Consider the following 112,019-nt stretch of genomic DNA (forward strand, 5'->3'; position numbering starts at 1 on the left):
TGATTCTCGTGTGCGTCGAAACGGGAGCGAGAAACGAGAGCCTCCGCTTACTGAGTATCAATGATATCGATCTAAATGAAAATAAGGTTGAGTTACATAATACTAAGACAGGTGGCACCTATACGGCGCCTATCAGTAACGAATTAGGACTGGAACTTGAACGATGGATATACGTTGAGCGAGGAGGCTGTGCTCCTAGCGCAGATGATGGATACCTCTTCCCAAGTTCACAACAAGAGAAGATCTCAGGCAACGAGTTAAATACAATAGTAAAGTCAGCAGCAAAGAGAGCCGGGATTCAAGAGGTTCTCGTGGAGCGGGAACCAACGCCAGCCGAAAAAGAGAACGGCGTCTCCGCTGAGTCTGTGAAACAGCGCCGTGTCACGACTCATACCCTGCGACACACGTTCAGTTATATGCTAGAAAAAGCAGGAGCCCCGACAGAAGTCCGATCTGCTGCACTTGACCATGATTCAATCAAGACGACAAAACAGAGCTACTCGTACGAGGGGGTTGATTACGAAGATTTTGTCCGCCAATTTGTCCATGGTAATGCCGATGCTGATAGCGATAAGTGGAATACGTAAGGGTGTATTGAATATTAGATGGCTTTGCACCCCAAATCAGTGGGCACTCAGTTCCCATCTTGGTTGCAAGACACCGACTTCTTGCATCTGGAATGGGTACTCAGTGACCACTATGCCATTTTAAATCTCGATATAGGGATGCTGTTGGGAGTTGTTGCTGGGGAAGGAGCGAGAATTATCGAGGTGGTTCGAACTGATCGCGCACAGCAGCGAACTCCTCTTCTTGCCCATGTGAATAGCTCTGAGTTGTCGATGGGTCAGTATGATTAGCGACTAATTGCCGATACTGGAGCGGGACCCCGTCTTGTTTCATCAACGTTAGGCACGAATGCCTTAACGTGTGCACGGTCACGCGATGCCACTGACGACGCTCTTGGTTTGTGTTGAGTGCTTCTTGTTGTGCTGGAGTTAATTCCGACTCATCAATGACTGCTTGAATTCCAGCATCGTCAGCTGCCGATTTGATGATCTGATTAAGGCCACCATTTGTTTTGAGTTTCGGCGCTGTCTGTCCAGGGAATAAATACTCGCTTTCGTAGCCCCCACCATATGCGGGCTGATATTCGTCACACCAGATTTCAAGCTCAAGTCCTAATGCACGACTGATCGGGACATCATATGGCTTGGTGTTTTTGGGATCACGGACGTGAATCAGGAGAGTATCAAACGCCACGTCCTGCATACGTAATTCACGCAGGTCGGAATTCCGTAGTCCAGTCTCAACGGCGACAACTGCCAGCAATCGATTTCGGTAACTGTCCATTGCGTCATACAACCGGCGGACTTCTTCACGACTAAGAGGCTCCCGCTGGATTTTTGGCGGCGTGTTGTACTTGCTAAGGTCGATTGTTTCGAGTTCTAATGGGTCTAAGACAAGGGCTTCGTCGGCTTCTGTGCGGAGGTGGATGAACTTGTAGAATTCCGTGATCGTAGTGAGTTTCCCTTCAATTGTAGACCGTCGATTACCACGTTCAACACACCATTCAATATACTCAATGATATCCGTCAGTTCAGCGGTGAGAACCGTAACTGAGTGCCCTTCAAGGTACACTATGAATTCGCGCAAGTGATGCTGATACGTATCCACAGACGATAAACAGAGTCGTATCTCAGCGTGAGTATCCAAGTATGCACTTGCTAGCGGGCTTGAGAGATCGAAGCGGTCAGCATTCGCCCGCGGTGGAACAAAGTCCGCTTCATCGGGATCTGCAAAGCGTTCAACCAGCGGTTGTAAGCGCTTCGTGAGACCAGTGAATGGAATCTTCGACATTCTCGTGTTACCTCTTTGTTTGGGTCTTGTCGGAGCTGTTAGGGGCCGTCATACAGGCGCGGTAATACCGTGATGGGTCGTCATTGGTAGAGAATACTTGGCCTTGGTCAATGAGATCACCGAGTGATTGCCGGACGACTATTGGTCTCAGGTTAGCGCGCTCGTTTATATCTGCAACTCGGAGGGGTCTGTCTGCGTTCTTGAGGATGCCGAGAATTTGACCGGTATCAGGGGCAATCTGCTGACCCTGTGCTGTCGCGGACGCAGACCCAGATTGGCAGGGTGCCTGGGACTGCCTTTGATCTATCAGGGTTTCGACTTCCTTCGATAGGTCGGCTACGTCATCCTGCACTTGCTGAAGAGCCTGTAAGAGTTGTTTCAGCGTCAGGCGCCCGTTACCATTGAGCGTCTCTCTATGATCGGTGATTGCTTGTCGAAGGCATAGACTCACGTTGCCCTGATAGTGGTCATCCGCAATTCGCTTGAGGTCGTCGTCAAGGGTATCGGTAATCGTGAACTTGCGACGCGTGAAATCGTGGTCGGAATCAGAATTAGTTCCCATGCGTATCACCTATAATTGAGAGCCGTAGAGAGCATCTTCCGGGACCAGCGGACCTAATTCGGCACGCAATTCCCAGAGGCTCTTTACGACAGACTCCCCATCGACTCTATTTTCGTCCGTCTGCCAGTCGAACCCATCTTCAGCGAAGTCTACCTTGTGGTCGTTTATTGCTGAGGTTTCAACGTACTCAGAAAGTAACTCGTCAAGTGCAATATGCCGGAATCCCCGAAAAGTCGGCTGGGAGATCGCGTCCGTGGTTAGAAACCGGGCTCGGAGAAAGGAGAGCGTTTTCTGAGTCGGTGTGATGAGCGTGCTGTCTTGATATCGGCGCGTATCCAATGCCTTACCTAATCCCACCAACAACTCCTCCTCACCGTCAACGTCAGTAACCTCGTATTGGTTACTGCCGAGGAAGTGATCGGCGTTCCCGTCACCAAGTGCCCATGCTGCGGCGTACAATCTGCCCCCCTCTTTTTCAACTTCATCAACTACGAGAAAACTCCACGCTCTGCGGGACGTCTCCAATTCGTTCCATCTATTCATCGTGTTCACCTCCCGTGAGATTATGCTGTTCCGCGGGTGGGGGGCCACTCAACGGGGCCGGTGTGTCTTCTGACAGGCAGGAAGGACAGAGTGGTGTGTCGCAATCATCTGTGACTTCAATTTTGGCCCACTGATATGTCGTCTCACATCTTGCACACTGCCAGTCGTAGACTTCAAAAGTACCCGCTAACTTGGGATAACAGTGTGCTAAAGTCGGCGTGAGCTCCGCATCTTCATGACTGTTCAGGTATTCTTCGACTTTTTCCCGCGGGTACTCCGCGTACCCCGGAATGAATCCGACTGGCCCAATGTCCTCGTGCGCTGTATCAGCTTTCCCGCATCGGGTCCTGAACGAGCAGAAGTCACACTCCCACTCGGCTTCTGGATCAGCTGGCGGAAGCGTCTCATTCAGTCGATATTTATTGTGTGTCGCCGCCCACTTGGCGATTACGTCACGCCAGAAGAACGGATCAAATTCAATATGAAATGCGCGAATATCCAGTGTTGTCCGACTTCCGTACAGGATAATCGCGTCGGTGATATTCCGCTCGTATTTCTCTGACAAGCCTTTCAGATACGCGTGTGCTTGGGCTTTGTGGTGCCTGCTTGATGACTCGACAGACTCGATTGACCGCTTGGTTTTGATCTCTGTCAGGAGTAGGGGCCTTGCGTCAGCGTCAACAACGACCGGGTCTGTCTCACCCTTAATGCATAGTTCACCTTCATCGGTCTCAACGGTGAAATCCACCCAGATAGAGTTCGTAATGTACTCGTCATCTCCAACCACTGCGTCCCGTAAAAACGGTACAGCGATGTCTGTTTCAAACTTTGACCCAACCCAGAAGATACCCTCTGGGTCCGCCGACTCTTCAGGTGCGTTCAGTTGCTTGTATGCTATCTTTCGATGACATTGGAGAAGACTACTCGGGCTGAGTCGTTGAGGTGACTTGACCGATGCTGGCCCATTAAAATACGGCGTTCCCTCCCTGATATTCCGTGCAAACTCGCGCTCACAATGCCATGTTTCGAAAGTCTCTGCCGACACCGTTTCTATGAGCTCGTCAACTAGCGAGCCAGAGTTATTGTGATCAGTAGTCTCAATTGGATTCGCTAGCGCTTGGTCTCTTGTCTCGTCAGACATCACCGCCACCCCCAAGCCCGTATCCGGCTATGTGCCGAGACGACGTATTGAACAACTGAGAGTAACGCTCTTCGGGTACGCTGTGAATGTTTGACTGCCATCGTTTACCCACAGAATGGCGAACTATATCGTCAATCGTTGATTGAGTCTGAGCGTGAACGGGTGCCATTAACGTGTAATCTAGCCACAGCATCATGGAACAGTAGTTGCGCCACTGGGGACGTGATTGCAGCAACTATAGACAAGGCAGGGAGATTCTGATCTGGTGTGATTGTCTTCCGGTTAGAATTATACTCAATAGCACCTACGTCATCTAGCTTTGGTAAATGGGTCTGGATTAGTGCCGTGTAGACATTATGGTAGGGTTCGCCCGTCGCCTTCTCAACAGACACTTCCTCCTCAACCGAGACGATCTCTCTTGCGAGTTGCCGGACTGATACAAGAACCTCCTCATTCTGGGATTGGGACTTAGTTGGTGTTTCAGTTGTTTCTATTGGAGTTGAGGAAATTGCCTCGTGAGCGATGAACCCAATTGCCAATCTCCGTCGAGAAGCCTGCAACGTATGATGTATCGTAGAAATAGAACAATCAGTATAGGACGCGACTGAATCTGGAATCTCAACCATAGTACCCCTGCCTGAGGTTCCGCCCCGTAGCTGACTCCCTAACCGGCATGCCTTTGCATTGAGTCGAACCTGATTCTCGGACTGACATATGTTAACAATCAACTTTTTCCGTATTAATTCTTCTGGAAGAACTAGTTCTTCTCAACGAGTGAATTTCTATCCCGCTGGCTCTGTCATTCCCGATAGATGGGTGGTCCCGGTCGCAAACCGCGAGTCTCCGATGACGATATCCTTGAAGTCTTCCGACAAGCATCTGATCCAGTGCTAACGACAGCAGAAGTAGCCGATGGAGTCGATATCGGCCATCGAGGAACCTACGACCGACTACAAAAACTCGCCGATAAAGGGGTCATAGAGATGAAAAAAGTCGGAGACAGCGGCGCTGTGTGGTGGTATCCAAATAAACTCAGAAGTTGATCTATTCTGATAACAAGTTTCTATGAACTAGAACAGGGTTCCAGCTAATCGCTGGCAACAATGTTGCTCGTCTGACTTTTCTCATTACGCTCCAACTTGAATTGTGGGGAGATATCCAGACCGTCGAGTTCAGGTTCGATAGCGAACAGGAGAACCTGCCGGTCAGCCTGTTGGATCACCTCAAACACTTTTTCTCTAATTTCGACATCAACCCGGGCGAACATCGAGTCCCCAATCAGCGGTGGGGAAGCAGGCATCAGTTCACCTGCGACAACGGCTGCAGCCTGAGAGATGAGATTCTTCTCTCCCGCAGCAAGGCTCTGGATTTCTCCACCGGATTCCGATTCAGCTGGACGGCCTACTAAGCTGTCCTGCCTTTCTTCGACCACGTATCGACCGTCGATACTGGCCAGTAGGTCGTTGATCCGGCTGAGCATTTCATCGCCAAGTTCGTAGTCGTTGGCGAAGTACTCCGGCAGATCAATACCTCGGGCGGAGGATTGCCGGGCTGCGGCGTCTCCCAGATCGGCTACGAGTTCGCTCCAACTAGTTCCTCCCCAGGCATCCTCTATCCCCAGAGAGGATTCGGCGTCCAGCTTGCAGAAAGTGAATGCTGGAAGTGGAAAGGCGGTATTAACGGCGTCAGCTGACCCTGTGTCGACCCATTGACCATCTTTTTCTTTCTGGACTTGGAGCGAGTCTACCGAGTTAACGGGTCCTCGGCGCGTTTCCGAGGTCTGGAATTTGCGCGAGAATCGGTATCGTTGGCCCAGATTGTTGTTCGAGATCGTCATCGATACTTTCGCGGATACTTCGTCGCCGGGCGACAGTTCGTCAACTAACTCGTAGGCGACAAGAGGTGCTTCGTCTTCAAACTCGCCTGTAAGACAGAGACCGATTGAGTCGGCTAAGGTGGTCTTCCCTGAACCGTTGGCTCCGCAGACGACGTCGATGCTGGCTTCCTCGTTTTTTCCGAAGTCCAGCTTGTGCTCGCCACGGAAGCGTCGGAGGTTCTCTACGCTGAGAGACTCGATACGAATAGCCACTATTGTAACAGTTGAGTTGAAGTATTATCAAGCTTTCTGGGCCATGCTATACCTTTCCAGGGGGTTCGGAGGCGGAGATTATTGGGTGATTGCGTCCAGCATGTTCTGGTATCGGCTGAGTTGTTTTTCGACGACAGGGCTTCGGCATCTGACTGCTAGGGTGTCTGATTCCCATTCGTCCGGTTCCTTTCTCGGCCAGACTCCGTAGAGATCAACTTTTGGCAGCTCCAGTATGCCGAACTGGACGGCGTGAAGGTAGAGGGCTGTCGCTGCGTCCTGCCATGTGACATCTTTCCTCCGTGGCAGTGTTTCAGGGAAATCGACAAGGACGGACGGTAATCCGCGATCTCGTCCTGCGGAGATGAATCCGGAGTCGTTGCTGAATAGTATGAGGTCAAATCCGCTGTTCTCACAGGCCGCGGTGATGGCGTTGTCGCCGGTGTCTGAGGGTATTTTCTCAGTGTAGAGCTCTTTCTGAAGCCGTGACCAGTACTGTCTTCCGAGACGGAGCTGCCTTGGTGTTCCTTTGGGCTGATTAAATAGTTCGCCAAATTCGCCGCCGAAGGCGTCTTCGAGGGCTCTCGTGTTGTTGATTTTCTCGTCGCCTTCGTAGTCCATCAGTTCGTCTCTGACTCCGGTGATGACGGCGTACCCGTTCAAGCCTTGTTCGAGTTCAGGGGCTACTCCAAGTTGTCGTGCAGGCCAGTACTGTATCAGATTAGTGTCGAAGACGGCGAGTGCAGCGGTGTTACTGTGTTGGATACGGCGGTTTCGGAATGGATCGATTTGGTCGGAGATTTCGTCTTGGTTTTCGAACTCCAAGATGCTGGATGTCATTGCTCCAATAAAAGATCGGGCGCTAGGTAGTTCTGAACGAGGCTGCTTTCCGTACTGTCTTCGAACTTCGTCTCTTTCCTGCTTGTATTGGTCGAAGTCAGTTGTGAATCGGATGGAAGCAGGGTTGCCGCGGTCCAGCTCTATTTTGTAGAGTGTAGAGACGAGGGGAGATTTGTGGTCGACTGAGATCGTCTTGTTTCCGGTGCTGTAGAGAGCGTTGAACAGGAGCGGTAGCTGCTGGCGGGTTATCTTGTAGGCTTTGTCGGAGGATTGCTTGTCTCCGGGACTGGTTAGATCTAGATCTGAGTTCTCTTGGAAGTCTATCAGACTCATTTGGGGACGTGGAATCATGGGATAAAAAGTGGATTCCAGTTCGGCCTGGTCGGGGCCTTCTAACGTGTAGAGGTGATCGAGCTTTTCGCTGGCTGCGATCAGACAGGCGTTGATGAGTCTGGATCCGCTGGAGATGCTAACAGCTTTCGTGTCTTCGTCACTTCTGTCCCGGAGTTCTTCCACTACGTGTTGGGAGGCTTCCTGGGGTTTGAATATCGACGGAGTCGCTGTAAACTCAATATCCGAGTCTATCTCGTACTCCTGACAGACCTTCTCGACTAGTTCCTTGATGGAGTTGACTACCTCTCCGTCATTCTTCGGTACGAATACGAGAATGTTGTCGGGAGTCGAGCCGCTTTCAATCGATGCTATGAGGGAGTTCAGTAGGGGGGTGGGTCGGCTATCTGTAACACCGATCCAAGTATCAGCCATTGTATAGCAAGATGTAGCGGTACCAAATATAATTGATTGAGTCCAGACTGTAGCTGCTGCTCGGTCAGGTCATGTTGATATTTTAAACATAGCCCGACACACACTTTGAAATACTATGTGGAAAACTGGGCGATGCGGACTACAGTTTTGATTTCGACGGCCTCGTGAACTTTGACTACGACTCTCTGGATGCTGAGGAGTTTGTGGATACGGAGTACAGGACGTGGATCAACGTGTTCGAAGAGGAGTTCCTTGACTCGGATCTGTACTATCCGGAGCCGGGCGAGTATCATATGTGGTGTTTCTTCAGTCCGATATCAATTATCCGACCGCTACCGGGGATTTATACAGACCTCGGTTCAAGATTACTAGTACCAGAGGTATCACAAGTGACTGTATCAGGGAACACCGTAGGGTCTAGATTGGATGAGCTTGACCTTCCACCGGTTATTGAGACTTCTGAGACAGATTTCATACACGATTTCTATAATCCTATTCTGTCGCGGGCGATTGAATACAAAAGGGGTGTAGGTTACTTTACCAGTGGGTGGTTGAAGAACGCTGCCAGGGGTATAGCTGGTCTGGCCTCTAATGGCGGAAAAGCGAAGTGGATTATCAGTCCGATCTTGGAGGAAGATGACTGGGAGGCATTCAAGAAAGGTGAGGAAGGCCGTAGGAACGAAGTCATCTACGAATCGCTTGAGCGAGGTATTGATGAGTTAGAGGAGGGGCTGGAGGAGGATACTTTGAATACTGTTGCTTGGATGATTGCTGATGGTCTCCTGGAGATCAAATTTGCAGTTCCGGATGGCCGCAATATCTATGGTGACTTTCACGATAAGTGGGGTATTGTCACAGGCATCTACGGCGGTAAAATGGCGTTTCACGGGTCTCAAAATGATAGCCAGAAAGGGTTCTACAATTACGAGTCGTACGATGTTTTTTGTGATTGGGCGTGTGATCGGGATGCTGAAAGAATAAAGAAACACGAGGAGCGGTTTGATGATCTGTGGAATGATAGGAAAGAGGATATCTCTGTGTATTCTCTTCCTGAAGGAGTAAGCGAAGATATAGCTGAATTGAGAGAGACGGACGACGCCCCTTATGACAGTGATCGGTCAGGTGGTAGTCCGATGAGTGCGAGAGATCATGAGATCACGCTGCGTGATTATCAGCAGGAGGCGGTGAACCAGTGGCGGTATAATGGTCGGCACGGCCTTTTTGAGATGGCTACGGGCACTGGGAAAACCTACACGGCTATCGGTGCTATGGATCAGACCTTTGCGAAGCAGGGGCATCCGATGGTTGTGGTTATTGCTGTACCTAACACTCACTTGGCTTTTCAGTGGAGAGATGACTTGGAGGACTGGGGGTATTATGAAGAAGTCTACATGATATTCGGCAGTGTCAACACTAACTGGAAGTCGGATATGGGAAGAGTTCTTGACGATATCCGGATTGAGATGCAGGATATAGCGATTTTGCTTACTACTCACGATACTCTTTCAGATGAGCACTTCAGATCGGAGATTGAGCAGCTAAACTGTGACAGGTTGTTGATTGCTGATGAAGTTCACGGATCTGGGTCTGAAGAAAGAAAGAAGGGCTTGCTGGAAGATTACAATTACAGGATCGGGCTTTCTGCTACGCCTCAGAGATACTTTGATGAGGAAGGTACTGACTTCTTGATGGATTATTTCAACGGGGTTGTTTACGAGCTCACGTTGGGTGAGGCGATTCCTGAACACTTGACGCCGTACGAGTACAAGCCGTACTTTGTGGAGATGACGCCAGACGAGCTTCACGACTACGAAGAGATAAGCAGTGATTTGGGATGGATGGCTGCGAGTGATGATGTTGAGGACGAAATTGTAAAGAATATGAGGATGGAGCGGGCTGATTTGATCAAGAAGGCGGAGAACAAGTACAGCAAGCTTCATGAGATTTTGGAGGGGATTGATGAGCCGGATCATCTCTTAGTCTATACTAACGATGAGCAGATTGATCAAGCACAGCAGATTTTGGATGAGCACGGTATTTTCCATCACAAGTTCACTCAGGCAGAGAAAGCAAGTGAACGTCCAGAATTGCTGGAGCAATTTGACAGAGGGAATTACGATGCTTTGGTTGCGATGAAGTGTTTGGATGAAGGGGTGGACGTGCCGTCAACTCGGGAAGCCATTTTAATGTCAAGTACTGGTAACCCCAAGCAGTTTATTCAGCGGAGAGGGCGTGTTCTCCGGCATTATGAGGGGAAAGAGAAAGCTACAATACATGACATTATTGTGGTACCATCTCTATCAGACGACTTGAATCCTGAGATCAAAGAAATTGAAAAAAGGATCTTATTGAAGGAACTGGACAGGTTTGATGAGTTCGCATCAAATGCTGACAACGAAATTGAGGCGAGGAACGCCATTGAAACAGTCCGAACAATATATGAGGTGTAGCGCGTGATCATTACTCTATCCGCAGAACTAGCAGTTGAATGGAATATTTCAGGCAACAAAAAGAGGACTTACCATGGATAAACCAGAAGTCAACCGTCTAATCACGGACAAAGTCGATGAAATAGATGATGAGGACCAGAAAGCGTTCATCAAGCAAATTTTGAAATTCGAGAGGGATAATCTTGACCAGCCTATGCCTCGGTACAGTGACGACTACAAAGACATGCTTGACGATATTGTCTTAGAAGATGAGTAGAATACAGATTCACTCTGTGGAGGTAAAAGACTACAGGCAGTTTCACGGAAAGCAACGTATTGAGCTTGAAACCGACGATAAGAAGAATATCAATGTTATAGAGGGAGAAAACGGCTCTGGGAAGTCGAATCTTCTGAATGCCATCACTTTCTGTCTTTACGATACCGAAGAACATCTTGAGGAGTCGAAAGAAGAAGGATTGAGCGTATATCCGTACGGTAACCGGGACAAGTTGGAAGATTTAGATGAAGGCGAGGAACTGAATGGGTACGTGGAGGTCCGGTTTGGTCGAGACAGGCCGGAGTACAGGTTCAAACGGTCTTTTACGACGGTTAAGAAAGGAGAAAACCAATTTAGCGACGCTTCTGAGGATCTGACACTGCAGCGGAAGGAGAGAACTGATTGGGATATCAAGGACGACCCTATCGCCCATCTAAATCAGATTATGCCTGTTGATGTCCGTGATTACTATCTTTTTGACGGTGAACGGCTTGACACGTTTTTTGAAGAGGAGTATTCGGAGAATGTGAAGAAAGGTATTGTCGACGTTTCTCATATTGATCTTCTGGAGAGATCGAAGAAGCACCTGAAGAGGGTTCGTGACCAGATACAGGACAAGGATGATTTCTCCGGGAAGGAAGATGAAATCCGGGAAGAGTTGAATAAGAGGAAAGACGAACTGGATGATTTGAAAGAGGAAAAGAAAAAAATCGTCTCTAACCTCAACGAGACCAGGCGACTGATCAAAGAAAAGGAATCGAAGCTTGAGGATAGTGATGACAAATACATCCGGAGCAAGCAGGAGCAACGTAGTAAGGCGAAGGATCGTTTAAAGAGCCTCCGGAGTCGGAAGGAAGATCTTCAGAACAGGTCTGGGGATGTCCTAGCTGAGGCAGCTCCTATTGTGTACTGTTACGATGCTCTTGATTTCACTTTAGAGCAGATCAACGAGCTTCATGAAAAAGGGAAACTGCCTCCGAGGATTCAGGACTACTTTATCCGAGATCTCTTGGATGAGGGTGAGTGTATCTGTGGAGAGCCGATAGACGAGGAACACGAGCACGAGCTCAACGAACTTCTTGAGGAGGTGGAGCAGGGTCTTGATGAAGATGAAAACTTGGAGGGGAAAAGTGAGATTCCGCGTATCCAGGATGTTGGTACTGAGAAGGTAAGCCAGCTTCTGGATTTGAGGCAGCAGATCCGTGATGTCGAGGAAGAAATTGATGACACAGAGACTGAGATCAACGAAATTAAAGAGAAGTTGAAGCAGTTCGATACCTCGGACGAAGATATCGACGTTGATGCCATAGAAGATCAGCTTGATGAGTTAGAAGATCGTGAGGAGACGTTGGAAGACAATAAAGAGAATATTGTGAAGGATATCGCGTTGAAGCAGGATGAGGTCGATGAGAAAGATAAGGAGTTGACTGAGGAATTAAAAAAGAAGGAGAAGCACCAGGACCTCGTGAAGAAACTGGAGTTCTTGGAACAGTCGATTGAACACGTTAATGATATTCAACAGACAGTCCTTGCTGAGATCCGTAGTCAGGCTCAGGAGAAAATAGAGGAGTACTTCAACCAGCTGATCTGGAAAGATGAAGAGTACGAGATTGTCTTGGAGGAGGATTATACTATCCGAGTTCTAGACGAGTTCGGAATGGACAAGATTGGTTCTCTCTCTGCTGGGGAAAAGCAGGTCTTGGCGTTGTCGTTCATGTCAGCACTCACCAGTATAAGCGGATTCGAGGCTCCAATCGTTATTGACACTCCTTTGGGCAGGATATCCAGTGAACCACGGAAAAGAATTGCCGAAAATATCCCGGACTATATAGAGGGTACGCAACTGACTTTCCTGATGACAGACTCAGAGTACACTACGCAGGTTGAAAGTAGAATGAAGGATAGTATATCTAATGAGTACCTGTTGAACAATAGCGGGTTAAAAACTGAGGTGGTTGAAAGATGATCGACGAGATTGAGGAGACAGAGATCCCACGCGACCTTGTTATTGAGAAAGATAAGCGTGACCGCTACAAAGAATTGATTGACGAGGACAGTGGGTCGCCTTTTGCAGGTCAGCAGATGAGCAAGGTGTTCATGGTGTCGCTGGGTATCGGGTATGATCAGGGGCTTCAGAAATCTCTTGACTCAAGGAAGGGGACCATTCCTTGGAGTGCCTTGACTAAAAACGAGCAGTGGATCGTCAAGTCTGTTGCAGCGAAGGAAGCTGATGATGCTGAGATTCTGAAGGATGGCAGTCAGGTAGCACAAATAGTTCAGGAATATGCAAATGGTGGTTTTGAGTACATCGACGACCTAGTCCGTGGGCCAAAAGATACTCTCTCAACACTCCGGACTGAAGTGGTTACGATGCACCAGAACCATCGACCGGATGCTGAAGTAACGGATGATGACGACTGAAGCCTGATTGGATTCACTGGATGTCGGCTTTGACGAGGTACTTGTGATCGTGTTCCTCCAGCATTTCTAATTCTCTGTCAAGAGTGTTTTCGGCGTCCTCCAGTTTATTGGGTGGGAGGTAGAACGTCATTGTGTCTTCGTCTCTGGTGACGTGGATGTCGTCTTCCATTACACCGAGTTCGTCAACGATCTTGCCTTGGAGCTGTTGTATCTGGGTCATGGGTTTAGAAGGTGAGGTTGCGGAGCCTGTTGACTATATTAATGATTTCGTCGGTAGCGTACTCGATTTCCTCTTTGGTGTTGTCTTTGCCGAGGCCGATGCGGATGGTGTTGTGCCACCTGTCTTTGTCGTCGGTAATGGCCTGGAGGACGTGGGAGGCTTCGACCTGTCCGGTGGTGCAGGCTGATCCCGCTGAGACTGCTATATCGGGTTGCAGATTTTTTACGAGAGCCTTGTTCTCGACGCCAGTGAAGCTGATGTTCAGGTTGTTGGGTATCCGCTCGTCGGGATGGCCGTTCAGGATGATATCATCCAGCTCGTCGTCGAGACGTTCCCACATATAGGAAGAGAGTTCGTCGACGTGGCTGGTGCGTTCCTCCATGTTTTTGTCAGCTAGTTCTACGGCTTTTGAGAAGCCCATGATGGAGGGGACATTGAGGGTGCCGGAGCGCCATCCTCGTTCGTGGCCGCCGCCGTGAAGCAGTGGTTCAAGCTTGACTTTCGGGTTTCTGCGGCGTACGTAGAGTGCTCCGATACCTTTCGGCCCATAGATTTTGTGGCCTGAGATAGACATGAGGTCAATCCCCATTTCTTCGACGTTGATAGAGAGGTAGCCGAGGGCCTGTACTGCGTCTGTGTGGAAGAAGACATCGTTGTCCTTGGCTACTTTTCCGATTTCCTTGAGTGGTGCTGTGGTGCCGATCTCGTTGTTGGCGGCCATGATAGAGATCAGCACGGTATCGTCTCGAATGGCGTCTTCTACGTCACTGGGGTCGACTGTGCCCTGTTCGTCTACGGGTAGGTACGTAGCGTCGAACCCTTTCTCTTCCAGTGCTTCGCAGGCTTCAAGTACAGCTTCGTGTTCGGTAACAACTGTAATAAGGTGGCTGCCTTCGTCGTGTTTCGCTGCGTACTCTGCTGCTCCCTTGATGGCCAGGTTATCTGACTCGGTGGCTCCGCTGGTGAAGATGATTTCTTCAGGACGGCAGTTTACCGTCTCTGAAATCCGTTCTCTGGCTTCATTGACCGCTTTCTTGGCCTTGGCCCCGTAGATGTGATCCTCACTCGCAGGATTCCCGTAGTTCTCCGTGAAGTATGGTTTCATCTCCTTGACAACGTCTTCGTCTACGGGAGTGGTAGCGTGATGGTCAAGATAGATTGGCGTTTCCACGTCAGAAGTCATGTTATCTTTTCTGTTGGGCGGCCTTCCCTTTCACTTCTCCGGGTACCAGATCTTCGAGATCGGTTAGGTCTCTGACGTTCCCGTGGACTCTGATTACTCCTCTGTTGAGGTGTGCGACGAACTCGTCGTACAGGTCTTCTTCAGGATCTTTGTTTTCCTGGATCAGTCGTTCCTTGAGGAGAGCCATATAGAGGGCGTCGTGTTCCCCAAGGAGTGTGTACCGGTTAAAGGTCTGGCCGTCGTTGTCGTATTGCTCTGGATTAGGTGGGCGAGGTTCGCTCAGGGAGTAGCAGAACCCGATGCGGCACAGGTAGTTCGGGGTCATACCGGTGTTGGCTTGCAGCATTTTCAACCGGTTGGTTGCGTCTTCTCCAATTGTGATGCGGTTAAAATTCTGGCTCATGAAGTGATTTCCTCCAGGGATTTTTGATCTTCGTCATCGTTCTCCCAAAAGTAGCCTTCTGAGGCTACTGTCTTGCCTTCTGTTTCGTCGTATTCGAGGTGGTAAGCGTTGGAGATGTAGCCTTCGAGTTTCTGGTACTGGCTGTCGTCGATCTCGGTGTCGGTGGACAGGATAATGACTTGGTGCGCTGCTTCTGGGAAGAAGTGGGTGATGAGGTTGTCCCGGTGATCGTTGTCGAGGCGTCCGAGAGGAGTGTCGACAATGAACGGGAGCGGACGGTCGGAGATCTCTGCCAGTGCCCAGAGTAGGGAGGTTGCGAAAATCTGTCGCTCACCGGCTGAAAGCTCGGTGTGCGGCTTCTTGTTACCGTGAATAGTTTTAATAGAGATATCGAGCGTTTCTTCGTCTATCTCAATCTTGTCGTAGAACTCGCCTTTGTTGGAGAGTGTGATATAGCGTTCACTAAGTTTGGTTTCAAGCTTCCGGAGTTTCCTTTTAGCGATTTCTTCCCGGAAGTCTTGAACCGCGTCACGTACGTCTGTAGCTAGGTTTGCCCGTTCCGAGACATCTTCCACACGTGCTTTCTTTTCCAGCTTATTCTCGATCTCGTTTTCCTTGCGTTCGAGCTTGGTCTGGGCCTTGCTGATTTCCTCTTCGAGCTCTTCCAGCCGGGACTTGATCGCACCTCTTTCTTCAGTCAGCTCGTTCAGATCCTCGATAAGTGGGGAGATCAGTTCTTTATCAGGTGCTTTGCCGAGACCAGCTTCCACCTCTTGAAGTTCCCGAGTCTCCTCTTCCAGTTGTTCGCTTGCCTCTGACAGCTGCTCTGGGACTTCGTTCAAGGCCTTGTCGACGAGTGAGTATATTTCCTGTTGTTGTGCTTCGGAGAACTGGTGGGCAAGCTCTGGTTTTTCCTCGTCGATTTCGAGACGGCCTTGGAGCTTTTGTTGGATGCGTTCAGTGACTTCCCCGACCTGGTCATTAGGGACATCGGTTTCCTGCCAGACTTCGTCATCATCAAGAACGTCGTTGAGTTCGTCAGTGAGTTCGTCCCTGGCGGTTACCTTGTTCTGCCTTTCTGTCTCGGTTTTAAGCCTGTCGACGACTGCTTCACACAGATCCGGTGCCAGAGTGAACGGGTACGCGCCCATAGCGATTTCCCGGATCTGGTCTTTGTGTTGTTCGATGCTGGCGTTGAGTTCTGCCCGACGCTCCTTCAGTTCTTCTCGCTTGTCAGCGTATGAACCGCCTTCTTGAGCTAGTTCGGACTCCTTGCTGTCGATTTGGGAATCCAGTTCCTGTAGTCTTTCTTCCTTCTCCTCCTTTTCCTGTTTTAGATCCTTGAGTTCCTGATTGAACTCGTCTCGTTCATCTCGGAGTTCCTCAATTTCCTTTTTGATTCCTTCGACTCCGCTTTCATCCAGTTTGCGCGATATGTAGATGGAAAGGTCGGTGTCAAGTCGTTCGATTAGATCTAATCCAAGGAGGGAGTACATAGAGTCCTCGAAGTCGGCATCGGATTCAACTGCGGATGCCAGTTCCTGGATTTTCTCGCCGTCGAAGAAGAACAGCTGTGAGACTCCAGGTGGGACGAGTTCTTTTAGGAAGTCCTGCCACTGATCTTCGTTTAGTTCGGAGGGGACCTGTCCATTTCTCCGAACCTCCAATTCTTCTGCGATGCTCTTGCCTCTGTCCCGCCATGAGCGTTCGACTGAGTAGTGGTCGACTTCGCCCATGTGGGCATACTCGAACTCCAGGCGGACTGATGCTTCGTCTGCCTTGCCGTCCGGGTATTCGTGTAGTTTGCTTCGGATGGCTTGTTCGTACTCCTTTCTGGCAGTTCGGCGGCCAAGAGCGGACTTTCCGTGTAAGCAGAATCCTATGGCCTCGAACAGTGTGGTCTTCCCTGCACCGTTTTTTCCACCGAATAGGACGATGGGGGAGTCGTCACTTGATGTAAGCGTGATTTTGTTGCTTCGACGATAAGGTCCAAAGTCGGTGATTACCAGCTTGTTTATTTTCATAGAGTCTCGTTATGTTCCGCCAATACCGTCGTACTGCCAGTCTTCTATCCGATCCTCTCCTTCGATTTCTGCTACGATTTCTTCCATGTTACGCCAGTCCTCTTTCATGACTTTGTCTATCTCGCTGTAGATGGAGGCCCGGCGTTTCATGCCGTGGTGTTGGAACTCGGTGTCGAGCAGGCGTTTGATGAGTTCTGGCTGTACGTCGTGGTCTTCACAGACCTCTTTGAGAACTTCTGCCTCAAACTCTCCGAAGGAGCCGAGGTCGTCAGTGACCCAGTCCAGGTCGTCATCCATTACCTCGCTGTAGATCTTAGGGACAGAGTCAGCCCAGTCTGCACGTTCTTCACGCCAGAGCCTCCTTATTTCTCGAAGTTCTTCCTCTCGGATCAGATCCATCTCCTCATCTTCAGGGAGGCTTTCGTTGACTTTTTTCTGAGTTTCCAGCAGCTTCCGAAGCAGGTCTTTGCAGAACTCGAACTTGTGGGCACGGGGGATGATGCCGTCACTGCCGTTGGTCTTTTCTTTTACGTAGCCGTGTTGACGGCCTTTCACCATCCGGAAGCTCGGTTTCTTTTCCGGGTCTTGGGTTTCTTTGAGGAAGTCCCGGAACTCCAGCAAGGGTTCCATCCAGTCCTCGCCTTCGTCGATCATGTTTTGCATCGCCTTGTCCTCGGAAACGACGGTGCAGGTCCAGCAACCGAACCGGCTGTTCCCACAGGATGGTGTCTTCGTGTCAATCACCATTGGGCACTCATCGTCAGCTTCCTGATAGAGAGCGGCGAGATCTCGGTTGTTCTTGCCCCACGGGTTTTCGACGGCCTGGATAAGGTATGTCCAGACGTCGTCGACGATCCAGTCCTCGATAGGGGTATAGACGAAGGCGTTAGCGAACTTGTTGTGGCGGGAGAGCACGCTGCCGTCGATGCTGTGCATCTCCATTACCTGTTCACGGGTGGCGGATTCCGCTTTCCGTGCCCCGAGTACGACAACCACTTCACCGTGTTCAGAGACCTGTTCTTCGATGAAACGGTCAGCGGGATCGATTTTGAGACGTTCAGTACACCAGCGGAAGTTCTGGTTCGGTGCTGGGTAGCCTCTGCCGATTAGGTTCACCCAGAATGAGTCGTCAAACTTGGGAGTGACTTTGTGAGCGGTGAAAGGTAGGTTTTTCTTTTCTGCGTATTCGTTGATATTTTCGAGAGTAGAGACGATATGGTTGACAATCTTCGGAGTCTCGACTAAAGTATCACTTGAGATAACATGGATCGGCTTGTCTCGTTTTTCTTCTGGAAGATCCTCAATAGCGTACCAAATTAGCTGGAGGGCAGTGGTAGAATCTTTACCACCGCTGTATCCGATGACCCAGGGACGGTCGTCTGCAAGATAGGTTTCCTGTATTTCTCCGTAGATATCGTCAAGTGAGCGACTGTCGAAAACGGATTCTCCTTTTTCTTGTCCAGTTTTCGCAACTTTTAGGTTATCTGTACTCATTCTATAGTCTCTTATTAGTGTTACCAAGTGGAAGCCACTTGTAATTTCCTCTATTAGCTGGTTTTTCTCCCCCGGACTCCGCCACGGTCACCGAGGTTTCCATGCCAACTCCTCCTCTGTGACCTCCGATTTTTCAATACTGACAGCGCCTTGCTCTATGGCCTGCTTTTTCGATAGTTTGTTTTTTATGACAATAACTTCGTGTTGTCTTTTTTCTTTTCTCATAACTGAGTTTCTTAGTATGTTGCTTGAGTCTGATTTCTTATCTACGACAACGCAGTATGCATCAACGCTGTCCGCCACTTCCAGCTTGTAGTAGTACTTTTCAAGTACCTGTCTTACTTGTTCGAGGTCGTCTTCTGGTATCTCGAACCGGTATTTGTCCTCGTTGTAGTATTTCTCCAGTTGTTTGAACAGCTGGTTTTCGTCGAAATACTGCTTGAAGATGTATGTGCCTCCTATCTCGAATACTGTTATCTCCTCCGTTTCGATATCGAAGGTGGGCATGTATTTTTTGCCTCACTGTTGTTGCTCTACTATGCTATTTTTCAGCGATCGACAAAAACCCGACCCATCCAGGGTGAAAGTATAAACCGGGGACGGCTGCCGTACGATCATTCCGACGGCGGTTAGGGGGGAATCCGGCTCAGTCATTGTTTTATCTTAATATTGAAATAGCTACCTGAGAGTGTAACTCCGGTGATGGATGCGAAGGTGAAAACGTAACTGAGTTTTGACACTATCCGGTCGATTCCGGTTCTCGACGGGTTGAACTGGTAGTATATCCAGAAGAGAATGAATGGTCCGCCCCAGAAGATGAACTTGAAGACAGCTTGTTTGAGGCACTTCGTATGCCGTGGATCTTGTGATCTCAATTTCTGTATTAAAATGGGTTAGAGATATTTAGAGCTCCAGTAATCGGTATGTTGGTGAATTCGGGGGAAGAAGTTTTGTCGAACTGGCGTGACGGTCAGGACTTGCTGGAGAGAAAGAGGTATCTGGAAAGAGGAATTGACAAGATAGAATTAGTACTGGATCTTGATCTCAATGAATGAATATGCAAAGAGAATCTGATTCTCCGGTAGTTTCAAGAAACAGATCCACCAACGAGAAAAATAATGCCTCATGTCCAATCAGAATATCTAGACAGATTAGGCCAAGATGAGACTATTTATCGCTACATGGACTTCGCTAAGTTTACTAATCTTCTCCAGGCTGGAAAGCTCCATTTTCACCAGGCAGCGGATTTCGGAGATCGGTTTGAGGGGAGCGTTCCGGAGATCATCGAAGAGGCGAGAGAGTTGGAATATCAGAGAGCTGTTGATGCGGGAGAGATGCGGCCTGAAGGACACCAAATACACGCCGAGATCAACAAGTGTCTACGGCGGTTTACTTACCTGAGTTGCTGGCACCTGAAAGACGATGAGTCCGTTGCAATGTGGGACAGATACGGAGGATCTGATCGAGCTGTTGCTATCCGGACAACAGTCGGTGACTTTGCACGGGCGTTGACAGGCGACGAGAATGATTATGACATCTATTTTGCGGAGGTAGATTATCGGCCCTACAGTAGCGAGCATGAGTCTGCACCAGATATAGATGACATTGATATCGAAGATGATCTGGACGACCGGTTTTTTATTACACGAGAGGCACATTCCCTGGTTCCATTTGTTTACAAGAGGAAAGGCTTCGAATACGAAGAGGAGATGAGAGCAATCATTCAGGACCCTCCTATCGATGAAGACTTAGACCATACCTTGGTCGAGATCGGAGAGAAGACCTATGAGATTGATTTCCAGATACATACAGAGGACGGGCCAAAATACCTGGATACAACGAAGGAAAACCCGAATAAGGGAGTTGATGTCCGAGTCTGGCTTGACATGTTAATCGACACTGTTCATGTCGCACCTGACGCCGGAGGTTGGTTCAAACAGACTGTTGAAGGCGTGATTAGACAGTGTGACGAATTGATGGAAGAGAATGATCCAGATGACTTACTCGAGGAATCTATCTTAGATCATAGTCGGGAACCATCGTTTTAATCCCCGGATTGGATACGGCCATCGTCTTCCCTCTGGGGTATTTGAGTGAGGTCATCCGCAATTTGATCAATCTTGTCTTCCCAGAAGTCGTCGAGTTCATCGATCCGATCTCCGACATCAATCTCTTTATCCTGCTTCCATTCCTGGCGGATGATCCCAACACCTTTGTCAGCGTGTGCTACTACGAGATCCCAGACATCTTCAGGAACTGATCCATCATCTTGTTCCAGTTCTGACGCGAGTTCAATGGCGATAACACGGTCAATGAGTTCGATAGTATATGCGTGATCTTCGTTGTTCTTCAGTACCTCTTGAAGATCGAAGAATGGATGATAAGATGTGTCGCCACCCTGATCGTTTTGGTCGTCTTCAGATTCCTCCTCACTGCTCTCTAATCGCTCAGCCTCTTCCTCTATCAACTCACCATCATCGTTGATATATCCAACTGCAAGGCCAGCGGAGAACAATTCAAACCCTGCTTCAAATGGGTATTCATCGGAAGCATCTCGATCACCGATGTTTGGAGTTAGCTCTTCGTAAGCATCGAACTGTTCTGTTTTGAGAGTCCGTGTAGGTCTTCGGATATCAGTCATCGGCGGTCACCGTCCTTTGGAAGTTAGATGGGTCGTGATCAACGATGGTAGAGACTGCAGCGTCATCTGCTTGAATAATGTCGTAATGTCCAGCGATTTCGTCGTCTTCTCTGAGTAGATCTATGTCGTCTTCGGTAAGTTCGTTGGGTTGGTAGAAGACAATCACCTGGTCGACGAAATCAGGCAGGTTTTCGATAAGACTGGCTTTGTGACCCGGATCAAGACGTGCAATAGGCGTGTCTATGAGAATTGGCGCGTCCCTTGACGAGAACTGTGCAAGACCGGCGATGAATGCGTAGGCGATAATCTGCCGAGCACCCCGACTTGGGTCCTGATCTGCGATGGTGAATACACCTTCGTTGGTTTTTATCCGCAGCTGGTAGTCCGTGTGAATACTGAGACCTTCGTAGATATCATTCTTATTCGTCATGTTCCTGAACAGATCTGAGGCCTTAGCCTGGACAGATTCACGTCGCTTCTCAACGTATTCATCTTTCGCGTCTTTAAACGCTGCTTGCGCCTGTTCTGAGACCTCAATTAATTCACTGTACCTCTCTTCTTCATCACTCGCTCCTTCCATCCCGTCAAGTTCTCTCTCAAGTTCTTCAACCAAGTCTTCTTGATCGTCAATCTCCTCTTCCAGACTCTCCAATTCGGCTTCAAGCCTTCCTTCTTGACGTTTGAGTTCGTTCAGCCTATCGCGGATCTCGTCAACCTCGTCCTTTCCGAACTCCGCATTCTCGATGATATCTTCAAGACGTTCGATCCTTCTTTCTCGTTTTGAAATGTCCTGAGCTAAATCGGAAATTTCCTGAGTAAGGTACTGGAATTGGGCTTTTTGATGCCCTGAGTCGTATTCGTCTCCTTCTGTTTCCCCTCTCAGTCCTTCCGCAAGTTGGTCAATGTACCGGGCTTCCTCTGTTGATTCGTTCGTCGCCTCATCCAACCGGTCTACTAATTCGTCTCGTGAGATTCCCTCCAAGCTTTGATCGCAGACATAGCAGTCCTCTGGGCGTTCATCCAGTGTTTGTCGGAGAACTTCTACGAGCCCTCCTGGTGAATCGAGAGCAACAGTAGATCCGATTTTCTCAGCTGCAACAGCCCCGGCTATCGGGCCGAAGTATCGATAGATTTCCTGGCGCTCCTTACGTTTGTTTGCTAATTGCTGTAGCAGACAGGGAGTCAACTCGTCAATTCTATCCTTGTCAAGATATTCTTCGGCCTTTTCGACCTCTTCAGGGCCGTATAGTTCAACTCTTGTTTCAATGAGTTTTTTGTACTTTTCTTCGACCTCGCCCGCGTCCGCCAGACGTTCCTCTTCCTCGCTTTTTTCTTCGCGCTTAGATTCTAACTTTTCCTCCTTTTTTTCGTACCTAGATTCGAGTGACTCAAGTTCCTCACGCGCGGCGTCCACCTGATTTTTCTTTTCTCGGTAGTCTTCTGCGTCCGACTGGGCTTCCTGAAAGAGTTCACGGTAGTGGTCAATACCATGTTCCTGGAGGTCATCAATCGCTTTCCGTAATTCCTCTATTCCAAGAACCAATTCAATGGCTTCTCGAACATCGGTGTCTCGTTTACCGAATTGCTGGGCATATTCATCAATCTGCTCTCCGTCGAAAATGAAGAACTGAGAGGCGTTCTCGGGGAGAATCCCATCTCTGAACTCCCTGTAGTCGGTTATATTGTCTTCTTCGCGGGTATCAATGTAGGGTTCATCATTGTAGTCTACTTCGACTGTCACGTAGTGGTTCTCGGCTTCACGGGCAGTTTGGTTGTCAACTTCGGAAAATTCGAGCACACGTTTGATCGTGTACTCTCCTCCATTGTGGTCGAAATTGAGGGAAACGAAGGTTTCGCCGTCATCCTCGGTGACGGCTTTCCGGTTGATACACTGATCCCTTTTTTGTTCCCGGCTGCCCTCATCGTCGCTCGTAAAATCGTAGAGACAGAATTTTATGGCCTCCAAGAACGCTGTTTTTCCTCGGTCGTTTTTTGCGCCGAAGAGAGTGACTCCTCTCTCGTCTTCAAAACGTATAGGATTCTCCTGGTGGAACGGCTTGAAGTTCTTGAGAGTAACTGAGTTAAGATGCATCGTTCTCGTCCGCGTAATTCTCTAAAATTGATTGGATTCCATCCTGAATACCATGCCGCCGGTCCAAAGTTGATAGTTCGTCCTCCAGATTGTATATTTCCAGAACTAGATCTTCAGTGATAGCATCGCGGTCTTCAGTTTCCTCTCTGAGCAGTGTCCTGATTTGGTCTTCCTCCTCTTCGTCCTCTGTTCCCATAGTGATCGTGAACAAACCAACGGCAGAAAATGATTATGATGAAAGTCACTGAGTGACAAATATCAGCGGTAGTTCGGAGCTCAGCCGCCATACTATTCTTTAATTTTTGGCACCGAAAAACTCACTAGGCGGACGTACGTGTTGCTTTCTGCCTATGCTTGGCACAAAAGGTGTGGCCTCGGCACTCATGGGCCTAGTCATCGCTAGACTACTAGTAGTTTTCAGCTATGGGCGTTCCACAGGCTCCTCTTCCCGACGCGATCAATTGCTGAATCCCACGCTCTGTCTTCAGTACGGATTTGGTGTCTGACTAGATTTAACCATATTTGCCGATATTGTTCCCTTCGATATCGACCGCCTCACGCCCTAAAAATGGATTCGTTCGTCACGCGAGCGAGTGCCTGCAGCGCCCATAGTCGATTCACCTTCCGAAATCTGGGTTTTCAAACCCTGTTTCTGCTTTTAGCTTTCTCCGATTGCAATGTATTTGCTTTCGTTCGATAGTCGGTCGGGTGGTGTCGCTGGAACTTCGCATACGTCGACAACAGTGAGAACGGAGAAAAATCGATGGCTGAGTGCCACGCTGACGACTTATTCGTCTTCGAGGGCGTCGTAGATGTCCCGATTCGCATTCCGGTCTTCAGTCGCAACCCGCCGAACCAACTCCCGACGGATGTCTTCCATCACCTCGTCAAGTGGAGACGCCGTGTCCGTTCCTTCTTCCGTTGCCATATCTGAATTGACGCTCTGAATGATGTTCGTCGTTCGGGTCCGACGATTCGTCGGTCAGTTGCTCTAGACCGTACTGGATCAGGTCGTCTCGTCACTCCTCGATTTCACCAGCTAAATCCAGTTTTTCAGTGTTGGATCGGAGATACTCGACGGTTTCCCCACGATTTCTGTACCAACAGTTCCCGAAGCGTTTTGTTGGTCTCCGAACTACATGGCAGTATGGCGAAAGCTGACGCTGGCGACTCAGACACATCTCGTCGTGAGATTCGTCTTGTCGAAGAGGAAGGCGGCGAGTGGTCAGCAATCGATGAAGAAACCGGTGTGGCGAGTCAGGGAGAAACGCGCTCGGAGGCACTCGTAAATTTAGACGAAGCCGTCGCCCTACACAAAGGAGAGATTGGTGAACCCGTAACTGACGCCGACCTTCGTGACTTAGGGATCGACCCGGATTCTGTTCCGGACGAACCACGCGAACCTGATGCACCTTGGTTTTCGGAGTAACTGTGCCTGCGCCGTATTCATCACGTGAACTGGTGAGTGCCCTTACCGAGATGGGTTACCAGCCCGTTGACCGGGCAGGGAGTCATCTGAAGCTTCGATACGTTCACCCAGAAACCGACGAGATTCGGAACGTAACGGTTCCGATGGGTAAGGAAATTAGCGGTGGTACATTACGCAATATCGCCAAGCAATGTGGAGCGGAGGATTTCCAATCGTGGTGTGACTGGATTGACGAACTGCTGTAATCTCGTTCGACTCTGGATGGGAAATCTCTGTCAAGCACCACCAATCTGAACAGGCCCGTTTCGCCTGCTTCACGCCCTGAAAGTGGATTCGCTCGTCACGCGAGCAAGCGCCCGCAGCGCCCATAGCAGTTCTCTCCAGAAGATAGCAGACTTAGGCCCTGTCATGGTGTCTTAGAGGGTTGGACAGAGAGTTTGCTTTCGTTCGATTGGCGGTCAGGTGGCAGTTACCGGAGTTCGCGTACATCCACATTCGTGCCGACAGTGAAACGCAATGGCCGATTAGCACAATATCGTCACTTTTTGAGAGATTTCGGGTGATGAATACAGAGAATCTACGCAACACAAATTCGCGTGTATGTCGTGTTTCCTTAGTGTATTGTGTTCTCGCGGATAGCGTTCCGTCGTCTCACCGAAGTCAGGAGAAACTCGTCTACCAACACACCTGATTGTAATATCTTCCTTGCTTCTGCTTTCGATACAACGTCTGTGGCCGTAATTCACATTGTATTCATAACCGCAATCGACGTGAACGGGGCCACCGTATATGCCAACATGGACCATATACTCCGCAAGCGACGTGGGGCACAACTCCTCGCAATTGCTGCGCTGCTCGTGATACTCGTGATTGCGTTCAGCGGGCCTGCCCTCGCCCACAGCGGCGACGACGGGTTCCATCATCACGACGACTGGATGGGGTCCCACGGTGGGACCTTCGGATTCCTGTGGATGACGCTCTGGATGGTCGTCCTGATTGGGATTCCGCTCGGTCTCGGGTACCTGTTTCTCACCCGCCGCGACGCCAGTGGTAGGACAACCGACGACGCACTGACCGTCCTGCGGCGTCGCTATGCCGAGGGTGAAATCGACGAGGAGGAGTTCGACGCACGCCGTCGCAAACTGCAAGGCGGTGAGTGACCCGTGGACGACGACCACGCTCACCACGGAGGGCACAGCGGTCACGACGACAGTCACGGAGAGCATGGCGGCGGCCACGAAGGCCACGGCGGTATGCATGCGGGCCACGAGCAGATGTTCCGCCGCAGATTTTTCGTCTCGACGCTGCTCTCGATTCCCGTCCTCCTCTACAGCGAAACCCTCCAGTCGTGGCTGGGCTTTTCTGTGCCCGCGTTCCCCGGCAGCGAGTGGATAACCCCCGTCTTCGCGGTGGTCGTCTTCGCCTACGGTGGCGTGCCGTTCCTCCAGATGGCCGTCCCGGAACTGAAAGACCGGGAACCGGGGATGATGACGCTCATCTCGATGGCCATCAGCGTCGCGTTCGTCTACAGTCTGGCAAGCGTCGTCTTCCCCACTTCCTCAGCCTTTTTCTGGGAACTGGTGACGCTTATCGACATCATGTTACTGGGCCACTGGATAGAGATGCGCTCGGTTCGACGCGCTTCCAGCGCACTCGACGAACTGGCGAAACTCATGCCCGACACCGCCGAGCGCATCACCGACGACGGCAGCGCGGGACAGAGTCCCGCGGGCAACCGGACGCAGTCCGGTGACACCGAAGAAGTCCCGGTCAGCGACCTCACGGAGGGTGACCTCGTGCTGGTTCGACCGGGCGCGAGCGTGCCTGCCGACGGCGTCGTCGAAGAAGGCGACTCGGACGTGAACGAGGCGATGATTACCGGCGAGTCCAAGCCCGTCTCGAAAGAGTCGGGGGACGAGGTCATCGGCGGGACGGTCAACGGCGACGGCAGCCTCCGCGTGCGTATCGGCGCGACTGGTGACGACACCACCCTTGCGGGCATCATGCGGCTGGTCGAACAGGCTCAATCCAGCAAGTCGAAGACGCAAGTGCTGGCCGACCGGGCGGCGGGGTGGCTGTTCTACGTCGCCGTCGGTGCTGCAGTCGTGACTGCCATCGCGTGGACAGTCGCGGTGTCGTTCAACGCAACGGTCATCGAGCGCGTTGTGACGGTCTTGGTCATCGCCTGCCCGCACGCGCTTGGACTCGCCATCCCGCTCGTCGTAGCCATCAACACGTCACTGGCCGCCCGCAACGGGATGCTTGTTCGGGATCGCATCGCCATGGAGCAAGCCCGCAATCTCGACACCATCATCTTCGACAAGACTGGGACGCTCACCGAGGGCGAACACGGCGTCGTCAGGATGGAGACGGTCGAGGGCGTCGACGAAGGCGACGCGCTTGCACTCGCTGCGGCCGTCGAAAGTGACTCCGAACACATGATTGCTCGTGCCATCCGCGAGGCAGCCAGCGAGCGCGGCGTGACCGTCCCCGACGCGAGCGGCTTCGAGGCGATGAAAGGCCGTGGCGTCAGAGCGACAGTGGGCGGTCAGGAAATCTACGTCGGCGGGCCGAACCTGCTGACCCATCTCGATAGTGAAGTGCCCGAGACACTCACCGATTTCGCCGACGAGGCCGGCGAGAACGCACATACCGTCGTCTACCTCGTTCGAGACGGAAATCTCGTTGCTGCCTTCGCCATGGCCGATGTCATCAGAGACGAGAGTTACCGCGTCGTCGAGGCGCTTCACGATCTCGACATCGAGGTGGCGATGCTGACTGGCGATTCGGAGGACGTGGCCAACGCTGTCGCCGAGGAACTGGGCATTGACACCGTCTTCGCCGAAGTACTCCCGGAAGACAAGGATACGAAAGTGCAGGAACTCCAGGACGAGGGCAAACTCGTGGCGATGGTCGGCGACGGTGTCAACGACGCCCCCGCACTCACCCGTGCGGACGTCGGCATTGCCATCGGCAGCGGAACCGACGTAGCCGTCCAGTCGGCGGATGTCATCCTCGTTCAGAACAACCCGATGGACGTGGTTCGATTAGTGAAACTCAGCAAAGCAAGCTACCGGAAGATGCAGGAGAACATCGTCTGGGCGGCAGGGTACAACGTCTTCGCCATCCCTTTGGCTGCGGGCGTCCTCGCCCCCATCGGCATCTTGCTATCACCCGCGGTTGGGGCTCTATTGATGTCGCTCAGTACGGTCATCGTGGCTATCAACGCACAACTGCTACGTCGGGTGGACCTCTCTGTCCCGAGTTTGCCTGGGTTGCAACCCTCAGATGGCGCAGAGCCAGCTGACTGACGGGTACTACCCCTTTCTTCTGCATCCAATAGAGGAGGATTTGCACCACTGGCTCCCCACCACGATGTAGAAATGTGGTGCAATCTCGGTATTCTTCTGCAGACGGCCGGCCTGCTGGATATGCGCTCTGTATTCAGCACGGGCGCAAATTTTATGCCAATCAAAACGTGTGTCTTCCCGGTTCTCAAACACCCGATTTCGGCCGCGTCACGCCCTAAAAGTGGGTTCGTTCGACAGTCGGGCCAGCGCCTGCAGCGCCCATAGCAGTCATTCTCCCGAAATTAGTATACTTAGGCCCTGTTATGGGGTTTTAGGGATCTGGACGAAGAGTTTGCTTTCGTTCGATTGGCGGTCGGGTGGCATCTACGGGAGTTCGCGTACATCCAGACTGGTGGCGAAAGAGAACATCAATCGTCGATTCAGCACTGACGACTTATTCGTCTTCGAGGGCGTCGTAGATGTCCCGATTCGCATTCCGGTCTTCAGTCGCAACCCGCCGAACCAACTCCCGACGGATGTCTTCCATCACCTCGTCAAGTGGAGACGCCGTGTCCGTTCCTTCTTCCGTTGCCATATCTGAATTGACGCTCTGAATGATGTTCGTCGTTCGGGTCCGACGATTCGTCGGTCAGTTGCTCTAGACCGTACTGGATCAGGTCGTCTCGTCACTCCTCGATTTCACCAGCTAAATCCAGTTTTTCAGTGTTGGATCGGAGATACTCGACGGTTTCTTCCGTATCGATGGCCGCCTCATCTGTGCCGAACTGTTTCAATATCGTCCTGATTTCCGCATCGTATTCGAAGCGATAGCCATTGAGAAAGTAGAAGACGACCACTGTGTTGAGAGCAGTACGTTTGTTCGCGTCGACGAAGGGGTGGTTGGCGACGAGGAGTCGGAGAAGGTGATACGACTTCTCGTGAACCGTCTCCGGTGCCGAGTCGAAACTTCCCTCTTCGATGTAGTTCAGCGCGAACTATGTGTTTCCTTGATTCTTGACACCGGAAGGAATATTAGGGTATTCCGAAACGATATCGTCGTGGATAGCGAGAACATCCTCAACGGACGGATACCACAACGATTTCGACATTCGCTCTTATGTCGATGTCGGTCAAGTGTATGTCTGGCTATGGACCAAACGGACGAATCAAGCGTTTTGAATTCAAATACCAGTCGTGATTTTCCACGAATCGACGATCACTCCGTCAGCGCCGATCTCCTGTAATCGGCGGACTTCCGTCGCGGTTGGCACCGTCCACGCGTTGACCGAGAGCCCCGTTCGCTGTGCGCGCTGAATTGCTTCCTCGTCAATGATCGTGTAACGAGGGTGGAGAGATTCACAGCCCAGTTCGAGCGCGGTCTCGACTCCCGCTTCGACGGACTCAGCACAGACCAACGCAGTTGCAACATCAACATCCCGGAATGGATGGAGCGCGGCGGGATCGAACGCCGAGATGAGTACCTCGTGAGAGTGAGACGAGAGGATATCGAGCACCGCTTCGTGCAGTCCGGGCTCTTTGAGTTCGATGTTGAGTCCCAGTTCACTTGGGAGGTCATCGCAGACATCCCCGAGTTTCGGGATCGGTTCGGCGCTGTCGCCGATAGTTAGTCTCGAAAGCTCTTGATACTCGTATTGGCTAACTGCTCCGGTTGCATCGGTCAGCCGGTCGAGGTCGCTGTCGTGGAAGACGACAAGTTCTCCAGATCCACAGCGACGGACGTCTATTTCAACCATATCAACGTGCGGTGCACAACCTCGGACTGCCGCCAGTGTGTTTTCCGGGAACTCCTTCGCACACCCACGGTGTCCAATAACGGTCATCACTGTCTCCGAATAAGGACCAGGCACATAGCTGCGTTTCGCACTGACGTGCCGGCGCGGATTCCCGGCGCGTTTGAACGCCAGCGTCCTGTCGACAGCAGACAACAGCTCACAGACATGTGGGAAGAGTAAAAATTCACTCCGTTAGGTAGCGTTTTCGGAGTTCCGTGCGACTTGTTCGATACCGATCTCCGCGATGTTCGCGCCGTATTCTGCCGTCCGGCGAAGACTGTCGAGTATGAGGCCGACGACGTACGCTTCTGCTGGATCTTCGTGGGTGTACAGTTGCTTATCGAGATCACCACTTTCCGTTTGCAATTTGTCTCGCGCGGTGAGGGCGTCGAGCGCTCCCTCGAAGTCACCATTCGCGAGAATCACATCTGCGGCTGTGTCGATGATGTGTCTCGAACGCGATGCGAGTGCTTCGATCTCCTCTCGAATATCAGTCGGAATCGTCACCTCAGAATCGAGCGTAAACTGTGAAATCTTTTCTGCGTGGTCAGCGATCCGCTCGAACTGTCGACTAATATAGTAGTACTCGAACAGTTCGTCGCGGCTGGATTCGAGTTTTTCGACCTCCTGAAGGTCAGTCAGCGCCCGTCGGAAGTGGCGAGTAACCATCGCGAACAGCTTATCAGCCTCCCGTTCGCGGTCGATAACACGTTTCGCCAGCGTCTCGTCGTCGTTCAGCACTGCTGTCACGGCGTCGCGATGCATCCCGAGGACAACCAGACGCAACCGGAGTGTTGATTTTCGCACATCGACGTTATCGGCATCGATAAGATTTGTTAGCCGAGTCCTGGTGTCCCCAGCTTCCAACATCTCGAATCCGGACAGCCCCGTGAGTGACTCCTCAACGACACTACGCTGTTCGGAGGAGTGCCCTGCCCTGTCCAGCAGTGTTACTTCGTCGAATCCAACAGCGTGGAAGGCACGGATTCGTTGTCGGATTGCATGGTCTGAATCTGTCGAAATATCCACCGTCGTTGTTCGCTGTTCGACTGACCGATCTGTCTGCGTCTCGACCAGCAACGATCCGTCGCCGTTGGGGTACAACCGGAGCGTGGAACCTGCCTCGATACTGTGTTCCTGTGCCCAAGACTTTGGGAGGGAGATCGTATACGTGGTTCCACCGGAGAGTTGAACCTTGCGCGTCTCCATACGCAGGCTCGATGTATCAGTCCGGTATGTTATTTTATATGAATGGTCTGTCCCCGTAGGGAGCAGTTCATATCCGTACGTCGTGGCTTTGCGGTCGGTTTCGTCCGAGAGTAGAGAGGAGCGTCAGAACGCTACATAGCAGTCCGGACAATCTGTGGACCACTGCTATCACGGGGTGGACAGATCACATAATATGTCTCGTCGCACGTGGCAGCGCTCGCTGATCGCGGGCCAGCACGGTCGTGACGCAACCAGGGCACAGGTCGTCGAAGCGATCGACCGGACTGCGCCCAAAACGAAAGCAGAACTGGCACAGACTGTTGGCCTCTCCGAACAGTACCTTTCGGAGCTACTGCAAGAACTCAAAGCGGAGAACGTAATCAAAAAAGGCTACGTTGTCGATGATTCCGTACTGTACGAGAGTTCCGAACGCATCTCGAACCTCTCGACGTCGGAGACAGATACCGAACACCGCGGGACGGCCGTAGTACAGCTTCTCGACCGACTAGAGTCGGTAACGACACAGCAGTACGACGCCGCCCGAGCGGCGTTCATGGGCGAGGATGTCGAGCCATCTGCCGCCACCTTAGAATCGCTCACCAACGAGCGGTACTCGGCGGTACTCACCGAACTCAAATCCTACACGCTGACGACGGACTGGCCAGGGAATCGGATCGCTTCGGATCTCTCGACGATTGCGACGAACCTCGAAATCGTCGGTGATCGCGCCTGTTTCATCGCCGACGTGGTCGAAACCGAAGAGATGACCGCCACCGGTGTCGTCAGCGACCGGATGGCTGACATCTTCGCCTCGGGGGCACAGATCAATACGCACTTCTGTGAAATTATGTTCGACTGTGAGCTGGGCGTTCACGAACAGCTTCGTGAGGAGGAAGAACGGGTCCACCGAGAGTTGAACGAACTATTCGAGCTGGTAACGGCCTACGATCCAGAGATATACGGCTACCTCGCCTCGATCACTCGCGCCCTCGAACGCGCGATCTACTACTGGGTCGACGCCGCTGAACTGGCGGTCCAGCTACACTCGGGCGTCCGACCTGACCACACGACGATCTGACCACGCCGCCGGACGATCTCTTCGAGACAGTGGTCTTGCCGGTCGGTGAAGGACTCGCCGTCTCCGTCCGGACGGACTAACAGTGGTGGTGGAAGCAGTAGCAATACGGGACGTCAGTCGACCGCGGACGGGTCGGCCCGTTCCGGCGCGTACCGATCGAGAAACGTCTTAAGATCTCTGAACGCCTCCAACCGCTCCGTGAGCGTCGCGTGGTCCCAGTGCCACCACTCGGTCGCTTCGATGCGGGCGGCGACAGCTTCGGGAAACCGCCGGCGGATCGGTTCGGCAGGGACTCCGGCGACAATGGTGTAGGGCGGAACGTCCTCGGTGACGACGGCACCGGCACCGACGGCGGCACCGTTGCCGATTGTCACGCCCGGAAGCACGATCGCACCGTGGCCGATCCACACGTCGTGCCCGACCTCGACCGGCTGGTCGGCACGCCACTCGAAGACGGCGTCGTCGTCTGTGCCCAAGTCGTACTGTGCTGCGCGATACGTGAAGTGATGGGCAGTCGGACGCTCGATCGGATGATTCGTCGGGCCGAGTCTGGCAGCAGCGGCAACGCTGCCGAACTTCCCGATTGTAGTGTAATCCAACTGCACACGCTCCATCAGGTAGGTGAAGTCACCGACCGTCGATTCGTTCACTCGCGTGTGGGGACGGAGCTCCGTCCACGCGCCGAGTTCGCTGTCGGTGATCCAGACCGGGTCGTGCAGCGTCGGTTCCGGGGTGAGATCCTGACCCCGATCAGGGCCGTAGTCCTCGTAGTAGGTCATCGTCAGCGCCGACCCATCGTCGAACGAATGATGTTTCCGGGGGCGTTGATGAACGCTTCGAGGATGCCGGATTTCTCGACATTGTCGTCCTCGCGCAGCATCGACCGGACTCGCTGGCTGAGGAGTTCGACGGAGCCGGCAAGCAGGAAGATGAGGATGATACAGGCCATCATCTCCGTGTAGTTGAACGTCTGTCGCTGGACGTACAGTTCGAGTCCGAGTCCGCCGGCACCGATGATTCCCAGACCGATTGCGGCCCGGACGTTGTGTTCGAGGTCGAAGGCGATCCACGCGATGAACTGCCGGAACACCTGACTCAGCATACCGAAAGTGACGATCTGTGAACTGCTCGCGCCGGTCGACCGGATTCCTTCGATTGGTCCGTCTTCGATCTCTTCGAGTTCGTCGGTGAAGAGCCGACCGAGATAGCCGGTCGTGTCGACCATGATCGCTAGAGCACCGGTAAAAGGTGTAACGCCCGCCAGCGGAATGAGGATCAGGAACCAGACGAGCCCCGGAATCGCGCGGATGAGGCTCATCGTCCCTCGGAAGAGGAAGTTGAACGGATACGGAATCACTCGTTCGCTGGACATCACACCGAAAAACAGCGCCAGCGGGAGACCGAGTACCGTTCCGGCGAAGGCGACACCCATCGTGATGAACATCGCACCCCAGACGATCTGGCCGCCCTCAACCGCGAGGATGAGGTTCTCCGCCCTGATGAAACTCCAGTACGCACCGACGTCGACGAAGGGGATTCCGAAGTACGTCGTCGGCGGGAAATACTCTGTCATCGCCTCGACAAACTGATCGAACTGTCCGACGAGTTCGGACAGCCTGAACTCGATAAGGAGGAGACTCCAGTAAAACAGGGCCCACGTGGCGACGAGCCCCAGGAGTGTCCAGAGCCGCCGTTTGGTCTTGCGGCGCTTCATATCCTGCAGCTTCTGTTCGGCCGGCGAATCACCAATTTCGCCGAAGCCGAAATAGGCCGCGAGCGAGTTACCCTTCGATGGCGGCGTACTCATGCTTCGATCTCCTGTTCGATATCGGCAGGCTCGGCTCTCTCTTGCTGGCCGTTCTGTTTGGGGTCGGGTTTGCTCGCCTGCTTGGCGAGGCTGACCGTCTCGACGCTGCCGTAGAGGTCATCGATCAGTTCCGGAGTGAGTTCTCCGCGCCCGACATCGAACAGCTTCTGGCCCTCACGCAGTCCGATAAAGCGGTCACCGAAGTGGGCCGCGACGTTCACCTGATGGAGGCTCACGAGTGCCGTCACGTCGTGTTCCGAGGCAGCCTTCCGGAGATAGCCCATTACCGATTCGGCACTGGAGGGATCCAGACTCGCAACCGGTTCGTCAGCGAGCAACAACCGTGGATCCTGCACGAGTGCTCTCGCAATCCCGACACGCTGTTGTTGGCCACCGGACATCCGGGAGACCTTCTGGTGTGCCTCGTCGAGCAGACCGACCGTCTCGAGCGCTTCGAGCGCGCGGACCTTGTCCTCTTGAGACTGCCACTGGAGCATACTCCGGAGCATCGAGACGCGGTTGAGCGAGCCCGTAAGCGCGTTGAGATACGCCGAGACGCCCTCGACGAGGTTGTGCTGCTGGAAGATCATCCCGATGTCCGTCTGCGAGCCCGAGATATCCTCGCCGTCGAGGGTGATCGATCCCTCGGTCGGTTCGGTGAGGCCGTTGACACACCGCAGCAGCGTCGACTTTCCAGCGCCCGATTCTCCGAGCAGGACGACGAACTCGTCTTCGATCTCGAAGGAAACGTCTTCGAGTGCGACCACGTCCCCGTACTGTTTCGATAGATTCTCGACTTTGAGTGTACTCATTGTCGTAATTAAGCACTGGGGTCGATGCCGACTGCTTTCATCCGTTTGATGATTGGCTGGTAATCGTCAATCGACGTGTCGGTGAGCGTCGTGAACGGGAGTTCGTCTTCGTTGTAATCGTCGGGATAGTGCTGTTCGATCTGGTCTTGCGTGGAGCCTCGAAGCACTTCTCCGACCTCCGTTTTCACGTCAGACTCCCAGGTTTTGCGGGCGTACATCGGCTGTTTCGGAATCGGGAACGACCACCAGACGGCCTTGAACTCCGGCGATTCGGTTCCCATCGTCTCCAAGAAAGAACTATTTTCCTCGACACGGTCAGGAACCTCCGTCCCCTCGGGGAGATGAGGAATCCCGTTGCCGCCCCAGGTCGTCGCCCCGTCGGCTTGGCCTTCTGCAACCCGCTGGAGCGCTTGGTCGTGGTCAGTCCAGCTACCCTCGAAGTCGACCGGGTCCTCCTTCGGCGCACCACCGATGTCGAGTCCGGCTTCTTGGATAGCGTACAGCGCAAAGATAGAACCGCTGGTCGAGAGACGGTCGGCGAACGCCCAGGTCTTCCCCTCGACGTCTGCAGGTCCCTGAATATCATTTGTTTCTGGCGGGACGACCATCAGCGAAAAGTAGAACGCCGAGCCGCCAGTCACGGTCGTGCCGTAGATGTCCATCTTGTCCGGGTTCGCAAGCACTGTCACGTCGTCCATGCCGATTTCGGCCTGCTCGCTGTCGAGGGCCGGAAGGATTGCGGAGTAGTCCGTCGGGACCTGCATCTCGAATTCGGCACCGTCGATTTCTGCGTTGAGGAGGTTCTGAACTGGTTTGTACCGGCGGCGAGCGTCTGCGGGTGTCCCCGGTGTCAACAACATTGTGACGACGTTGCCGTCCTCGCTGCCGCCGAGAACGCCGCCACAGCCCGCGAGACTCACCGACGCGGCGGTCGCTGCGCCGCCAGCGATGAATCCGCGACGACTGACGGAACGAGCCGTCTGGTCAGCGTTCTGTGTCGATACCTCGGAGCGGGCGTCGCTCGTCTTGTCTGACATCAACTGGACTCAATAAAACAGACCAGATAACAATTGAGTGGGGAGAGTCCGAAGGCTTCGTTCGTGCCCGTCGTCGGTTCGGATCACACCAGCGACTGGCAACCGAGGTCCGGACTAGTATGGACTCGAATCTGTAGTGGGTAGGAGAAACCCACACGACAGCCGGCACATAGAGAGTACCGAGTGAAGCCTTATGGAGTCGCTGTCGCGTGTTTCGGCTGCGTGTATGGCTGATCCACACGACAGATCTGACCGGTTCGAATTGATCGCCGCCTGCGAGGAAGCGACACTCGCCAGGTTTGCGAACGACATCCTCGAAGACGACCCACCCTTGTCGATCCGACAGGAACCCAAGCCGCAACTGTTGATGCAGCAGGTGCGGGAACCCGTCGAACACCGCCCGTTCAACCTCGGTGAGGTGCTCGTCACGCCCGCCGAAGTAGAACTGGCAGAGACCCGCGGGTTCGCGATGACTCCTGGCAAGACAGAACGTGCCGCGCTGTCGGGGGCAATCGTCGATGCGGCCGTGGCTGCCGGGCACGAACTGACGCCGGATATCGTCGAGGCACTGGCGGCAACGGAGGCCCGGACGCGCGAACAGCGCCGTCGGGAGTGGGCCGAAAGCAAGCACACCGCCGTGGAATTCGAGACGATGGAGGACCAGCAGTGAGAGCCCTCGGAATCGATCCAGTCCACGACACACGCCGGACCTTCGACGGACTGCTCGATGCGATGAGTCGACCGGGAACGGTCCAGACGGTCCCCGCCCCCGCTGACCACGGAGTGATCGCCACACTCGTCGACCACGAGGTGACAGTTGCCACCGACGACGGGACAGTTCGAGACGCGCTCTCGGGACAGGGTCGCCTCGACCCCGCAGCCCCAGCGGAAGCAGACATCGTCCACGTGCGCGAGCACACGAAGGTAGATGTCCGGGAGTGCAAGCGTGGGACACTCGTCGAACCCAGCGACGGCGCAACGGTCGTCTACCGGGTCGAGCGACTCTTCGAGGGGGAGACCGATGCAACGACGGTAGTGCTGTCGGGTCCCGGGGTCGACGGCACGGCTGTTCTGTCTGTCTCCCTTCCCGAATCGACTCTCTCTGCGCTGTCTGCGGCTCAGTCTGACTACCCCCGCGGCATCGACGCCGTCTTCGCGGCCGAGGATCGTCTCGCCGCCATCCCACGATCAGTGACGATGGAGGTGGTCTAGATGGGGTACGTTGCAGTCACCGCCGGCGAGGAGGTTATCGAACGGGCCGAGCAGTTGTTCGAGAAACAGCGCCTCGCGGGTGATTCCGAAGCGCTGGACGTCGACCAACTTGACGACCAACTCGGACGACTGACCGACCAGGCGATGAGCGAGGGGGGCCTCTACGCACCGCGACTGGCCGCACTGGCAGTCAAACAGGCACAGGGGGACACCGTCGAAGCCGCCTTCTTGCTTCGAGCGTACCGCTCGACACTGGAACGCTTCGACGAGACATCCACCGTCGAACCGGGTGAGATGATCGCGAGTCGGCGTGTCTCGCCGGCATTCAAAGACGTTCCCGGGGGACAGATCCTCGGTGCGACGAAAGACTACACGCAGCGACTGCTCGATTTCGACGATGTCGACGACTCGGGGGATCCGACCGAGGAGTGGGATCTGGAGGACGAAGGCGACCCCGAACGACTCACGAACGTCACGGAACTGCTCCGTGAGGAAGGTCTGTTGCACGAACCCAACGAGCCCGATATCACGGAGCCGTCGGATACGACCCGGCAATCGGTCACCCATCCGCCAGACCGCGACGAAGTGCTTCAGGAACTCGCCCGCGGGGAGACCGGTGCTGTCACGGCGCTCGGGTATTCGGCGTTGCGTGGGTACGGGCAGGTCCACCCGACGCTCGCTGAGGTCCGCGTCGGTCGGCTCCCCGTCCGGATCGAGCACCCATACACTGGTGAGGGGGTGACGGTCACGCACACCGACGTGACCGAGTCCGAAGCCGTCGTGCCGGTCTACGAGAAGCGTGACGATCCGCAGTTCGCCTTCGGCTACGGACTGACCTTCGGCCGTAACGAGCGCAAGGCCATCGGAATGACGGTACTGGACGCGTCGATCCAACTCGACAGCGACGAGGAACCGGCTGAGAACCCCGAGTTCGTTCTCGACACGGTCGACGGAATGGACTCCTTTGGGTTCATCGAGCACCTCAAACTCCCACACTACGTCACGTTCCAGTCGATTCTCGACCGAATCCGGTCGATCCGCGAGCGCCAGGATACGGGCGAGGAGGAACCGAAGGACGCGGACGAACCGGAGACCACGCCCGTCGCGGGGGTGAACGACGATGACTGAGCAACATCGCAACGGGACCGACGGCGGAACGCCCGTCACGACCGAGTCGGTTTCAGCAGCGCTGGCGGATGTCGAGACAGATGGCCTGACAGGGTACAACTACGCCTATCTCGACGAGCATACGAAACGCGAGGTTCGCCGGTCGATGCTGAAGGCCGTTGCGATCCCCGGCCACCAGGTGCCGTACGCTTCGCGGCCGATGCCGCTGGCCCGGGGCTGGGGAACCGGCGGTATCCAGGCCTCACTCTCGATTCTGGGGCCGACAGACACGCTCAAAGTGATCGATCAGGGTGCGGACGAAAGCGTCAACGCCGCGAACATCCGCCGACTCGCCGAGAATACCGCCGACGTACCGACAACGACCGACACGACGGAGGCGGATCTGATCCAGAGCCGCCACCGCATTCCCGAGGAGGTACTGACGGCGGAGCAACGGCTCGTGTTACAGGTTCCGATCACCGACGCGCTCCGGAAGGTCGACCCATCCGACGCGGCCAACCGCCGCCGGCACGCCCACAAGAACTACGGGAAGATGTGGGTCCATCTCTACGAGAACGTCGTCGAATACGGCGAGATCAACATCGCCTCTCGCTATCCAACGATGGTCGCGGGACGGTACCTGATGGATCCATCCCCCATCCCTCGCTGGGACGTGCCGAAACTCGACAATGCGGAACATTTGACGATTCTCGCTGCAGGACGGGAGGCGCGCATCTACGCAGTGCCGCCGCACACCTCGGTCGAACCGCTGGCCTTCGAGGACCGCGAGTTCACAGTCGAGCGATTCCCCGAAAAGGAGTGCCACGCTTGTGGATCGACCGATACGTACCTCGTCGAAGTCTCCGAAGAGTCCGCTCCCGCGTCCGGTGACGACGGCGAGGGATTCGAGACTCGCTACGCCTGCAACGATTCGAGCTTCTGTGCCAAGCGCCGTGAGGATCCGACACTCCCGAAAGACCACCACCTCGACAGGTCGGGCGTCGACTGGGGGCCTGCGATGTCAGAGACCGGGGGTGACGAGGCGTGACGCTGCTCGAAGCCTCCGATATCGAGGTTGTGTACGGTCCGGGCTGTTCGAGATGTCTCGACGCAACCGGCGACCACGTCGGAACGAATCAGTGCCCGCACTGTGGCAGCGTCGTCGCCTGCGCGGAGGCCGATCTCAGCGTCGAATCCGGTGAAGTGCTGGGTATCGTCGGCGAATCTGGTTCGGGCAAATCGAGTCTGGCAGAGGCGCTGGCACTGGAGCGCGATCCCGAAGCCTCGGTCGACGGCGAGGTGAGCTACGCAGATCACGATGGCAACCTCCTCTCGGTCGACTACCAGACCCGCCACGACATCCGGACGGGCGAAATCGCCTTCGTCCACCAGCACATCCGCGACGGACTCGACCTCGACTTTACCGGCGGCGGAAACGTCGCCGAAAAACTCCTCTCGGCTGGCTGGCGTTCCTACGAAGACGTTCGCGACCGTGTTCGAGAGCTGTTCGAAGAGACGGAAGTTCCCGTCTCGCGGATGGACGATCCGACGCGGACCTACTCCGGCGGCATGCAGCGACGAGTCCAGATTGCTCGCGCACTGGCGACCGATCCCGATCTGATCGTCCTCGACGAGCCAACTACCGGGCTAGACGTGAGCGTCCAGGCCCGCGTGCTCGATACCTTCCGGCGCGTCCAGCGCGAGGAGGGGGTCGCTGCCATCGTCGTCTCTCACGATCTCAGCGTCGTCCGCTTGTTGGCCGACCGAACTGTCGTGATGCGTCACGGACGCATCGTCGAATCCGGTCTGACCGACCGCATCATGGAAGATCCACACCACGAATACACGCAAACACTTATCAATTCAGTCATATGACGGTCCTATCAATCGAAGGGCTGAGCAAGACCTTCGACATGCACGTGCTCGGTGACACGGAAGTCGTCGGGCTCGACGACGTATCGTTCGACGTCCACGAGGGGGAGTTCCTCGCCATCGTCGGGGAATCCGGTAGTGGCAAATCCTCGCTGTTGAAATGTCTCTACCGGACGTACGACCCGACCGCGGGCCGTGTCCTCTACCACGACGGCACCAACGAAATCGACCTCGCGTCGTGTGACGACCGCACCGTGATGGCGCTCCGTGAGGACACTGTCGGCTACACCTCGCAGTTCCTCGACGAAATCCCACGAGTACCCGCCGTCGACGTCGTTGCTCGTCCGCTGGTCGAGCAGGGCATGGCCACAGCGGATGCTCGCGAGCAGGCACGAGAGTTGCTCGACGCTCTTCACGTTCCCGAGGAACTCTGGGAGGCCTATCCGGCAACCTTCTCCGGCGGTGAGCGCCAGCGAGTCAATCTCGCGCAGGCGCTGGCTCCGAAGCCCGATCTGCTGTTGCTCGACGAACCGACGAGTGCGCTCGACCCCGAGACACGGCAGGCAGCTATCGAGCTGTTGGACTCGTATCTCGACGACGAAACGACCGTCATCGGTGTCTTCCACAACACCGACGTCGTCGAAACCGTCGCCGACCGCGTGGTTGCACTCGATAACGGACAACTCCAGGCGGTCGTTCCAGTCGCGGAGTACGATGGAGGTGTCGTCTCGTGAGCTCGACGACACAGACTGCGGAGACGACGATTGCAGTCGTCGGTGGCCGTCTCGTCACGCCCGATTCCGTCCTCGAGGGCGGGGTCCGGATCGAAGGGGGACAGATCACCGAGATCGGTGAGATCGACGCCGATGCGGATACCGTTATCGACGCCGATGGACGGCTGGTGTTGCCCGGACTCGTCGACCTCCACGGTGACGATATCGAGCAGCATCTTCAGCCACGGTCGGGGGCGCGAATGGACGCAGCGATGGCGCTGGCGTCGGCCGATCGGGCGAACGTCGCGGCTGGCATCACTACGAAGTTCCATGCAATTTCTTTCGAGTTGGACGAGGAGGCTGACCGCTCGCCCGAACTTGCGGCGACGATGAGTGACGCAATCGTCGACGCGACGGATCTCCTCGTCGACCACCGGCTTCACGCTCGCTGTGAGGTAACACAGAAGCGGTGTGTCGAGGCTGTCCTCGATGTCCTCGACAACGGGGACGCCGATCTGGTGTCGGTGATGAGTCACATCCCCGGGAAAGGCCAGTTCAACGATATCGAGGCTTTCCGGTCGTACTACGAGAATTCGTCCAATCACACTGCCGAGGAAGCTCGGGAAATGATCGAGGAACGCATGTCGATTCCGATGGAGACGATTCGGGATCGGATCGATCGGATCCTCGATCGTGCCCACGAGTGTGGGGCGGTAACCGCTTCACACGACGACGAGAATCCACGGGAAGTCGAACGCCTCGCCGAGTCAGGGGTCGATATTACCGAATACCCCATCACGCTCGAAACCGCGAAACGAGCGACCGAAGTCGGGATGACAACCGCGATGGGCGCGCCGAACCTCGTCCGCGGGGAGAGCCAGTGGGGCAACCTCGCAACTGCCGAGGGGATCGAGGCCGGCGTCATCGATACGCTGGTCGCCGATTATCACCCGCCCTCGCTTCTCGCTGGCGTGTTCGTCGACACCGGAGAACCGCTCCCAGAACGGGTCAAACGCGCGAGCGCTGCGCCGGCCGATGCCGTCGGCGTCACCGACAGAGGCCGAATCGAACCCGGCAAACGCGGGGATCTCATCGTCGTCGACCCCGAGCCCACACCGATGGTGACGAATGCGATCGTCGGCGGCAAGCCGGTTTACCGTGCTGACGCGACGATGGAGGTGTCCCGATGAGTCCCCCACAACTCGGGGCGGCGATGGATATCCGATTCGGCGCGACCGTCGAGGAGTTCATGCGCTACATTACCGAGCTGGGGCTGAACCACGTCGAATTCAAACGCGAGTACCTCGCTGGCCATCCGCAGACACCGGATCCCGAAACGGTCCGCGAACTGTCCGAGGCCTACGACGTCACCGTCACCTATCACGCCCCGTTTCGGGACTGGAACCCGGGGAGCTACGACGAGACCGTCCGTCGGGATTCCGTCGAGCGTGTCAAGCGGACGCTCGACGACGCAGCAGCAGCCGGTGCGACCGGCGTCGTCGTCCACGGCGGGTCCGTCCCGAACCGGTACCCGGACTGGGTGCGCGACAGCGCCCGCGAGAGTGCCGCTCGCTCTCTCGCAGAGTGTGCCGAGTACGCTCAACTTGTCGGCGTCCCGCTGTGCTTGGAGAACCAGCCGATCGACGGGCAGAAGCGCCGATACACGACCACGCCGACAGATCTCGCCGAATTGATCGACACTGTCGACGTCCCACCACAGTACCTCGGCGTCACACTGGATATCGGACACGCGAAGGTCAACGACTACGACTGGCGTGCCTTCGTCGAGGAGTTCGGCCATCGAATCCGCGTCTGTCACCTCCACGACAACGACGGCACCGCTGACCAGCACGAACCGTTCCCGGAGTACGAATCAGTCGTCGACTCGATTCCGGCGGATTACTTCGTCTTCGAGATGAAATCTGTCGACGACGTTGCGGCCTGCCTCGGTGCTCAGAGTACCCCCCCGAAAACGGAGTTGACTACCAGTGAGTAACGAGTACGAAGCCGTCATTCTCGACAACGACGGTGTGTTAGTGGAACCGACCGACACCGACGTGATCGTCGACGCTGTCGTCGAGTCTTTCGAGGCGTTCGATGTAGAAATTGATCGCTCGCTCGCCCGCCAGACAGTCGACGAGGACACCGTTCCGGTCGACCTCGCCCGAGAACACGGCATCGATCCGGAAGCACTCTGGCACTACCGCGAACTGAACGCGAGTCTCGCCCAGCAGACACACGTCCAAGATGGCGGGAAATCGGTGTACGAAGACGTATCCGCACTCCGCAGGCTAGCTGTTCCGCTCGGCATCGTCAGCAACAACCAACACGCGACGATCGAATTCCTGCTCGCTCACCACGACCTCCCCGCTGTGGAGACGGCACGCGGGCGTCGACCGACACTCGCCGGCGCGGCCGACCGCAAGCCCGAACCGACGTATATCGAACAGGCACTGGCTGATCTCGGTGCCGAACGGGCACTGTACGTCGGCGATTCGGAGAAAGACATCGTCGCCGCAGACCGCGCTGGGATCGACTCGGCGTTTCTCCGACGGGATCACGTTGCCGATGTCGAACTCTCGATCGAACCGACGTTCGAGGTGACGGACTTCCGCGAACTGGTCACACGACTGACTGCTGTCGAACAAACGAAGGAGAGATAACTCGGGTGAGTCCGGACTTTCCGGACGATACATCGAGGGAACAGAGACACACAATCGAACTATGTACCGACGGACTGTCCTCGGGACGCTCGCCGTGAGTTTCGGGGTCGTACTTGGCGGCTGTGCCCGCTCGAGCGTCGATGGAACTGTGGCATCGAACGAGACACCACTCGTGTTTTCCCACGAGTCCGCGACGCAGGCGACCTCCGCTGGAGTTCGAATCGTTATTGAGGTGACTATCGAACATGACGGGACCGAGCCGATTACGCTGGAGGAGCGTGTCCCGCGAATCACCTGCGCCTTCCTCAACGACTCGGGTGAGACCCTCTACCAGTCAGGACGAAAACTTGTCGATCCCATCGAGGTAGGTGACACGACCACAATGGAGTTTTCGCTCGCAGTCAACGTCGACGACGTGACGCGATACGAACTCCGGAGCAAGTGGGCCGATGAGTAGCAATCGTCTGCCGCCGCACGTCATAGCCTCCTGTCTCGACTCCGTAATCGGCCGTCCTGCCGTGGAGAGAAATACGGCGTTTTGCAATCGATCAAAATCACGACAATGACACGAACCGAGACGATTCTCGAGACTGCGATTACCGCGGCGACTGCCGGTGGAACAGTGGCACTGGATAATTTCGATACGGACCTTGCAGTGGATAACAAGGGCGACCCGAACGAAGCCATGGGGCCGGCGGATGTGGTGACCGAAGCCGATCGGGAGACACAGCGGCGTGTCGTTTCGGTGCTAACCGAAGCCGATCCAACAGCGACCATCGTCGGCGAGGAGAATGATGCACAGAAGACGGTTCCAGAGACCGGTCGTGCATGGGTGATCGATCCCATCGACGGGACCTTCAACTTCATTCGTGGCGTCCACTACTGGACGACCAGTGTTGCAGCGACTGTCGACGGCGAGCCAGTCGCAGCATGCAATTTTTTACCAGCCCTCGACAGAACGTATACCGCAGACGACAGCGATGCATTCGTCGATGGCACTCCGATCTCAGTTAGCAACCGATCAGCCTGGAAAGCAACGACAGTTGCACCGATTATCCCGCCATCGTACGGAGAACGGTCCGCCTACAGTGGTGGTGTGGGTGAACTCGTCGAGCAGTTCGGATCGACTGTCAGGTACTGCAGCGCACAGGTGACACTAGCCTTGCTCGCCCGCGGAGCACTCGATGGGGCAGTGACACCTCAACGCCCCAACCCGTGGGATAGTCTCGCCGGAGTACAGTTGATCCGACAGGCCGGTGGGGTCGTCACCGATCTCGACGGCGAACGCTGGACCGTGAACAGCGACAGTATGGTCGCATCGAACGGTCAGATTCACGAGCAACTGCTCGAAGCAGCACAGGAACTTCGGTAGTGTGAGTAGTATGGATCGGACAGTGAACGCAGATCATCCGCGAGCGAGTGGGACAGAGAGTATCGAATGACGAGTGGATTCGTGCTGTCGATAGCCGCAGCGCTCGTCCTCGGGAGCTATCTCGTCGGCGTCAAACGGTATTTCAGTCACTATCCACCGACGCTGCTCGTCGCGCTGACCTACAGCGTCGCGGTGGCGTGGTACCTGCCCGCCGTTGCACTTGCTGTTCCGGTGGATCAACTGGTTTTTTGGGTGGGCCTCCGTGGCGGAGCGGTACTCGTCGGAACGGCCGGGTTCACTGCCCTCGCGCTGTTCGCGTTCTACCGCTCGCTGGCTCTGGGCGACGTGTCCTACGTTGCCCCGATAAGCAAGATTGTCCCCGTTTTCGTCCTTCCGCTGGAAGTTCTGCTCCTCGGCCAGCAGTTGTCGGTCCTCCAAGTCGGAGGGGTCTGCGTCGCCACCGTGGCTGTCTACGTCGCGAACTACCAGAACGACTCCTTGCTCGCACCCGTACGGCAGTTGGTCCGGAGCAAAGCGGGGCTGTTTGCGCTTGCCAGCGCGGCCGCGTTCGGTGTCGTCGACGTCGGGAAGCGAATCAGTATGCAAGAGATTGGCGTCTCTCCGGAAGGGTTCGTGGTCACGATGCTCGTCCTCGTGACGCTGTTTTTGGCACCGTCGGCTGTCAGAAACCGCCGCACTGTCGACTGGTGGGGTGATCGTTATTTGTTGGTTGTTGCCGGGCTAGTGCTCGTCGTCGGTCAACACCTCGTCGCAGTCGCCTTCCAGACACTGCCGGCAAGCGTTGTCTCTCCGGTAGTCAATACACAGGGCGTCGTGGCGGTGTTCCTCGGCAGTGTCCTGCTCGGGGAGCCACACGTCCGAGTTCGCCTCACCGCTGCGGGCTTGGCGGTGGTCGGGATCGTTTTAATATCGGTTGGTTAACTATTCTCACGGCGCCCACGAAATCGGACACCTATACAGCGAGACTGTCATCAACCTCGACGAGGAGACCATCGAGGCGTACGTAGACGACTGTTGCATTCGTGTGCCGTTTTCATTTCCATATAGACAAATTATAAGAGTACAAATGATTTTGTGCCCCTTACCTATTCGATGGGTCGAGATACCGTAGAAATCGTCCTGACGAATGACGACGGCATTGATGCCCCCGGACTAAGGGAGGTATACGAGCAGTTGACCGAGGTTGGAGAGGTAACTGCTGTTGCTCCATCGACAGACAACAGCGGGGTCGGGCGTGTCCTTTCGATGGGTCGTTCGAGTCCGCTCACCTTCGGCGATGACTCCCAGTCAATCGATTTCAGCCCACCCGAGTACTCGTGGGAGGTCCCGTTCCGTCCTCACGAACTGGGCTACGAAGTTGTCGGCACCCCCGCAGACTGTGTCATCGCTGCTGTCTCCGCCCTCGATATCGACCCGGATATCGTCGTCTCCGGCTGTAATCCGGGTCCAAACGTCGGGATGGGTGTGCTTGGACGCTCCGGAACAGTCTCCGCAGCAGCGGAGGCGGCCCACCTCGGTGTTCCCGGGATTGCCGTCTCCAGTTCGCGTCTCGAAGCCGACCAGGGCGACTTTTCGGTCGAATCGGATTTCACCGGCCAACTCGTCCAGTACTCGTTGGAGACCGACCTATTCGATACGATCGATTATGTGAACGCGCTGGTGCCGCCGTCCCTTCCCGAGCGGGTCGTCGTGACTGAACCCTCTGAATCGAGCAACGTCACTGCCAATATCGATACGTCGAATAACCAATTCACATTCACCCACACGTACTTCAAAAAATTACAGAACGGACACGAAAATCAGGAGTTACCCGGGACGGACCGTCACGCTGTCGAACAGAACGAAGCGAGTCTCTCCCCGTTGACCATCCGTGATGGGCCAGTCGAAAGCGACCTTCTGCAAACGTTCGCAGATCAGTATCACCCTCAGTCAACGCGATGAGTGGTCTCCGTGAGTTCAGGGAGGCGATTCCCGCTACAGACGATGTCACGTACCTGAGCACCGGGTCGAGCAGCCCGAACAGCCTCGATGTCGTCGAATCGATGCAGGAGTTTTTGAGTATCATGGGTACATGTCGCCCACCGAACAATCGGGTATGTATCCGCCGGTGTACGATGCCTTCGAGAAAACACGGCAAGACGTGGCCGAGTTCCTGAACGCCAGATCTGAGGAGATTGCGCTCACACAGAGTACGGGTGATGGTATGAGTCGAGTCGCAAACGCCATTTCGTGGGATCCCGGTGACACGGTCGTCAGAACCGACCTCGAACATCCTGCGAGTGTCGTTCTGTAGGTTGCCCCGGACCGACGCGATGTGCACACGCCTGTTATCGAGACGACCGACGGCCACGTTGCACTGGGCGATGTGAAGGATGCCGTCAGGGACGCACGACTGGTCTGTGTGAGTTCCATCTCGCGGAACTACGGGACGAAACACTCGGTCGACAAAATCACCGAAATCGCTCACGATGCAGGAGCGTCGATTCTCGTCGATGCCGTCCAGTCGGTCGGCCAGATTCCGATCGACGTGACAGAGTGTGGGGCGGAGTACGTCGCCGCGGCGAGTCACAAGTGGCTCGTCGGACCCTGGGGTGCCGGATTTCTGTACGTCTCCGAGGATGTCGTCTCCGGGTTGGGACCCAGGCACGTGAGCTATCGCGGCGTCGATAGAGACTCACCGACGCTCGAGCCACGTCCCGACGCCCGCCGTTTCGAGGCCGGCACGACATCGGCAGCACCGTACCTGGGCCTCCGAACGGCCCTCGAACAGATATCGTCGGTCGGCGTGGATCATATCGAAGCCCGGATCGACTCACTGACCACGCTTCTCAAAGACGAACTCCCGGCGGCACTGCTCTTGTCGCCGCGAGAAATCGAGTCCGGCCTGATTGCTATCGACGACGATGCCCCCGAACGATCCGTCGAGCAGTTGGCGGCATACGACATCCAGATACGATCGATGGCCGAACCGGATGCGGTCCGCCTCTCGATTCACGCGTTCAATACTGAATCTGATATCCGACGGTTTCTCTCGGTCTACGACGATATCCGAAAGAGTCGGTAGTCACCGGAACGATCGTATCTGAGCTCACACACTTCTTCGGAGACGTAAATTTACAGTCCGATGCCGGCTCCCTCCACGTTGTTTCCGCTAGCGGAGCTAACCCGGTTGCTCGGTTTCAGTTAATCTGCCACGTCAGGCTGCGTTTCGGTCCGTAGTCCGGTTCCGGCGGTCATCCAGAGGAAATATACTCCACACACTCCGAACAGTGCACCAGCCCCGAGTGTCGCCATCGCGAGTGCGTAGCCGCCGGCATCGAGTGCAGCACCGAACAGGACGGGTGAGACGACGCCCGGAAGTGTCCCTAGGAACGCCTGAAGAGAGAGGGCGGTCCCGAGTTGCTCGTCGTCGACGACGAGCGTAATAGCCGTCGAGGTCGGGGCACTGTCCATTGTGAGTACGATCCCGTATCCAAGCACGACGCCTGCAAGTACCACCAGTGACTCCCAGACGAGACCACCGAGCAGGAGAGTAATCGTGCCACTGGCAGCGAGGGCAACGACAATTACCCGGAGGCGACCGACGCGGTCGCTTAGCCAGCTGCCGACAAGGTTTCCGACGCCGCCGACGGCCGTTACCAGACCGGCCAGCAGTCCGGCCGTTGCGACCGGTGTCGCCGTCGCGCTGACGGCCGCTGTCGACACGAGGAAGGCCGGAAGCCAGTTCTGAATCCCGAACAGCTCCCAGTTGTGAGCGCTGTAGACGCCGACGCCGGCGAGAAACGATCGGTTCCGAAGCAGCGACAGATCGAACCCGCCCTCGGTAGACTCCCGGCTGGGGTCGTCACGGCCGAACAGAAGCATAATCGGACCAGCACAGAGTGCGAGCAAACTCGTGACGACGATGCCACTCCGCCAGCCAAATCCAGATGCGACCCACGATGTTAGCGCGAAGGAGAGCCCGCCACTCACCGAGAAGGTGCCGACGTACACACCGATCGCTGTCCCGCGACGTGCCGACTCGAACCACTCGCTGACGAGCTGCATCCCCGGAATGTAGACCGCTGCCATCCCGATACCACCGAGAAAGCGGAGTGCAGTTCCGACGAGCACCCCGTTGGCAACCACGCCGAACGCGAGGCTGGCGGCTGCCGCTCCGGTCGCGCCAATGGCGATGACAAGCCGTGATGTATACCTGCCGGCAAGTACTCCGAACGGGATCACGGCGAGGAGATAACCCGCTTGGAAGGCGCCGTAGACGACACCGGCATGAACGCCGCTCAGGTCCCACCGCTCGACGATCGTGGGCAACACCGCAGAGTAATTGACCCAGAGCAACCCTGACAACAACAGGGTGGCGCTGGCGACTGCCAGCATCCGCACGTTTGACTGTCTACTCCATCCGTCGCCCGACCCGTCTTCGTGTGCCGGCATCGGTCGTGATCGTCAGGGCCGTGTTGTCGGTTTTCGAGCCTCGATGGTCGCGCTAACGATATACTCGCTCAGATCGCGCTGGTCGTCCCACTCGCTAATGAATTCGTCGCTGTCATCTTTCGGCTCGATCTGAATGTCGACGAACCCGGCGTCGTCGAGCATCTGTTCGATCGACTCGACCGTCGACGCACCGGCAACACAGGCCGCAATGGAGTCCGGATCGCCTGCGACGGAGTCGGGCAGTGGCGCAGTCAGCACGACATCCGAGACAGCGAGTCGACCGTCTGGAACGAGGGCACGGAACGCCTCCGCGAAGACCTGCGCCTTCGCCGGCGAGAGGTTGATCACACAGTTGGAGATGATGACATCGACAGACTCGTCGGCTACGGGAAGGTGTTCGATTTCACCGAGGCGAAACTCGACGTTCCCCGCGTCGTTCTTTTCGACGTTCTCGCGGGCCTTCTCGATCATTTCGGGAGTCATGTCCACGCCGATGACCTGGCCATCGTCTCCAACCTCACGCGCAGCGAGGAAACAGTCGAAGCCAGCACCGGAACCTAAATCGAGGACCGACTCGCCCGGGTCGAGATCTGCAATCGCTTTCGGGTTCCCACAGCCGAGGCCGAGATCAGCCCCGTCGGCAACTGCTTCGATGTCGTCCTGGGAGTATCCGAGTTGTTCGCTTTCCGCCCCGGTCGAGTCGTCACAACAACTCGTCTCTTCTCCTAGTGTGCTCTTACAGCAGGAGTGTCGGTCGTCTTCGGTTGCGATCTCAGCATAGCGCTCTCTGACGATTTGGTGCTGGTCGTTCACAGTGCGCGAAGAGTCATCGGTGGGGGATGGTTCACTCATTGTTGGCCCTGATGTCGTCGAGTGTGTCCAGAAGGTGTGCAGCGTCCTCTGTCAGTCCGTAATACCGCCAGGACCCGTCCTTCCGACGAGTGATGAGTCCCGCCGAGTAGAGACGTGATAACGCCTGACTAACGCCGCTTTGACTGATACCGACCGCCGATTCGAGATCACAAACACAGACGTCATCCTCAGCACCGGCGATACGACGAACCAGTTCGTATCGGGTGTCGTTACCGAGCGCCGAAAGTATCTGCACATCGGCGACCACTGCATCTTCGTCGATCTCCGGAATCGCTGTACAGCACACGCTCTCAGCCGACTCGTCCGGTTGATCGGACTGTGACTTCGTTCTGGAGTCGTTTTCAACCATTTTAGCAAATAGTAATATAAGAGTCTACTAATATATCTGTTTCGACGAGAGCCGCTGCAGTGGGAGCAGTCAGGGTGTCATGGGGCCGTTGATCTCCTCGCTCTCTCGGGAACTGATCGATATTCTTGTCGCGCCGCAATCGTCGGGACTCCTGGAATCGCCGTCCTGCCAGCTAGGTGTGGTTCGAGCGTAATTTCGGGGTCGATCGGCTCGAGACTCGTGGCTCCGTCGGTGCGAACTCACCGATCAGAGCCACCGATTTCAGGCTGCCGAATTCGTTTGTTTCAGACCCAGCAAGAGACGTCGTTCACCGGCTGAGCGCAAGCCTGCAGCGCCCATCGCAGATTTCTCTTGTCCAAATCGCAAGATTGCGCTTGGTCTCGACGAACGTGTCCAGATTACGTTCGTTCAATTGCTGAACGATTCTGAATAGCAGCGGTTCTGTCCCGTGCTCTCTCTGAGTCGCTGTCCTGTCGCTCTAATCATTCGTCCATTGAACGTATATCGGTAATTGACATCTCAAATAATTCCAGACCAATTAGATCACCTACAGCAGCGAAATATTTTTCACAATATGCAACTACTTGCACAATATGCAAAAACAGGCAAAAGTGCTCCTCGATTTCCCGTTTCCGGAGGAGCGAATCTTCCGGTACCAGGCGATGCAGGACATTCTCCACCACCTTGCGAACAATCCTCTCGAAGAGTTCACACAGCAGGAACTCGCGTCGATTACGGGCGCGGACGTATCCTCGATTTCACGTTCGGTCGAACTCCTCGAAAAGGTGGGGGTACTCGCAGTGAGTGAACAGCGTCCCGCTCGCATTACGATCGATATGGATCACCTGCAACGACCGGATCCTGTCTTCATGATTTCTCAGTCTGAATTCCGCAAGCCAGTCCAAGCCTATCTCGACAAACTTGAGGCACGCATTCAGAAGAGCGAGGAACTCGACGAACTCGTCGGGGTCGTTCTCTTTGGGAGCGTCGCTCGCGGAACAGCCGACCGCCGCAGTGACATCGACCTCCTCGTCATCGTTGACGGAGACCTCACTCACGGACGGCGTATTTGCACGTCCCTCGCACGTGACATCGAGGAGGAATCGTTCGACGGCCACCGGTACGAGTTCGAGATTCTCGTCGAAACGCCGGACACTGCTGTCTCTCATGGCGGAGATCTGAAAGAGATATTCGACGAAGGGCTAGTACTCGACCGTTCTGACCACCTACAGGAGCTACGTCAGAACATCTACGCGTCGTCAGGAGGCGGTGCGTAGCAATGCCGATCAATCACGACGATATTGAACCGGAACTGTCGAACGCACAGGAATCGTTCCGTCGCGGTGGGCAAACTGCCGAGGAGGGATTAGATGTCTCGAGTGCTGACCTCGTCCAACTTCGGAAGGCGTGTCGGCTTCTCTCCGGGGCAGAACGATTGCTCGAGGACGGCTATTATACACTCACGATCGAAGCTGCCTTCACGTCGATCGAACGAACGTTGCTCTTCTGGTTGATTACAGAGGGGCATCACGATCCATCTCAGCCGCCGAAATCACACACGACCGCGATCAATCGAAGCGCCGAAGTTGGCTTCATCACTGACGAGGTTGCGACGGACTTCGAAGATCTCTGGAACGAAAACCGTGCACAGACGTACTACCAAGATGGGATGGCCACGGACAAACGAGCGAATGCGATGGTCGCGCTCGCCGACGAGATCCATTCACAGATCATCAATCTCGTCGGACAATCTCACGAATGTATCTGTGAGTGATGGCGGCAAAAATACAGTATGGGGAGAATCAGTTACTGACCGATGCGATCAGAGTATCGTATTATAACCTATCTGTGTAATCTCGCCGTTGCTCCATCTTTGCTTTCTCCGAACGCTGGTCGTAGTGCATTTCGAGTACCTGCTCAGAGACGTTAGCCCGATCGCTCACAGCCTTCATCGGCCACTCCTCAGACAGAGCGTGCGTAATTCCACCGCGCCGTAATGCGTGGGGACTCACGCTTGAGGGACACTTCGAGGCATTATCGCGTTCTGTCGCTGAACAGTCCTCAATATCACGTCCGTGTGGACACTGTCCAGTCGAAATACACGGACGGGTGTACCGATAACAATCCCTGCGTAACGTAGATCGGTGGACTCGTCCATGAGAAGTTGAAACCAGCGGCTCACGGCCGTGGCTCGTCGTCTTTTCCGGACGGCGCTGGTCGATCCAGTCGTCCAGCACCATGCACACCTCGTCAGAGAGAGCAACGAACCGTTCGCCGTCGAGGCCGTTCTTGATTCGCGTCCCTGACTCGGGACGATTGACTACCTGTATGGATTGTTCTTCGGAGTTGTAGTCCTCAATATCGAGGGCACGAATCGCGCCAACACGCATCATCGTATGCCACATTAGCGTAAGGACGGCGTGTGGACGAGTCGCATATTCGTACCGGCGGAGGTACTCCAGTAACTCTTCCGCACGGTCTTCCTCCAGCATCACGTCACGCACGTTGTCGCCGCCAGTGAGATTTGGCGAACGGACTTTGACGTGCAGATCCTCAGATGCGCCATCGATGGATTCCACCCAGCGAATGAATACCCGTAGTGTATCCATCTGGGTCTTCTCCGCGGCAGGTGAAAGATCGCCTTCGTCGCGTCGCCACAAGCGGTACTCGTGGAGTTGCCGTCCAGTCAGATTGTTCAGGTTCGAGATTCCCTGTTCGTCGCACCACCGGACGAAATGCCCTAATCGGGAGCGGTGCGAGTAGATCGTCGCCTCTGTTACATTGTTTTCCCTGTCTGCCAGGTATAGTTCGAGCGCAGTGTCGGGGTTGATTGGTTCGAGACTCATGGCTCTGTAGGTGCGAACTCGTAGGTCAGAACCACCGATTTCAGATGCCCGATTTACGCCGGTGTAGGGCCAGCAAGAGACGTCGTTCACCAGCTGAATACAAGCCTGCAGCGCCCATGATTTTGCGACGAACAAAGTGTGGAGTCAAACCTGGGTCGTGAAGGATTTGAAATAGACGACGAGCGAGCGGAGCGGGTGAGTCGGCGTGGTTGATCATCCTCCAGCGCCCATAGTCGAATTATATTCCGAAATCAGGGCTTTCAAGCTTTTTTCGCTGTTTAGGTTTCTTCGATTGCAATGTGTTTGTTTTCGTTCGACGAGTAACTCAGCAAGCGGTGCCCACGGGAGTTTGCGTACGTCCACATGAGTAATAACAGAGAAAATCAATGGCCGGTTGACACACCAGCCTTACTTTTGTAAGAATTCCGTACTGGATACAGAGGATGTATACCCCACAGCGTGGACGGTGACACTAACGGAGGGCCTGTCTGAGTCTATTTATTTGGATACTGATGCCAATAATCGATTGCTCGGTAGAGGACGTACAAGAATACGTTGAACACGCCAGTGAGGGCGATCACTCCCCCAATCTGTGGCCCTAATGTCTCGAAGAGACTGCCTGTTCCGCCGATCTCACTTACACCATACGTAAAAAATGCAGCAATGACTCCCCAAATAAGGAGAATTGCCGCAATTCGTGCACCATCTTCGATGTAGTCTGTTACTGACCGAGGTTCTGGAATAGCGGACACATTAGATGCTTCCACCCGGTTCATATAATCTCCCGGAAGACTGAAAACGGTCTTTTATTTTTCATATCCAGCAGAGACACCATTTGTGAGACTTATTCTCTGCATCTTCCAGAGTCGGGATAATTTTCCGAAGATTTGTCAAATGCCGCGTGATGGATAGAGAGGATCAAGTCAGCACAGCGGTCCTGTTATCAGAGACGCCTACCACCCGCACACGATTCTTGTAGATGGGCGGTACCTCTGACTGAGGCCGATGGACAGACGAGGTGTTCTCTTAGCCGATGAGTGAAAACAAGGCATAGGACCCCACGAGCGACAGCATCGGCGTGATTACCCAGAGTGTTACGACGCGAGCTGCCGCTGCTTGGTGGAACAGACCGTCAGCGGACAGTTCCTCCGGATCTACCTCGCCAACACTAGACACTCCATCCCCGGATGTGTGCTGCCTGTCCGGATCAGGAGTTCTGTCTTCAGCGAGTTCGCCTACAGTCGGGCCCGCAGCGACTTCCTTTTTGCCTTCAATTGGGTGTAGTTTGAGTGCACCAGTTGTAAATTGTGGAGCAGATTCATCCGCAGGAGACCGTGTGACTATCTCGACAAGCGTCCGCGCTCGGCTTGCACGGCCCCATCCGAGGCCAATGATACAACTGGTTGTACTCACGGCGAGACTGGCCGGAATTCCAAGCCACGAGAGGACGGTGATAATCGTCGCACCCACAGTCGAAACAATGAGCGCAGCCAGAATCGGCATCTCAGTAATATCGTTGCCAACGGTCGCCAGCGTCCGCCGGGCAATCGTGAAGCCGCCCACGCTGATGGCCCCGACTGCGAGGAGAATCGCCGGGCTGGGGTCGAGGGAGCCGTTGCCGACAAGCGGGGCGACTGCGTTCGCCGCGTTCGAGGCTCCAGCACTGAACCCCATGTAGCAGGCAATTGCCACCACAAGCGCCGATCCGATTAGATCCCGAGGTGAGACGGTATCGTTGATCGATAGCCGCGGGAGCAGTCCCTGGGTATCGATTGCGATTAACGGGTTCGTGAGGCGACCAAACTCGAATCTGGCGTCAAGATGCGGGTACAGATATCTGCCGATGAACGCACCTGTGAAGACGGCGATCAGCGGGGCGACAATCCATGCCGACAGGATAGTAAACATCAGGCCGGTGTTGAGCGTCCCCGTTGCCAACCCGAGTCCGACAATTGCTGCGACGGCTGTCATCGAGGTCGACGCCGGGACCCCGTAGAGGTTCGATATCAGGAGTGCGAGTCCAGTGAAAAAGAGGACGCCGACGCTCGCTTCGGGTGTAAAGGCTGTTGTATCGACGATTTCGGTACTCATTGTCGTGATGACCTTCCGCCCAATTGTCCACGCTCCGAGGAACGCAAACACGGTAAACAGTGCCCCGGCAGTGACTTTTCTCACAGCTCGGCTGCCAACTGCCGGACCGAAGGCGACACCGGTTGATGACCCGCCGATATTGTACCCGACGAACACCGCCACCAGTAATCCCACGAGAATTAGGATTTCTGCCACGTATGTGTGGTCGGGTCGCACGCGAAAAATAGTGCCGTTTCGCTGCTACATTGTCGGATACGACCGATAGAGGCAGTAAAGCGAATATTTAGCACTTCACAACTGAAGCTCCACTGTTCTCTACAGATTCGTCTCCATACGGACTGCTCAAAGATCAGTGACCGATACGCGCGTTCCATTCAGCACCGTCAAACTCTTTTACCCAGTTGCTGTCACAAACAAGGTGCTGAATATCGGCCGACGAGTGGTCGACGAGGTGTCCTTTCTATCAGGAGTTCATCAGACGTGGCGAACAAGAGACAGAGTGTGTACTCTAGTTGACCATCAGTAATTTACGCCGTTACGGATGAATCACCTGGTCGCAAATATGTCGGTTGATCAAATGGATTTTTAGTCTCCCGATGTGTTGAACACCAGCAGACAGCCAAGGATATGGACCGTCGTACGCTTCTCGGCACACTTCCAACGGCAGCACTGGCCGGGTGTTCCGTTCTCAGCTCAGATTCGTTTCAACGTCGCACTGTACGCATCACTGCGACTGACTCAGTACCAGACGATGTTCCAGTCACACTCGCTGTTCGCACAATCCGGCCAGATGCGATTCCAGCACATCCTGCACGATTTGAACTCACACTCACATATGACGGCTCTGAAACAAGAGAGTTGGTGTGGGGGCCGCTCCCAGTTGCGAATTTTATGGGAATACGGTCAACGCCCGATAGCTACATTCTCTACCACGCGAGCGATTGGGGTGCTGACGACCGACAGTCAAATTGTTGGCGACAAAACGAATATGCCATCGGTGGTGGATACGCATCAGATGAATTGGGGCCTGAGGACACAATCAGTGGTGAAGCTGACCTCTTCGATGAGAGTGAAGAAGGCATCTGTTGGCCAACAGGGACATATCGATTCGAAAGAGCAGACGCTGTCGTTGAATTGGACAACGAGGCCTCCGATACAACCAAGTATCATTTTAATTGGGGATTCGAATTTCGCGTGACTGCACACTCGTAGGCATGCCACCCTGAACGTTGAATTCAGGTGTGGGAGTGGTTGATTTGAGCAGGTATAACTCACAGTAAAGTGACCTCACAGGGCGTATCTCACCCCAAAAGGAACAGTCGGAGTAGCTGTTCTCTCAGGGTGCTCGAATCAAGACAAAGAGAGTACTGTCTGTGAACTCCTCAGTTCTAAAACTAATACTCGACGAAAGGGAGATTAGGAACTATCACGACGCGACGGCGAGTAGAAGCCGTCATAGATAATCCCCATCATAGTCGTGAAAAACAGTATGATCACTGCGATCTTGAGTTGGGGGATCCTCTGCATCCACATTGACCATCGGAGCAGGCCAATCAGCCAGAGCAGTGGCGAAATGACGAAAATAGCAGATCCTGTGAGGAGGACACTCGGAATAATCACGTTCGATTTCATGTAGCTGCCCGCTCCGACGATAGCGAGTGCTACCCCACCGACAATCCGTGAAACAAAGAGAAGGAAACCATCCACAGCCCCACCAAGTGGTCCGGGTCCCATAATTGTCAATCTGTAGAGCTTGTCATCTTTGCAGATATACTGGCCCAGCTCAGGATCTCCCCGCCCCTGATCGCTGGGAGCAACATCCCCGGCGACGACGGAGAATTCCGGTGGCGTCGCTCGCTTGATTGTCGTCTCGCGATACTCGCTCTCTAGCGTTTCTGCAAAGAATGCCCGCCCACGCGGAGAGAGATCGTCGAATTCGTACGCCTCGGTGGGACTGTTTTCACAACTGTTCCCAGCATCGAATACGGAGTAGGTGTACGGCCCGGACGGGTCGGTGGCTCCCGTAACCGCGATCGTACAGAACAACAGCCCGACAACCACTAAACAGAGAGCAGGAAGACGTTTTCGAGGAGGGACAGAAATCATACATCAACGTGCGTAGATCCGAATAAATGTCTCGTGTCGGAAGGTCTGAATCGGTCAATAAGCATCGTTACTTACTGATTCAAGGTTTATCGATGAAGCGATCAATACAGAGGTTGTATACAGCAAACCAACGTGTTTTCTTCTGAGATATTTGGACAGGGACATCTGATCAGTTGTACTGCAGATAGGCCGGTTCCGGGTCCAAAGAGAAGAACACTGCGCCCCAACCAACAAGCACTTTCGAGACAATCGTCTAATAAGATATGACACTCATCGCCGAGTACACGCTGCAGACTCCCCTTCTGCTCGAAGCCTTGGAATCGACCCCGGAGATGATGATACAGATTGAAACACTGCACACGGACTCGGGGGGTGCCTCGAAGGTGATGTTCTGGGCTTGGGGTGATGATTTTCAAACGTTTGAACGGAGTATGGCCGCTGATTCAATCATTAGCGAGTATAATTGTCTGACCGAATTCAACGATCAACGTCTCTACCGTATTATTCCGAGTGAACAGGGAGAAAAAGTGTTCACGTACCGTATCATGGCCGAACACGATATCGTTTCGTTGCACGAGATCGGCAATTACGAAGGGTTAACCATTCGCGCTCGGTTCCCGGGACGCAATGCCTTGACGGCGTATCGTGACTTCTGTCAGGAGCAGGAACTCACATTTCAGCTTCAAAATATCTATCCAGAGGAACAGCACGACGCTGATGGAGAAATCCACGATCTACACGGACTCACACCCTCACAACGCGAGGTGCTTCAGACGTGCCTCAAACAGGGCTACTTTGCCATCCCACGACAGATTACGCTAGAGGAGATCGCCGACGAACTTGACGTCTCAGTCCAAGCCGTCTCAACACGGCTTCGTCGCGCACTCCAAAGACTCCTGCAAAATACAATCGACCAGTAGATGATACTTAAAACATTGATACAGTAAATCCGGGTGGCTTTGCGTATACACCTTAATACAGTGTTAATGTCAACACAAAGTTACCCTGGGTCAGCCTCCTCTGGGTATATCACCAGCAAAGAAGATGGGCAACCGATCAGCCAGACAGTTCTCGAAGCCGTTGCAGAACTGTCGGGTCGAGCCGTTATCCCGGACGCTTCACCCCCCAAAGACGATGAGAGCAGGCCTCTGCCACCGCTATATGAGGCGATCGATCCTGACGCACTGAATACGATTAGTCAGTCAGCTACTGACGAGACAGAGATAACAGTCACGTTCACATATTGTGGATTTGAAGTGACTATCAAAAATGGAGATGAAGTAATAGTTTGTGAGAAGTAATGGGTGACATCCAGGTGAAATTCTATTATGGATCAGTTATCAGAGTCGGTCTGAAAAAAGCCCGGTAGGTGCCATGCAGTACTGATCCGGTAGAGACGAGTATTTAAATAGATTCACTGCCCGCTGAGAGGTCTGTCAGTTTCGGCGGAGGCTCGAACCGCGACTCTCAGTTAACTCTGCACTCCTTTTGAAGCCAACGACAGAGGGAGGCTAATAACGAGGATTGTATACCATGCTTTAGTTTCAATCATGTGGGATAGTCACATATTACTATGATTAGTACACAGGAACGTGCTCCTGATTTCTGCTTACCGGGCACAGAACGAAGGGATCTCTCAAAATATCAGTTGGATGAATACACGAACGAAGGGGCAGTTGTTCTCGTGTTCTACCCATTCGACTTCAGCCCGGTGTGTACCGAGGTGTTGTGTCCATTTTGTGATTCCGAGTTTCTCTCCTTCACCGAGAATATCGATGTGTTCGGGATTTCGCTTGACCGCTGTTATGCCCACCAGAAATTCATTCACGAGTATGATCTCGCATTTCTACTCTTGAGTGATACGAAAGGACACGTCACCGAGCAATGTGACCTCGCATACGATGAGTGGGAACACCACGAAGGCGTTCCAAAACGTGCGCTTGTGACGATCGGTGACTCCAACACGATCCGATATATTTGGCATACCGAAGATGCATATGAGAGTCCAAGTCTGGAAGAACTCCACGAGACCATTCAGCCCCTGACTGCCGAGAATTAGTATGACCCTGTACTGTTTTCCACTGAGAGAGAGCCTAGCTCATACAGTCGCGAACAGTGGTCAGTGTGCCCTTGGTCACGGTGGATCTCCCGCTGGCGCTGCGGTGGCGAAAACCGATGAGCGTATCCTCCAATCATGACTATCGCAGTCGAACTCGTCTACGCACTGGCAGAGGCAAGCGGCGTCGAGCCAGGCGAACTAGAGTATACCGTCCCGGATCATATCGAGACAGATGCAATCGAGGCGCTAGCTCGCCACGAAGCAGAGACATGGAGACTCTCGTTCGAACTGCCAGACCAGATAGTCATCCTCACCGGTGGAGAGAAGACAACTATCGAATGCATCCCGAAAGTCGGCTTGGAAAGCCAGCAACTGGAGGCGGGGGCTGAGATTCTCGGGCTCTGTCCCCGGTGCGGTGAGAAGTTCAAACGCGACAGCGAGAGACACGGATATACTCTTCTGGAAGACGAGGCTGAACTCTCGGTGATTCAGTGTGAGAGGTGTAGTACGGAAGTATCGGCTCCAATGATTGTCCGCGGTTCCCAATCAATCTGTCCGCAGTAGCACCACTACCGAGAGATTAGATGCGAGAATCGAATGGGCGCGTAACGTGGTTCACGCATTCTAAGACAGACGTTCGGCCGAGTATTCTCGAACGCGACGGGAGCGTTCCGGCGACTGTCCGGTTTACGACACGTCCGAAAGACGGGTCCGTCTTCGTCGTACGCAAATACCGACCCGAATCCGAGGACCCGGTACCGATCTCCACCGTGAAAACAGAAGCTGAAGCCGTCGAGGTGGTGTACGAAACGATAGCTGCCGTGACGTCAGAATAGTCGCCCCTGCTGCTACCGATGACGAGTAACTGATCTTCGATTGTAGTGCGTTTCGACCATCAGAACACTCCTCGTTCCGTTTCCATCAGACGATCATCTCCGTCGCGCTCCTTCCGGACAGCCGTGCTCAACTGAGGAACTCGATTCCGGTAATCTCGAACCGCGCCCCGCCAGTTTGTGCGTCAGAGGCACTAATGTCCCAACCGTGAGCGTTGACAATCGTCCGGACGACTGAGAGGCCGTACCCGTGACCATCGTCTCTGGTGGTGAATCCGTGATCGAAGACTTCCGTTTTGTGTCCGTCAGCGATCCCCGATCCGTCGTCTTCGACGTAGAATCCGGTGTCGAGCGGGCCAACCCGAACTGTTACCTCGTTCCCGCCGTGTTCGACGGCATTTCGGAAGAGGTTCTCGAACAACTCACAGAGTCTGTCGGGATCACTGCTCACTGACCCGACGGTTTCGTAGTGGAGGGTCGGGCCGGAGTCGCCGGCCAGGCCCTCCCAGGCTGTTTCGATAACGTCACCGATGTCGGTTGGCTCTGGATCGGTGACCACGTCCCCCTGTCGCGCTACCCGAAGCAGATCCTCGACAAGTCGTGCCATCCGGTCGGTCGTTTCGTCGATCGTTTCGAGGTGATCTCCGTCCCCGGTTTCTTCGTACAGACTCAGGTGGCCATCGATAACGTTCAGTGGATTTCTGAGGTCGTGGGCGAGAATATCGGTGAACTCCTTGAGGCGGTCGTTCTGGCGTTCCAGCATTCGCTCGTACTCTTTGGTCGTCGTCGTATCCTGACTGATCGCCGCGTACCCGTGAAACGTGCCGTTCCACAACGGCGACAGCGTGAGCGTCCCCCAGAAGATTGCCTCGTCCGCACGCCGATGCCAGTGCTCGACTTCGACGGTCTCGGCTTCCGGCTCCTCGAAGAACTCATCAGGCAGCGAATCGGAGTCTGTGCTATCTTTATCGGCAAACAGGACACTCACGTGCTGTCCGAGAATCGATTCGGCGTCGTGTCCATAGAGCGCTTCCGCCGGGGCTGGCCACGTGACAATATCCCCGTCGGAATCGAGCTGGAATAGCGCATGCGTCGAAATGTTCTCGACCAGCCGGTGAGCGACAGTTTCTCTCGATTCAGACCTCTCAGTCGGAGAATCAAAAGTACCGGGAGAATCTGCCATACGAAGTAATCGGCATGCATTGCGCAACACATTTGGGGATGGTCTAACATGGTATTTAAAACGACACCGCCAGTGCGCCCCTTCAGGCGTCACTCAGCCAGTTCGATGACCATGACTTCCGTGTCTGAATTCGCCTCGTCAGTGCGATATTCCCACGTCCCCCACGGATCGATGTCGTTCTGGAGGGCGGTGAGAATCACCTGACCGAGAGCTGCCTCGAAGTCCGCTGTACTCGACATCTCGTCGTCGGAATTGAAATCAGCTGTCATAGTGTGATTTACACTCGACTGCGATACGCCGCTGTGGCAGTGTCTGAATCACCGCCACACCAACAGGAATGGCAACAGTCGCGTGCCTCTGTCTCTATTGCTATGCCTTCCCGGGGGATAACACTACCGAAAAGCATGGTACACCAAGCCTCTCGTTTCGCCGGGAGACTCCCTCTGCCGAGACTTTAGGGCAGTTGGGACACAACGGGTACGTATCTCATGAGTGTTATCGTTGAGTTAACTATCCCATCTGATGCGTTCGAACTCGGGCAGATTCTCCGGGTCGAGGGGACGACGCAAATCTCAGTCGAAACGATGGTGCCACTGGGAGGGAAACCCACACCGTTCATTCGAGTCCGGGACGACGAACGAGAACTGTTCGAACAGGCTGTCCGAGAGCACCCGTCAGTCGATGAAATTTCCCTCGTCAATACGCACGAGGACGAAACACTGTATTCGATGGATTGGGAACTGTCCGAAGGCTCCTTGTTCCAGAGAATTCTCGACTTAGATGCGGTCTTATTAGATGCGAGCGGAACTGCCGACACGTGGGAATTCGAACTCAGATTCCCGACTCACGACGCGCTTTCGACCTTTCAGGACTACTACACCGAGGAGAACATTCAGGTGTCCATCAAGCGGATCTACAACCCCACGCGACCGGACGCGGGGCCGTGGTACGGATTGACGCCCCCACAGCGCGAAATGCTCACGTACGCGGTGGAGTCCGGGTATTATTCGCTGCCGCGGCAAATCTCGACTCAAGAACTCGCGGATACGTTCGACATTTCTGACCAAGCCGTGACCGAACGCCTCCGGCGAGGCATCAACTCTCTGGTGATGAACACACTGTTGGTTGGCGAACAAGAAGACTGATATCGAGTAGCGTCGTTTTCAACTGTCCTCAGTTACCACGCTGACAGTCTGTATTGTGCCGGCAGTCGAACTGAGGCACGACATGGTTATGCCTGTCCAGTGAGAAGTATATAGGATGAAGCCCTCTACTTCTACTACTGAGCGACAGCTGATCGACAAGGCAACGCTCTATTGTCCCGAATGCAGTCACGAGAATCACATCAACGGAGACTGGATTATCCGCGTCCTCGCCGATTCACTCACCTACGAATGTCCACAGTGTGAAGCTGTAATCGATTCCCGCAGAGATCGACAGGAGTTGACCGCCGGGAGCCACGGATCGTTGCAGTTTGCGGGAGGGACTCACCCTTCGTAGGACACGGGTTTCCAGACATTGCGGTGAATTGCTTCATCGAAGCCAGGCGGACTGTGCAGTAACCGACGAGTTAGCGTATCCGCTCACAACTTCAGAGCACCGCCGTCTTTCGCATTCTGTGCATCTACAGTGGCGGTGATTGCACTACATTCCAGCCACGGATGTCTGAAAGTGCACCAGTGACAGCGTGGTCTGAAACACCCGTGGGGAACTCGTCTCGGGAGTATTGAAACTCAGAATGCATCTGTCATATGAGACTGGAGTCGGCTGACTCGATCAGAATCGTACGTCCATAGCCCACGCCAGACGTTGTTGTCAATTTCGACTGCGACCAATGCGACTGGGCCATCCCGAGCGTTATCAGTGTGGTTGCCATCTCGCGGCTGAAAGAGAACAACCCACGATCGGCGATACGCCGTCGATAACCCTTCATGTACTGTGACATCGATATCTTCGATTACAGATGGATCATCTCGAATGCCATAGACATGTGTCTCGACTCCGCTCTCACCGAGGCGTTTATAGATCTGTTGTGTCCCGTATTCATCGTCAAGCCGGGACAACCGCTGGAACGTCGCATGAAAGCCCCCTGCTTCGGATTCGAGCGCCCGATACTCGATGAACCGGGAGATGAGTACTAGCAACAGCTTTTCTTTGTTTGACTGTGGGAAGCCACGAACGGTAAATTCGACCTCATCGAGACCGGTTAGTACAGCCGGAAAGTCATCAACTCCTGACTGATTGGCTCCCGTGCGGTAGAGATCAGAATTGATCATCAAAAAGCTCCGCTCAAGTGCCCGGAACGGTGATATTTCGGTCACCATCCCGTCATCAATGAGACAGACAAGATCCTCGCCACCTTCCGGTATGTGCTGTTCTGCTACTGTGACTGACTGGTTCTCAAACGCTTGTGAGAGGAGATCAGCCATCGGCTCTGGTCTGTTCCGATTATGCAACAGGAGTGTCTTTCCGGAAGAATCCACCTCATCGATGAAATCTGCAAGTGAATCTGGAATCTGAAGAGCCATATGTATTCTATTGATCTCAGATAGGAAACGGATGTTACCTGATACACCAAGCTACCGTTTATTCACCGAAGATGCTGACTCGTTGGCTATCTTGATTCGGCGAGAGAATCGCGCCGTTCCGAGCGTTGAGGATGTTACGCGTCCAAAACTGTCCATGCTGAATAGGCGCGCTCCATCTTGCACAAGGGGCCGGAAGTATAATTAACCCGCCAGGTCTGTCATTTTGAAACCATCGAATTTGGCCGCCAGTCTTCTCGAAGGAGACGATTCAACCCCGGCCAGTCCAAGTCCTGCAACGAGACGGCTCTTGAGGACCGTTCGCCGAGTCGATTGTCCCGCCCGAATAGCCGTACCAATCTCGGGCTGAGAGTCGTCACCCGCTGTGATTTCGTGCTGTCGCGAGCACCAGCGCAAACAGCGGGCAACCTCCGTCGCGTGAGCGTTTGCCGGGAGTGTTGATTCCAAAATATCCCGCTGGGGGCTTCGAACGCTGACCGTCTCACACGATTGACTTCGCGGGGAGATTTCTCGTCTACGCACCAGTCACCGACTGCCACTCGCCGACGGGGGGCCGGCGATTCACCTGAGAAATGAGACGAGCAGCACGCCTAAGCCACACGCTAGCGCGACCGATTCGACGATATGCACCTGCGTGAGGGATAAATCGCTCAGTTGATACAGAAATCCCTCGATGAGCACGCCGAATGTAATGAATCCAAATCCGATCGTGGCATCGCGAAGGTATCGTGTCTGCTGGCGGCGGTAGGCGCGGAAACTGATCGCAGTCGTCGTGAGGCCCAACCCGAGCAGGAGAACGCGTACGCCAATCAAGACAACTTCCCAGTTCCCGATCATGGGTGTTCTTCTTCGTCCATCGTCTGAGACATTGGTCCGTACAGTGAGTACAGAATAACGATCATACCGAGCGCGACGACGCCAGTCTGGATGGTTCCCGCCAGAAAGATCGACAACCCGACGACATCGAAGAGAACGCCCTCGATGACGGCGCCGACGCTGATGAACAGAAATCCGATCGCCACGTAGAGCATCGGTTCGCTGCCGTACGTTCTGTATCCTTTGTACGCCTGATACGTGATCAGGACGCCCAGTCCGACTGTGATGAGTTTGGCTATGACGAGTTCGATGTGCATGGTTAGGTCCCCCGGATGTCGTTCCAGATGCGCGAGAAGCGCTGGGCCGCGTCTTCACGGACGTGAACGCTGACCTCGATCATCCCGTCTTCGATTTCGATATCGAGATGGTCAACGTTTGCTTCGTAGACGCTGTGGTGACTGCCGTCTGATTCGATTTCTGTCTGTTCGACGAGTAGATTCTGTTCGACCATGTCCTCAGTTCGGCGGTAGATCGTCGAGAGAGCGACATCGCATTCGTCGCTCAGCTCCTTTGCTGAGCGTGGCTCCCGACTTGTCGCCGCCAGAATCTGGCGAACCCGCTTCTCACCGAGAAGCTCGAGGAGTTCTTCCGAACTGATGTTGGTGGACACGGCTGTTGCTCGCAGTAACGAGTAGTCTGGACCGATACTTAAGTGTAAGATCGTTTTGCGTCGCGCGCAAAACAGCGCGCTCGTCTATACTCCCTGTTCTCGTAGCTTCGAGTGTGAGGTGACCGATACTATGAACAAACCACAGCCGACACGTCGACAGATACTCCAGTTGTCCGGCAGCGGGGCAATCATGGGACTCGCGGGATGTACGGACCTCCTCTCCGAGGATGAACAGTCGGGCACGGATCCGACCAACACGACTGACGACCACGATGAGGAGGAGGCCAGCCACGACGATGGGCATAATGAGGAGGAGGGCGGTCACGACGATGGACACGATGAGGAGGAGAGTGGCCACGACGATGCCGAGGGAGAAGACGAGCACGGGCACAACCACGACGAAGGGAGCCCAGAAGAACCGTCAGCCACAGCGGAGGTGAGCCTCCAGACAGAGGGCGACCAGCACCACTTCGCGCCACACATGGTCTGGGTCGAACCCGGGGGTACTGTCACCTGGGTGAGCGAGAGCGGCCAACACGACGCGGTCGCGTACCATCCCGACAATGGGGACAAGCCGCTCCGGATACCCGAGGGAGCAGAGTCCTGGGATAGCGGATTACTGACAGAGGCGGGCGAGACGTTCAGTCACACCTTCGAGACTGAGGGTGTCTACGACTACTTCTGTACGCCCCACGAAGCAGTCGGGATGGTCGGTACCGTCATCGTCGGCGAACCTGACGCGCACGGACAGCCGGCGCTCGAAGAGCCCCAAGAGTCTCTGCCCGACGGGGCCAGAACCGAACTCGAAGACCTCGGCCAGAGCGTCAACGAAGCACTCGGCCACACCCACTGACGGCGCAATCTCTGACCGTTCGAGGGAGTCTTCGCGCTCAGATTGCGAGGCCCGCTACGTTTGCGGGATCGTTTGGAGGCGTGCCGGTCCGGGCTCCGTCCGACAGCACACCCCAGTTATCCCGGTCCGAGTTCCGCGATATCGGCCCCGACCGTGGCCCGGGCATCGGCCGGGTTGGGGTCGCTGTCGGCCAGATGGGTCCACTCGTGGGCGGGGAGTGTGGCGAGGTGGGCGGTGATCGCTGGACTGTACGGCGTGATCGACTCCGCACGCTCCTCGACCCCCCAGATGTCCTCGATTACGGTCATCGAGTCGATCCGGATCTCGACCGACGACGGCTCGTATCGGCGAGTGAGTGCGTCGAGACCGAGCTGCAGCGCGGCGTACTCGGCGGTGTTGTTGTCCGTTTGGGCGCCGACTGGCCGCCCGAGTTTCGCGAGTGTCGTCTCCTCCGTCTGGAGCACTGCGCCCGCCCCGGCAGGTCCGGGGTTACCCCGGGAACTGCCGTCGACGTAGAGGACGATGTGCGAGCAGTCGTCGACTGCGGTCGATTCTGACGGTACCGGCGAGCCAGCAGCGAGCACCTCGTCGAGTGCTGTCCGCAGTTCACTGTCGGTCGTCTCCGGATCGAACAATCCACCGTAGCCGGCGACAGCGGTGTCGATTGCATCGATCGCTGGCGTCATCTCGTACCCGTACAGCGCCAGCACCTCGTCGACGCGGGCGGCCAGCGGCGAGAGTGTTTCCGCTGGCAATCGATCCGGGTCACCCACGGAAACCCCTCCGGCGGTGTCGACCTGTCATTGTACTACTTGTTGGCCGGGAGCGAACAAAAAGGGTGTGAGCGGCCGCGCGCGAACAGAGGACATTTGAGCGAAAGTCCGCAAAAGCGGGTATGTCAGAGGACGACGGCGGATTCGAGGATGTCCGGGAAACACTGGACGGACATCCAATCCGGAGTCTGCTCGCGTACGCCCGGCCGTACTGGCTCCGCCTGACGGTCGGCGTTCTCATGTCTTTCTGTACGCGATTTGCACGGCTCGTCCCGCCGATCATCGTCGCGACGGCCATCGATCGCGTCATCCTCCAGTCGGGCAACCCCGGCCTCCTCTCCGAGGCCGGCCTCGTCCCCGCCGGAGCGATCACCGGCGAGGCCGCCCGCATCGCGTTACTCGAACGGCTGGTCGTCATCGCGGTGCTCGCGTACATGATTCGCTCGGTCGCACGCTTTGCCTCCCGATATCTGCTCCAGTCGACCGCTCAGAAGGTTCAGCGAGACCTCCGCAACGACACCTACGATCACCTCCAGCACCTCTCGATGGACTTTTTCGTTTCTCACCAGACCGGCGGCATGATGTCGATTCTCAACAGCGACATCAACCGCCTCGAACAGTTTCTCAACACCGAGTTCCGCCAACTGATCCGCGTCGTCGCCACGGTCGGCGGCATCTCGATCGTGCTGTGGACCTACTCGCCGAAACTGACGCTGATCGCCCTCGCGCCGGTCCCGGTCATCGGCCTGGCGAGCGGGCTCTTTCTCAACTGGATCGAGCCCCGCTACAAGTCGATCCGTGAGACGGTTGCCCGACTGAACACGCGCCTCGAAAACAACCTCGGCGGCACGGCGGTCATCAAGACCTTCAACCGCCACGTCTTCGAGCGCGACCGAGTTGCGGATCAGAGCCAGTCCTATCACGACGAAAAGGTGGCAGCACTGCGGATCCGGCGGGCCTTCTTCGCCGCCCTCCGTCTGACGACCGGCGTCGTCTTCGTGCTCGTCCTCTACGTCGGCGGGACCGACATCATCCTCGACAATGCGGGGGCGCTGTCGGCCGGTGCGTTCGCGCTGTTTTTCCTCTATCTCCGCCGGCTGTACTCCCCGATGCGCCGCGTCGGGAAGTCGGCCAACAAGTACCAACTCGCGAAATCCAGCGCCGAGCGCGTCTTCGGCCTGCTCGGCCGGGAGCCGACGGTCGCCGAACCGGCGGACCCACACACTCCCGAGAGTGTGGACGGCGACGTTGCCTTCGAGAACGTCACGTTCGGCTACGGCGACCGCGAGCCCGTGATTCGGGACATTTCGCTCGACGTACCGGCTGGAACGACTGTCGGCCTCGCGGGTCCGACTGGGGCGGGCAAGTCGACGCTTTTGAAGCTGCTACCGCGGTTTCACGACGTTAATTCGGGATCGGTCACGGTCGACGGTGTCGACGTCGGGGAGTACAGTCTGGAAGCACTGCGCTCTGAAATCGCAATCGTCGAGCAGAATCCCTACCTGTTCTCCGGGACGGTCGCCGAGAACATTGCCTACGGTGATCGGTCGGTGCTGAAAGCCGAGTGGACGGACGACTCCGACGAGGGCGTCGGGCGTACGGAGGTCGTCGAGGCAGCCAAAGCCGCGGAGGCGCACGAGTTCATCGATGACCTCCCGGACGGGTACGATACGCTCGTCGGTGAGCGCGGCGTCAAACTCTCCGGCGGCCAGCGCCAACGACTCGCCATCGCCCGCGCGCTGCTCAACGATCCGTCGATTATCGTCTTCGACGAGGCGACTTCCGACGTAGATACCGAGACGGAGGAACTCATCCAGGAGAGTCTCGACCGACTCATCGAGGACCGGACCGCCTTCGTCATCGCGCACCGACTCTCGACGATCCAGTCGGCCGACCGAATCGTCGTCATGGACGACGGTGAAATCGTCGAGTCGGGCAGCCACGACGAACTGATCGAGGGAGACGGCGAGTACGCCGCCCTCTGGCAGGCACAGGTCGATTCGACGACCGACGCGCCCGTCCGAACCGACTGAGCGAGCACGGACGCCGGCCCCGTGAGATCACTCTGCCGCGTCCCGCCACGACCGCGTCGGCTCCCAGTCCAGCATCTCCGTGGCCTTCGCCGTCGAATACGCCGAGTTGTCGCCCTCGATATTGCACTCGTCCGGCAGGCCGCCGTAATGCTTTTCGAACAACTCGGCGAGCGGTCGGCCGAGGGCGTTGTCCGGGCCGACGCAGTTGAACGCCTCGTGGCCGTCGAAATCGGCGGCCAGTGCCGCCTCCGCGAGATCCACGACATCCCGAACGTCGACGTACGACCAGTAGTTGCCAGCCCCGGCGCTCAGATCCTCGACGTAGCCGGGGTCACGACACAGATACTCCCCAGGGAACTGGATCCACGACGGTCGTAGCGAGGCCACGGAGACACCGGCGCTTCGGGCGACGGCTTTGCCGATCTCCTCGGTGACGACCTTCGAGAGGCCGTAGGGGTCCTCTGGTCGCAGCGCGTGCGATTCGGGAATCGGCAACCTGTCGGGGATGGGCGTCTCGTCGGCAAAAAAGAAGCCGTACGCGCCGTCGGAGGACGCCTGGACGATATCCGCATCCACTCTGCCGGCCGCGGTGAGGACGTTGTAGGCGGCGAGGGTGTTGTTCCGGTACAGGTCGACGCCCGGGTGCTCGCCGGCGACGGGGATCGCCGCCCAGTGGACGACTGCGTCCGGGTCGACTTCGGTCATCACGTCGAAGACGCCGCCGGGATCGGTCAGATCGAGCGTTCGGTAGTCAACGCTCTCGCGGCCGTCGTCGGGGCGGTCACGGTCGAGGCAGACGACATTGTGTGTCCCTGCCAACCGGTCCAGAAGCCACGTGCCGGAGGTGCCTACCCCTCCGGTGAGGACGATATTCACATCACAACGGCGGGCGCCAGCGTGCAAAACGTATCGGTTCGCGCTGGGTTGCTGCGCTCGTTCAATTGATTGTCGTAATAAACTCCGAACAGGCCTCGTTGAACGCTTCAGGATTGTCCTGGTTGACTAGATGGGCGGCGTCGGAAATCTCCAGTCGTTGCCCGTGGGGAGTCTGTTCGGCGAGTTGTCGCCCCTGTCGTTTGATCGAGGGAGCTTCGTGGTCGCCGTAGAGCACGAGCAGCGGCGTCTCGACGTGTGAGAGACTGACCGGTTCGTGCTCGTAAAGCGCCCGAAAGATCTTCGTGTACTCCGCTTTCGGAACTGCGCCGGCGGCGGTGATCGCCTGCGCTCGCACGTCGGAATCGAGGCTCAGCCACGACCCACCGTTGGTCGCCTGCATCGAGTTGACGAGCGTGCGAAAGGTAGCCGCGGAGCCGAGCGTCGAGACCATCTGTGAGACACCCTGCACCGGCGAGAAGAAGGGGTTCAGATCGGTCGCGAAATCGGTCCCCATCATCGACTGGAACGGGCCGCCGATGACCGCGCCACGGACGCTCTCGGGGTGGCGAGCCAGAAAGGCCCTGGTGATCATTCCGCCGACAGACATCCCAGCGAGGATCGGCTGTTCGACCTCGAGGACGGAGAGGAGCGTTTCGAGATCGTCGGCGAACAGATCGATCGAGTACTCCGTCGCACCGGTCGCGCCGGTCCGTCCGTGCCCGCGGATGTCGTAGGTAATCACGCGGTAATCGTCGGCGAAATACTCGATCTGGCGCTTCCAGGAAGCGGAATCCTGCCAGCCGCCGTGGATCAACACGAGCGGCGGGCCGCTTCCCCGTTGTTCGTAGTGGAGGGAGCCGTCTGTGACCGAGACTGTAGGCATCTCCAATAGCCTTGCGCCTCCGGACGTGTAAATCTCTCCGCTTGCGTTACTCGTTACTCGTTTCCGCTCCCCTGCATGAGTTCCTGCACGTCCTGCTGCTGGGAGACGGTTTGCGGATCGCCGGACCTGAAGATCTCGCCGCGCTCGATGACGTACAGTTCGTCGACTATCTCGGGGACGTGCTGAACGTTCGACTCCGCGATGAGGACCGCGATCCCGCGGTCGTTGATCTCCTCGATGTACTCCTTCAGCCGCTCGACGATGATCGGGGCCAGTCCTTCGAGCGGTTCGTCGAGGATGAGCAGGTCCGGCTTGAGCGCGAGCGCGCGCCCGATGGAGACCATCTTCGCCTGGCCACCACTGAGGTTCTCGACGTTCGCGTCCCGGCGGTCGGACAGTTCCTCGAAGATGTCGTAGACGTCCTCGACGGCCTCGTCCTCGTCGTCGATGCCGCGCTCGTCGCCCAGCGTCCAGATCGGCATCCGGAAGTTCTCGTCGATGGTCATGCCGGTGAACAGTTTTCGGTCCTCGGGCTGGTAACCGATGCCGTGTTTTGGGATCTGCTCGGGCCGCAGGTCGGTGAGTTCCGTGCCGCGGAACTCGACCGACCCGCCGAGGATATCGGCCAGCCCCATCACGCTGCGGAATGTCGTCGTCTTGCCCGCGCCGTTGCGGCCGACGTAGCCGACGGCTTTGCCCTCACCGACATCGAAGTCGACGTCGTGAGTGACCTGAAAGCCCTCGACAGCAGCGTCGAGGTCTCGCACCCTGAGGAGTTGCCCGCCGCTCATTCTTCCACCCCCAGGAGGAGTCGACGGAGGTCCTGATCCGTTTCGAGCATCGTCGGCGGCCCCTCGCCGTGAACCGATCCCTGGTGGAGCGCGATCACGCGGTCGGCGTAGTTTTTGACGATGTCCATGTCGTGTTCGATCGTTACCGTCGTAACGTTCTGTTGCTCACTCACGTCGACGATCGTCTCGATGACGTAGTCGGTCTCCTGTGCGGAGACGCCCGAAGTCGGTTCGTCCAGCAGGAGATAGTTCGGGTCCAGCGCGAACGACATCGCCACGTCGAGGAGTTTCCGGTCACCGTGGGGGAGTTTCTCCGCGAGCGTGTGCTCGATGTCTTCGAGCGCGAACTGTTCGAGGAGGTCGTCGATGGTCCGCTCGATCTCCTCGTGTTCGTCGTCCAGCGAGAACAGTCCCTGGAGCATCTTCCGCGGGCGGAGTCCGCCGGTCTTCTTGCGTTTGATGAGCAGCGCCGTCCGGATGTTCTCCCGGACGGTCATCTCCTCGAACACCTTGACGACCTGGAACGAGCGGACCAATCCCTGATGGACGCGCTGGTCCGCACGCATGTCGGTGATCTCCTCGCCGTTCAGCGTCACCGTCCCCTCGTCGGGTTCGAGCAGGCCGGTCAACAGGTTCACGAGCGTCGACTTGCCCGCCCCGTTCGGGCCGACGATGAAGACCATCTCGCCCTCGGTTTTGCCGAACTCGACCGATACGCCGTCCGTCGCGCGGATTTTGCCGAATGATTTCTTGAGTCCGTCTGCTTGCAACATCTCAGTTCACCCCGAAGAGGAGATACCGGACGTTTTCCGCCGACCGCCTCGCTGCCTCGACCGTCCGTCGTCCGAACTTCTTCGTCCACGGACCGACGACGGTGGGATCGTTCTTGAACGTCCGCGCCCCCTCGAAGACGCGTCCGCCGGGCTTCAGTGAGCCGACGATTCCCTCCGGGAAGGCGAAGACGATGATGAGCAGGACGACGCCGGTGATGAGCCGTCCCATCTGGGTCTCGCCGGCCGGTCCAGTGAAGATCACTTCCTGTGCCAGGTTCGACAGCGTCTCGAAGACGACGCCGCCGATGAGCGGTCCGGTGAGCGTCCCAAACCCGCCGAGGATGGCGATATAGAGGATGTCGCCGGAGACGAACACCTGTAGCGTCGCACCGGGATTGACCCCGCGGAAGTACAGCGCGTACAGCGCGCCCGCGATTCCGCCGTAGATTCCCGAGATGATGAAGGCGGCCCAGACGTACCGTCTGACCGGCAGTCCGAGAAAGCGCGCGCGGGTCCGTTCCTGGCCGACGGCGTCAAGCGCCCGACCGAAGGGCGATTTCACGATCCGGTACATGACCAGCATCGAGAGGATGACCAGCGCGAGCGTGAACCACAGCAGGATGGTGTTGGGTAGCTCCTGACCGGTCAACGAGATTCCGAACAGCGTTGGGAACTGTTCGAGGATCGGGACGCCCTGTTCGCCGGTCCGAACGGTCAGTCCGTCTGTCCCGCCGAGGGCGGACTGTCCCTCGACGATCGAGAACAGCAACTGACCGAACGCCAGCGTGATAAGCGCGAAATACAGCCCGGTGTGATGCAGCGTGAAGTAGCCGATCAGCGCCGCCATCAGCGTCGCAGTGACGACGCCGATGACCAGCAAGACGAGTGCGGACTGTATCTGGAACCAGTTGATCGCAATCGCGACAGCGTAGGCGCTCGTCCCGAAGAAGGCCGCGTGGCCGAAAGAGACCAGATCGGAGTGGCGGAGGAGGACATTCAGCCCGACGGCCGCGAGACCCAGCACGAGTCCGCGGTAGACCGGCCGCTGGCGAATCGGAAGGCCGGGGATATTCGTGAGCGTCGGGATGTTGAACAGCAACACCAGCGCGGCGATCAGCGCCAGCAGTTGCCGCGGTGTCAGCTCTAAGCCCTTCATGATGCGGATTCTGAGCGAGCCGTCCTCGCGGCTGATTCCTGGTGTCATGTCCGCTCACCCCACGTCCCGAACAGCCCTTCGGGCTTGACGAGCAGTACGAGCACCATCACCACGAACGGGGCCGCCGTCTCCAGTGACGGCTCGACGACGACCATCCAGTTCTGGAGGACGCCGATGATGAGCGAACCGACGACTGCGCCCCGGAGACTCCCGAGGCCGCCGACGACGATGACGACGAAAGAGAGCACGAGTGCATCCTCGCCCATGCCCGCCTGCGCGCTCGTCCGGACGAGTTCCATCGCGCCGCCGAAGCCGGCCAGAAAGGCACCGAGCGCGAACACGAGCGTGAACGTCCGGTCCGGGCTGACGCCCAGCGCCGTCGCCATCTCGCGGTCGATGGCCGTCGCGCGGATGATCCGGCCAGTCTTGGTCTTGCTGAAAAACCAGAACAGGAGCACGCCGACGGCGAGACTGACGACCATCACCAGCGCCACGAGCGTCGGAACCCCGGAGATGCCGAGCAGGCTGAACGACGGGATGTCGTTGACGGCGGTCTTCGTCGACAGGTCGAGGCTCTGTGGGTTCGGGCCCCAGATGAACTCGATGAGGTTCGCGATGATCAACAGCAGGGCGAAGGTCAATACGAGCTGGTAGACCTGATCGCGCTCGTAGATCGGTCTGACGAACACCGTCTCGATGATCACCCCAATCGGGACGAGTATCAGCGCCGTGATGAGCGCGACGAGCACTAACACCCCGACGAACGCGAAGGAGGTGACGGGATCGAACGAGGTCGGCGGTGCCATGATCGCGCCGGCACCCTCGCCGACGAGAAAGCCGCCGACCGACGCGGCGATGTACGCGCCCAGCGCGTAGAGTTCGCCGTGGGCCAGGTTCAACACGTCGAGGATCCCGAGGATGACCGTCAGCCCGGCGGCGATGAGAAAGAGGATGAACCCGAGGCGCAACCCGTTGATTGTCTGTACTACGAATGTGTCGGGTTGCAGGAGCCGCTGGAACCCGTCGATGACGCCGCCCTGCAACAGGACAGTGCTTAGTTTGAGGAACGTACCGGTTGAGAACATCGTATCTGAGTTGTTGTGTTATTAGATACCGAGTGGGTCGGCTTACAACGAGTTGACCCAGTCCAGTCCGGTCTGCTCGTTCTGTGAGAGTGTCGCCCCGGTCGGTGACGGTGAGATCTCCGTCGCTGCGAAGGTGTTCACGTCCGTGAGAATCGGCGCGTCGAGATCGCTGCTCCACTCCATGACCCCCGCGTAGCCGTTGGACCGGCACTGGTGGTCGACGTTCATGACGTGGTAGCCGGCCGGCGTGTAGAAGCCGTGGCCCTCGAGCGTCGCCGCGATCTGTTCCTGTGAGGGGAACTCACCGAGGATCTCGATGGCCGCCTCGACGGCGGTCGCCCACGCCGCGACGGCACCGAATCCGCTCATGTAGTGAGCGGTCGGGACCGTGATCCCCTCCTGTTCGGTCGCCTCCTGGAACAACTGATCGCTGTCGGGGGAGGTCCCCGGACTCGGCACGCCCCAGTAGTAGTTCCGTGAACCGGCGAGAATCGTGCCCCGGTCGACGCCTTCGACGACATCCTGAGAAATAGCGTCGGCTGAACCGTAGAAAACCGGGCCGACGACCGCCTCGACGTTGTCGAACATATCTCGCTGGAAGGCCTGATCGAGGAACGTGGAAGCGTCACCGCCCCACAGGCTCGAAAAGACCAGGTCCGGCTCCTCGCTGTTGATCGAAGAGATGTGCGAGGCGTAATCGCCCGCGCCCAGGTCCGGGAACCCGGAGTAGACGGTCTCTGCTCCCATGAGCTGTTCGGCCGCGCTCTCGAAGACTTCCATCTCGTCCTGGCCGAAGGAGTAGCCCGGATTGACTCCGGCCACGGTGTCGATGTTGTCGGCGCCGATTCGCTCGATGGCTTCGCGCGTCGAGGCCATCACTTCCATCACGTCGTAGTTCTGGAAGCGGAAGGAGTACTGCGGATCCTCGCCCTCGTACAGCGTCGTCACGGTTCCGTCGGTGCCGACGTTGACGACCTGGTTGGCTTCGATCTCCTGGAACATCGACTCGTGCGTCCCGCTGGAAATCGGGCCGAAAGTCACGTCCTTCCCGTTGTCGATGAACTGGTTGTACTGGTCGATAGGCTCCGAGCCCTCGTCGACGGTCTCGAGGGACATCTCGGCCTGTCCGGCGATTCCGCCGGCCCCGTTGATCCACTCGACGGCCTTCTCTGCGCCGCGCTGGGCCTGCTGACCCAGCACCGCTGCCGCCCCCTCGGTGAACGTCAACAGTCCGGCCTCTACTTCCCCCTGATCGATCGTCGTGCCGTCGTCGCTGTCGGCGCCCTCCAAAAACGACAGGCAGCCGGCGAGTGCGGCCGTCGCGGCACCGACGGCACCCCCTTTGAGTACGTCCCGTCGGGAGGTCCCCTCGTTAATCACGCTCGCGCGCGCCTCTGTTCCCGCGTTATCTTCGGTCGATTCCCCTGTGTGATCTCCGGTCGATTGGTTTGGATCGGTAGTCATTGTTGTAACCTATCTGTTACGTGGTGCTGTTGCACACGACGAGATCAATCTTCCCCGGTCCCGGTGACCGTACGGCTATCTATAACAGTCTCCTGGATCGAATGAATAACCCGTGGTTAATATATCAAGATTACATCCGTGATATCAGTAGAAATCAGCTCGCAGACCTTTATTTCAAAATATATAGTAGTAGAATATATCTCACAAATTACGGCCACTTCGAGAAATCGGCGGATAAGGAGGTAATACCCGTCGAGATGACCGGTCTGAAGAATCAGAGTTCTCCCGTTTGAGCGCGGGCCAGCGGAGATGGGAACGGCCCGCACACTCGCCGTTCTGGCGGCGTTCGGGTTGTCGTTGACGACGGGGTCACGGTCGGCGTGCCCGCGCTGGAGGGGGTGACCCACGCCGATTACTATCATCCTCGCTCTCAGGGCGGCGGCGCTTTTGTATCTCGTGACTGAGGAACTGCTGGTCGAGGCCCAGACAGTGCCCGGGACGCCGGTCTCGACGACGCTGCTTTTCGTTGGCTTCCTCTCGACTTTCCTGCTGGATTTGCCCCGAAAACGACGGCGGAGCCGCTTATTTGTCGGCCCGCTCGGCGGCGGTTTTGGGCGAGAGCTTCGCGACGAGTAGACAGAACACACCGCCAGCGCTGCCGACGATTGCTGCGCCGATACCGGAGAGTCTGAGTGCAGTCCGAAAGCCGACCCGCGGTTCCGCCATTCCGATGGCAGCACCCATCAGTATCGGTGTCAGCGTGGCGACGAGTCGACCGTTGGCCTCTGCCAGACTGACGACACCTGCGCGGAGTTCCTGCGGTGCCAGACTGGTGACGATACTCCGGTACAGCGACAGCGCGGTCCCGAACCCGGCGCCGCTGAGAACGATTCCAGCGCCAGCGATCACGACACCGGGAGCGTACAGCACGACAACGAACCCGGCGGCGAGGCCGGCGTGTGCGGCGATCAGCGGGACGAATCGGCTGTCGACCAGCGCCGTGATCCGCCCGGCTTGACTGGCCGCGGCCGCGTAGGCGAGACTACCCAGCGCGACGAGCAGGCCGGCCTCGCCGGGTGTGCCGCCCTGAATCTGGACGACGATGATCGAATTGTACGTCAGGAAGGCAATCCAGACGACGATCGGAAGGCCGCGAGCGAGAACGAGCGACAGGACACGCGGCGTTCGGACGAGCGCGAACAGTTCGCGGGCGTACGAACCCTCGCGCTCGTCGGTTGTCGTCTCCGTCTCGGTCGGTCTCGCGGGCTCTTCGAATCGCAGTGCGACGAGCAGTGCAACCGGGAACGCCATCGCGTAGATGAGAAATGGCAGTTGCCAGGCCAGTGTGACGACCAGTCCGGCGAGCAGTGGGAAGGCGGTCTGGGCCAGCCCAGATCCGGTAAAACGCAGCCCCTGAGCCGTTGCCTCCCGCGTCCCGGCGTAGAGATCACCGATACTGGTGATGATGACCGGCGTCAGCCCGCCGAATGCGGCACCCTGCAGCAGTCGCAGACCGAGCGCGACCCGGAAGTTCGTCGTCAGCGCAATCGCCGAGCCAGCGCCGCCGAACAGGAGCAACGAGCCCACGATGACCGGTTTGCGGCCGTAGCGGTCGGCGAGCACGCCGGCCAGCGGGATCACCAGAATCGGCGGCGCGGTGAAAAACGACATCATCAGCCCGATGTTGGCTGGCGTCGTCCCGAAGGGATCGATCAGCGAATCGAGCACGGGTGAGAGCAACGCGGTTCCGAGCGGTGGCAACAGGTTCGCCAGCAACAGGAGTTGGAAACTCCGGTCGTCGAGCACTGCGGCGTCGTCACCAAACAACGAATCGAGCGCACTCACGGTGTCCCGGGCTCGGGGTCCCGGGTTGAAAAACACCCCGACACGGCCCTAACCGCCGACTTTCAGGAGAATTGAGAACTTTGGGCGACCGTCAGCTACCCGTCCGAAATCGTTTTTCGTGCGTACGGCCGAAAGGCGCCTATGTGGGTCCTCCTGCACAGCGGTCACAATCACTCCGAATCGGCAGAAACCTCCTCGGCGGCGCTCGGTCCCGAAGTGATGATCCTCGGTGCCGTCATCCTGCTCGTCGTCGGTCTCGCCGCGGTGTACGCCGGGCGACGGTATCTCTGACCGCTGGCACTGATTCTCGCCGAGAGCCCCGGACGGGCCGTCAGTCGTCGGCAGCCACCGGTTCGGCAGTGTCTGCCGGGGTCGGGACCGGCCCGTCCGAGAGCGGCGTCCATTCGAGATCCTCGTCGTAGTGGAAGGCACGGTGATCCTGCGTCGGATCGACGACGGTCAGCGAGAGCCAGTCGTTGTCGAGCAGTTCGGCCACCGCCTCGTTGTCGGCGAGCAGTTCGGTCACGCGCTCGACGGGCGCGTGAATCACCGTCGAGAGGCGAAGTGGCTGGTGGTACGGCTCGTCGTCGGCGCTCATCAGCGACTGTAGCGGGAGGCCGGTCATGATGTCGCCGCCGTTGCCCTGATAGACGCCGACGTTGCCGACCGGATTGTGCGTGATCTTCGAGCCACTGCCAAAGGTGGCGTTGTCGACCGTCGCGAAGTAGTACTGGGTGTTGATCCACTGCGTGACGACCATCGGCCCGGTGACGATCGCTTCCAGCGCGTTGCCCTCCGAATCAGTCCGCCAGTCGTAGGAGTGGAGGAAGGAACGCCCGTCCAGATCGAGACCGTCGGTGAGTTCTCGCGGCCCGATGACGAAGCCGGCGTTGCCGGCCAGCCCCCACTCCGGACGGGTCTCCGCCCAGTCGGCGGCCCGGCGCTCCGTCTCGCGGACTGCCGACTCCTCGGCGTCTTCTCCTACGCGCTCGGCGGCCGCGCTAGCTCGGGCAGTCTCCAGATCATCGCGGAGTTGGTCGAATTCCTCGTGGTGTGTCTCGGGCACGGCACTGTCGTACAACTCGATTTCGTCGGTGGTCGTGTTGTGCTCGCCGGCGACGAAGACGGTGTCGTCAGGAATTTCGATGCCGCGTTCGCGGAGACGCTCTCTGACGGCGTCGTCGTTACAGATGCTCGCGAGCACGCGTGCGTTCGGGCCGCCGGGGTTGCCGGCACAGGCCCCACAGTCCAGACTGGAGTCGAAGGGGTTGTTCGCCGTCTCGCTCGCGTGGCCCGCGAAGACGACGATGCGGGCGAACTGCTCCCAGCCCATCAACTCGAAGGCCGTCGCGGCGTACTCGACTCTCTCGTCGAGGGTGAGTCCCGCGGGGAGGTCGCCGTCGGCGTCGGGGTCGTGATCGATTGCCGGCTCACAGAACTCGTGGTCGTCGGGCGTGCGCTGCTCGGCGGTATCGAGCACGTTGTGAACGCGCGCCGGCGAGAGCGTCCGGGCGGCCAGCGCGGCCCCGTAGCCCGCGCCGGTACTCTCGACGAAACTGAACGCGGTCGCGACGTTCGAGCGGAGCCGTTTGATTGCGCGTTTCCCGCTGGTGAGGACGCTCTGCCAGCGGTCGAACTCCGCCCTGTCGGTCGCGTCAGCGGGGCGGTCGGTGACGTGGTGCTGGGCGTCGAGAATCGGCGGGCAGGCGTCGACGGACACCTCGGCGTCGTAGCCGGTGTGACGCATCGGGACGCCGAAGAAGCCGGCGTAGCCGTGGGTCTCGTACCCCCCGACAGCCTCGATGTGGCGGCGGATGACCTCCGAGCGCGTGTCGATACAGAAGACCAGTTGCGCGTCCGGGCGCTTTTCGGTGCGATCCTCGGATAGCGACGCACTCGCCGCAGCGACCTCGTTGGTCAACTCCGCCCGGTAACTCCTCTCCCACGCAGTCAGCCAGACCTCCGGAAGCGGCGGCCTGTCGTCGTCTCCACTAGAATCGTCGTCGGTTGTCTCAGTCGGGGACAGCGCCGCGTCGAACTGCTCGACGAGCGCGAGACGAACCGCGAGATAGCCGGTCAGTGTGATCGGATAGGCGGACTGCCAGGCGTCGTTGTCGGCCACGCGCTGTTTGAGCAGTCCCGTCCACCCCGGCAGCGCTGCCAGTTGGAACTCGAAGATGTCCGCCCAGTGGTCGGCCGGATACTCGGCGACGCGCTCGCGGATCGCATCGGCGGGGTCGTCGGAGAGGTCGGCGAGGGCGTCGCTGTCGGGGAGTGCGCCGTCGTGGCGCGCCACCGATCGGAAGGCCTCGTAGAAGCCGTCCTCGCGGTTGGGCATGGGCCATTTCGCCTGTCCCTGATCGAGGAAGGCCGCCAGCCACTTCGAGAGCACCGCGTCGACCTGCTCCGTGGTCGGCGTCGTCTCCGTTCTGTCGGTCGACTGCATCTGTGCCATGCGGTCGAGCGAAGCCTCGATGTCGTCGTCGTAGCCGTGGGCGGTCAGTTCGGAGCGGAGGATTTCGGCATCGATCTTGTCGGCTTCGGAGGCGCGTCGGAACACGTCCGCGCTCGGATAGCCGTCGCCGCCGAGCAGGTCCTCGGCGTCGGCGACGGCCTCGTGAAACGGCCGGTCCTCGAAGCCAGCGAGGGGGTTGGCTGTCACAAAGGAGTGCAGCGGCCAGACCGATCCGACCGAGTCGGCCGCCGAGTCGATGCAGTCTTCGATTGCAGATTCAGTACTCATTGTAATCCTCCGTCGTCGTCAGTTGAGTGTCCGTCGGTGGTTGGGTCGCGTTCAGCATGGCGACGTACAGCCGCTTACTGCGTGTGTAGACGCCGCGCTCGACGGCGAGATACGCCGCGAGGAAGGCGACACCGACCAGTCCGTGCACGACCGTCAGTTCGGCCGATTGCCCGGTGGCCGGCAGGCCGGCCAGCATGCCCTCGATCCCGCGGTAGACGACGCCGTAGACGGCAATCGCAGGCAAGGCGACCGCCGGAACCGCGCCGTAGCGAACCGTCGCCGGGAGCGAAGCCTGGGCGACGATGTCGCGGGCAGCGTGCAGGACCGTCAGGACGACGAGCATCGCCAGCAGCAGGCCAGAGTCCAGTTTCATCCCTTTGCCGGTCAGCACGGCGAAGACGAGGCCACCGGCGATGGCGGTGAGGGCCACGACAGCAGCGCCAGCGGGACCAGTCGACCCCGTGGTTGGGGTTTTGGTCGGACTCTGCTGGCTGATCTGGCTGCCCGACCCGAGGAACTGATAGGCCTTGTAGAAGCCGTGCAGGATGAGGTGGGTGAGCGCAGCGGCGAAGAAACCGAGACCGGCCTGCATGATCATGAAACCCATCTGGCCGGTCGTCGAGCAGGCGAGTTTCCCCTTCACGTCCGTCTGGACGGTCTTCAGAAGCTTTCCGAGGAGGGCGCTCGCCGCGCCAGCGAGGACGATTGCGAGCATGACCGCCGGTTCGACGGTGACGACCGGCGCGAAGCGGATCAGCAAGATGCCGCCGGCGTTGACGAAGCCAGCGTGCATCAGCGCCGAGGCCGGCGTCGGGGCGGTCATCGAAGACAGCAGCCACGTGTGGAAGGGGACGAGCGCGGACTGGATCATCGCCGCCAGCAGGAGCGCGCCCGCGGCGGCGACGACGACGGGCGTCGATGCAGCCCCGAGACTCGACGGAATCTCCGAGATAGCCGTCGCGCCGGTGTGATACCAGAGGACGAGCAGGGCGGCCCCGAGCGCGGCAGTGCTCCCGAGGAAGGAGCGGCGAGCCAGCGAACCGGCGGCCTGTGCCTGCGGCCAGTTCTCGACGTGGCCGATCAACTCGGCCATCAGCAGCCCCATCGCCAGCCACGCGGCTGCGAACAGGAGTAGGTGATCGGCCGCGACCAGCGCCAGCACGGCCAGCGTGAACGCGAACACGCGACCGAAAAAGCGATCGATCGTCTTGCTCCCGGCCATGTACCGCCGCGAGTAGCTGTGGATGATCCCGCTGAAGAAGGTGGCCGTCACCCACATCACGGCCGTCAGTCCGTCGACGACCGCCACGCCGGGGAGCTCCCAGCCACCCCGCAGCACAGTCGCCGCCAGCACGCCGACGCTCGCGAGCCACAGCACCCAGACGAGCCGTGTCAGCGCGGCCGGTACGCGCTCGCTGTTACTGCCCGGGGAGGGAAGCTGTCCGACCGTCGTCGTCTGCTGTTGTCCTGACATCGTTGTTCGTCCATGACCGATTACTGCACCACCACTCTGCTACGACCAGCGTAGCCCAGCTCTCGATCGTCTCTACTCTATGTACGAACAGATTGACTATTAAATCTATCTATTTTACCAGATTGTTCTCTAGGAACACCTTTCGGTACCATATTGATTATATTACCGTCCTATTATGCGGATCCGTCTCGTGAGAAGAGATGGCGTGGTGATCAGTCACGCTCCGGCGAGCAGCCCTGAGACAGCTACAAAATGGGGATTTGGGCCAGTTCGTGGTTTTTCGCCCTTGCACGTCTTGGCAGGGCTCTCGACCACAGGTGTTCGGTGGCGGGCGTGTTGGGCCGAGCCACGATGGCATCTGTTCCCGGGAGTGCGTTCGAGTGCGCCTCCGGAGACGACCGAACTGTTCGGCACTGGGCGTACAGAAACGCATTTTGTGACGGCGAACACGGTGCATACATGGACGAACTCACGGGAACGATTCTCGCCGGCGAGTCCTTCGAGGCGCTCTCCGGTCGGGTCGTCGTCGAAGACGGCCGAATCACGGCCGTCGAGGAGCAGCAGACGGACTCGACGGATATCGTACTACCAGCGTTCGTGAATGCCCACACCCATCTCGGCGATTCGGTCGCGAAAGACGCCGCCGTTGGACTCTCACTCGAGGAGGCAGTTGTCCCGCCGGACAGCCTGAAACACCGCAGACTGGCCGCTGCCGACCGAGACGAACTCGTGACTGCCATGCGGCGGACGCTCCGGTACATGTCTCAGACTGGGACGGTCTCCTGTCTCGATTTCCGCGAATTTGGCGTCGAGGGCGCACGAGCGCTCCGCGAGGCAGGAGAGGGAACCGGTGCCGAGCCGTTCATCTTCGGGAGTGGCCCGCCGTCGGTCCTCGATGTCGCCGACGGATACGGAGCCAGCGGTGCGAACGACGACGATTTCTCGGCCGAGCGCGCGGCGGCCGAGGAGCGTAACATGCCCTTCGCCATCCACGCCGGCGAACCGAACGCGACGGACATCCACCCGGCGCTCGATTTAGCGCCGGATCTGCTCATCCACATGGTTCACGCAGAGCAGGAGCATCTCGACCGCGTCGCCGAGCAGTCGGTTCCGATCGCGGCTTGTCCGCGAACGAACTCCGTCTTGGAGGTCGGACGACCGCCGATCCGTGAACTGCTCGATCACACGACCGTGGCGCTGGGGACGGACAACGTGATGCTCAATCCGCCGTCGATGTTCCGAGAAATGGCGTACACGGAACGGGAGTTCGACGTGACACCGCGAGAGGTGCTGCGGATGGCGACGACGGCCGGCGCCGAAATCGCCGGGCTGGACTGCGGCGTTATCGAACCTGGTCGGCGGGCGGCACTGATCGTTCTCGACGGCGATTCGCACAATCTTGCCGGAACGGACAATCCCATCGAGTCGGTCGTCCGGCGTGCGACTGGTCGCGACGTGAAACGCGTCGTCAGCTAATCCTCATCGGCGTGGGTCTCGGGGTCGAACTCGCCGAAGGGGGTCGTCTTGTGGCTTCGGACGAGAACCTCGTCGGCGACGGTGAGTCCCATATCGAGCAGTTCCTGTGCGACGGGCGTGATATCGTCGTCGGACTCGCCGACAGCGGTGACGAGAAGGTTCTGTTCGCCCGTGACCAGTTCTTGTACCGAGACGACGCCGTCGATGGCCAGGATTTCGTCGATCAACTCGCCGCGGTCGGGGATCGGCGCGGTACAGAAAAGCAGCATCCGAAGCGGATAGCCCGACTGCTGGTAGTCGACCTCGGCGCTGTACCCTTTGATCACTTCCTCGGACTCCAGCCGCTGGATCCGCTTGCGGACGGTGCTATCGGAGGTTCCGGTTCGCTCCGCGATATCCCCCGAGGACAGATTCCGGGCGTCTTCCTGCAGTGCGTACAGGATGGCTGTATCTACCTCGTCGATGTCCTCGTCACCCATATTTGTACGTCCGGAGCAAGCTACTTTATTTTTGTACGTTCCCGAACAGCCATCCCGACTCGGCACCCACAGATCGGCGTCGAACCCGCCGGTGTTGTGGACACGCCGGGCGTCGATCATTCCTCGGCCGTCTCGAAGGCTGCAACCGGGGCTGGCTGGGTCGAGAGGTGGGTGTCTTTGAATCCCGACTCGAACTTGAGGCCGTAGCCGACGAGTCGATCCGCCCCGATGTGGCCGGCCCAGATCAGCGCGACCAGCAGCGCAATGCGGCTGTCGGCCCACAGCGCCGCACTCCCGAGCACAAGCGGGGCCGTGTAGGTGTGTACAGCGTTGTAACAGTAACTGCCGACGCGGGGGCCGCCGAGATAGCCGACCATCGCCAGATCCGGTGCCAACGCGAGAACGGCTAGCAACCAGATCGGTCCGCCAAGCGTGAAATAGGCAGCCAACGCCAGCGCGAAGACTGTAAGCCCCTCCAGTCGCAGCAAGATGCGTGGTTCCATACAGTTGCAGATCTGTTGGAGGAGACGTAAATCTACGTTCCCAGATTCCCGCGCACGCGCGCGTGAGCTTAATCAGTGTCCAGCCCCTAGCATAGGTATGTCTCAAACAGACTCCACCGAGGAGAGCCCAGTCCCGGCAGACGAGCGCGTTGACGTGTCGGTGCTGGTGATCGGGGCCGGTGCGGCCGGGGCCCGAACGGCCATCGAACTGGCCGAGCGCGGCGTCGATGACGTGCTCGTTCTGGGCAAGCGCGGCCACGGCGACGCCCACACGACGTGGGCCCGCGGTGGGATCAACGGCGCACTGGGGACCCACGACCCCGAGGACTCGTGGGCGATCCACGCCGCCGATACCCTCAACGAGGGCCACTTCGTCAACGACCCCGACAAGGTGGAGACGGTCACCGAGCAGATGCCCGACCGCCTCCGCGAACTCGACGAGTGGGGAATGGACTTCTCCCGCACGGAGGACGGCGAGATCGATCAGCGCTTTTTCGGCGCACAGTCGTTCCGCCGGACCGCCTTCGCCGGCGACCACACCGGCGAGTCGATGCTGACGGCGTTGGTCGACCGCGCACAGGAACTGGAGATTCCCTACCGCGAGAACGTGATGATCACGAAACTGCTCTCCGATGGCAGCCAGATCTACGGTGCGGCTGGCTACGACATGGACAGCGGCGACCTCGTCCTAATCAACGCCGGAACAGTCGTGCTCGCTGCCGGTGGCTACGCTGCGATCTACAACCGCCATACCTCCCGCGACGACGAGAACAACGCTGACGGCCCGGCGCTGGCCTACGAAGCAGGAGCCGAACTGATGGACATGGAGTTCGTCCAGTTCCACCCGACCGGGATGGCCGTCGACGAGGACGACCCCGAGTGGGAACCGTGGAGCGGTCGCCTCGTTACCGAGGCAGTCCGCGGTGAGGGCGGCCGACTCTACAACAGCGACGGCGAGCGGTTCATGGAGCGATACTCGCCGGACCAGATGGAACTCGACGCCCGGGATGTCGTCGCCCGCGCCATCGCCAAGGAGGTCGCCGAGGGCCGCGGCACCGACAACGGCGGCGTCTATCTCGACCTCTCGCACAAGGACAGCGCGTTCATCCAGGAGCGCCTGCCGCGGATGTACGAGCGCTTTGCGGAGTTGGGCGTCGACATGGCCGAGCAAGCGGTCGAAGTCGCGCCGACGGCCCACTACGGCATGGGCGGCGTGGCCGTCGATAGCCACGGTGAGACGAGCGTCGACGGACTGTTCGCAATCGGCGAGACGATGGCTGGTGTTCACGGCGCGAACCGCCTCGGCGGGAACTCCCTAGCCGAAACAGTTGCGTTCGGCGTCGTCGCCGGCGAGCGAATCGCCGACCGTGTCGACGGCCCCGGCGAACTGCCCGACAGCATCGTCGGCTCGATTGCCGAACCGCACTTCGGCGACCTACAGCGACTGGCCGACCGCGACGGTGAGTACGACGTGACGGCGGTGTTCACCGGCATCCAGAATCTCATGTGGGAGCACGCGGGTATCCTGCGCGACGCGGACTCACTGCAGACCGGGCTGGACAAACTGGCGGAGTTCCGCCGGCAGGCGACCGATCTGACGGTCGGTCCGATCACCAGCGACTCCTTCGAGCACGCCGTCGATATCGGCTTCATGCTCACGGCGGCCGAAGCGGTGCTCCGGGGAGCGCGAAAACGGACCGAATCCCGCGGCGCACACCATCGGACGGACTACCCGGAGACCGACGGGGACTGGCGGCGCAACATCTACTACGAGATGGCCGACGTCGGCCGGATGCGCAGTTACACTGACTCCGTCGACAGCCCGAGCCAGGAGGTTCAGGACGCACTCGACGAGGGCCACGAACTGGATTACCACCAGCTCGAATAATCTCCTGGCTGGCCCGCCCAGTCAGTGACTGCTCGGCCGGTACTCGCGGCTGACGACTTTCCACCGACCGCTCCGATATCGCCAGACGTTGATGATCGCCGGCACGCCCGCGCCGAGAACGAGCGCACCGTACAGTCCCGCGACGCCGAGCGGCGAGACGAGGCCCGCCGCAGCGACCGGGAGCGCAACGGCGTACTGGCCGACGACGGTGGCGACGAAGGGCCAGCGCGTGTCTCCGGCACCGCGAAGCGCCCCGACGACGGCCCCGTTGGCTCCCAGAAGCACTGCCGCCACGGCACTCACCCGGACGAAGACGGCCGCCTGCGCAATCTCCCCCGGCCCGGAGACGAACAGCTGCGCGATCCACGGTGCTGTCAGGAAGACCACCGCGCCGGCGGCGAGATGGACGAGAAACGATAGTCGGACGATTGCCCCGCCGTAGGCGGCCGCTTCGGCCTCGTCACCGCCGCCGAGTTCCTGTCCGACGAGCGTACTCGACGCGGTCGAAAAGCCCCAGCTAAAGCTGACGAGCAAGTCTCGGACGCGCCGGCCGACCTCGAAGGCCGCGACGACGACCGGCCCGAAGGTACCGGCGATCCACAGCAGCGGGAAGATGATCGCCATCTCGCCGATGCCGCGGGCGATCAGCGGCGCGGAGACGGTGACCAGTTGCGTGCCGAGTTCGCGGTCGAGCTGCGGGCCGCCGAAGCTGAACGTGACCGGGCTGGCCTGCATACCCGGAACTGGATAGGTGCCACCGAGCACGCCCCAGCCGAGGACGACCGTCACGACTGCCGTCGAAATGAGTGTCCCGAGTGCGACGCCGGCGACGCCCATTCCCGCGAGAATAAAGGCGACACTCAGGACGATGTTGAGGACGCCGCCGGTCGCCCGGACGACCATCGGAGTGAAGGTGTCGCCGACGCCGGCGTAGGTCCGACTCATCAGCAGATTCAGATACTCGAAGGCGAGTGCGGGCGCGACGATGACGAGATAGGTGACGCCGTGGCCGACCGGGACCGGCTCCGAGCCGAGGACGCCGATTAGCGGCTCGGCGAAGACGGCGTAGACGGCTGCGACCGGGACGACAATCGCCAGCGCGACCCAGACGCCCTGTTTGACGACCAGCGAGGCGCGGCCGGTCTCGTCGCCGCCGTAGTTCTGTGAGACCAGCGCGACGGCCCCGCCCGCGAGGCCGATGCCGACGAACTTGCCGAGTGTCCAGTACGCGTAGGCGTATGCGAGACCAGCGACCGCCGCCGACCCGACCGCCCAGCCGACCAATGCGAGGTCGACGGTCTGCTTGGACATGATCGCGAAGCCGGTGACGATACGGGGCCAGGACAGCGAGACTGTCCGGTCCAGCCGCTCACGGTCGATCACCCCAGCCCACGCCAACAGCGCAGCGACGCGCTCGTAGACCACATCGGTTCCACGGCTGGGACTGTCTTTTCGCTGTCGGTCAGCCAGTTATCGGACCGCGTGGGATCGTGTTCGCGCAGTCGTGATCGTTCGAGTCGGGTGCGTTTCGGCCGCCTCGCCCGCCGCATCTATATGTCTCCGGTCGGCAACCTCTGCGTACGGAGAGCATGCCGGAACCGACAGGTGCCGAACGGGAGACAGACCACACCGTGAGTGGTGCGGAGACGGGCGCTGCCACCATCGAGGACCTGTTTGCCGATCTGATCACGCTCCGTGAGGAGGCAGACGACAGCACGACCCGCGAGGAGATTCTCGATATCAAGCAGTTGCTCGTCGAGGCGCACGAACGAGGACTGATCGATTCCGGCGTCCGCCACCTCGACAGACGAGACGCCGCAGAAGCCTTCGTCGGCAGTGTGATCTTCGGCTCACCGTTGCTCGTCGAGGACGGCATCTTCGACATCGCTGCATATCTCTTCGAGTTCACGCTGGCCGGAATCCCGGTTTTCCTGGTGTTGAACACGCTTTTCGTCGTGGTGATGACCTACGCACTGATCGAGTGGACCGGTCGGGACAGAGACGAGACTCGTCTGCTGTTCGGGATTGTCCCGGCTCGGCTGGTCATGACACTCACCGTCTCGTTCGTCGTCGCGACGCTTCTGATGACCATCTGGGGCCGGGTCGACGGCTGGCAATCACCTGTCGAGGCGCTCGCGCGGATCAACGTGATCTGGACGGTCGGATCGCTGGGGGCCGGACTGGGGGACATCCTCGCGGAAGGCGACACGCCGCCGGACGTTGCCGTCGAGAGCGCCATCGCCAAGCAGGGAGCACAACTGATCGATTCGGGCGATGTATCCGTCGAAACTCCCCCGCCGGAGGTCCGAGAGATGAGCGACAGCGCACTCGTCGATGCGATCCACCGGGAGTTCGACGATCTGGAATCTATCGTCGACGACTCCGCCGACCGCGAGACGGTCAACCGCCTCCGGGGGGAAACTGTCGATGCGACGCTCGACGATGGCTTTGGCGACCGGATCGAGAAGTACACGTCTCGGGATATCGCCGAGGCCTTCGTCGGGAGCATCTTCTTCGCTATCCCGTTTCTCGTCGAGGACGGCGTCTTCGACATCGCCGAGTTTTTTCTCTCCTTTCGGATCGGCGTCTTTCCCGTCTACTTCCTCATCAACACCATCTTCGTCCTGCTGATGATTCTGGCGCTGGTCTACTGGGCCGGCCCACAGGACGTGCAGGTGAACGAGCCGATTCTCGGAGTTATTCCCCGCCGGATGGTCGGCATCGCCGTCGTCTCCTTTCTGACGGCGGCGGCGCTGATGACGATGTGGGGGCGGGTCGACAACTGGGCGGACCCGGTGGTGGCGCTGGCCCGGATCAGCGTCGTCTGGACGGTCGCCTCCTTCGGGGCCGCCCTCGGGGATATCCTGCCCGGCGAGAGTTCCGGATCGGATATTAACGACGAACTGCGCGAGATAGGTGAGTAGTCCGCCCAGTACTCTTGTCCCGGAGGCCTCCGTAGAAACCGTATGTCGAACGTGCAGTCACTGCAGGAGGTGCTTTCCGACGGGGAGGAACTCACTATCGTCTGTCACAACAACCCCGACCCCGACTGTCTGGCGAGTGCGCTCGCACTCGGCCGGATCGCCGCTGAAACGGGGATCGACGAGCGGCGGATCCTCTACAGCGGTGACATCTCACACCAGCAGAATCGGGCCTTTATCAATCTGCTCGACATCGAACTGAAGCCGTTCGACGCCGAGACCATCCGGGATCGCCCGGAGGAGTCGCTTCTGGCTTTCGTCGATCACTCGGTGCCGGGATCGAACAACCGCGTTCCCGAGGACACGCCGATCGATATCGTCATCGATCACCACCCAGCGGAGGACATCGAGGCGCGGTTCATCGACCATCGCGAATCCATCGGCGCGACGGCGACGATTCTCGCCGGCTACGTCCGGGAACTCGACATGGAACCCGACGAGCGGTTGGCGACGGCACTGCTCTTTGCGATCCGGCGGGAGACTCTGGGGTTCCTTCGCGGCGCGACCGAGGCAGAGTACACCGCGGCCGGCCATCTCCACGGCCTGGCGGATATCGCGCTGCTCCGGCGACTGTCGAACCCGTCGGTGACTGGCGAGACGGTCGACGCTATCGGTCGAGCGATTAGTAATCGGATCATCCGCGGATCAGTGTTGATCAGCCACGTCGGCCGGACGAGCGAGCGCGATGCACTCCCGCAAGCCGCGGACTACCTCGCGAAACTGGAAGGTGTCGAGACGGCCATCGTCTTCGGTATCGTCGACGAGAGTATCCACCTGAGCGCCCGCTCGACCGATTCACGAATCCACATCGGCCGGGTTCTCGACGAAGCCTTCGAGGACGTGGGCAGTGCCGGCGGCCACCGCGAGATGGCCGGCGGGGAGGTCCCACTGGGCATCTTCTCCGATGCTGTCGGCGACAATATCGAACTCGTCGGTATCGTCGAAGGAATCGTGACTGCCCGGCTATCTGCCTGTCTCAACCTCCGGTCAGAGGAGTGATCCCGTCACTCCTCGGGTGCTTCGAGATTGACCTCCGGCGGGCCGCCGTCCCAGCCGTAGGAAAACAGCACGAACAGAATCACTGCGAGGCCGACGAAGGCGAGTCCGTACACCACGAGGCTTCGGATGGCACTGAACAGTCCCATACTGTGAGCATAGCTGTCGGGCGGAAAAGAGCTACCGTTTGACCGCGACCAGCCCACAGCACGGCAACAGCACCGCAGCGACCAGCCCACCCAGCGCCGGAGCAGTCGGGACGGGGGCCAAAAACGGGAGGCCGAGCATCGCCCGAACGAACGTGACCGCAGTGAGTCCCCCGTACAGAAGCGCCACGACGCCGACGATTGTAAGCGCGCGCCGAGTCCTGTCGGTCCGCCGTGCGCCGAGATAGCCGGCCAGTGGAAGGATCTGGAGTCCGTGGAGGCCGATGAAGTGGGCGATCCGCAGATCACCGCCCTCGTAATGCCAGTTCAACAGCGGCAGACCGGCGCTGTCGGGGGCGACGCCGACACTATGGGAGCCGTAGACGACCATCAGCGCGCCTTCGAGACTGGCGAGCAGAAACAGCGACAGTCCGAGCCAGATTCCCCACCGGTAGGCCGGCGCGAGCGACGGCGGGTCCCGGAGGGTTCGCCAGAGCACGTAGCCGACGACGACGGTGTTTACGCTGATGGTGATGCCCATCACGGCAGCGACGGTCCCGTCGAGCACCGTCGACGTGTTGAAATGCGATCTGACGCCGCGGGCCGCCTGTATCGAGATGAGCGTGATTTCGATCAGCATTGCCGCTCCGATGATCGTGCTGACTCGCCGCTGGAGACGCTTGCCCAGCGAGAGCGAAGGCAACAGCCACGCCATCGTCGCGGCGAAGATGCTAATCGAGACGGCGAACTTCCAGGGCTTGGTCCAGACGTTTCTCCCGAGCAGCATCCGCCCGTCCAGTTGCATCAGGATCGTGAAGGCGAGCGCGAGGACAGCATTGAGCAGCGCGACCGTACACAGGAGCCGATTCCGTCGCTGCAGTTCCGCCGCGACTCCGGTGACGGACGAGCGCGAGTGACTGTGAGTCTCCATACCTAATCGTTCGAGTGACCGTGGGTGAGACTTTCACCAATATGTTGGTGTCCGGGCGGTCGTCGCTCACGGCCGGGAGAACGACTCCGGAGCGTCGCTGTCGCCGGTACGTTGATATCAGAGCCGCGAGCAGGGCAAATATGGCTACAGTGCGATCCAGATCGCCCTCCGATAGACAGCGCTCCTGTTCCGTCCGAGCCTTCCCAGGAGGTGAGCCAGTCAGCGATGATTAGCGCGCGGTTTCGGATCCAACTGCCCGAACATCTCTGGGTGTCGGAACTGTCCCGGGAGTTTCCCCAGACGGAGTTTCGACTGCTGTCGGGGTACCGGATGGACGACCGCGCGGTCGAACTCGGCGAGGTCGTCGGCGACTCTCCGGGGCGGGTCGTCGCCGCGATGGACGACCACCGCGCAATCGAGGGGTACGAACTGCTGGAAGCCGATTCGAGACGAGTACTCGGAAAGTACGAAACGACACAGACGGCGCTGTACGACTTTGTCGAAGCCTCAGAGCTGACAATCGAGTTTCCCGTCGACGTCGACCGAGGCTGGTATACCTTCGATCTGACCGGCACTCGTGACGAACTCGACGAACTGGAGGCGGTGCTGTCGGACTCGCCGCTGTCGTACGAACTCCAGTCGCTGGTCACGCGGACCGACCCGGAGTCGCTTCTGACCGACCGCCAGCGCGAGGTGCTCGAAACCGCAGTCAGAAACGGCTACTTTTCGGTACCGCGGGAGTGTACGCTCGCCGAACTGGCAGAGCGACTGGATATCGACAAGTCGACGGCGAGTACGATTCTCCGGCGAGGAGAACAGCGGCTGGTCAACTGGTTTCTGGCTGGGCCGGAATCGGCGCTCTAAATGTCAGGCGTGGCTGATTTCGACGTTGAACAGGTTCGGTTCGATCTGGTCGGTCTCGTGGGTAAAGCCGCGCTGTGAGAGCACGTCGTACAGCGGTTCTGGCTCGAAGCTACTCTGCAAGAGCAGTGTCTCGCCGGGGTCGAGCGCGTCGAGTTCGGCCATGATATCGTCGAAGGGCGCACCATCGATTGTGCGGACATCGATCGTACGATCCGGGTCGGCGTTTTCTATCTTGCTCATACACAACTGTTCGGGATTTTGTTCCCTGTGCGTTACTACGATCATGTTCGGACGGGAGATATTCGGGCGAGTCCCTTTCACGGCCAGCGTCGAAGACCACGTATGGCAGAACAGGCATCCCTCGATGTACTGGACGCAGCACCGCACGCCCGGCCGCTTGAGGCCGGCGAACCGACGGTGATTCGGCTGGCACTCGATGCCGACGAACGTGTCGACCCCCACACCCACCCCGAACGGGAAATTGTCCTCTATCTCCGGTCTGGCCAGATCGAACTGGACCTCGACGAGGAAACCTACGAACTCGCGGCCGGTGACGTGATCCGATTCGACGGACAGCGGGAAGTCTCGCCGTACGCCGTCGAGGAGAGCGAGGCGCTGATCGTCCTCGCACAGCGGACCGATTGACCGCCCGCCCCGAAATCCTCAGAGTCGCGAGTTTGAAGTCACTGCCTCTCGAACTCAGGTTCGTGACAGCAGCGGATCGAGACGAGGGCGACGGGACGGTCGGGGACGACAGCGTAGGGCCAGCGGACAGTACCGACAGTCCGGGGCCAGCGGACAGCGACGGCAGCGAAGACCGCCGCGAGCGCGTCGACCGCCACCCGCGACCCCACGTCGGAAACTCGCTGGGGCGGTGGTACGAGATCAGAAATCCCCTTCGTGTCGCGATCAACTACGCTGTCATCCTCGTCTGCCGGATGTCGCCGAGCCTCAAACTCAAGCGGATTCTGCTGCGTCGGCTCGGCGTGACAATCGGTGAGGGCGTCGCCTTCGGGCTGGAATCGACACCCGACGTGTTCTGGCCGGAGTTGATCACCATCGAAGACGACGTGATCATCGGCTACGACGCGACGATTCTCTGCCACGAGTTTCTGCGCGAGGAGTACCGAACTGGGGAGGTCCACATCCGAGAGGGAGCGATGATCGGCGCCGGCGCAATCGTCCTGCCCGGGGTCGAAATCGGCGAGAACGCACAGGTCGCCGCCAACTCACTCGTGACCGAGGATGTTCCGCCCGAGACGACCGTCAGCGGTGTTCCCGCAACGCCGGAGTAGCGACGAACAGGACGGCTTTTATTTCTCGGCGGCAACGTTCGTGTATGGACTACGATGATATGCTCGACCGGGGGATCGATCAGACTCCCGATATCGACGCCGATTCGACGCGGTTCGATGTATCCGACCCCGATGTGCGACAAGAGGGCCACGCGACGGTCTTCGAGAATTTCCAGACGGTCTGTGACGATCTCGGCCGGGAGGAAGAACACCTGCTGAAGTTCCTCCAGGACGAACTCGGGACCAGCGCACACATCGACGAGAGCGGTCGGGCACGGTTTACTGGCGAGTTCGATGCCGGCCGGATTCAGGAGGCCATCGACGCCTACTCTGAACAGTACGTGCTCTGCTCGGAGTGCGGCCTCCCGGATACCAACATCGAGCGCGAACAAGGTGCGGAAGTGCTGCACTGTACGGCCTGCGGGGCCGTCTCGCCGACCTCAACCTAACTGTTTGACTGTCCGGAGGTCGTGTTCTGTCCGCATGAACTCCGAGAGCCGCCGGCTCGCGTGACAGTTCGGGCAGTGAAAATTCGCACTCGTCTCCGGCAACTCCGTCGGTTCCGTCTGCCAGTTTTTCCCACATTCGGGACAGAGAACGCGGACCTGTGTTTCCTCCATGTGTGTCTATCACACACACTGCCGCCGAACAAAAACGTTGTGACGCGTCTCAGTATTCGGGGGCTCTCAGGCGGCGGCGTCAGTTTCCACGTCGAGCAGTTCGTGGTATCGGTTGCGGATCGTCACCTCGGAGATTTCGGCCACGTCGCTGACCTGATTCTGCGTGACCTTCTCGTTGGTCAGCAGCGAGGCGGCGTAGATGGCTGCGGCGGCCAGTCCGACGGGGGACTTTCCGCTGATGACCTCGGTCCCTTCGGCGGCGTCGAGCAGTTCGCGGGAGCGTCGTTCCACTTCCTCGGAGAGGCCGAGTTCGGAGACGAAGCGCGGGACGTAGCTTTTCGGGTCCGCTGGCTTGACCTCCAGATTGAGTTGCTGGACGATGTATCGGTAGGTTCGGGTGAGTTCCATCCGCTCGACACGCGAGACGTGGTTCACTTCGTCGAGCGACCGCGGTGTGCCTGCCTGTCGAGCGGCGGCGTACAGCGAGGCTGTCGCGACACCTTCGATGGACCGCCCCGGAAGCAGATCTTCTTCGAGCGCGCGCCGGTAGATTACACTGGCGGTCTCCCGGACGTTCTCCGGGAGGCCGAGTGCACTTGCCATCCGGTCGATCTCGCCGAGGGCCTGCTTGAGATTGCGCTCTTTGGAGTCGCGGGTGCGGAATCGCTCGTTCCAGGTGCGCAGGCGCTGCATCTTCTCGCGCTGGCGGCTGGACAGCGAATTGCCGTAGGCGTCCTTGTTCTGCCAGCCGATGTTCGTCGACAGCCCCTTGTCGTGCATCATCTTCGTCGTCGGCGCGCCCACGCGTGACTTCTGGTCCTGCTCGCGGGAGTCGAATGCTCGCCACTCTGGTCCGGGGTCGATCTCGTCTTCTTCGACGACCAGTCCGCACTCCTGACAGACCGTCTCGCCGTGCTCGGCGTCGTTTACCAGCTTGCCGCTACACTCCGGGCAGACCTCCGTCTCCTGGCTGGTCTGCTCGGTCTCTGTTTCGGTGCTGTGTTCTCGTGTACGCTCTCGGCCGTCTGTCCGCTGTGATTCACTCATGATGGGTCTCCTGTTGCCGCGGAGGTAATCTATAAATATCCTACGCGGGCTTCCTTGATTTGTAGTTAGTCACGAGCGTATTTAAATCTTTCGTGCCGGTTATCATCTAAAATACCGTTTGAAGGCCTGAGGTGGCGGTTTGGTCCGCGCTAGCACGGATTACCGTATACAAAAAGAATAAAAATCTACTGGTAGCGGCCACGCCCTTCGATTTCTCGCAGTTGGTCGAGGACAGCCTCGTCACCGCTGGCCCGGTAGGCATCGATCACTGCCGTTCTGAGTCGGTCGACGTTGTCGTCGATTCCGGCCAGACTGCCGAGCAGGACGTGCAGATCCATCGCGTGGTCTTCAGGGTCGTCGCTGTAGTAGCCGAGCCCGAAATCGATCAGGAACGGTCGGTCGCCGACGCGGACGTTTCGCGGCGTCGGATCGCCGTGGACGACACCGGCGTCGTGCAGTGCGGCCAGTTGTTCGGCGACGGTTCCGACCCGGTCGGCGGTGAGTCCGTCCTGCAAATCGCGCTCGCCGACGCGCTGGAGCGTCAGCCGCATCTCTCCCGTATCGACATCCCGGATCAGCGGCGTCGGAACTCCCTCACGGCGGGCTTCGTGCAGTAGTCGGGCCTCCTGCCGCGTGCGCTCGCGTCGCAGACGCTCGTCGAGTTCGGGATGGCGGTACTCGCGGCGGTGACGGTGCTTTTCGACTGTCTCGTCGGCGATGGTGACCGCCGACTCTGCGCCCTGGACGAACTCCTCGCGCTCGCGTCTGACCGTCGTCTCCGGCGGTCGCCACGTCACCTCGACCTGATCCGGGCGGAAATCCGAGTCGATGCCCGACTCCGCGATGGGGATCGTCTGGCCGGCATCGTACATCTTCGCGCCGAGGACGGCGATCATCCCCGCATTGTCCCGGAGAAAGCGATTTTCGGGAGCGAAAAACTCGGCCCCGCGCTGGTCGCACATCGAGGCCAGCATCTCTCGCAGTCGGTCGTTCTGGCCGACGCCGCCGCCGAGGACGAGTTCCTCGCTGCCGGTCAGCGCCAGCGCGCGCTCGGAGACTTCCGTCAGCATCGCAAAGATCGTCTCCTGCAATCCACAGCAGATGTCCTCGACGGGCGTCCCGTCGTCGTACTCTTGCTTCGCGGCGGACATGATCCCCGAAAAGGAGAAGTCCATCCCCTTGACGACGTAGGGAAGATCGATGTACTCGCCGTCTTTCGCGGCCTCCTCGACTTTCGGGCCGCCGGGGTGTGACCAGCCCACGTAGCGGGTGAATTTGTCGAGTGAGTTGCCAACGCCGGTGTCCATCGTCTCGCCGAGCACGCGATACCGGCCGGCGCGGTAGCCCAGCAGGTGGGCGTTCGCGCCGCTGGCGTTCAGACAGACCGGCGCGTCGAAGCCAGCGAAATGGCGGCCGATCTCCAGATGAGCGACCATGTGATTCACTCCGACGAGTGGCACGTCGAACCGCTGGGCGACGGCGCGTGCGCTGGTGCCGACCAGTCGCAGACAGGGCCCGAGTCCCGGGCCCCGGGAGAACGCCACGCAGTCGAATGGCTCCTCGCCGTATTCCTCGCGAGCGTCCTCGATGATCCGTTCGATCACCTCGGGCAAGTGTTCCGCCATATGCTCGGCGGCCTCGCGGGGGTGGAGGCCACCGCTGTCGGGGAGATACGCTTCCGTTTCGATCTCGACGGTGTCGGTCGCGCTGTCGTAGACGGCGGCGCTGGCGGCCCACGCCGTTCCCTCGATCCCGAGCACGCGAACGTCGGTCTCGCTCATCGCTTGGCTCTCCCTCGCCGGGCGACCGTAATGACGACTTCGGTTCGGCGAATGGGGACGTTCGGCGGGGAACCACTGCTATCGAGACGCAGACAGACGCCTGCAGGGTGTCATAGAACAGTTCGGATACCCATCTTAGAATCTCCTAAAACAACTCCGTACAGGAAAGAACGTGATTGCTCAGGAATACGGTCTATCAAGAATTTATCAGAAACCCCGTGGAAGATACAGAGCGTCTCTGCAGCGAGAGTCAACAGCGGGGTACCGGTTCACAGCGATACTACTGAACTTCAACTTTGGAAGCATTATTTAGTAGGCGCACAGCGATGAACCCGAGGACGAGGACGAATCCGATCAGCACGGCGACAGCGGGGACAAGCGTATTCCAGATCCCATCGAATACCGTACTGCCAAACACTGTCCGTACGTCCTGTCCAAGCATCAGTGCGCGAATGGCGTCAACGCCGTAGGTGATCGGATTCACGATGGCGACGGTCTGAATCCAATTCGGCAACACGTCCAGGGGTACGAAGGCACTGGAGACAAACAGAAGCGGGAACGTCAGAAGGTTCGAGATCATGATCGTGGCCTCGCGGTCACGTGTTACAAGAGCAACAATATTTGAGTACGCCATGAAGATACCACCGAAGATGACGGTGACAGCGACGATGCCCAGGACCCCAGCCAGTCCAGTCTGAATGTAGCTCCCGACGGACGCGCTAGTCTTCACCCACAGCAGACCAAAACCAAGTGCGAGGATTATGAGCGTCTGGACCGTGATTCGGGCGAGTTCTGACAGGACCTTCCCGACGAACATCGCACCGCGACTCATCGGCGAGATGAGTGTCTTGTCGAACATTCCTGTTTCCATGTCGTCGACGAGTCCGATACCCGAGACCGCGGCTGCAGCGAGTGCAGATTGGATGACAATTGCGGGTGTGAGGTAGGTTACGTAGTGAACGTCCCCACCGAGTGTCTCTGTCAGTACACCTCCGACGACAGCACCCAGTACCTCTGCCATCAGCACGAAAAAAATGACGGGCTGGATCAAGGACGTGAACGTAACGTATGGATTGCGCGAGGATTTGACTAGCCAGCGCTTGAAGCTGATCCGAAGATCAATTGTCGCACTGTTCCCTGACGCTTTCTGCGTGACGGACGATTCGGAATCCTCGTCGCCGTCAATTGCGGGACTCATTGACTCACCTCCTGTGGAGACACGCCGTTTGTCTCGCTCCCGACAGCGGTGTCCTTGCCGTCTCCGGTTAGTGAAAGAAACACGTCGTCGAGTGTCGGAGACTCGATATCGAAGCCACTGATCGCGACTCCTGTGTCAGCGAGTGCCTCGAAAACCTCCGGAGCCACACCGCTGGCATCGGCGACGTGGACAGCGAGGCCAGACGGAGAGGACTCGACAGTTGCGCCGTCGAGTGTTCCGACAGTACGGATTGTCTCGATGGCACGGCGTTTTTGACGGTCAGTCGGCCGCTCCAAGGTAACCGTGAGCGTGTCCGTCCCAACGGCAGCCTTCAGCGAGTCAGGTGTCCCCGCTGCGATAATCTGACCGTCTTCGAGCACCGCCAGCCGGTCACAGAGTTGGTCGGCTTCTTCGAGATACTGCGTTGTCAAGAAGACGGTCGTCCCACGGTCGTTGATCTTCTCGAAGTACTCCCAGACCCGGAGGCGCGCCTCGGGATCGAGGCCGGTGGTCGGTTCGTCGAGAAACACGACGGGCGGACGGTGTACGAGAACGGTCGCAGTGTCGAGACGCTTCTGCATCCCGCCTGAGAAATTCTCTGCTCGCTTGTTTGCGACATCCTGTAAGTCCACGAGATCGAGCAGTGTTTCGATTCGCTCGTCCCGTTCGTCACTGGGAACGCCGTACATCTCACAAGCGATGCGGAGATTCTCATGGGGCGTGAGTTCGAGGTCGATACTGGTCTCTTGTGCCATGTAACCGATGGACTCACGGACGGCCTGTGGCTCTGTTTTGATATCGTGGCCGTTGATACTAACTGTCCCGATGGTAGGGTACAGCAGCGTAACGAGCGTCCGAATTGTGGTCGTCTTGCCGGCCCCGTTGGGACCGAGAAAGCCGAAGAACTCGCCCTCTACAACGTCGAGACTGACGCCGCGGACGGCTTCCGTTCCGTCCTCGTACGTGACGTGGACATTCTCTGCATCGATGGCGAGTGTGCTCTCTGATGTGGAGGCTGTGCCATTTTTCCGAGGTGATGAGTTGTCTGATGCCATCTGCAGGTGGGTCCTCACATCGACTCTCAGGTAGGCCCTTCTCGAATTCGTGAGGCTGTTTAAGTACCACTGGTGAATGTGCATTAACGGACACGGCGGCCCGGCAAGCCTGAATGCCGGTTATCCCCCAGTTCATTGGGGTGCCCAGACGGGCGTTCAGTATTCGTGGGACGAAGGGAGTCAATCACTGAATCAGGATACTCTCTTTTACTTGCAGGCCAACAAGCCGGGTATGCCAGGCGCAACGTTTCTCAGAGGGAACCGTATTGAACTCCGTACGGTCACCCCCAGCGACTACGAATTTCTCCACGAGTACGGCAACGATCCGGCTATCCGCGAGGGTGCCCCGGCGCCGACACCGGTACGTGAAGATGATCTCGCGGCGTTCGTTGAGGAAGATGATCGCTCTACCCAGTTTCTTCCCTGTCACGACGGGACACCGGTCGGCTTCGTGTTCCTGTTCGATATCGATCCCCAGCGGGACCACGCCGAAGTTGGTTGTTGGATCGTCCCGGACGAACAGGGCAATCGGTACGCTACCGAAGCAACGACTCTGTGTCTCGAACACGCTTTCGAGGATCGAGGGCTGCACAAGGTCTTTGCTCGCGTGTTCGAGCACAACGACGCGTCTATGTCCGTGCTAGAAAACATCGGATTCCAGCAGGAGGGTCGGCTCCGCGAGCACGACTATATTCGGGGGGAATACCGCGACACCTACCTGTTCGGACTTCTCGCGGAGGAGTGGCAGCGGGGCTGAGATCGACTCACTTTGGCAGCGGTGGCCACGTCGTCGCCACTGTCTCTTCGATGAGTTGAGTCTGGGCACGGCGCAACCGCTCGGACACCGATGACGCAGAGATATCCAGCTTCGTGGCAACGTCTTCCAGCGAGGCGTTTCGTGGAATATCGAAATAGCCCAGTTCGTAGGCCGTCCGGAGTGCCTCCCGCTGGCGGTCGGTCAGCCCATCACCAGGTGGCTCGCCGTCACCTTCTTTGGTGAGTCGGTGCAGGTGGAAGCCAGCGTTCTGCTGCCAGAACTCCTGGAACTCGTAGAATGCTTCACGATGGGCGAACCAGCCGGACTGGCGCCACCCTGACGGTAGGACCTCGATACGTTCAATAATAGCATCTGTCGTTGCTAGTGCTTCCAGCCCCGACAGGTCGTCGATGTGTGGACCCAGGTGCTCGTCTAGCGTTCGTCCGGGGAGGATTTGGTAGCGGCGCGTCTCGCCTGCCACACCGAGGACGGTGTACTCGCCGACGACAGAGAGGTCATCAAACGTCTCCTCGACCGTCGTTCGGTTACCGTCAGTCACGGAGAGGACGAACAGCGGGAGTTCGTCGTGGTTGAACTGAAGCGAGAGAACCAGTGTCGCGTCTGGAAGCCTCCGAGCAACGGGAACGAACGGGAGGTGTTCGCAGTTGATATCGAACTCGGCGACCAGTGGCATAGCTGTTTGATGTACGATACCAGTCAAAGGTATATTGTTCTATCTGCTCTAAACCCTTCTTAGCGCAGTAACCTATCAGTCTGATCATGGATACAGTCCACCCTATCTCAACCAATCACGACTGCTGTTCACTGGGAACGACACCGTGCTGCCTACGCGCCATCTATTCTCTCTGGCCGACTGTGATTCAGACATATCATTCAATTGGATGCTGAATAGAGAGAATGAGGGTGCCGTAAGAACGAGGTGAAATAAAAATACCTCCCAGAAATCTAGTCGCGAAGAGTTTGACACTCTAATCTCAGTGTGAAAAGAACCGTTTTATTGCACTCTCAGAGAATTTATTCAGTAAACCGTTCGTATATCTCTCGCTCAATCGTGCTCTCGCCAGGTATGCAGACTGATTATAGCCGACAGGCCAAAAAAAAACGCCCAGTCCTTGCAACGAATGTTGAACGACCAGCCGACAGACCCTGTCAGTTACGACTGTGCTGGTTCTTCGAGAGAAAACGAACGAACTGCATCGGCCACCCGTTGCGGTGCCGAATCGGTCGCCACGTGTCCGACCCCATCAAATTCGACGAGACGACTCTGTGGCACACGGTCAGCGAGAGTCTGGACAGCAGCACGCAGATGCTCGGGGCCGTGTTCACCGGTCAGAAGCAGCGTCGGACAGTCGACATCTGGCTCACTGGGGAGTTCGTACGACTCGACGGCTTCGTTCTCCCGAACCACCGTTTCGACGAGTTCGAACTGAACTTCCTCGGGCCAGATTGGGAGTTGTTCAGGGGTAACGATACCCCCCGCGTCACGGAAGAATAGCTTCATCGCGTCTCGACGCTCACCTGCGTCCAGTCGCTGTTTCATCCGAGCAGCCAAGTCGTCACCACGGTGTTCACCGACCAGCATGGCTGGTTCGTAGAGGACAAGACTGTCGAAATCCATCTCTGTCGCGGCCGCAAGTGCAACGAGGCCGCCATAAGAGTGACCGAATACGGTTGCGTCGCCTTCGATCGAATCGACTATCGCCTTGAGATCGGCTACCTCGTGTGCAAGACTGTGTGTGTCTGCGTCAGCGCTGTGGCCTCGGCCCCGTCGGTCGGGGATGATGAGCGTGAAATCGTCCGCGAGATGCGGTACCACGCCGTCCCACGCATGGTGGTCTCCGGAGGAGCCATGGAGGAGCACGAGCGGCGGTCCGTCTCCGTGTTGTTCGAAGGCGATACTGGTTCCATCGGCTGAAGTAACTGTCTTCATCGTGCGTTTCCGATTCGGCCAAGTCTCACAAGTGTGTTCCTCTCAGCTGTCCGGCTGTTTAAATACCCACCCGTACCGATGGACACCCTCACAAAATCAGATGTTTCGGCGAACGTCTGTCCCCATTGATTCACTCGTGGTATCAGGGGGCAACTTGCGCTGACCACTTCCCAGTCATTCGGACTGCCGATTTCGTTAGCTGACTATGCGCCCTATATCCTGCACGGTGCTTAGAATTTCTCTCGGATCTGGTAGGGCTACTGGCGGTCAGTTCGCACGTCTACGTACCAGCGTATTTAGCCAGTTCTACGACGAAAACAACTACCTTGTGAATAGTTCTATGACACCCTCACAGGCTCGGCTACCACAGTGATTCCCGCCAACGGCACGCTTTTTGCCGCTGGTCCGGTCCATACCGACAATGCAACTGCGCTGTCTGCACGCCAACTCCTTCGCCTTCGAGGTCCGCGATCACGACCCCGATAGCGACGGCCGCCCGGGGGCGAGCGCGGATCTCTCCGGCGCTATCGTCGTCTTCGTCGCAGTCGAGCGCGCCGATGCGGACAGATCCGTTCGCACTGCCGACGCTGCGGCCGACCGGATCACCGAGATGGCTGACCAGCTCGATGAGCACACCGTCGCTGTCGTCCCCTTCGCAGGGTTGACCGACTCCCCAGCCACGAAATCCGTCGCCAGCGAACTAGTCGACGACCTCGTTTCCCGACTCGATTTCGAGACACATACCGTTCCGCTCGGCGAACCGATCAGCTTCGAACTCGACGCCCGCGGTCATCCGTTCGCGAACCAGCACTTCGAGATCGAACCGACCGACCGACCCGACGGCGAGTGGTTCGTCATCGGGGAAGATGGCTCGTTCACCGAGGCCGACGCAGAGCGGCCGGTCCTTGACGACGGACAACTGATCGACCTGATGCCGCTTGACCGACTGGCCGACTCCGCCGATGGCGGGCCCGTGCTGTTCGACGAGAACGGGACATTCCTCCCCGAGGGGACCGTTCTTCGTGATCTCGTCGTCGAAGCAGTGGCCGACCGACTGCGGGCCGACGGCGCGTTCCCGGTCGATCAATCGGCCCGGACGGACGCAGAGACTGCCGTCGTCGGCGGCGAATCCCTGCGCTCGGTCTTCGAGACGACTGCAGACCAGCCGGGCCCCGAACTCACGACTGCCGTGTCGACCCGATCGGATGCGCTCGTCGAAGCCGACGAGCAGATTGCTCTCGTCTCGGACCTACTCGCTGATCTCTCCGTTTTCTTCGAGCCCGTCTGTCGCGTTACCGAGATGTTTCTCGACGAGCACCGCGATTGGATCGCCGCGCTCGCTGACCAGTTCGACCAACCACTGCTTCTCGAACGCCGCGCCGGGGGGAGCACACCGTTCAGACTCGACTTCGCCGTACTCGGCGAGCACGCCCGACTCGTCACTCCTGCTGTCTGGCTCGACGATAGCCGAGACTCCGATAGCACGACTCTCGTCCACTCCACACCGCTCGGCGATTCGACCCGGTTCGTCGCCGCGCTCTGCCGGACGACGGCCGCCAGCGACCGCCCCTGCCTCCCGACGTGGCTCGCGCCGATTCAGGTCCGGCTCGTCCCCATCGAACCCGACGATATCGAAACCTGCGACCGAATCGCCGAGCGACTCGAAACGAGGGGCGTGCGAGTCGATATCGACGACCGCGACGTGCCCGTCAGCGAGCGACTCGACACCGCAGACGAGGAGTGGATTCCCCACGACGCCGTCGTCGGCGAGGAAGACGGCGACAGCCTCCGCGTGACCAGTCGGGCCGAGCAGACCGAACGGGAACTCACGCCGGCGGAACTCGCAGCGCGAATCAGCGAGGAGTCAGCCGAGTGGCCCGCTGGCACTCGTCCGGTTCCGCGCCACTACAGCGACCGCCCCGCCGTGCTCCGGTGAGTGAATCGAAACGGACAAACTCACTCCTGACGAAACCCGGGCAATGTCCGTTCTGGAACGGTACGAGCCGCTCATCGACGACGTCGAGGCCTTCTACGCGGCCTGTGAGCGGCCGCTGCCCGCCGCCGTGCGGGTCAACACGATCAAGACAACCATCGAACGCGCCCGCGAGGCGCTGGCTGAGGCCGACATCGCCGCCGAACAGACCGACTGGCATCCCGGCGTCTTCGTCTTGCCGGAGGATCAGGCCGGCGGCAACTGGCCGTACGTCCACGGCTGGCTCCACGGTCAGGAAGAGGTGTCGGCCATCCCCGCCCGCGTGCTCGATCCCCAACCCGGTGAGCGCGTCTGGGACTGCTGTGCCGCACCAGGCTCGAAAACGACCCAACTCGCCGCACTCATGGAGGACACCGGCCGCCTCGTCGCGACCGACAACAACATGGGTCGGGTCTCGGCGCTGCGCTCGAACGCCGAACGACTGGGTGTGACGAACCTCGCCATCACTATCGAGGACTCTCGCAACCACTCGCTGAAACCCTTCGACGGCGAGCTATACGACCGCACGCTCGTCGACGTACCTTGCTCGTGTGAGGGCACCATCCGCAAGAATCCGGACGTGCTGGAGGAGTGGAGCTACGAACACGTCGAGGGGACTGCCGGCGTCCAGAAAGGGATTCTCCGCCGAGCGATCCAGGCCACCCGTGAAGGTGGGACGGTTGTCTACTCGACCTGTACCTTCGCGCCGGAGGAGAACGAGGCGGTGCTGGATTACGCTCTCGACGAGGAACCTTGCGAACTCGTCGAGTACGACCTTCCGCTGGATTCCCGCCCCGGCGTGACGGAGTGGCAGGACGAGAAGTATGACGACAGTGTCAGCAAGGCCAAGCGAATCTACCCGCACCACAACGACACGGGCGGCTTCTTCTGTGCGAAACTGGAGGTGACAGGATGACCGAAGAGATCAGCACGCGATTCGACCGCCTCCCCGCGACTGACGCCGAGCGGACCGTCGAACAGCGGGCGACTCGCGAGGAAGTCGTCGGCTGGTTCGACGAGCGGTTCGGAATCGGTCCCTCGGTGTTCGAGGAATACAGCTTCTGGGAGCGCGGTGCGGGCAAAATCTGGGCGTTTTACGGCGACCTGGAATCACCGGTCGACATCGAAGGACTCGGCATGACCGTCCTCCGGACTCGACAGGAACACTGGAAACCGACGCTGGAGGCGGTCCAGCGATTCGGTCACCACGCGACGAAGAACACCATTCATCTCTCCCGCGAACAGGCGACTCAGTTCATGGCTGGCGACGATCAACAAGTCGACTGGGAGGGCGACTGGGGGTATCTGATCGTCACCCACGACCTCGCGGGCGAACCGGAACCGCTCGGAGTCGGTCTGTACACCTACGACGAACTGAAATCGACGGTCCCGAAGGGGAGACGCCGGGAACTGTGACCCGCCGGATTGCGCTCGCTCCGCGTTTCCTTCACCACACGAACCGGTGTAGACAAGTGCCGACACCATCAACAGCTAGCTAATGGAGTGGGAGACCGACCGATCACTACAACTGCGGATGCTCGCCACGCTGGGGCTAATCGCAGTCCTTCCGTTGGCCTTCACGTTCACGCTAACCGCCGCGCTCAACTACGTGGTCTTGCCGATGGCGAGTGAGGGCGGGACAGCGCCACAGATTGGCTACAATCCGCTGCTCATTCTCGCTCTCACTGGAGTCGGAATCGTGCTGGCATGGCTGCAGGGCGGGAAGATGGCACTCAACTCGACGGGCGCTCGGACCGTCTCCGCCGAGGAGTACCCGGATCTGCACGCTCGCGTCCAGCGACTCGCCACGACCGCCGACAGCAAGAAGCCGACCATTGCGGTCATCGACTCCAACGCACCCAATGCCTTCGCGACCGGGGGAATCCGCGGCGGCCGCACCGTCGCGGTGACGACTGGTCTCCTCGATACCCTCGACGGCGAACAAGTCGATGCGGTGCTGGCCCACGAACTCGCGCACATCCACAACCGCGACGCGACGGTGATGTCGATCGCCTACCTGCTCCCGACACTCACGTATCTCGTCTCGAAAACGATGTTCGGCCTGCTGTCGTTTTTCAGCCGTGCGTTCATGTTCACCCCGGGCCGAAATCGGGACAACGGCGGGAAGGCGATTCTGGTCGTTCTCGCGGCGGCCGTCGTGACGATCACCGTCTCTGCGGTGTTCTGGCTGGCGAGTAACGTCCTCTTTCGGATCCTCTCGCAGTACCGCGAGTACGCGGCCGACCGCGGGTCGGCGGCGATCACGGGCGATCCGCTCGCGCTCGCCTCTGCGCTCGAAACCATCGACAGCGAGATGCAGTCGCTGCCGGACCGGGACCTCCGGGAACTCGACGGCGGCGTCGAAGCGCTCTATATCTTCTCGCTCGACATCCCGATGTTCAACGATGAAGACGACGACAGCATCGCCAACGATCTGCTGAGTCAGGAGCTATTCCCCGCGTCGCACCCGCCGACGGCCGAGCGGATCGAACGCCTGCGCAAACTCTCCGGAGAACTCGAACGCTGATCTGTCCGCTCACTTCTGCCGGACTGTCCCGCCGCCGAGCCCCTCCCACTCGACGCGGTAGCCGAGCGCGCCCAGCGCCGAACTCGCGTCGTCGATGCCCACTTCTCCGAGAATCTCTTCGACTTCCGCGAAGGACATTCCTTCCTCGATCTGGTCTGCGAGGTCGTCGAGCACCGCCGGTTCGACCAGCGTCCGGCCGAGGCGGTCGTGGTCGGGGAACGCCTTGTCTTCGATGACGGCCTCACTGACACCGTACTCCGCCGCGAGTTCACTCATCGTCACGACCGACTGCTCGGGACGGATCTCCGCTGGGAGGGCTTCGGCGGCGGCCGCAACGAGGTCGTCCTCGTACCGCTGGAGCGCGTTGCGTACGTCCTTGATGCTGACCTGTCCCGAGTAGGGAATCGCGCGGTGATCGCGGAGTTCGATCTCTTCACCCACCCCAAGGCTCTCGTCGACGGCGACGAGCATCTCCACATCTTCGACGGCGTCGAGTCGGTCGAGTTTCTTCTCGACGTACTCGGGCGTCCAGAAGCCCATGATCTCGAAGTACACGCGGAAGTCTCCGTGTTTCCAGTCGAACGCGAAATCCGGGATGACGACGTGTTCGCCCGCCTCGATTGCGTCCGGTTCCCGAACGAGGTTCCAGTCCAGATCCAGCGCCGAAAAGCGGGTCGCAAACTCACGCTCGACGTCGCTGTCGTAGGTCACCTCGGTGACCGGCTCCACGTCGGGCACGCCGAGATCCTCGTGGCTCAGTTCGAGCTGTCGATCTGTCCCGCGGTCGTCGATCGTCGCCGAGAGTTGCCAGCGCGCCGTCCCGGCGACGGTTCGCAGCAAGCGAGCGAACCGCGTCCCGTACCGTCGCGTCCGCTTGAACAGCGCGTCGGGCCCGGTGACGACGATTTCTCGGTCAGTATCTGCCACTGTTCGGCGCTCCTCTTCCGGCAGTTGCCGAATCTCGTAGACCAGCCGGAGCCGCTTGATCGCGGAGATGATCCGCTTGGGGTCGTCGCTGCGGATCCTGACCTCGCGGGCGTCGAACAGCGCGGTCTGGGCCAGCGAGAGATTGTACTGCTCGATCAGCTCCGATGGGGTCCAGCGGCGGTCGAGGCTGGTGAGCAGTTCCCGCGTTTCGCGGTCGGCGTACAGCGACCGCTCGACAGCGTCGGGGGTGGCGTCGAGTCGGTCGGCTGCCCGAGCGAGCGCCCGCTCGCGCTCGTCGTCGGTCACCACGCCGACGGCCTCGCTTTCGGTGAAGACGACCTCGCGGGTCTTTCGGGGAGCAAGCGGTGACTGTACCGCCCACGTCGCGTCGTCGTCGATCAGTTTCGCGAACCCGCGGACGAGTTTGAAATCGTCGCTCTCGGCTTCGATCTCTTCGAGTGCCGCGTCGAGCGTCTCCCGTTGCTCGCCGACGTGGCCCTGATAACAGCCGAGCACCCGACCCGCCAGCGGCTCCCGGTCCTCGTCGACGAACTCGGGGTGGTAGCCGCCGCCCCGACGCGAGACGCGCAGCAGGTCTTTCCGCAACACGGCCGGACGTTAGCGCCTCGCGATCAAAACAGTGTGGCTAGCTGTCCGCCCAGTTCGCGGTGTCGAGGACGATTGGCGCGATTGCTCGGGCGACTCGTCGAGCGCTGGCCTCCGTCTCCAGCATGGAAACGTTGCCCAGCGAGTCGTTGACCGACTTGCTCACTTCCACCGTCGCCAGTTCGTCGTCGCCGACGATGGCCTCGACTTCCGCGGTCAATCTGGTCTTGACCTCTTTCCGCGCGGTCGGTGCGAGCTGTTCGTCCGCGGGCAACAGATCGTAGGTAACCGCGTAGCCCTCCTCGTACTCCTCGATGCCGAAAAACGGCACGCCCTGCTGCTGGGCCTGTGCGTAGCCGGCCTCGACAGCCGCTTTCCCGTTGAACACCGGGATCGTGAACTCGTCTTGTCCGTCTGTCACACCACTGTGTAGTGGCTGGCGGCCTATCAACTTGTCCGGTGATCCGCTATTCCGAACCCGCGACGGCAGCGAAGCCGGTCAATTTCGGCGACGGCGGCGTAGCCGAGGCTGGCGGCAAGGACGAGAACGACCGCGCTGACCGGCGAGCCGACCCACCACAGCGCCGCAGCGACTGCGAGTCCCACGGGGACTCCGAGGCTTCCGGGTCGGGCGGTCCGCACGCGGTTCAAAAGCGCCCAACTGCCGAGTCCGGCCAGCGCACAGCCCCCGATTGCGAGCGAAAGCGCCGGCTGATCGACGAGGAATCCGCCGAAGACTGCGGCCAGGATCCCCACCCCGAACCCGAGCGCTGTCCGTTCGAGCGTCCCGACGGCCCGGCGCTTCGGCGTCTCAAACTGTTCCCCTCCCGTCTCATCGACACGCTTGTCTTGTCGGACTCGCTGGCCGGCGGTGACCGCCGTTTTGTCGCCGGTCGCTGCCGTCGACTCGCCGCCATCTGCTATCGCCGCTGACGCTTCGGACTCCTGTGTGCTCTCGGTTCCGGACCCGGAGTCGTCGAGCCACGGCGACTCGGTTTCGACGCCCGCGAACTCGACCGGCAGTCCGGCACTCATCTCGAAGGTCGGGCTGTCCTGTAGCTGGAAGTGTAGATGCGGCTCCGAGGAGTTGCCGGTGTGTCCGCAACGTCCGATCTCCTGTCCGCGGTCGACCGATTCGCCGGGTTCGACCGCAACGCTGCCGGGGACCAGATGGGCGAGACAGGAGAACTCCCCGGGTGCGTGCTGGATCGTCACGTAGTTCCCCCGGATGTCCCGCTTCAGCGGGTGTGAAACGCCGCCGCCTCGGCCGGGTTCGAGATCCGTCTCGAAGACATCGACGACGACGCCGTCGGCCGGCGCGAGGACGGGTTCGTCGTGACAGTAGTAGTTCTCGACAGCGGGGCTCGATCCCTCGGGCCGGGTCCGGCCGTCCTCGTCGGCGATGACGAAATCGTAGGCGTAGCGCTGATTGACCGGGAACCACGAGTGGGAGAACTCCCGATCCAAACTGCCGTTGACGACGGTCCACTCGCCGTCGACGGGCAGGCGATAGTCGACCGTGCGCTCGTCGCCGCGGGCGGGCAGCGACCCGCGGTGACGGACGGCCGCGACGGCCGAGCCGAGAAACTGGAAACTATCCTGCACCAGCATGAGGGGGTTCACGAACGTGAACGGGAGCATCCCGTAGAATACCGCCAACTCCCGCCGGTCGCCCATCCCGATCCAGTCGGTCGGCGCTGTCGTCTCCTCGTCGCGTGCGAGTGCCGCGTCGACGACCGGTTCGAGAAGGACCCAGAACAGGGCGAGAAAGAACAGGCTAAACACCTGGAGGAATTCCAGCGAGTCGACGACGTAGCCGGGCAATGCGAGCAGTCCGAGCAGCCAGAGTCGTGCTGGATCGGCCCTCCGAAGCCACCGCCGAAGCCGCGTTCGCCAGTCAAGTCCTGCTGTCTGATTGGTCATTACTCCATGGGTGGTGCTGTTGATAATTAGTCATTTTGCGAACTCGATTTCACAAGAATTGTTCACATGGGATAGACCCGGAACGGTCTTTGGATCGCTCGCCTAAAGACGGGTATGGATCTGGATGACGATCGATCGTCACCAGCGGCCGACGAGGTGGTCGATGCGCGCGAGGCGTTCGCGTTGCTCGGACAGGAGATCCGGCTGGATATTCTCCTCGCGCTGCTGGAAGACTGGGTGGCCGCCTACACCGAGCCGAAATCCTACGCCGAGTTGATGGACGCCGTCGGGATCGAAGACAGCGGCAAATTCAACTACCACCTCGGGAAACTGCGCGGGGTCTACGTCCGGAAGGTCGAGGACGGCTACGTGCCCACGGCGAGTGCAACTGCGCTGTATCGGGCGGTCCTCGCCACCCGTCCGACAGAGACGGTCGAACACGAGCGGACCCTCGCCGACGTGAATTGCCCGTCCTGCGGAACCCAGCCGACACTGCGGTACGAACGGGGCTTCCTCACCGTCGACTGTCCGGCCTGCGAGCGGTGGGAGGGATTCACCTATCCGTTCCCGCAGAACGGCTTCGAGCAGTACGAATCCGGACGACTGCTTCCGGCGGTCCACGACCGGGTTCGTCACGAGGTCGGATTAGCACGGACCGGCCAGTGTCCGTCCTGTGCCGGGCCGATTGCGGTCGACCCGCGAGTCGACGTGCTCGACGAGCCCGATCACTGGATCGAACTCGCCTGTGAGAGTTGTACGTTTGTCGTCGGGATCGATCTTCTTTCGGCGCTGCTTACCGACGACCGCGTCGCGGCCGCACTCCGGGAACTCGAAATCGATCCGACGGGCTACGACTGGGAGCGACCCGATGCGACCCGCACGATCCGCTCGCGTGACCCGCTCAGACTGTCGCTCACCGTCGAGGAGGCGTCTGGAACCGCCACGATTGTGGCGACCGGAAATCTCGATATCGAACGGGTTACCGTCGAGTGATGCCTGCTCTGTCGGGGGGTATCATTATAAGGTATGCACTCATTCATTAGTGGTATGACAGAGGAGACAATCCACGAGACAGAGGAAAAACGGAGTCGCCGCGGTATTTCGTCGTTCCTGCGACGGATCTCGAACCGACTCCGTCGGGGGGAACCGGTTCCGGCCGACGAGGAACAGACAGTCACCGTCGAACCGCCGGAGGAGGCCGACCTCAACGTCGAGATCGAGCGCGAAGATGGGAATATTAGTCTCGAGGTCGATGTCGAGTGGCCCGAAGAGGAAGGCGGCGAGATCGAGATGGAGGCCCAGGCGAGCAAGGCAACGTTCCTGCTGTACGAAGACGACGCCGACGAACACCGCTGGCGCCTTCGCCACGACAACGGCAACATCATCGCCAACGGCTCGGAGGGCTACGCCTCGAGACAGAAGGCCAAACAGGGCCTGGAAAGCGTCAAAGCGAACGTCGCTGGCGCGTACGTCGAGGATCTCTCGAAAGACGAACAGGAGGAATCACAGGAGGGCGGCAGCAAGGCCACCTTCGAGCTGTTCCGTGACAAGCAGGACAAATTCCGCTGGCGACTCGTCCACGACAACGGTAACATCATCGCCGACTGCGGACAGGGCTACTCCTCGAAACAGAAAGCCAAACAGGGGCTGAACTCGGTCAAATCGAACGCGCCGGGCGCACCCGTCGAAACCGAAGCGTAGGACCGCCCGCTGTTTTGAGTCGACAGTTCTATAACGGACTTTGTCTTAGATCCGATAGAGAAAATGCTCGACAAAGTCAGTCCGAAAGTGAGCGCAGCACTGTCGTTCCCGGCGATGGTGATCGTGTCGCTGCCCTTCGCGTACATCACGGGCGCGTTCTCGATCATCCTGTCGGATCAGATCTTCGCACCGGGCGGCTACCCGACGACAGCGATTGGCTACGGCGTCGGGATCACCGTCGGCCTGCTGTTTGCGTTCTGGGCCAGCTACGGCATGTACAACCTCGCCTCAGAGGTCCACGACGAGGCCGGCGAGGAGATGCCGACGGCATAAAACAGCAGACAGCCGGGTCCGCACCCGACCATCGGAGAGCCGATGTCAGAGACAGCGGGGCTCCGCTCGCCCCGATTTTTCTTTCGACGAGGACGATGATAAGGACCACCTCGC

At 58.2% G+C, this 112,019-nt stretch carries 116 protein-coding genes and 1 pseudogene (1 of these 117 cut by a window edge); 52 read left to right on the forward strand and 65 right to left on the reverse strand.

Annotated elements, in window-relative coordinates:
- A protein-coding gene (locus V8P86_RS06670) for a tyrosine-type recombinase/integrase (RefSeq protein ID WP_336326472.1) crosses the window boundary here: on the forward strand, positions 1-587 show its 3' portion. 415 nt of this gene lie to the left of the window's left edge; only the last 587 of its 1,002 coding nucleotides appear in the window; the start codon falls outside the window, past its left edge; the stop codon is at positions 585-587.
- Between the two features lie 175 nt (positions 588-762).
- On the opposite strand, the gene V8P86_RS06675 is transcribed toward V8P86_RS06670, so the two are convergent.
- The 6 genes from V8P86_RS06675 to V8P86_RS06700 all read right to left on the reverse strand — a co-directional run bounded on the left by V8P86_RS06675 (position 763) and on the right by V8P86_RS06700 (position 7,794).
- Positions 763-1,857, reverse strand: coding sequence for a tyrosine-type recombinase/integrase (locus V8P86_RS06675; protein WP_336326473.1), 1,095 nt, complete (start codon positions 1,855-1,857; stop codon positions 763-765).
- 571 nt (positions 1,858-2,428) lie between these two features.
- Positions 2,429-2,962 (reverse strand): hypothetical protein, encoded by a 534-nt coding sequence (locus V8P86_RS06680; protein WP_336326474.1) that lies wholly within the window; start codon positions 2,960-2,962, stop codon positions 2,429-2,431.
- Positions 2,955-4,103 carry a CRISPR-associated protein Cas4 gene (locus tag V8P86_RS06685; protein ID WP_336326475.1) on the reverse strand — a complete coding sequence of 383 codons (1,149 nt, stop codon included), beginning with the start codon at positions 4,101-4,103 and terminating at the stop codon, positions 2,955-2,957. Before V8P86_RS06685 ends, V8P86_RS06680 begins: the two co-directional genes overlap by 8 nt.
- 131 nt (positions 4,104-4,234) lie before the next feature.
- A complete protein-coding gene (locus V8P86_RS06690) occupies positions 4,235-4,729 on the reverse strand; it encodes a DUF7344 domain-containing protein (protein ID WP_336326476.1) in 495 nt (164 codons plus the stop codon).
- 461 nt (positions 4,730-5,190) lie between these two features.
- Complete coding sequence (locus V8P86_RS06695) at positions 5,191-6,192, reverse strand: AAA family ATPase (protein WP_336326477.1); 1,002 nt, start codon at positions 6,190-6,192, stop codon at positions 5,191-5,193.
- 78 nt (positions 6,193-6,270) lie between these two features.
- Positions 6,271-7,794 carry a hypothetical protein gene (locus V8P86_RS06700; protein WP_336326478.1) on the reverse strand — a complete coding sequence of 508 codons (1,524 nt, stop codon included), beginning with the start codon at positions 7,792-7,794 and terminating at the stop codon, positions 6,271-6,273.
- Between the two features lie 164 nt (positions 7,795-7,958).
- On the opposite strand from V8P86_RS06700, the gene V8P86_RS06705 reads away from it, so the two are divergent.
- The 4 genes from V8P86_RS06705 (at position 7,959) to V8P86_RS06720 (ending at position 12,921) form a co-directional block, all read left to right on the forward strand.
- Entirely contained in the window at positions 7,959-10,244 is a 2,286-nt protein-coding gene (locus V8P86_RS06705; protein ID WP_336326479.1) for a DEAD/DEAH box helicase family protein, read from the forward strand.
- Positions 10,245-10,317: 73 nt separating this feature from the next.
- Positions 10,318-10,500 (forward strand): hypothetical protein, encoded by a 183-nt coding sequence (locus V8P86_RS06710; protein WP_336326480.1) that lies wholly within the window; start codon positions 10,318-10,320, stop codon positions 10,498-10,500.
- A complete protein-coding gene (locus V8P86_RS06715) occupies positions 10,493-12,466 on the forward strand; it encodes a hypothetical protein (RefSeq protein WP_336326481.1) in 1,974 nt (657 codons plus the stop codon). The genes V8P86_RS06710 and V8P86_RS06715 overlap by 8 nt, the downstream gene beginning before the upstream one ends.
- Positions 12,463-12,921, forward strand: a complete 459-nt coding sequence (locus tag V8P86_RS06720; protein WP_336326482.1) for a DNA phosphorothioation-associated 4-like protein — start codon at positions 12,463-12,465, stop codon at positions 12,919-12,921. Before V8P86_RS06715 ends, V8P86_RS06720 begins: the two co-directional genes overlap by 4 nt.
- 13 nt (positions 12,922-12,934) lie before the next feature.
- Here the strand turns inward: V8P86_RS06720 and V8P86_RS06725 are convergent, their stop codons facing one another.
- The 6 genes from V8P86_RS06725 to V8P86_RS06750 all read right to left on the reverse strand — a co-directional run bounded on the left by V8P86_RS06725 (position 12,935) and on the right by V8P86_RS06750 (position 18,752).
- Positions 12,935-13,141, reverse strand: coding sequence for a hypothetical protein (locus V8P86_RS06725; protein ID WP_336326483.1), 207 nt, complete (start codon positions 13,139-13,141; stop codon positions 12,935-12,937).
- A 4-nt stretch (positions 13,142-13,145) separates the two neighbouring features.
- Positions 13,146-14,324, reverse strand: coding sequence for a cysteine desulfurase family protein (locus V8P86_RS06730; RefSeq protein ID WP_336326484.1), 1,179 nt, complete (start codon positions 14,322-14,324; stop codon positions 13,146-13,148).
- A gap of 1 nt (position 14,325) precedes the next feature.
- Positions 14,326-14,727 (reverse strand): DNA sulfur modification protein DndE, encoded by a 402-nt coding sequence (gene dndE, locus V8P86_RS06735; protein WP_336326485.1) that lies wholly within the window; start codon positions 14,725-14,727, stop codon positions 14,326-14,328.
- Positions 14,724-16,751 (reverse strand): DNA sulfur modification protein DndD, encoded by a 2,028-nt coding sequence (gene dndD, locus V8P86_RS06740; protein WP_336326486.1) that lies wholly within the window; start codon positions 16,749-16,751, stop codon positions 14,724-14,726. The genes dndE and dndD overlap by 4 nt, the downstream gene beginning before the upstream one ends.
- Before the next feature lie 9 nt (positions 16,752-16,760).
- Positions 16,761-18,245, reverse strand: coding sequence for a DNA phosphorothioation system sulfurtransferase DndC (dndC, locus tag V8P86_RS06745; protein WP_336326487.1), 1,485 nt, complete (start codon positions 18,243-18,245; stop codon positions 16,761-16,763).
- A gap of 87 nt (positions 18,246-18,332) precedes the next feature.
- Positions 18,333-18,752 carry a hypothetical protein gene (locus V8P86_RS06750; protein ID WP_336326488.1) on the reverse strand — a complete coding sequence of 140 codons (420 nt, stop codon included), beginning with the start codon at positions 18,750-18,752 and terminating at the stop codon, positions 18,333-18,335.
- A gap of 674 nt (positions 18,753-19,426) precedes the next feature.
- On the opposite strand from V8P86_RS06750, the gene V8P86_RS06755 reads away from it, so the two are divergent.
- Entirely contained in the window at positions 19,427-20,293 is an 867-nt protein-coding gene (locus tag V8P86_RS06755) for a DUF2971 domain-containing protein (RefSeq protein ID WP_336326489.1), read from the forward strand.
- On the opposite strand, the gene V8P86_RS06760 is transcribed toward V8P86_RS06755, so the two are convergent.
- The 4 genes from V8P86_RS06760 to V8P86_RS06775 all read right to left on the reverse strand — a co-directional run bounded on the left by V8P86_RS06760 (position 20,290) and on the right by V8P86_RS06775 (position 23,906).
- A complete protein-coding gene (locus V8P86_RS06760) occupies positions 20,290-20,886 on the reverse strand; it encodes a hypothetical protein (RefSeq protein ID WP_336326490.1) in 597 nt (198 codons plus the stop codon). The two genes, V8P86_RS06755 and V8P86_RS06760, sit on opposite strands and share 4 nt — an antisense overlap.
- On the reverse strand, positions 20,879-22,978 hold the full coding sequence (locus V8P86_RS06765; protein WP_336326491.1) for an AAA family ATPase: 2,100 nt from the start codon (positions 22,976-22,978) through the stop codon (positions 20,879-20,881). Before V8P86_RS06765 ends, V8P86_RS06760 begins: the two co-directional genes overlap by 8 nt.
- Entirely contained in the window at positions 22,968-23,174 is a 207-nt protein-coding gene (locus V8P86_RS06770) for a hypothetical protein (protein WP_336326492.1), read from the reverse strand. Before V8P86_RS06770 ends, V8P86_RS06765 begins: the two co-directional genes overlap by 11 nt.
- 591 nt (positions 23,175-23,765) lie before the next feature.
- Positions 23,766-23,906: a hypothetical protein gene (locus tag V8P86_RS06775; RefSeq protein WP_336326493.1), complete on the reverse strand. Its 141-nt coding sequence runs from the start codon at positions 23,904-23,906 to the stop codon at positions 23,766-23,768.
- A 219-nt stretch (positions 23,907-24,125) separates the two neighbouring features.
- On the opposite strand from V8P86_RS06775, the gene V8P86_RS06780 reads away from it, so the two are divergent.
- From V8P86_RS06780 to V8P86_RS06795, 4 genes are all read left to right on the forward strand, one after another.
- A complete protein-coding gene (locus V8P86_RS06780) occupies positions 24,126-24,407 on the forward strand; it encodes a type II toxin-antitoxin system HicB family antitoxin (protein ID WP_336326494.1) in 282 nt (93 codons plus the stop codon).
- A gap of 2 nt (positions 24,408-24,409) precedes the next feature.
- The gene (locus V8P86_RS06785) at positions 24,410-24,652 is read left to right on the forward strand and encodes a type II toxin-antitoxin system HicA family toxin (RefSeq protein WP_442909372.1); all 243 of its coding nucleotides are present in this window, start codon (positions 24,410-24,412) and stop codon (positions 24,650-24,652) included.
- 552 nt (positions 24,653-25,204) lie between these two features.
- Positions 25,205-25,567 carry an SHOCT domain-containing protein gene (locus V8P86_RS06790; protein ID WP_336326496.1) on the forward strand — a complete coding sequence of 121 codons (363 nt, stop codon included), beginning with the start codon at positions 25,205-25,207 and terminating at the stop codon, positions 25,565-25,567.
- Between the two features lie 93 nt (positions 25,568-25,660).
- Positions 25,661-27,718, forward strand: a complete 2,058-nt coding sequence (locus V8P86_RS06795; RefSeq protein WP_336326860.1) for a heavy metal translocating P-type ATPase — start codon at positions 25,661-25,663, stop codon at positions 27,716-27,718.
- Between the two features lie 433 nt (positions 27,719-28,151).
- On the opposite strand, the gene V8P86_RS06800 is transcribed toward V8P86_RS06795, so the two are convergent.
- The 4 genes from V8P86_RS06800 to V8P86_RS06815 form a co-directional block, all read right to left on the reverse strand.
- On the reverse strand, positions 28,152-28,292 hold the full coding sequence (locus V8P86_RS06800) for a hypothetical protein (RefSeq protein ID WP_336326493.1): 141 nt from the start codon (positions 28,290-28,292) through the stop codon (positions 28,152-28,154).
- Between the two features lie 91 nt (positions 28,293-28,383).
- Positions 28,384-28,686: a type II toxin-antitoxin system death-on-curing family toxin gene (locus V8P86_RS06805; RefSeq protein WP_336326861.1), complete on the reverse strand. Its 303-nt coding sequence runs from the start codon at positions 28,684-28,686 to the stop codon at positions 28,384-28,386.
- Between the two features lie 192 nt (positions 28,687-28,878).
- Entirely contained in the window at positions 28,879-29,538 is a 660-nt protein-coding gene (locus tag V8P86_RS06810; RefSeq protein ID WP_336326497.1) for a glycerophosphodiester phosphodiesterase, read from the reverse strand.
- A 144-nt stretch (positions 29,539-29,682) separates the two neighbouring features.
- Positions 29,683-30,699, reverse strand: coding sequence for a PhoU domain-containing protein (locus tag V8P86_RS06815; RefSeq protein ID WP_336326498.1), 1,017 nt, complete (start codon positions 30,697-30,699; stop codon positions 29,683-29,685).
- Positions 30,700-30,892: 193 nt separating this feature from the next.
- On the opposite strand from V8P86_RS06815, the gene V8P86_RS06820 reads away from it, so the two are divergent.
- Entirely contained in the window at positions 30,893-31,777 is an 885-nt protein-coding gene (locus tag V8P86_RS06820; protein ID WP_336326499.1) for a helix-turn-helix domain-containing protein, read from the forward strand.
- Between the two features lie 113 nt (positions 31,778-31,890).
- Here the strand turns inward: V8P86_RS06820 and V8P86_RS06825 are convergent, their stop codons facing one another.
- Genes V8P86_RS06825 through V8P86_RS06840 form a run of 4 tightly spaced genes read right to left on the reverse strand, consistent with a single transcriptional unit; the run spans position 31,891 to position 35,433 of the window.
- Positions 31,891-32,556, reverse strand: a complete 666-nt coding sequence (locus V8P86_RS06825) for a DapH/DapD/GlmU-related protein (protein WP_336326500.1) — start codon at positions 32,554-32,556, stop codon at positions 31,891-31,893.
- Between the two features lie 2 nt (positions 32,557-32,558).
- Complete coding sequence (gene phnE / locus V8P86_RS06830) at positions 32,559-33,584, reverse strand: phosphonate ABC transporter, permease protein PhnE (RefSeq protein ID WP_336326501.1); 1,026 nt, start codon at positions 33,582-33,584, stop codon at positions 32,559-32,561.
- On the reverse strand, positions 33,581-34,396 hold the full coding sequence (locus V8P86_RS06835; RefSeq protein WP_336326502.1) for a phosphonate ABC transporter ATP-binding protein: 816 nt from the start codon (positions 34,394-34,396) through the stop codon (positions 33,581-33,583). The genes phnE and V8P86_RS06835 overlap by 4 nt, the downstream gene beginning before the upstream one ends.
- 8 nt (positions 34,397-34,404) lie before the next feature.
- A complete protein-coding gene (locus tag V8P86_RS06840) occupies positions 34,405-35,433 on the reverse strand; it encodes a substrate-binding domain-containing protein (RefSeq protein ID WP_336326503.1) in 1,029 nt (342 codons plus the stop codon).
- A 226-nt stretch (positions 35,434-35,659) separates the two neighbouring features.
- Here V8P86_RS06840 and phnG point away from each other — a divergent pair, with 226 nt between their 5' ends.
- The 14 genes and pseudogenes from phnG to V8P86_RS06910 all read left to right on the forward strand — a co-directional run bounded on the left by phnG (position 35,660) and on the right by V8P86_RS06910 (position 47,457).
- Positions 35,660-36,103 (forward strand): phosphonate C-P lyase system protein PhnG, encoded by a 444-nt coding sequence (phnG, locus tag V8P86_RS06845; RefSeq protein ID WP_336326504.1) that lies wholly within the window; start codon positions 35,660-35,662, stop codon positions 36,101-36,103.
- The gene (gene phnH / locus V8P86_RS06850; RefSeq protein WP_336326505.1) at positions 36,100-36,645 is read left to right on the forward strand and encodes a phosphonate C-P lyase system protein PhnH; all 546 of its coding nucleotides are present in this window, start codon (positions 36,100-36,102) and stop codon (positions 36,643-36,645) included. The genes phnG and phnH overlap by 4 nt, the downstream gene beginning before the upstream one ends.
- The gene (locus V8P86_RS06855) at positions 36,646-37,773 is read left to right on the forward strand and encodes a carbon-phosphorus lyase complex subunit PhnI (RefSeq protein ID WP_336326506.1); all 1,128 of its coding nucleotides are present in this window, start codon (positions 36,646-36,648) and stop codon (positions 37,771-37,773) included. It begins immediately after the preceding gene.
- Positions 37,766-38,800, forward strand: a complete 1,035-nt coding sequence (locus V8P86_RS06860) for an alpha-D-ribose 1-methylphosphonate 5-phosphate C-P-lyase PhnJ (RefSeq protein ID WP_336326507.1) — start codon at positions 37,766-37,768, stop codon at positions 38,798-38,800. The genes V8P86_RS06855 and V8P86_RS06860 overlap by 8 nt, the downstream gene beginning before the upstream one ends.
- On the forward strand, positions 38,797-39,627 hold the full coding sequence (locus tag V8P86_RS06865; RefSeq protein WP_336326508.1) for an ATP-binding cassette domain-containing protein: 831 nt from the start codon (positions 38,797-38,799) through the stop codon (positions 39,625-39,627). Before V8P86_RS06860 ends, V8P86_RS06865 begins: the two co-directional genes overlap by 4 nt.
- The gene (locus V8P86_RS06870) at positions 39,624-40,358 is read left to right on the forward strand and encodes a phosphonate C-P lyase system protein PhnL (RefSeq protein ID WP_336326509.1); all 735 of its coding nucleotides are present in this window, start codon (positions 39,624-39,626) and stop codon (positions 40,356-40,358) included. Before V8P86_RS06865 ends, V8P86_RS06870 begins: the two co-directional genes overlap by 4 nt.
- Positions 40,355-41,527, forward strand: a complete 1,173-nt coding sequence (locus tag V8P86_RS06875) for an alpha-D-ribose 1-methylphosphonate 5-triphosphate diphosphatase (RefSeq protein WP_336326510.1) — start codon at positions 40,355-40,357, stop codon at positions 41,525-41,527. Before V8P86_RS06870 ends, V8P86_RS06875 begins: the two co-directional genes overlap by 4 nt.
- Positions 41,524-42,333, forward strand: coding sequence for a sugar phosphate isomerase/epimerase family protein (locus V8P86_RS06880; protein ID WP_336326511.1), 810 nt, complete (start codon positions 41,524-41,526; stop codon positions 42,331-42,333). The genes V8P86_RS06875 and V8P86_RS06880 overlap by 4 nt, the downstream gene beginning before the upstream one ends.
- Positions 42,326-43,000, forward strand: a complete 675-nt coding sequence (locus V8P86_RS06885; RefSeq protein ID WP_336326512.1) for an HAD family hydrolase — start codon at positions 42,326-42,328, stop codon at positions 42,998-43,000. The genes V8P86_RS06880 and V8P86_RS06885 overlap by 8 nt, the downstream gene beginning before the upstream one ends.
- A gap of 61 nt (positions 43,001-43,061) precedes the next feature.
- Positions 43,062-43,457, forward strand: a complete 396-nt coding sequence (locus V8P86_RS06890; protein ID WP_336326513.1) for a hypothetical protein — start codon at positions 43,062-43,064, stop codon at positions 43,455-43,457.
- Between the two features lie 105 nt (positions 43,458-43,562).
- A complete protein-coding gene (locus tag V8P86_RS06895) occupies positions 43,563-44,372 on the forward strand; it encodes an inositol monophosphatase family protein (protein ID WP_336326514.1) in 810 nt (269 codons plus the stop codon).
- Between the two features lie 66 nt (positions 44,373-44,438).
- Positions 44,439-45,314 (forward strand): DMT family transporter, encoded by an 876-nt coding sequence (locus V8P86_RS06900; RefSeq protein WP_336326515.1) that lies wholly within the window; start codon positions 44,439-44,441, stop codon positions 45,312-45,314.
- A gap of 171 nt (positions 45,315-45,485) precedes the next feature.
- Positions 45,486-46,334: a 5'/3'-nucleotidase SurE gene (gene surE / locus V8P86_RS06905; RefSeq protein WP_336326516.1), complete on the forward strand. Its 849-nt coding sequence runs from the start codon at positions 45,486-45,488 to the stop codon at positions 46,332-46,334.
- A 154-nt stretch (positions 46,335-46,488) separates the two neighbouring features.
- A pseudogene (locus V8P86_RS06910) lies at positions 46,489-47,457 on the forward strand (aminotransferase class V-fold PLP-dependent enzyme).
- 119 nt (positions 47,458-47,576) lie between these two features.
- Here the strand turns inward: V8P86_RS06910 and V8P86_RS06915 are convergent.
- The 3 genes from V8P86_RS06915 to V8P86_RS06925 are packed head-to-tail and all read right to left on the reverse strand — an operon-like array spanning position 47,577 to position 50,049.
- On the reverse strand, positions 47,577-48,827 hold the full coding sequence (locus tag V8P86_RS06915) for an MFS transporter (RefSeq protein WP_336326517.1): 1,251 nt from the start codon (positions 48,825-48,827) through the stop codon (positions 47,577-47,579).
- A 12-nt stretch (positions 48,828-48,839) separates the two neighbouring features.
- Entirely contained in the window at positions 48,840-49,679 is an 840-nt protein-coding gene (locus tag V8P86_RS06920) for an arsenite methyltransferase (protein ID WP_336326518.1), read from the reverse strand.
- Positions 49,672-50,049, reverse strand: a complete 378-nt coding sequence (locus V8P86_RS06925) for an ArsR/SmtB family transcription factor (protein WP_336326519.1) — start codon at positions 50,047-50,049, stop codon at positions 49,672-49,674. Before V8P86_RS06925 ends, V8P86_RS06920 begins: the two co-directional genes overlap by 8 nt.
- A gap of 593 nt (positions 50,050-50,642) precedes the next feature.
- Between V8P86_RS06925 and V8P86_RS06930 the strand changes: the two genes are divergently transcribed.
- Together V8P86_RS06930 and V8P86_RS06935 are read left to right on the forward strand one after the other, a co-directional pair.
- The gene (locus V8P86_RS06930) at positions 50,643-51,326 is read left to right on the forward strand and encodes a nucleotidyltransferase domain-containing protein (RefSeq protein ID WP_336326520.1); all 684 of its coding nucleotides are present in this window, start codon (positions 50,643-50,645) and stop codon (positions 51,324-51,326) included.
- Between the two features lie 2 nt (positions 51,327-51,328).
- Positions 51,329-51,823: a DUF8154 family protein gene (locus tag V8P86_RS06935; protein WP_336326521.1), complete on the forward strand. Its 495-nt coding sequence runs from the start codon at positions 51,329-51,331 to the stop codon at positions 51,821-51,823.
- A gap of 61 nt (positions 51,824-51,884) precedes the next feature.
- On the opposite strand, the gene V8P86_RS06940 is transcribed toward V8P86_RS06935, so the two are convergent.
- From V8P86_RS06940 to V8P86_RS06955, 4 genes are all read right to left on the reverse strand, one after another.
- A complete protein-coding gene (locus tag V8P86_RS06940) occupies positions 51,885-52,895 on the reverse strand; it encodes a tyrosine-type recombinase/integrase (protein WP_336326522.1) in 1,011 nt (336 codons plus the stop codon).
- Positions 52,896-53,389: 494 nt separating this feature from the next.
- Positions 53,390-53,671: a hypothetical protein gene (locus V8P86_RS06945; RefSeq protein WP_336326523.1), complete on the reverse strand. Its 282-nt coding sequence runs from the start codon at positions 53,669-53,671 to the stop codon at positions 53,390-53,392.
- Between the two features lie 250 nt (positions 53,672-53,921).
- Positions 53,922-55,181: an inorganic phosphate transporter gene (locus V8P86_RS06950; RefSeq protein ID WP_336326524.1), complete on the reverse strand. Its 1,260-nt coding sequence runs from the start codon at positions 55,179-55,181 to the stop codon at positions 53,922-53,924.
- Between the two features lie 1,221 nt (positions 55,182-56,402).
- Positions 56,403-57,092 carry a hypothetical protein gene (locus V8P86_RS06955; protein ID WP_336326525.1) on the reverse strand — a complete coding sequence of 230 codons (690 nt, stop codon included), beginning with the start codon at positions 57,090-57,092 and terminating at the stop codon, positions 56,403-56,405.
- 263 nt (positions 57,093-57,355) lie between these two features.
- Between V8P86_RS06955 and V8P86_RS06960 the strand changes: the two genes are divergently transcribed.
- From V8P86_RS06960 to V8P86_RS06975, 4 genes are all read left to right on the forward strand, one after another.
- Positions 57,356-58,012: a helix-turn-helix domain-containing protein gene (locus V8P86_RS06960; RefSeq protein WP_336326526.1), complete on the forward strand. Its 657-nt coding sequence runs from the start codon at positions 57,356-57,358 to the stop codon at positions 58,010-58,012.
- A 66-nt stretch (positions 58,013-58,078) separates the two neighbouring features.
- Positions 58,079-58,393 (forward strand): HalOD1 output domain-containing protein, encoded by a 315-nt coding sequence (locus V8P86_RS06965; protein ID WP_336326527.1) that lies wholly within the window; start codon positions 58,079-58,081, stop codon positions 58,391-58,393.
- Between the two features lie 272 nt (positions 58,394-58,665).
- Positions 58,666-59,151, forward strand: coding sequence for a redoxin domain-containing protein (locus V8P86_RS06970; protein WP_336326528.1), 486 nt, complete (start codon positions 58,666-58,668; stop codon positions 59,149-59,151).
- A 135-nt stretch (positions 59,152-59,286) separates the two neighbouring features.
- Positions 59,287-59,715, forward strand: a complete 429-nt coding sequence (locus V8P86_RS06975) for a HalOD1 output domain-containing protein (protein ID WP_336326529.1) — start codon at positions 59,287-59,289, stop codon at positions 59,713-59,715.
- 399 nt (positions 59,716-60,114) lie between these two features.
- Here V8P86_RS06975 and V8P86_RS06980 read toward each other — a convergent pair whose 3' ends face one another.
- Together V8P86_RS06980 and V8P86_RS06985 are read right to left on the reverse strand one after the other, a co-directional pair.
- On the reverse strand, positions 60,115-61,167 hold the full coding sequence (locus V8P86_RS06980) for a sensor histidine kinase (RefSeq protein WP_336326530.1): 1,053 nt from the start codon (positions 61,165-61,167) through the stop codon (positions 60,115-60,117).
- Between the two features lie 89 nt (positions 61,168-61,256).
- Positions 61,257-61,436 (reverse strand): hypothetical protein, encoded by a 180-nt coding sequence (locus V8P86_RS06985; RefSeq protein ID WP_336326531.1) that lies wholly within the window; start codon positions 61,434-61,436, stop codon positions 61,257-61,259.
- Positions 61,437-61,655: 219 nt separating this feature from the next.
- On the opposite strand from V8P86_RS06985, the gene V8P86_RS06990 reads away from it, so the two are divergent.
- Together V8P86_RS06990 and V8P86_RS19080 are read left to right on the forward strand one after the other, a co-directional pair.
- On the forward strand, positions 61,656-62,312 hold the full coding sequence (locus tag V8P86_RS06990; RefSeq protein ID WP_336326532.1) for a helix-turn-helix domain-containing protein: 657 nt from the start codon (positions 61,656-61,658) through the stop codon (positions 62,310-62,312).
- Positions 62,313-62,427: 115 nt separating this feature from the next.
- A complete protein-coding gene (locus V8P86_RS19080) occupies positions 62,428-62,667 on the forward strand; it encodes a DUF8106 domain-containing protein (RefSeq protein WP_503629726.1) in 240 nt (79 codons plus the stop codon).
- Between the two features lie 233 nt (positions 62,668-62,900).
- Here the strand turns inward: V8P86_RS19080 and V8P86_RS06995 are convergent, their stop codons facing one another.
- From V8P86_RS06995 to V8P86_RS07010, 4 genes are all read right to left on the reverse strand, one after another.
- Complete coding sequence (locus tag V8P86_RS06995; RefSeq protein ID WP_336326533.1) at positions 62,901-63,695, reverse strand: hypothetical protein; 795 nt, start codon at positions 63,693-63,695, stop codon at positions 62,901-62,903.
- 579 nt (positions 63,696-64,274) lie between these two features.
- A complete protein-coding gene (locus V8P86_RS07000; RefSeq protein ID WP_336326534.1) occupies positions 64,275-64,550 on the reverse strand; it encodes a DUF7521 family protein in 276 nt (91 codons plus the stop codon).
- On the reverse strand, positions 64,547-64,846 hold the full coding sequence (locus tag V8P86_RS07005) for a DUF7521 family protein (protein WP_336326535.1): 300 nt from the start codon (positions 64,844-64,846) through the stop codon (positions 64,547-64,549). Before V8P86_RS07005 ends, V8P86_RS07000 begins: the two co-directional genes overlap by 4 nt.
- Positions 64,847-64,848: 2 nt before the next feature.
- Positions 64,849-65,199, reverse strand: a complete 351-nt coding sequence (locus V8P86_RS07010; RefSeq protein ID WP_336326536.1) for a helix-turn-helix domain-containing protein — start codon at positions 65,197-65,199, stop codon at positions 64,849-64,851.
- 130 nt (positions 65,200-65,329) lie between these two features.
- Here V8P86_RS07010 and V8P86_RS07015 point away from each other — a divergent pair, with 130 nt between their 5' ends.
- Entirely contained in the window at positions 65,330-66,052 is a 723-nt protein-coding gene (locus V8P86_RS07015; RefSeq protein ID WP_336326537.1) for a cupredoxin domain-containing protein, read from the forward strand.
- Positions 66,053-66,168: 116 nt separating this feature from the next.
- Here V8P86_RS07015 and V8P86_RS07020 read toward each other — a convergent pair whose 3' ends face one another.
- Positions 66,169-66,825: a ribonuclease HI family protein gene (locus V8P86_RS07020; protein WP_336326538.1), complete on the reverse strand. Its 657-nt coding sequence runs from the start codon at positions 66,823-66,825 to the stop codon at positions 66,169-66,171.
- Positions 66,826-66,947: 122 nt separating this feature from the next.
- Here V8P86_RS07020 and V8P86_RS07025 point away from each other — a divergent pair, with 122 nt between their 5' ends.
- Positions 66,948-68,858, forward strand: a complete 1,911-nt coding sequence (locus V8P86_RS07025; RefSeq protein ID WP_336326539.1) for an ABC transporter ATP-binding protein — start codon at positions 66,948-66,950, stop codon at positions 68,856-68,858.
- 27 nt (positions 68,859-68,885) lie between these two features.
- Here V8P86_RS07025 and V8P86_RS07030 read toward each other — a convergent pair whose 3' ends face one another.
- The 9 genes from V8P86_RS07030 to V8P86_RS07070 form a co-directional block, all read right to left on the reverse strand.
- Entirely contained in the window at positions 68,886-69,734 is an 849-nt protein-coding gene (locus V8P86_RS07030) for an NAD-dependent epimerase/dehydratase family protein (RefSeq protein ID WP_336326540.1), read from the reverse strand.
- A gap of 61 nt (positions 69,735-69,795) precedes the next feature.
- On the reverse strand, positions 69,796-70,617 hold the full coding sequence (locus tag V8P86_RS07035) for an alpha/beta fold hydrolase (protein ID WP_336326541.1): 822 nt from the start codon (positions 70,615-70,617) through the stop codon (positions 69,796-69,798).
- 53 nt (positions 70,618-70,670) lie between these two features.
- Positions 70,671-71,408 (reverse strand): ABC transporter ATP-binding protein, encoded by a 738-nt coding sequence (locus V8P86_RS07040; protein WP_336326542.1) that lies wholly within the window; start codon positions 71,406-71,408, stop codon positions 70,671-70,673.
- Entirely contained in the window at positions 71,405-72,181 is a 777-nt protein-coding gene (locus tag V8P86_RS07045) for an ABC transporter ATP-binding protein (RefSeq protein ID WP_336326543.1), read from the reverse strand. The genes V8P86_RS07040 and V8P86_RS07045 overlap by 4 nt, the downstream gene beginning before the upstream one ends.
- 1 nt (position 72,182) lies before the next feature.
- Entirely contained in the window at positions 72,183-73,385 is a 1,203-nt protein-coding gene (locus V8P86_RS07050; RefSeq protein ID WP_336326544.1) for a branched-chain amino acid ABC transporter permease, read from the reverse strand.
- Entirely contained in the window at positions 73,382-74,422 is a 1,041-nt protein-coding gene (locus V8P86_RS07055; protein ID WP_336326545.1) for a branched-chain amino acid ABC transporter permease, read from the reverse strand. The genes V8P86_RS07050 and V8P86_RS07055 overlap by 4 nt, the downstream gene beginning before the upstream one ends.
- Positions 74,423-74,464: 42 nt before the next feature.
- Positions 74,465-75,886, reverse strand: a complete 1,422-nt coding sequence (locus V8P86_RS07060; RefSeq protein WP_336326546.1) for an ABC transporter substrate-binding protein — start codon at positions 75,884-75,886, stop codon at positions 74,465-74,467.
- Between the two features lie 116 nt (positions 75,887-76,002).
- Positions 76,003-76,308 carry a hypothetical protein gene (locus tag V8P86_RS07065; RefSeq protein WP_336326547.1) on the reverse strand — a complete coding sequence of 102 codons (306 nt, stop codon included), beginning with the start codon at positions 76,306-76,308 and terminating at the stop codon, positions 76,003-76,005.
- A 160-nt stretch (positions 76,309-76,468) separates the two neighbouring features.
- Positions 76,469-77,731, reverse strand: coding sequence for an MFS transporter (locus V8P86_RS07070; RefSeq protein ID WP_336326548.1), 1,263 nt, complete (start codon positions 77,729-77,731; stop codon positions 76,469-76,471).
- Positions 77,732-77,872: 141 nt separating this feature from the next.
- On the opposite strand from V8P86_RS07070, the gene V8P86_RS07075 reads away from it, so the two are divergent.
- Positions 77,873-78,022 carry a hypothetical protein gene (locus V8P86_RS07075; RefSeq protein ID WP_336326549.1) on the forward strand — a complete coding sequence of 50 codons (150 nt, stop codon included), beginning with the start codon at positions 77,873-77,875 and terminating at the stop codon, positions 78,020-78,022.
- Positions 78,023-78,062: 40 nt separating this feature from the next.
- On the opposite strand, the gene V8P86_RS07080 is transcribed toward V8P86_RS07075, so the two are convergent.
- Positions 78,063-80,474, reverse strand: coding sequence for a DUF2309 domain-containing protein (locus tag V8P86_RS07080; protein ID WP_336326550.1), 2,412 nt, complete (start codon positions 80,472-80,474; stop codon positions 78,063-78,065).
- Positions 80,464-81,948, reverse strand: a complete 1,485-nt coding sequence (locus V8P86_RS07085; RefSeq protein ID WP_336326551.1) for a proton-conducting transporter transmembrane domain-containing protein — start codon at positions 81,946-81,948, stop codon at positions 80,464-80,466. Before V8P86_RS07085 ends, V8P86_RS07080 begins: the two co-directional genes overlap by 11 nt.
- Before the next feature lie 459 nt (positions 81,949-82,407).
- Here V8P86_RS07085 and V8P86_RS07090 point away from each other — a divergent pair, with 459 nt between their 5' ends.
- Complete coding sequence (locus V8P86_RS07090; RefSeq protein ID WP_336326862.1) at positions 82,408-83,424, forward strand: amidohydrolase family protein; 1,017 nt, start codon at positions 82,408-82,410, stop codon at positions 83,422-83,424.
- Here the strand turns inward: V8P86_RS07090 and V8P86_RS07095 are convergent.
- Positions 83,421-83,903 (reverse strand): Lrp/AsnC family transcriptional regulator, encoded by a 483-nt coding sequence (locus V8P86_RS07095; RefSeq protein ID WP_336326552.1) that lies wholly within the window; start codon positions 83,901-83,903, stop codon positions 83,421-83,423. The genes V8P86_RS07090 and V8P86_RS07095 overlap by 4 nt on opposite strands.
- Before the next feature lie 116 nt (positions 83,904-84,019).
- Positions 84,020-84,406: a DUF4260 domain-containing protein gene (locus tag V8P86_RS07100; RefSeq protein ID WP_336326553.1), complete on the reverse strand. Its 387-nt coding sequence runs from the start codon at positions 84,404-84,406 to the stop codon at positions 84,020-84,022.
- Between the two features lie 97 nt (positions 84,407-84,503).
- On the opposite strand from V8P86_RS07100, the gene V8P86_RS07105 reads away from it, so the two are divergent.
- The gene (locus tag V8P86_RS07105) at positions 84,504-86,294 is read left to right on the forward strand and encodes an L-aspartate oxidase (protein ID WP_336326554.1); all 1,791 of its coding nucleotides are present in this window, start codon (positions 84,504-84,506) and stop codon (positions 86,292-86,294) included.
- 21 nt (positions 86,295-86,315) lie between these two features.
- Here the strand turns inward: V8P86_RS07105 and V8P86_RS07110 are convergent, their stop codons facing one another.
- Positions 86,316-87,719 (reverse strand): MATE family efflux transporter, encoded by a 1,404-nt coding sequence (locus V8P86_RS07110; RefSeq protein WP_336326555.1) that lies wholly within the window; start codon positions 87,717-87,719, stop codon positions 86,316-86,318.
- 164 nt (positions 87,720-87,883) lie between these two features.
- Here V8P86_RS07110 and V8P86_RS07115 point away from each other — a divergent pair, with 164 nt between their 5' ends.
- Both V8P86_RS07115 and V8P86_RS07120 read left to right on the forward strand, forming a co-directional pair.
- A complete protein-coding gene (locus V8P86_RS07115; RefSeq protein ID WP_336326556.1) occupies positions 87,884-89,218 on the forward strand; it encodes a hypothetical protein in 1,335 nt (444 codons plus the stop codon).
- A 42-nt stretch (positions 89,219-89,260) separates the two neighbouring features.
- Entirely contained in the window at positions 89,261-90,274 is a 1,014-nt protein-coding gene (locus V8P86_RS07120; protein ID WP_336326557.1) for a DHH family phosphoesterase, read from the forward strand.
- 5 nt (positions 90,275-90,279) lie between these two features.
- On the opposite strand, the gene V8P86_RS07125 is transcribed toward V8P86_RS07120, so the two are convergent.
- Both V8P86_RS07125 and V8P86_RS07130 read right to left on the reverse strand, forming a co-directional pair.
- A complete protein-coding gene (locus V8P86_RS07125; RefSeq protein WP_336326558.1) occupies positions 90,280-90,420 on the reverse strand; it encodes a hypothetical protein in 141 nt (46 codons plus the stop codon).
- Between the two features lie 31 nt (positions 90,421-90,451).
- On the reverse strand, positions 90,452-91,348 hold the full coding sequence (locus tag V8P86_RS07130; RefSeq protein ID WP_336326559.1) for a hypothetical protein: 897 nt from the start codon (positions 91,346-91,348) through the stop codon (positions 90,452-90,454).
- Between the two features lie 225 nt (positions 91,349-91,573).
- Between V8P86_RS07130 and V8P86_RS07135 the strand changes: the two genes are divergently transcribed.
- Positions 91,574-92,212, forward strand: coding sequence for a helix-turn-helix domain-containing protein (locus V8P86_RS07135; protein ID WP_336326560.1), 639 nt, complete (start codon positions 91,574-91,576; stop codon positions 92,210-92,212).
- Positions 92,213-92,215: 3 nt separating this feature from the next.
- Here the strand turns inward: V8P86_RS07135 and V8P86_RS07140 are convergent, their stop codons facing one another.
- A complete protein-coding gene (locus V8P86_RS07140) occupies positions 92,216-92,452 on the reverse strand; it encodes a DUF2249 domain-containing protein (RefSeq protein ID WP_336326561.1) in 237 nt (78 codons plus the stop codon).
- A gap of 102 nt (positions 92,453-92,554) precedes the next feature.
- On the opposite strand from V8P86_RS07140, the gene V8P86_RS07145 reads away from it, so the two are divergent.
- From V8P86_RS07145 to V8P86_RS07155, 3 genes are all read left to right on the forward strand, one after another.
- Entirely contained in the window at positions 92,555-92,857 is a 303-nt protein-coding gene (locus tag V8P86_RS07145) for a cupin domain-containing protein (RefSeq protein WP_336326562.1), read from the forward strand.
- Between the two features lie 62 nt (positions 92,858-92,919).
- On the forward strand, positions 92,920-93,507 hold the full coding sequence (locus V8P86_RS07150; protein WP_336326563.1) for an acyltransferase: 588 nt from the start codon (positions 92,920-92,922) through the stop codon (positions 93,505-93,507).
- 44 nt (positions 93,508-93,551) lie between these two features.
- Complete coding sequence (locus V8P86_RS07155; protein WP_336326564.1) at positions 93,552-93,956, forward strand: translation initiation factor IF-2 subunit beta; 405 nt, start codon at positions 93,552-93,554, stop codon at positions 93,954-93,956.
- Here V8P86_RS07155 and V8P86_RS07160 read toward each other — a convergent pair.
- The 5 genes from V8P86_RS07160 to V8P86_RS07180 form a co-directional block, all read right to left on the reverse strand.
- Complete coding sequence (locus V8P86_RS07160) at positions 93,948-94,127, reverse strand: DUF7836 family putative zinc-binding protein (protein WP_336326565.1); 180 nt, start codon at positions 94,125-94,127, stop codon at positions 93,948-93,950. The genes V8P86_RS07155 and V8P86_RS07160 overlap by 9 nt on opposite strands.
- Before the next feature lie 66 nt (positions 94,128-94,193).
- A complete protein-coding gene (locus V8P86_RS07165) occupies positions 94,194-95,174 on the reverse strand; it encodes a transcription initiation factor IIB (protein ID WP_336326566.1) in 981 nt (326 codons plus the stop codon).
- Positions 95,175-95,359: 185 nt separating this feature from the next.
- Positions 95,360-96,955 carry a bifunctional N(6)-L-threonylcarbamoyladenine synthase/serine/threonine protein kinase gene (locus tag V8P86_RS07170; RefSeq protein WP_336326567.1) on the reverse strand — a complete coding sequence of 532 codons (1,596 nt, stop codon included), beginning with the start codon at positions 96,953-96,955 and terminating at the stop codon, positions 95,360-95,362.
- Positions 96,956-97,235: 280 nt separating this feature from the next.
- Positions 97,236-98,153, reverse strand: a complete 918-nt coding sequence (locus tag V8P86_RS07175) for an ABC transporter permease (RefSeq protein ID WP_336326568.1) — start codon at positions 98,151-98,153, stop codon at positions 97,236-97,238.
- Positions 98,150-99,208: an ATP-binding cassette domain-containing protein gene (locus tag V8P86_RS07180; protein ID WP_336326569.1), complete on the reverse strand. Its 1,059-nt coding sequence runs from the start codon at positions 99,206-99,208 to the stop codon at positions 98,150-98,152. Before V8P86_RS07180 ends, V8P86_RS07175 begins: the two co-directional genes overlap by 4 nt.
- Positions 99,209-99,440: 232 nt before the next feature.
- On the opposite strand from V8P86_RS07180, the gene V8P86_RS07185 reads away from it, so the two are divergent.
- Positions 99,441-99,965 carry a GNAT family N-acetyltransferase gene (locus tag V8P86_RS07185; RefSeq protein WP_336326570.1) on the forward strand — a complete coding sequence of 175 codons (525 nt, stop codon included), beginning with the start codon at positions 99,441-99,443 and terminating at the stop codon, positions 99,963-99,965.
- 7 nt (positions 99,966-99,972) lie between these two features.
- Here V8P86_RS07185 and V8P86_RS07190 read toward each other — a convergent pair whose 3' ends face one another.
- Complete coding sequence (locus tag V8P86_RS07190) at positions 99,973-100,659, reverse strand: helix-turn-helix domain-containing protein (protein ID WP_336326571.1); 687 nt, start codon at positions 100,657-100,659, stop codon at positions 99,973-99,975.
- Positions 100,660-101,139: 480 nt separating this feature from the next.
- The gene (locus V8P86_RS07195; RefSeq protein WP_336326572.1) at positions 101,140-101,916 is read right to left on the reverse strand and encodes an alpha/beta fold hydrolase; all 777 of its coding nucleotides are present in this window, start codon (positions 101,914-101,916) and stop codon (positions 101,140-101,142) included.
- A gap of 421 nt (positions 101,917-102,337) precedes the next feature.
- Between V8P86_RS07195 and V8P86_RS07200 the strand changes: the two genes are divergently transcribed.
- From V8P86_RS07200 to V8P86_RS07215, 4 genes are all read left to right on the forward strand, one after another.
- Complete coding sequence (locus tag V8P86_RS07200) at positions 102,338-103,852, forward strand: threonyl-tRNA synthetase editing domain-containing protein (RefSeq protein ID WP_336326573.1); 1,515 nt, start codon at positions 102,338-102,340, stop codon at positions 103,850-103,852.
- 43 nt (positions 103,853-103,895) lie between these two features.
- Positions 103,896-104,804, forward strand: a complete 909-nt coding sequence (locus V8P86_RS07205) for an RsmB/NOP family class I SAM-dependent RNA methyltransferase (RefSeq protein WP_336326574.1) — start codon at positions 103,896-103,898, stop codon at positions 104,802-104,804.
- A complete protein-coding gene (locus V8P86_RS07210; protein WP_336326575.1) occupies positions 104,801-105,304 on the forward strand; it encodes a DUF7122 family protein in 504 nt (167 codons plus the stop codon). Before V8P86_RS07205 ends, V8P86_RS07210 begins: the two co-directional genes overlap by 4 nt.
- A gap of 82 nt (positions 105,305-105,386) precedes the next feature.
- Positions 105,387-106,415, forward strand: coding sequence for a M48 family metalloprotease (locus V8P86_RS07215; protein ID WP_336326576.1), 1,029 nt, complete (start codon positions 105,387-105,389; stop codon positions 106,413-106,415).
- Positions 106,416-106,424: 9 nt separating this feature from the next.
- Here V8P86_RS07215 and V8P86_RS07220 read toward each other — a convergent pair whose 3' ends face one another.
- Genes V8P86_RS07220 through V8P86_RS07230 form a run of 3 tightly spaced genes read right to left on the reverse strand, consistent with a single transcriptional unit; the run spans position 106,425 to position 109,871 of the window.
- Positions 106,425-107,951 carry a DUF790 family protein gene (locus tag V8P86_RS07220; protein WP_336326577.1) on the reverse strand — a complete coding sequence of 509 codons (1,527 nt, stop codon included), beginning with the start codon at positions 107,949-107,951 and terminating at the stop codon, positions 106,425-106,427.
- Between the two features lie 37 nt (positions 107,952-107,988).
- Positions 107,989-108,369, reverse strand: coding sequence for a hypothetical protein (locus tag V8P86_RS07225; RefSeq protein WP_336326578.1), 381 nt, complete (start codon positions 108,367-108,369; stop codon positions 107,989-107,991).
- Positions 108,370-108,395: 26 nt separating this feature from the next.
- On the reverse strand, positions 108,396-109,871 hold the full coding sequence (locus V8P86_RS07230; protein ID WP_336326579.1) for a M23 family metallopeptidase: 1,476 nt from the start codon (positions 109,869-109,871) through the stop codon (positions 108,396-108,398).
- A gap of 114 nt (positions 109,872-109,985) precedes the next feature.
- Between V8P86_RS07230 and V8P86_RS07235 the strand changes: the two genes are divergently transcribed.
- The 3 genes from V8P86_RS07235 (at position 109,986) to V8P86_RS07245 (ending at position 111,905) form a co-directional block, all read left to right on the forward strand.
- On the forward strand, positions 109,986-110,864 hold the full coding sequence (locus tag V8P86_RS07235; RefSeq protein WP_336326580.1) for a winged helix-turn-helix domain-containing protein: 879 nt from the start codon (positions 109,986-109,988) through the stop codon (positions 110,862-110,864).
- Positions 110,865-110,918: 54 nt separating this feature from the next.
- Positions 110,919-111,572: an HVO_2922 family protein gene (locus V8P86_RS07240; protein ID WP_336326581.1), complete on the forward strand. Its 654-nt coding sequence runs from the start codon at positions 110,919-110,921 to the stop codon at positions 111,570-111,572.
- A 63-nt stretch (positions 111,573-111,635) separates the two neighbouring features.
- Entirely contained in the window at positions 111,636-111,905 is a 270-nt protein-coding gene (locus V8P86_RS07245; RefSeq protein ID WP_336326582.1) for a hypothetical protein, read from the forward strand.
- The last annotated feature ends 114 nt before the right edge of the window (positions 111,906-112,019 follow it).

The sequence above is a fragment of the Halovenus anhuiensis genome (genome assembly GCF_037080055.1).
Lineage (GTDB): Archaea > Halobacteriota > Halobacteria > Halobacteriales > Haloarculaceae > Halovenus.

Bases quoted from the DNA above. Each gene is read 5' to 3' on its own strand.
- V8P86_RS06675 (WP_336326473.1), bottom strand. From the start codon at position 1,857: ATGTCGAAGATTCCATTCACTGGTCTCACGAAGCGCTTACAACCGCTG.
- V8P86_RS06680 (WP_336326474.1), bottom strand. From the start codon at position 2,962: ATGAATAGATGGAACGAATTGGAGACGTCCCGCAGAGCGTGGAGTTTT.
- V8P86_RS06685 (WP_336326475.1), bottom strand. From the start codon at position 4,103: ATGTCTGACGAGACAAGAGACCAAGCGCTAGCGAATCCAATTGAGACT.
- V8P86_RS06690 (WP_336326476.1), bottom strand. From the start codon at position 4,729: ATGGTTGAGATTCCAGATTCAGTCGCGTCCTATACTGATTGTTCTATT.
- V8P86_RS06700 (WP_336326478.1), bottom strand. From the start codon at position 7,794: ATGGCTGATACTTGGATCGGTGTTACAGATAGCCGACCCACCCCCCTA.
- V8P86_RS06710 (WP_336326480.1), top strand. From the start codon at position 10,318: ATGGATAAACCAGAAGTCAACCGTCTAATCACGGACAAAGTCGATGAA.
- V8P86_RS06715 (WP_336326481.1), top strand. From the start codon at position 10,493: ATGAGTAGAATACAGATTCACTCTGTGGAGGTAAAAGACTACAGGCAG.
- V8P86_RS06720 (WP_336326482.1), top strand. From the start codon at position 12,463: ATGATCGACGAGATTGAGGAGACAGAGATCCCACGCGACCTTGTTATT.
- V8P86_RS06725 (WP_336326483.1), bottom strand. From the start codon at position 13,141: ATGACCCAGATACAACAGCTCCAAGGCAAGATCGTTGACGAACTCGGT.
- V8P86_RS06730 (WP_336326484.1), bottom strand. From the start codon at position 14,324: ATGACTTCTGACGTGGAAACGCCAATCTATCTTGACCATCACGCTACC.
- dndE (WP_336326485.1), bottom strand. From the start codon at position 14,727: ATGAGCCAGAATTTTAACCGCATCACAATTGGAGAAGACGCAACCAAC.
- dndD (WP_336326486.1), bottom strand. From the start codon at position 16,751: ATGAAAATAAACAAGCTGGTAATCACCGACTTTGGACCTTATCGTCGA.
- dndC (WP_336326487.1), bottom strand. From the start codon at position 18,245: ATGAGTACAGATAACCTAAAAGTTGCGAAAACTGGACAAGAAAAAGGA.
- V8P86_RS06750 (WP_336326488.1), bottom strand. From the start codon at position 18,752: ATGCCCACCTTCGATATCGAAACGGAGGAGATAACAGTATTCGAGATA.
- V8P86_RS06755 (WP_336326489.1), top strand. From the start codon at position 19,427: ATGGACTTCGCTAAGTTTACTAATCTTCTCCAGGCTGGAAAGCTCCAT.
- V8P86_RS06760 (WP_336326490.1), bottom strand. From the start codon at position 20,886: ATGACTGATATCCGAAGACCTACACGGACTCTCAAAACAGAACAGTTC.
- V8P86_RS06765 (WP_336326491.1), bottom strand. From the start codon at position 22,978: ATGCATCTTAACTCAGTTACTCTCAAGAACTTCAAGCCGTTCCACCAG.
- V8P86_RS06770 (WP_336326492.1), bottom strand. From the start codon at position 23,174: ATGGGAACAGAGGACGAAGAGGAGGAAGACCAAATCAGGACACTGCTC.
- V8P86_RS06775 (WP_336326493.1), bottom strand. From the start codon at position 23,906: ATGGCAACGGAAGAAGGAACGGACACGGCGTCTCCACTTGACGAGGTG.
- V8P86_RS06780 (WP_336326494.1), top strand. From the start codon at position 24,126: ATGGCGAAAGCTGACGCTGGCGACTCAGACACATCTCGTCGTGAGATT.
- V8P86_RS06790 (WP_336326496.1), top strand. From the start codon at position 25,205: ATGGACCATATACTCCGCAAGCGACGTGGGGCACAACTCCTCGCAATT.
- V8P86_RS06795 (WP_336326860.1), top strand. From the start codon at position 25,661: ATGCATGCGGGCCACGAGCAGATGTTCCGCCGCAGATTTTTCGTCTCG.
- V8P86_RS06800 (WP_336326493.1), bottom strand. From the start codon at position 28,292: ATGGCAACGGAAGAAGGAACGGACACGGCGTCTCCACTTGACGAGGTG.
- V8P86_RS06810 (WP_336326497.1), bottom strand. From the start codon at position 29,538: ATGACCGTTATTGGACACCGTGGGTGTGCGAAGGAGTTCCCGGAAAAC.
- V8P86_RS06815 (WP_336326498.1), bottom strand. From the start codon at position 30,699: ATGGAGACGCGCAAGGTTCAACTCTCCGGTGGAACCACGTATACGATC.
- V8P86_RS06820 (WP_336326499.1), top strand. From the start codon at position 30,893: ATGTCTCGTCGCACGTGGCAGCGCTCGCTGATCGCGGGCCAGCACGGT.
- V8P86_RS06825 (WP_336326500.1), bottom strand. From the start codon at position 32,556: ATGACCTACTACGAGGACTACGGCCCTGATCGGGGTCAGGATCTCACC.
- phnE (WP_336326501.1), bottom strand. From the start codon at position 33,584: ATGAGTACGCCGCCATCGAAGGGTAACTCGCTCGCGGCCTATTTCGGC.
- V8P86_RS06835 (WP_336326502.1), bottom strand. From the start codon at position 34,396: ATGAGTACACTCAAAGTCGAGAATCTATCGAAACAGTACGGGGACGTG.
- V8P86_RS06840 (WP_336326503.1), bottom strand. From the start codon at position 35,433: ATGTCAGACAAGACGAGCGACGCCCGCTCCGAGGTATCGACACAGAAC.
- phnG (WP_336326504.1), top strand. From the start codon at position 35,660: ATGGCTGATCCACACGACAGATCTGACCGGTTCGAATTGATCGCCGCC.
- V8P86_RS06855 (WP_336326506.1), top strand. From the start codon at position 36,646: ATGGGGTACGTTGCAGTCACCGCCGGCGAGGAGGTTATCGAACGGGCC.
- V8P86_RS06860 (WP_336326507.1), top strand. From the start codon at position 37,766: ATGACTGAGCAACATCGCAACGGGACCGACGGCGGAACGCCCGTCACG.
- V8P86_RS06870 (WP_336326509.1), top strand. From the start codon at position 39,624: ATGACGGTCCTATCAATCGAAGGGCTGAGCAAGACCTTCGACATGCAC.
- V8P86_RS06880 (WP_336326511.1), top strand. From the start codon at position 41,524: ATGAGTCCCCCACAACTCGGGGCGGCGATGGATATCCGATTCGGCGCG.
- V8P86_RS06890 (WP_336326513.1), top strand. From the start codon at position 43,062: ATGTACCGACGGACTGTCCTCGGGACGCTCGCCGTGAGTTTCGGGGTC.
- V8P86_RS06895 (WP_336326514.1), top strand. From the start codon at position 43,563: ATGACACGAACCGAGACGATTCTCGAGACTGCGATTACCGCGGCGACT.
- V8P86_RS06900 (WP_336326515.1), top strand. From the start codon at position 44,439: ATGACGAGTGGATTCGTGCTGTCGATAGCCGCAGCGCTCGTCCTCGGG.
- surE (WP_336326516.1), top strand. From the start codon at position 45,486: ATGGGTCGAGATACCGTAGAAATCGTCCTGACGAATGACGACGGCATT.
- V8P86_RS06915 (WP_336326517.1), bottom strand. From the start codon at position 48,827: ATGCCGGCACACGAAGACGGGTCGGGCGACGGATGGAGTAGACAGTCA.
- V8P86_RS06920 (WP_336326518.1), bottom strand. From the start codon at position 49,679: ATGAGTGAACCATCCCCCACCGATGACTCTTCGCGCACTGTGAACGAC.
- V8P86_RS06925 (WP_336326519.1), bottom strand. From the start codon at position 50,049: ATGGTTGAAAACGACTCCAGAACGAAGTCACAGTCCGATCAACCGGAC.
- V8P86_RS06930 (WP_336326520.1), top strand. From the start codon at position 50,643: ATGCAAAAACAGGCAAAAGTGCTCCTCGATTTCCCGTTTCCGGAGGAG.
- V8P86_RS06935 (WP_336326521.1), top strand. From the start codon at position 51,329: ATGCCGATCAATCACGACGATATTGAACCGGAACTGTCGAACGCACAG.
- V8P86_RS06940 (WP_336326522.1), bottom strand. From the start codon at position 52,895: ATGAGTCTCGAACCAATCAACCCCGACACTGCGCTCGAACTATACCTG.
- V8P86_RS06945 (WP_336326523.1), bottom strand. From the start codon at position 53,671: ATGAACCGGGTGGAAGCATCTAATGTGTCCGCTATTCCAGAACCTCGG.
- V8P86_RS06955 (WP_336326525.1), bottom strand. From the start codon at position 57,092: ATGATTTCTGTCCCTCCTCGAAAACGTCTTCCTGCTCTCTGTTTAGTG.
- V8P86_RS06960 (WP_336326526.1), top strand. From the start codon at position 57,356: ATGACACTCATCGCCGAGTACACGCTGCAGACTCCCCTTCTGCTCGAA.
- V8P86_RS06965 (WP_336326527.1), top strand. From the start codon at position 58,079: ATGTCAACACAAAGTTACCCTGGGTCAGCCTCCTCTGGGTATATCACC.
- V8P86_RS06970 (WP_336326528.1), top strand. From the start codon at position 58,666: ATGATTAGTACACAGGAACGTGCTCCTGATTTCTGCTTACCGGGCACA.
- V8P86_RS06975 (WP_336326529.1), top strand. From the start codon at position 59,287: ATGACTATCGCAGTCGAACTCGTCTACGCACTGGCAGAGGCAAGCGGC.
- V8P86_RS06980 (WP_336326530.1), bottom strand. From the start codon at position 61,167: ATGGCAGATTCTCCCGGTACTTTTGATTCTCCGACTGAGAGGTCTGAA.
- V8P86_RS06985 (WP_336326531.1), bottom strand. From the start codon at position 61,436: ATGACAGCTGATTTCAATTCCGACGACGAGATGTCGAGTACAGCGGAC.
- V8P86_RS06990 (WP_336326532.1), top strand. From the start codon at position 61,656: ATGAGTGTTATCGTTGAGTTAACTATCCCATCTGATGCGTTCGAACTC.
- V8P86_RS19080 (WP_503629726.1), top strand. From the start codon at position 62,428: ATGAAGCCCTCTACTTCTACTACTGAGCGACAGCTGATCGACAAGGCA.
- V8P86_RS06995 (WP_336326533.1), bottom strand. From the start codon at position 63,695: ATGGCTCTTCAGATTCCAGATTCACTTGCAGATTTCATCGATGAGGTG.
- V8P86_RS07000 (WP_336326534.1), bottom strand. From the start codon at position 64,550: ATGATCGGGAACTGGGAAGTTGTCTTGATTGGCGTACGCGTTCTCCTG.
- V8P86_RS07005 (WP_336326535.1), bottom strand. From the start codon at position 64,846: ATGCACATCGAACTCGTCATAGCCAAACTCATCACAGTCGGACTGGGC.
- V8P86_RS07015 (WP_336326537.1), top strand. From the start codon at position 65,330: ATGAACAAACCACAGCCGACACGTCGACAGATACTCCAGTTGTCCGGC.
- V8P86_RS07025 (WP_336326539.1), top strand. From the start codon at position 66,948: ATGTCAGAGGACGACGGCGGATTCGAGGATGTCCGGGAAACACTGGAC.
- V8P86_RS07035 (WP_336326541.1), bottom strand. From the start codon at position 70,617: ATGCCTACAGTCTCGGTCACAGACGGCTCCCTCCACTACGAACAACGG.
- V8P86_RS07040 (WP_336326542.1), bottom strand. From the start codon at position 71,408: ATGAGCGGCGGGCAACTCCTCAGGGTGCGAGACCTCGACGCTGCTGTC.
- V8P86_RS07045 (WP_336326543.1), bottom strand. From the start codon at position 72,181: ATGTTGCAAGCAGACGGACTCAAGAAATCATTCGGCAAAATCCGCGCG.
- V8P86_RS07050 (WP_336326544.1), bottom strand. From the start codon at position 73,385: ATGACACCAGGAATCAGCCGCGAGGACGGCTCGCTCAGAATCCGCATC.
- V8P86_RS07055 (WP_336326545.1), bottom strand. From the start codon at position 74,422: ATGTTCTCAACCGGTACGTTCCTCAAACTAAGCACTGTCCTGTTGCAG.
- V8P86_RS07060 (WP_336326546.1), bottom strand. From the start codon at position 75,886: ATGACTACCGATCCAAACCAATCGACCGGAGATCACACAGGGGAATCG.
- V8P86_RS07065 (WP_336326547.1), bottom strand. From the start codon at position 76,308: ATGATAGTAATCGGCGTGGGTCACCCCCTCCAGCGCGGGCACGCCGAC.
- V8P86_RS07075 (WP_336326549.1), top strand. From the start codon at position 77,873: ATGTGGGTCCTCCTGCACAGCGGTCACAATCACTCCGAATCGGCAGAA.
- V8P86_RS07080 (WP_336326550.1), bottom strand. From the start codon at position 80,474: ATGAGTACTGAATCTGCAATCGAAGACTGCATCGACTCGGCGGCCGAC.
- V8P86_RS07085 (WP_336326551.1), bottom strand. From the start codon at position 81,948: ATGTCAGGACAACAGCAGACGACGACGGTCGGACAGCTTCCCTCCCCG.
- V8P86_RS07090 (WP_336326862.1), top strand. From the start codon at position 82,408: ATGGACGAACTCACGGGAACGATTCTCGCCGGCGAGTCCTTCGAGGCG.
- V8P86_RS07095 (WP_336326552.1), bottom strand. From the start codon at position 83,903: ATGGGTGACGAGGACATCGACGAGGTAGATACAGCCATCCTGTACGCA.
- V8P86_RS07100 (WP_336326553.1), bottom strand. From the start codon at position 84,406: ATGGAACCACGCATCTTGCTGCGACTGGAGGGGCTTACAGTCTTCGCG.
- V8P86_RS07105 (WP_336326554.1), top strand. From the start codon at position 84,504: ATGTCTCAAACAGACTCCACCGAGGAGAGCCCAGTCCCGGCAGACGAG.
- V8P86_RS07115 (WP_336326556.1), top strand. From the start codon at position 87,884: ATGCCGGAACCGACAGGTGCCGAACGGGAGACAGACCACACCGTGAGT.
- V8P86_RS07120 (WP_336326557.1), top strand. From the start codon at position 89,261: ATGTCGAACGTGCAGTCACTGCAGGAGGTGCTTTCCGACGGGGAGGAA.
- V8P86_RS07125 (WP_336326558.1), bottom strand. From the start codon at position 90,420: ATGGGACTGTTCAGTGCCATCCGAAGCCTCGTGGTGTACGGACTCGCC.
- V8P86_RS07130 (WP_336326559.1), bottom strand. From the start codon at position 91,348: ATGGAGACTCACAGTCACTCGCGCTCGTCCGTCACCGGAGTCGCGGCG.
- V8P86_RS07135 (WP_336326560.1), top strand. From the start codon at position 91,574: ATGATTAGCGCGCGGTTTCGGATCCAACTGCCCGAACATCTCTGGGTG.
- V8P86_RS07140 (WP_336326561.1), bottom strand. From the start codon at position 92,452: ATGAGCAAGATAGAAAACGCCGACCCGGATCGTACGATCGATGTCCGC.
- V8P86_RS07145 (WP_336326562.1), top strand. From the start codon at position 92,555: ATGGCAGAACAGGCATCCCTCGATGTACTGGACGCAGCACCGCACGCC.
- V8P86_RS07155 (WP_336326564.1), top strand. From the start codon at position 93,552: ATGGACTACGATGATATGCTCGACCGGGGGATCGATCAGACTCCCGAT.
- V8P86_RS07160 (WP_336326565.1), bottom strand. From the start codon at position 94,127: ATGGAGGAAACACAGGTCCGCGTTCTCTGTCCCGAATGTGGGAAAAAC.
- V8P86_RS07165 (WP_336326566.1), bottom strand. From the start codon at position 95,174: ATGAGTGAATCACAGCGGACAGACGGCCGAGAGCGTACACGAGAACAC.
- V8P86_RS07170 (WP_336326567.1), bottom strand. From the start codon at position 96,955: ATGAGCGAGACCGACGTTCGCGTGCTCGGGATCGAGGGAACGGCGTGG.
- V8P86_RS07175 (WP_336326568.1), bottom strand. From the start codon at position 98,153: ATGAGTCCCGCAATTGACGGCGACGAGGATTCCGAATCGTCCGTCACG.
- V8P86_RS07180 (WP_336326569.1), bottom strand. From the start codon at position 99,208: ATGGCATCAGACAACTCATCACCTCGGAAAAATGGCACAGCCTCCACA.
- V8P86_RS07185 (WP_336326570.1), top strand. From the start codon at position 99,441: ATGCCAGGCGCAACGTTTCTCAGAGGGAACCGTATTGAACTCCGTACG.
- V8P86_RS07190 (WP_336326571.1), bottom strand. From the start codon at position 100,659: ATGCCACTGGTCGCCGAGTTCGATATCAACTGCGAACACCTCCCGTTC.
- V8P86_RS07195 (WP_336326572.1), bottom strand. From the start codon at position 101,916: ATGAAGACAGTTACTTCAGCCGATGGAACCAGTATCGCCTTCGAACAA.
- V8P86_RS07200 (WP_336326573.1), top strand. From the start codon at position 102,338: ATGCAACTGCGCTGTCTGCACGCCAACTCCTTCGCCTTCGAGGTCCGC.
- V8P86_RS07205 (WP_336326574.1), top strand. From the start codon at position 103,896: ATGTCCGTTCTGGAACGGTACGAGCCGCTCATCGACGACGTCGAGGCC.
- V8P86_RS07210 (WP_336326575.1), top strand. From the start codon at position 104,801: ATGACCGAAGAGATCAGCACGCGATTCGACCGCCTCCCCGCGACTGAC.
- V8P86_RS07215 (WP_336326576.1), top strand. From the start codon at position 105,387: ATGGAGTGGGAGACCGACCGATCACTACAACTGCGGATGCTCGCCACG.
- V8P86_RS07230 (WP_336326579.1), bottom strand. From the start codon at position 109,871: ATGACCAATCAGACAGCAGGACTTGACTGGCGAACGCGGCTTCGGCGG.
- V8P86_RS07235 (WP_336326580.1), top strand. From the start codon at position 109,986: ATGGATCTGGATGACGATCGATCGTCACCAGCGGCCGACGAGGTGGTC.
- V8P86_RS07240 (WP_336326581.1), top strand. From the start codon at position 110,919: ATGACAGAGGAGACAATCCACGAGACAGAGGAAAAACGGAGTCGCCGC.
- V8P86_RS07245 (WP_336326582.1), top strand. From the start codon at position 111,636: ATGCTCGACAAAGTCAGTCCGAAAGTGAGCGCAGCACTGTCGTTCCCG.